92 protein-coding genes, 2 pseudogenes and 1 riboswitch (2 of these 95 cut by a window edge) are annotated in these 115343 nt (G+C 57.9%); of the genes and pseudogenes, 33 read left to right on the top strand and 61 right to left on the bottom strand.

Annotated features, from left to right (window positions below; translation table 11 throughout):
- The 5 genes from glgA to asd form a co-directional block, all read right to left on the bottom strand.
- Window positions 1–1310: the 5' portion of a glycogen synthase GlgA gene (glgA, locus tag FNY10_RS23060; RefSeq protein WP_160704287.1), read on the bottom strand. It extends 124 nt beyond the left edge of the window; 1310 of the gene's 1434 nt are visible here — the first part of the coding sequence; it begins with the start codon at window positions 1308–1310; its stop codon lies off the left edge, out of view.
- The gene (gene glgC, locus FNY10_RS23065; RefSeq protein WP_160704285.1) at window positions 1310–2605 is read right to left on the bottom strand and encodes a glucose-1-phosphate adenylyltransferase; all 1296 of its coding nucleotides are present in this window, start codon (window positions 2603–2605) and stop codon (window positions 1310–1312) included. The genes glgA and glgC overlap by 1 nt, the downstream gene beginning before the upstream one ends.
- 80 nt (window positions 2606–2685) lie before the next feature.
- A complete protein-coding gene (gene glgX, locus FNY10_RS23070) occupies window positions 2686–4662 on the bottom strand; it encodes a glycogen debranching protein GlgX (RefSeq protein WP_131049153.1) in 1977 nt (658 codons plus the stop codon).
- Window positions 4659–6845: a 1,4-alpha-glucan branching enzyme gene (gene glgB, locus FNY10_RS23075; protein ID WP_131049154.1), complete on the bottom strand. Its 2187-nt coding sequence runs from the start codon at window positions 6843–6845 to the stop codon at window positions 4659–4661. The genes glgX and glgB overlap by 4 nt, the downstream gene beginning before the upstream one ends.
- 247 nt (window positions 6846–7092) lie before the next feature.
- Window positions 7093–8199, bottom strand: a complete 1107-nt coding sequence (asd, locus tag FNY10_RS23080) for an aspartate-semialdehyde dehydrogenase (RefSeq protein WP_160704283.1) — start codon at window positions 8197–8199, stop codon at window positions 7093–7095.
- A gap of 104 nt (window positions 8200–8303) precedes the next feature.
- Between asd and FNY10_RS26675 the strand changes: the two genes are divergently transcribed.
- Window positions 8304–8627, top strand: a complete 324-nt coding sequence (locus tag FNY10_RS26675) for a hypothetical protein (protein WP_202395449.1) — start codon at window positions 8304–8306, stop codon at window positions 8625–8627.
- Here the strand turns inward: FNY10_RS26675 and gntU are convergent.
- The 5 genes from gntU to FNY10_RS23110 form a co-directional block, all read right to left on the bottom strand.
- The gene (gntU, locus tag FNY10_RS23090; protein ID WP_100684467.1) at window positions 8624–9964 is read right to left on the bottom strand and encodes a gluconate transporter; all 1341 of its coding nucleotides are present in this window, start codon (window positions 9962–9964) and stop codon (window positions 8624–8626) included. The genes FNY10_RS26675 and gntU overlap by 4 nt on opposite strands.
- Window positions 9964–10494 carry a gluconokinase gene (gene gntK / locus FNY10_RS23095; protein ID WP_004868532.1) on the bottom strand — a complete coding sequence of 177 codons (531 nt, stop codon included), beginning with the start codon at window positions 10492–10494 and terminating at the stop codon, window positions 9964–9966. Before gntK ends, gntU begins: the two co-directional genes overlap by 1 nt.
- 185 nt (window positions 10495–10679) lie before the next feature.
- On the bottom strand, window positions 10680–11675 hold the full coding sequence (gntR, locus tag FNY10_RS23100; protein ID WP_100684468.1) for a gluconate operon transcriptional repressor GntR: 996 nt from the start codon (window positions 11673–11675) through the stop codon (window positions 10680–10682).
- 126 nt (window positions 11676–11801) lie between these two features.
- On the bottom strand, window positions 11802–12497 hold the full coding sequence (yhhW, locus tag FNY10_RS23105) for a quercetin 2,3-dioxygenase (RefSeq protein ID WP_160704281.1): 696 nt from the start codon (window positions 12495–12497) through the stop codon (window positions 11802–11804).
- Window positions 12498–12618: 121 nt separating this feature from the next.
- Window positions 12619–13656, bottom strand: coding sequence for an oxidoreductase (locus FNY10_RS23110; RefSeq protein ID WP_131049155.1), 1038 nt, complete (start codon window positions 13654–13656; stop codon window positions 12619–12621).
- A gap of 342 nt (window positions 13657–13998) precedes the next feature.
- On the opposite strand from FNY10_RS23110, the gene yhhY reads away from it, so the two are divergent.
- A complete protein-coding gene (gene yhhY / locus FNY10_RS23115; protein WP_100684471.1) occupies window positions 13999–14487 on the top strand; it encodes an N-acetyltransferase in 489 nt (162 codons plus the stop codon).
- 263 nt (window positions 14488–14750) lie between these two features.
- On the opposite strand, the gene ggt is transcribed toward yhhY, so the two are convergent.
- A complete protein-coding gene (gene ggt / locus FNY10_RS23120; RefSeq protein ID WP_160704279.1) occupies window positions 14751–16493 on the bottom strand; it encodes a gamma-glutamyltransferase in 1743 nt (580 codons plus the stop codon).
- A 116-nt stretch (window positions 16494–16609) separates the two neighbouring features.
- Between ggt and FNY10_RS23125 the strand changes: the two genes are divergently transcribed.
- Complete coding sequence (locus tag FNY10_RS23125) at window positions 16610–16933, top strand: DUF2756 family protein (protein ID WP_100684473.1); 324 nt, start codon at window positions 16610–16612, stop codon at window positions 16931–16933.
- Between the two features lie 18 nt (window positions 16934–16951).
- Here FNY10_RS23125 and ugpQ read toward each other — a convergent pair whose 3' ends face one another.
- From ugpQ to livK, 10 genes and pseudogenes are all read right to left on the bottom strand, one after another.
- The gene (gene ugpQ, locus FNY10_RS23130) at window positions 16952–17692 is read right to left on the bottom strand and encodes a glycerophosphodiester phosphodiesterase (RefSeq protein WP_100684474.1); all 741 of its coding nucleotides are present in this window, start codon (window positions 17690–17692) and stop codon (window positions 16952–16954) included.
- The gene (locus FNY10_RS23135) at window positions 17689–18759 is read right to left on the bottom strand and encodes a sn-glycerol-3-phosphate import ATP-binding protein UgpC (protein WP_100684475.1); all 1071 of its coding nucleotides are present in this window, start codon (window positions 18757–18759) and stop codon (window positions 17689–17691) included. The genes ugpQ and FNY10_RS23135 overlap by 4 nt, the downstream gene beginning before the upstream one ends.
- Window positions 18760–19028: 269 nt before the next feature.
- Complete coding sequence (ugpE, locus tag FNY10_RS23140; RefSeq protein WP_100684476.1) at window positions 19029–19874, bottom strand: sn-glycerol-3-phosphate ABC transporter permease UgpE; 846 nt, start codon at window positions 19872–19874, stop codon at window positions 19029–19031.
- Window positions 19871–20758: a sn-glycerol-3-phosphate ABC transporter permease UgpA gene (gene ugpA, locus FNY10_RS23145; RefSeq protein WP_131049159.1), complete on the bottom strand. Its 888-nt coding sequence runs from the start codon at window positions 20756–20758 to the stop codon at window positions 19871–19873. The genes ugpE and ugpA overlap by 4 nt, the downstream gene beginning before the upstream one ends.
- Window positions 20759–20861: 103 nt before the next feature.
- Window positions 20862–22178, bottom strand: a pseudogene (ugpB, locus tag FNY10_RS23150) (sn-glycerol-3-phosphate ABC transporter substrate-binding protein UgpB).
- Between the two features lie 270 nt (window positions 22179–22448).
- Complete coding sequence (gene livF, locus FNY10_RS23155; protein WP_004868545.1) at window positions 22449–23162, bottom strand: high-affinity branched-chain amino acid ABC transporter ATP-binding protein LivF; 714 nt, start codon at window positions 23160–23162, stop codon at window positions 22449–22451.
- A gap of 2 nt (window positions 23163–23164) precedes the next feature.
- A complete protein-coding gene (gene livG / locus FNY10_RS23160) occupies window positions 23165–23932 on the bottom strand; it encodes a high-affinity branched-chain amino acid ABC transporter ATP-binding protein LivG (RefSeq protein WP_032690417.1) in 768 nt (255 codons plus the stop codon).
- The gene (gene livM / locus FNY10_RS23165; protein WP_131049160.1) at window positions 23929–25206 is read right to left on the bottom strand and encodes a branched chain amino acid ABC transporter permease LivM; all 1278 of its coding nucleotides are present in this window, start codon (window positions 25204–25206) and stop codon (window positions 23929–23931) included. Before livM ends, livG begins: the two co-directional genes overlap by 4 nt.
- Window positions 25203–26129, bottom strand: coding sequence for a high-affinity branched-chain amino acid ABC transporter permease LivH (gene livH / locus FNY10_RS23170; protein ID WP_004868550.1), 927 nt, complete (start codon window positions 26127–26129; stop codon window positions 25203–25205). Before livH ends, livM begins: the two co-directional genes overlap by 4 nt.
- Window positions 26130–26182: 53 nt before the next feature.
- On the bottom strand, window positions 26183–27292 hold the full coding sequence (livK, locus tag FNY10_RS23175; protein WP_100684480.1) for a high-affinity branched-chain amino acid ABC transporter substrate-binding protein LivK: 1110 nt from the start codon (window positions 27290–27292) through the stop codon (window positions 26183–26185).
- A gap of 420 nt (window positions 27293–27712) precedes the next feature.
- Here livK and panM point away from each other — a divergent pair, with 420 nt between their 5' ends.
- Window positions 27713–28102, top strand: coding sequence for an aspartate 1-decarboxylase autocleavage activator PanM (panM, locus tag FNY10_RS23180; protein WP_131049162.1), 390 nt, complete (start codon window positions 27713–27715; stop codon window positions 28100–28102).
- 412 nt (window positions 28103–28514) lie between these two features.
- On the opposite strand, the gene livJ is transcribed toward panM, so the two are convergent.
- The gene (livJ, locus tag FNY10_RS23185) at window positions 28515–29618 is read right to left on the bottom strand and encodes a branched chain amino acid ABC transporter substrate-binding protein LivJ (RefSeq protein ID WP_015585591.1); all 1104 of its coding nucleotides are present in this window, start codon (window positions 29616–29618) and stop codon (window positions 28515–28517) included.
- Between the two features lie 404 nt (window positions 29619–30022).
- Window positions 30023–31288, bottom strand: a complete 1266-nt coding sequence (locus FNY10_RS23190; RefSeq protein ID WP_160704277.1) for a 4-aminobutyrate--2-oxoglutarate transaminase — start codon at window positions 31286–31288, stop codon at window positions 30023–30025.
- Window positions 31289–31406: 118 nt separating this feature from the next.
- Here FNY10_RS23190 and FNY10_RS23195 point away from each other — a divergent pair, with 118 nt between their 5' ends.
- The gene (locus FNY10_RS23195; protein WP_160704275.1) at window positions 31407–32930 is read left to right on the top strand and encodes a PLP-dependent aminotransferase family protein; all 1524 of its coding nucleotides are present in this window, start codon (window positions 31407–31409) and stop codon (window positions 32928–32930) included.
- Window positions 32931–32981: 51 nt separating this feature from the next.
- On the opposite strand, the gene rpoH is transcribed toward FNY10_RS23195, so the two are convergent.
- From rpoH to ftsY, 4 genes are all read right to left on the bottom strand, one after another.
- Window positions 32982–33836: an RNA polymerase sigma factor RpoH gene (gene rpoH, locus FNY10_RS23200; protein WP_100686597.1), complete on the bottom strand. Its 855-nt coding sequence runs from the start codon at window positions 33834–33836 to the stop codon at window positions 32982–32984.
- Between the two features lie 259 nt (window positions 33837–34095).
- Window positions 34096–35157: a permease-like cell division protein FtsX gene (gene ftsX, locus FNY10_RS23205; protein WP_141963188.1), complete on the bottom strand. Its 1062-nt coding sequence runs from the start codon at window positions 35155–35157 to the stop codon at window positions 34096–34098.
- Window positions 35150–35818, bottom strand: coding sequence for a cell division ATP-binding protein FtsE (gene ftsE / locus FNY10_RS23210; protein WP_004868565.1), 669 nt, complete (start codon window positions 35816–35818; stop codon window positions 35150–35152). The genes ftsX and ftsE overlap by 8 nt, the downstream gene beginning before the upstream one ends.
- 2 nt (window positions 35819–35820) lie before the next feature.
- Window positions 35821–37380 carry a signal recognition particle-docking protein FtsY gene (ftsY, locus tag FNY10_RS23215; protein ID WP_160704273.1) on the bottom strand — a complete coding sequence of 520 codons (1560 nt, stop codon included), beginning with the start codon at window positions 37378–37380 and terminating at the stop codon, window positions 35821–35823.
- A 191-nt stretch (window positions 37381–37571) separates the two neighbouring features.
- Between ftsY and rsmD the strand changes: the two genes are divergently transcribed.
- Together rsmD and FNY10_RS23225 are read left to right on the top strand one after the other, a co-directional pair.
- Window positions 37572–38168 carry a 16S rRNA (guanine(966)-N(2))-methyltransferase gene (rsmD, locus tag FNY10_RS23220; protein ID WP_100686595.1) on the top strand — a complete coding sequence of 199 codons (597 nt, stop codon included), beginning with the start codon at window positions 37572–37574 and terminating at the stop codon, window positions 38166–38168.
- Complete coding sequence (locus FNY10_RS23225) at window positions 38158–38436, top strand: DUF1145 family protein (RefSeq protein ID WP_100686594.1); 279 nt, start codon at window positions 38158–38160, stop codon at window positions 38434–38436. Before rsmD ends, FNY10_RS23225 begins: the two co-directional genes overlap by 11 nt.
- 10 nt (window positions 38437–38446) lie before the next feature.
- Here the strand turns inward: FNY10_RS23225 and FNY10_RS23230 are convergent, their stop codons facing one another.
- Entirely contained in the window at window positions 38447–38806 is a 360-nt protein-coding gene (locus FNY10_RS23230; protein WP_141963180.1) for a DUF2500 domain-containing protein, read from the bottom strand.
- Between the two features lie 141 nt (window positions 38807–38947).
- Between FNY10_RS23230 and FNY10_RS23235 the strand changes: the two genes are divergently transcribed.
- Together FNY10_RS23235 and zntA are read left to right on the top strand one after the other, a co-directional pair.
- Window positions 38948–39574: a lysoplasmalogenase gene (locus FNY10_RS23235; protein ID WP_100686592.1), complete on the top strand. Its 627-nt coding sequence runs from the start codon at window positions 38948–38950 to the stop codon at window positions 39572–39574.
- 78 nt (window positions 39575–39652) lie between these two features.
- Window positions 39653–41851, top strand: coding sequence for a Zn(II)/Cd(II)/Pb(II) translocating P-type ATPase ZntA (zntA, locus tag FNY10_RS23240; protein WP_131049167.1), 2199 nt, complete (start codon window positions 39653–39655; stop codon window positions 41849–41851).
- 364 nt (window positions 41852–42215) lie between these two features.
- Here zntA and tusA read toward each other — a convergent pair whose 3' ends face one another.
- Window positions 42216–42461, bottom strand: a complete 246-nt coding sequence (tusA, locus tag FNY10_RS23245) for a sulfurtransferase TusA (RefSeq protein ID WP_160704473.1) — start codon at window positions 42459–42461, stop codon at window positions 42216–42218.
- Window positions 42462–42673: 212 nt separating this feature from the next.
- Here tusA and FNY10_RS23250 point away from each other — a divergent pair, with 212 nt between their 5' ends.
- A complete protein-coding gene (locus FNY10_RS23250) occupies window positions 42674–43339 on the top strand; it encodes a 7-cyano-7-deazaguanine/7-aminomethyl-7-deazaguanine transporter (protein ID WP_131049168.1) in 666 nt (221 codons plus the stop codon).
- A gap of 73 nt (window positions 43340–43412) precedes the next feature.
- Window positions 43413–43970: a DcrB family lipoprotein gene (locus FNY10_RS23255; protein ID WP_131049169.1), complete on the top strand. Its 558-nt coding sequence runs from the start codon at window positions 43413–43415 to the stop codon at window positions 43968–43970.
- Here FNY10_RS23255 and FNY10_RS23260 read toward each other — a convergent pair whose 3' ends face one another.
- The 9 genes from FNY10_RS23260 to FNY10_RS23300 form a co-directional block, all read right to left on the bottom strand.
- Window positions 43971–45191 carry an MFS transporter gene (locus FNY10_RS23260; protein WP_141963176.1) on the bottom strand — a complete coding sequence of 407 codons (1221 nt, stop codon included), beginning with the start codon at window positions 45189–45191 and terminating at the stop codon, window positions 43971–43973.
- A 507-nt stretch (window positions 45192–45698) separates the two neighbouring features.
- A complete protein-coding gene (gene arnF, locus FNY10_RS23265; RefSeq protein WP_131049171.1) occupies window positions 45699–46082 on the bottom strand; it encodes a 4-amino-4-deoxy-L-arabinose-phosphoundecaprenol flippase subunit ArnF in 384 nt (127 codons plus the stop codon).
- Window positions 46082–46420 carry a 4-amino-4-deoxy-L-arabinose-phosphoundecaprenol flippase subunit ArnE gene (gene arnE, locus FNY10_RS23270; protein ID WP_160704271.1) on the bottom strand — a complete coding sequence of 113 codons (339 nt, stop codon included), beginning with the start codon at window positions 46418–46420 and terminating at the stop codon, window positions 46082–46084. The genes arnF and arnE overlap by 1 nt, the downstream gene beginning before the upstream one ends.
- Window positions 46417–48072 carry a lipid IV(A) 4-amino-4-deoxy-L-arabinosyltransferase gene (arnT, locus tag FNY10_RS23275; protein WP_131049173.1) on the bottom strand — a complete coding sequence of 552 codons (1656 nt, stop codon included), beginning with the start codon at window positions 48070–48072 and terminating at the stop codon, window positions 46417–46419. Before arnT ends, arnE begins: the two co-directional genes overlap by 4 nt.
- Window positions 48069–48971 (bottom strand): 4-deoxy-4-formamido-L-arabinose-phosphoundecaprenol deformylase, encoded by a 903-nt coding sequence (gene arnD, locus FNY10_RS23280; protein ID WP_131049174.1) that lies wholly within the window; start codon window positions 48969–48971, stop codon window positions 48069–48071. The genes arnT and arnD overlap by 4 nt, the downstream gene beginning before the upstream one ends.
- Entirely contained in the window at window positions 48968–50953 is a 1986-nt protein-coding gene (gene arnA, locus FNY10_RS23285; RefSeq protein WP_160704269.1) for a bifunctional UDP-4-amino-4-deoxy-L-arabinose formyltransferase/UDP-glucuronic acid oxidase ArnA, read from the bottom strand. Before arnA ends, arnD begins: the two co-directional genes overlap by 4 nt.
- Entirely contained in the window at window positions 50950–51933 is a 984-nt protein-coding gene (arnC, locus tag FNY10_RS23290) for an undecaprenyl-phosphate 4-deoxy-4-formamido-L-arabinose transferase (RefSeq protein ID WP_100683031.1), read from the bottom strand. Before arnC ends, arnA begins: the two co-directional genes overlap by 4 nt.
- 1 nt (window position 51934) lies before the next feature.
- Window positions 51935–53074 carry a UDP-4-amino-4-deoxy-L-arabinose aminotransferase gene (gene arnB, locus FNY10_RS23295; RefSeq protein ID WP_131049176.1) on the bottom strand — a complete coding sequence of 380 codons (1140 nt, stop codon included), beginning with the start codon at window positions 53072–53074 and terminating at the stop codon, window positions 51935–51937.
- Between the two features lie 353 nt (window positions 53075–53427).
- A complete protein-coding gene (locus FNY10_RS23300; protein WP_160704471.1) occupies window positions 53428–53955 on the bottom strand; it encodes a phenolic acid decarboxylase in 528 nt (175 codons plus the stop codon).
- Between the two features lie 96 nt (window positions 53956–54051).
- Between FNY10_RS23300 and FNY10_RS23305 the strand changes: the two genes are divergently transcribed.
- The 8 genes from FNY10_RS23305 (at window position 54052) to FNY10_RS23340 (ending at window position 61779) form a co-directional block, all read left to right on the top strand.
- On the top strand, window positions 54052–54912 hold the full coding sequence (locus tag FNY10_RS23305; protein ID WP_160704267.1) for a LysR family transcriptional regulator: 861 nt from the start codon (window positions 54052–54054) through the stop codon (window positions 54910–54912).
- 196 nt (window positions 54913–55108) lie between these two features.
- The gene (gene nikA / locus FNY10_RS23310; RefSeq protein WP_160704264.1) at window positions 55109–56677 is read left to right on the top strand and encodes a nickel ABC transporter substrate-binding protein; all 1569 of its coding nucleotides are present in this window, start codon (window positions 55109–55111) and stop codon (window positions 56675–56677) included.
- On the top strand, window positions 56677–57621 hold the full coding sequence (gene nikB, locus FNY10_RS23315) for a nickel ABC transporter permease subunit NikB (RefSeq protein ID WP_100683026.1): 945 nt from the start codon (window positions 56677–56679) through the stop codon (window positions 57619–57621). Before nikA ends, nikB begins: the two co-directional genes overlap by 1 nt.
- Complete coding sequence (gene nikC, locus FNY10_RS23320; protein ID WP_131049179.1) at window positions 57618–58451, top strand: nickel ABC transporter permease subunit NikC; 834 nt, start codon at window positions 57618–57620, stop codon at window positions 58449–58451. The genes nikB and nikC overlap by 4 nt, the downstream gene beginning before the upstream one ends.
- The gene (gene nikD, locus FNY10_RS23325; RefSeq protein ID WP_141963164.1) at window positions 58451–59215 is read left to right on the top strand and encodes a nickel import ATP-binding protein NikD; all 765 of its coding nucleotides are present in this window, start codon (window positions 58451–58453) and stop codon (window positions 59213–59215) included. Before nikC ends, nikD begins: the two co-directional genes overlap by 1 nt.
- Complete coding sequence (gene nikE, locus FNY10_RS23330; protein ID WP_160704262.1) at window positions 59212–60003, top strand: nickel import ATP-binding protein NikE; 792 nt, start codon at window positions 59212–59214, stop codon at window positions 60001–60003. Before nikD ends, nikE begins: the two co-directional genes overlap by 4 nt.
- The gene (gene nikR / locus FNY10_RS23335; RefSeq protein ID WP_131049182.1) at window positions 59991–60407 is read left to right on the top strand and encodes a nickel-responsive transcriptional regulator NikR; all 417 of its coding nucleotides are present in this window, start codon (window positions 59991–59993) and stop codon (window positions 60405–60407) included. The genes nikE and nikR overlap by 13 nt, the downstream gene beginning before the upstream one ends.
- Window positions 60408–60522: 115 nt before the next feature.
- Window positions 60523–60706, top strand: a riboswitch (M-box (ykoK) riboswitch).
- Window positions 60707–60762: 56 nt separating this feature from the next.
- On the top strand, window positions 60763–61779 hold the full coding sequence (locus tag FNY10_RS23340) for a magnesium transporter (protein WP_160704260.1): 1017 nt from the start codon (window positions 60763–60765) through the stop codon (window positions 61777–61779).
- 41 nt (window positions 61780–61820) lie between these two features.
- Here the strand turns inward: FNY10_RS23340 and FNY10_RS23345 are convergent, their stop codons facing one another.
- Window positions 61821–63014, bottom strand: a complete 1194-nt coding sequence (locus FNY10_RS23345; RefSeq protein WP_141963160.1) for an NAD(P)/FAD-dependent oxidoreductase — start codon at window positions 63012–63014, stop codon at window positions 61821–61823.
- Between the two features lie 230 nt (window positions 63015–63244).
- Here FNY10_RS23345 and pitA point away from each other — a divergent pair, with 230 nt between their 5' ends.
- The gene (pitA, locus tag FNY10_RS23350) at window positions 63245–64744 is read left to right on the top strand and encodes an inorganic phosphate transporter PitA (RefSeq protein WP_131049185.1); all 1500 of its coding nucleotides are present in this window, start codon (window positions 63245–63247) and stop codon (window positions 64742–64744) included.
- A gap of 76 nt (window positions 64745–64820) precedes the next feature.
- Here the strand turns inward: pitA and uspB are convergent, their stop codons facing one another.
- Window positions 64821–65156: a universal stress protein UspB gene (gene uspB / locus FNY10_RS23355; protein WP_100683018.1), complete on the bottom strand. Its 336-nt coding sequence runs from the start codon at window positions 65154–65156 to the stop codon at window positions 64821–64823.
- A gap of 377 nt (window positions 65157–65533) precedes the next feature.
- Between uspB and uspA the strand changes: the two genes are divergently transcribed.
- Window positions 65534–65971, top strand: coding sequence for a universal stress protein UspA (gene uspA / locus FNY10_RS23360; protein ID WP_141963158.1), 438 nt, complete (start codon window positions 65534–65536; stop codon window positions 65969–65971).
- A gap of 59 nt (window positions 65972–66030) precedes the next feature.
- On the opposite strand, the gene rsmJ is transcribed toward uspA, so the two are convergent.
- The 3 genes from rsmJ to FNY10_RS23375 all read right to left on the bottom strand — a co-directional run bounded on the left by rsmJ (window position 66031) and on the right by FNY10_RS23375 (window position 70372).
- Window positions 66031–66792: a 16S rRNA (guanine(1516)-N(2))-methyltransferase RsmJ gene (rsmJ, locus tag FNY10_RS23365; protein ID WP_141963156.1), complete on the bottom strand. Its 762-nt coding sequence runs from the start codon at window positions 66790–66792 to the stop codon at window positions 66031–66033.
- A 7-nt stretch (window positions 66793–66799) separates the two neighbouring features.
- Window positions 66800–68842: an oligopeptidase A gene (gene prlC / locus FNY10_RS23370; protein ID WP_160704258.1), complete on the bottom strand. Its 2043-nt coding sequence runs from the start codon at window positions 68840–68842 to the stop codon at window positions 66800–66802.
- A 258-nt stretch (window positions 68843–69100) separates the two neighbouring features.
- Window positions 69101–70372 (bottom strand): acid phosphatase, encoded by a 1272-nt coding sequence (locus FNY10_RS23375; protein WP_160704256.1) that lies wholly within the window; start codon window positions 70370–70372, stop codon window positions 69101–69103.
- A 193-nt stretch (window positions 70373–70565) separates the two neighbouring features.
- On the opposite strand from FNY10_RS23375, the gene FNY10_RS23380 reads away from it, so the two are divergent.
- Window positions 70566–71408, top strand: a complete 843-nt coding sequence (locus tag FNY10_RS23380) for a 23S rRNA (adenine(2030)-N(6))-methyltransferase RlmJ (protein ID WP_100683014.1) — start codon at window positions 70566–70568, stop codon at window positions 71406–71408.
- 97 nt (window positions 71409–71505) lie between these two features.
- Window positions 71506–72858 carry a glutathione-disulfide reductase gene (gorA, locus tag FNY10_RS23385; protein WP_141963150.1) on the top strand — a complete coding sequence of 451 codons (1353 nt, stop codon included), beginning with the start codon at window positions 71506–71508 and terminating at the stop codon, window positions 72856–72858.
- Between the two features lie 19 nt (window positions 72859–72877).
- On the opposite strand, the pseudogene FNY10_RS23390 reads toward gorA, so the two are convergent.
- Together FNY10_RS23390 and FNY10_RS23395 are read right to left on the bottom strand one after the other, a co-directional pair.
- Window positions 72878–73068, bottom strand: a pseudogene (locus tag FNY10_RS23390) (serine hydrolase); the annotation flags it as partial.
- A gap of 305 nt (window positions 73069–73373) precedes the next feature.
- On the bottom strand, window positions 73374–73997 hold the full coding sequence (locus tag FNY10_RS23395; protein ID WP_131049189.1) for a glutathione S-transferase family protein: 624 nt from the start codon (window positions 73995–73997) through the stop codon (window positions 73374–73376).
- Between the two features lie 122 nt (window positions 73998–74119).
- Between FNY10_RS23395 and FNY10_RS23400 the strand changes: the two genes are divergently transcribed.
- The 3 genes from FNY10_RS23400 (at window position 74120) to FNY10_RS23410 (ending at window position 77777) form a co-directional block, all read left to right on the top strand.
- Window positions 74120–75268 (top strand): iron-containing alcohol dehydrogenase, encoded by a 1149-nt coding sequence (locus FNY10_RS23400; protein WP_131049190.1) that lies wholly within the window; start codon window positions 74120–74122, stop codon window positions 75266–75268.
- A gap of 248 nt (window positions 75269–75516) precedes the next feature.
- Complete coding sequence (locus FNY10_RS23405) at window positions 75517–77169, top strand: alpha,alpha-trehalase (protein ID WP_131049191.1); 1653 nt, start codon at window positions 75517–75519, stop codon at window positions 77167–77169.
- Between the two features lie 68 nt (window positions 77170–77237).
- On the top strand, window positions 77238–77777 hold the full coding sequence (locus tag FNY10_RS23410; protein WP_131049192.1) for a GNAT family N-acetyltransferase: 540 nt from the start codon (window positions 77238–77240) through the stop codon (window positions 77775–77777).
- Between the two features lie 42 nt (window positions 77778–77819).
- Here FNY10_RS23410 and FNY10_RS23415 read toward each other — a convergent pair whose 3' ends face one another.
- Window positions 77820–78578: an SDR family oxidoreductase gene (locus FNY10_RS23415; RefSeq protein WP_160704254.1), complete on the bottom strand. Its 759-nt coding sequence runs from the start codon at window positions 78576–78578 to the stop codon at window positions 77820–77822.
- 119 nt (window positions 78579–78697) lie between these two features.
- Between FNY10_RS23415 and FNY10_RS23420 the strand changes: the two genes are divergently transcribed.
- The 3 genes from FNY10_RS23420 to FNY10_RS23430 all read left to right on the top strand — a co-directional run bounded on the left by FNY10_RS23420 (window position 78698) and on the right by FNY10_RS23430 (window position 82328).
- Window positions 78698–79597 (top strand): LysR family transcriptional regulator, encoded by a 900-nt coding sequence (locus tag FNY10_RS23420; RefSeq protein WP_160704252.1) that lies wholly within the window; start codon window positions 78698–78700, stop codon window positions 79595–79597.
- A gap of 107 nt (window positions 79598–79704) precedes the next feature.
- Window positions 79705–80736 carry an inner membrane protein YhjD gene (yhjD, locus tag FNY10_RS23425; protein WP_100683006.1) on the top strand — a complete coding sequence of 344 codons (1032 nt, stop codon included), beginning with the start codon at window positions 79705–79707 and terminating at the stop codon, window positions 80734–80736.
- 269 nt (window positions 80737–81005) lie between these two features.
- Window positions 81006–82328, top strand: a complete 1323-nt coding sequence (locus FNY10_RS23430) for an MFS transporter (RefSeq protein ID WP_160704250.1) — start codon at window positions 81006–81008, stop codon at window positions 82326–82328.
- A 44-nt stretch (window positions 82329–82372) separates the two neighbouring features.
- Here FNY10_RS23430 and FNY10_RS23435 read toward each other — a convergent pair whose 3' ends face one another.
- Window positions 82373–84424 (bottom strand): AsmA family protein, encoded by a 2052-nt coding sequence (locus FNY10_RS23435; protein ID WP_160704248.1) that lies wholly within the window; start codon window positions 84422–84424, stop codon window positions 82373–82375.
- A gap of 194 nt (window positions 84425–84618) precedes the next feature.
- Between FNY10_RS23435 and FNY10_RS23440 the strand changes: the two genes are divergently transcribed.
- Window positions 84619–85548, top strand: coding sequence for a sugar kinase (locus FNY10_RS23440; protein ID WP_141963131.1), 930 nt, complete (start codon window positions 84619–84621; stop codon window positions 85546–85548).
- Between the two features lie 54 nt (window positions 85549–85602).
- Here the strand turns inward: FNY10_RS23440 and FNY10_RS23445 are convergent, their stop codons facing one another.
- The 9 genes from FNY10_RS23445 to bcsR form a co-directional block, all read right to left on the bottom strand.
- Complete coding sequence (locus tag FNY10_RS23445) at window positions 85603–87096, bottom strand: M16 family metallopeptidase (RefSeq protein WP_160704246.1); 1494 nt, start codon at window positions 87094–87096, stop codon at window positions 85603–85605.
- 220 nt (window positions 87097–87316) lie between these two features.
- Window positions 87317–88603, bottom strand: a complete 1287-nt coding sequence (locus FNY10_RS23450) for a dicarboxylate/amino acid:cation symporter (RefSeq protein WP_100683002.1) — start codon at window positions 88601–88603, stop codon at window positions 87317–87319.
- 156 nt (window positions 88604–88759) lie between these two features.
- Window positions 88760–90769 (bottom strand): biofilm formation regulator HmsP, encoded by a 2010-nt coding sequence (hmsP, locus tag FNY10_RS23455; protein ID WP_131049198.1) that lies wholly within the window; start codon window positions 90767–90769, stop codon window positions 88760–88762.
- Between the two features lie 299 nt (window positions 90770–91068).
- Entirely contained in the window at window positions 91069–94548 is a 3480-nt protein-coding gene (gene bcsC, locus FNY10_RS23460; protein WP_141963127.1) for a cellulose synthase complex outer membrane protein BcsC, read from the bottom strand.
- A complete protein-coding gene (gene bcsZ, locus FNY10_RS23465) occupies window positions 94530–95636 on the bottom strand; it encodes a cellulose synthase complex periplasmic endoglucanase BcsZ (RefSeq protein WP_131049200.1) in 1107 nt (368 codons plus the stop codon). The genes bcsC and bcsZ overlap by 19 nt, the downstream gene beginning before the upstream one ends.
- A 6-nt stretch (window positions 95637–95642) precedes the next feature.
- On the bottom strand, window positions 95643–98006 hold the full coding sequence (bcsB, locus tag FNY10_RS23470) for a cellulose biosynthesis cyclic di-GMP-binding regulatory protein BcsB (protein ID WP_131049201.1): 2364 nt from the start codon (window positions 98004–98006) through the stop codon (window positions 95643–95645).
- Window positions 98007–98016: 10 nt separating this feature from the next.
- Window positions 98017–100635: a UDP-forming cellulose synthase catalytic subunit gene (bcsA, locus tag FNY10_RS23475; RefSeq protein ID WP_141963125.1), complete on the bottom strand. Its 2619-nt coding sequence runs from the start codon at window positions 100633–100635 to the stop codon at window positions 98017–98019.
- On the bottom strand, window positions 100632–101369 hold the full coding sequence (gene bcsQ, locus FNY10_RS23480) for a cellulose biosynthesis protein BcsQ (protein WP_160704245.1): 738 nt from the start codon (window positions 101367–101369) through the stop codon (window positions 100632–100634). The genes bcsA (FNY10_RS23475) and bcsQ overlap by 4 nt, the downstream gene beginning before the upstream one ends.
- A gap of 11 nt (window positions 101370–101380) precedes the next feature.
- Window positions 101381–101569: a cellulose biosynthesis protein BcsR gene (gene bcsR / locus FNY10_RS23485; RefSeq protein ID WP_131049204.1), complete on the bottom strand. Its 189-nt coding sequence runs from the start codon at window positions 101567–101569 to the stop codon at window positions 101381–101383.
- Between the two features lie 165 nt (window positions 101570–101734).
- On the opposite strand from bcsR, the gene bcsE reads away from it, so the two are divergent.
- Genes bcsE through bcsG form a run of 3 tightly spaced genes read left to right on the top strand, consistent with a single transcriptional unit; the run spans window position 101735 to window position 105152 of the window.
- Window positions 101735–103291 (top strand): cellulose biosynthesis protein BcsE, encoded by a 1557-nt coding sequence (gene bcsE / locus FNY10_RS23490; RefSeq protein WP_131049205.1) that lies wholly within the window; start codon window positions 101735–101737, stop codon window positions 103289–103291.
- Window positions 103288–103485 carry a cellulose biosynthesis protein BcsF gene (bcsF, locus tag FNY10_RS23495; protein ID WP_131049206.1) on the top strand — a complete coding sequence of 66 codons (198 nt, stop codon included), beginning with the start codon at window positions 103288–103290 and terminating at the stop codon, window positions 103483–103485. The genes bcsE and bcsF overlap by 4 nt, the downstream gene beginning before the upstream one ends.
- Entirely contained in the window at window positions 103482–105152 is a 1671-nt protein-coding gene (gene bcsG / locus FNY10_RS23500; protein ID WP_141963119.1) for a cellulose biosynthesis protein BcsG, read from the top strand. The genes bcsF and bcsG overlap by 4 nt, the downstream gene beginning before the upstream one ends.
- A gap of 133 nt (window positions 105153–105285) precedes the next feature.
- On the opposite strand, the gene FNY10_RS23505 is transcribed toward bcsG, so the two are convergent.
- The 5 genes in view from FNY10_RS23505 to bcsA (FNY10_RS23525) are tightly spaced (at most 11 nt apart) and all read right to left on the bottom strand, a layout consistent with a single transcriptional unit that may run on beyond the window.
- Entirely contained in the window at window positions 105286–106278 is a 993-nt protein-coding gene (locus FNY10_RS23505; RefSeq protein WP_141963117.1) for a glycosyl hydrolase family 8, read from the bottom strand.
- Window positions 106279–106289: 11 nt separating this feature from the next.
- The gene (gene bcsD / locus FNY10_RS23510) at window positions 106290–106766 is read right to left on the bottom strand and encodes a cellulose biosynthesis protein BcsD (RefSeq protein WP_160704469.1); all 477 of its coding nucleotides are present in this window, start codon (window positions 106764–106766) and stop codon (window positions 106290–106292) included.
- Window positions 106766–110818 (bottom strand): cellulose biosynthesis protein BcsC, encoded by a 4053-nt coding sequence (locus FNY10_RS23515; RefSeq protein ID WP_160704244.1) that lies wholly within the window; start codon window positions 110816–110818, stop codon window positions 106766–106768. Before FNY10_RS23515 ends, bcsD begins: the two co-directional genes overlap by 1 nt.
- A complete protein-coding gene (bcsB, locus tag FNY10_RS23520) occupies window positions 110815–113295 on the bottom strand; it encodes a cellulose biosynthesis cyclic di-GMP-binding regulatory protein BcsB (protein ID WP_160704243.1) in 2481 nt (826 codons plus the stop codon). The genes FNY10_RS23515 and bcsB (FNY10_RS23520) overlap by 4 nt, the downstream gene beginning before the upstream one ends.
- Window positions 113292–115343, bottom strand: the 3' portion of a protein-coding gene (gene bcsA / locus FNY10_RS23525; protein WP_141963111.1) for a UDP-forming cellulose synthase catalytic subunit. Its footprint extends 60 nt past the window's final position; 2052 of the gene's 2112 nt are visible here — the last part of the coding sequence; its start codon lies beyond the right edge, outside the window; it ends in the stop codon at window positions 113292–113294. Before bcsA (FNY10_RS23525) ends, bcsB (FNY10_RS23520) begins: the two co-directional genes overlap by 4 nt.

Below are 115343 nucleotides of genomic sequence, written 5' to 3' on the forward strand. Positions count from 1 at the left end.
CGCCGAATAGCCCGCAGCAGCGATAGCGCATTGCTGTCTTCAAAGACAAAACCGCTGGCTACGCCATCGGCCAGGTTTTCCAGCGAACTGTCGGTCACGGTATCCGCCAGCCCCCCGGTACGCCGCACCAGCGGCAGCGTGCCGTACTTCAGGCCATACAGCTGTGTTAAGCCACAGGGCTCGAAACGGCTGGGAACCAGAATCACGTCGGCACCGCCCATAATGCGGTGTGAGAAAGCCTCGTGATAACCAATCTGCACGCCAACTTTGCCCGGATGCTCGGCGGCCGCGGCCAGGAAACCTTCCTGCAGTACCGGATCCCCTGCGCCAAGCAGCGCCAGTTGCCCACCCTGCTCAAGCAGGCCCGGCAGCGCTTCGAGAACTAAATCCAGCCCTTTCTGGCTGGTCAGACGGCTGACCACGGCGAACAGCGGGGCTTTGTCGTCGACTTGCAACCCCATCGCAATTTGCAGCTGGCGCTTATTCTCCGCTTTGTCTTCAAGGCAATCGCGATCATAACGCGACGCCAGCAGCAGGTCGCTTTCCGGGTTCCAGATACCCGCATCCACGCCGTTAAGAATCCCCGATAGCCGCCCCTCGTGCTGACGCTGACGCAGCAGCCCTTCCATGCCGTAGGCAAATTGCGGTTCGGTTATTTCACGCGCGTAGGTCGGGCTGACCGCCGTAATATGATCGGCAAAATAGAGGCCAGACTTAAGGAACGAGATCTGGCCGTTGAACTCCAGACCATGCATGTTATAGAACGACCACGGCAGCTCTATCTCATTCATATGCCATGAATAGAACATGCCCTGATAAGCCAGGTTGTGTACCGTAAAGATCGATTTCGCCGGTCGTCCACGCGCTGCCAGATAGGCAGGAGTCAGGCCCGCATGCCAGTCGTGAGCATGCACGACATCAGGACGCCAGAAAGGGTCCAGCCCGCAGGCCATCTCGCTACCTACCCAACCCAGCAGCGCAAAACGCAGCACGTTGTCGGTGTAAGCATGTTGGTTAGTGTCGTGGTAAGGGCTCCCTGGGCGGTCGTAGAGATGCGGGGCATCAATCAAATAGATCCCCACGCCGTTATAGTGACCAAACAGCAGCGTCATGCGTCCGGCAAAGGTCTCTCTGCGCGTCACAACCTGTGCATCGGTGACGCCACGGCGAATATCCGGGAACGCCGGCAGCAGCACGCGCGTATCAATACCCTCAGCGATTTGCGCCGCAGGCAGCGCGCCGATTACATCCGCCAGACCGCCGGTTTTTAACAGCGGGAACATCTCTGAACATACATGTAAGACCTGCATTATCGCTCCTGTTTATGCCCCAACTTCCGCAACATATCACGCGTAACCAGCACGATACCTTCCTCCGATCGGTAGAACCGACGCGCATCCTCTTCCGCGTGTTCGCCAATCACCATGCCCTCAGGAATCACACAGGCGCGATCGATTATGCAGCGGCGCAGGCGGCATGAGCGCCCCACCCACACTTCTGGCAATAAGACTGCCGAATCAATGTTACAGAATGAATTCACGCGCACACGCGGGAACAGCACCGATTGCACCACCACCGAACCGGAGATAATACAGCCGCCGGAAACCAGCGAGTTCAAGGTCATCCCGTGACTACCAGAGCGGTCCTGAACGAACTTCGCGGGCGGCAGAGACTCCATATGGGTCCGAATCGGCCAGTTCTGATCATACATATCCAGCTCCGGCGTCACCGAGGCCAGGTCAAGGTTCGCTTTCCAGTAGGCTTCAAGCGTCCCCACATCGCGCCAGTACGGTTCCGCATCCGGATCAGACTGCACGCAGGAGAGCGGGAAAGGATGTGCATAAGCCATGCCAGCTTCGGTTATCTTCGGAATAATATCTTTGCCGAAATCGTGGCTGGAGTTTTCGTCGTCGTCATCTTCAGTCAGTAGTTCATAAAGATAATCAGCATCAAAGACATAGATCCCCATGCTGGCCAGCGATTTGGTCGCATCGCTCGGTATCGCGGGCGGAGTCGCGGGTTTTTCGACGAATTCGATAATTTTATCGTTTTCATCCACCGCCATGACGCCAAAGGCGGATGCCTCTTCAATGGGCACCGGCATACAGGCCACGGTGCAGCGAGCCCCTTTTTCGACGTGATCGATCAACATGCGCGAGTAGTCTTGCTTGTAAATATGATCGCCGGCGAGGATCACCACATACTCCGCTTTATAGCGGCGAATGATGTCGAGGTTCTGCGTCACCGCATCAGCCGTGCCGCGATACCAGTTTTCGCCATGTACCCGCTGTTGCGCTGGCAGTAAATCCACGAACTCGTTCATTTCTTCGCTAAAAAATGACCAGCCGCGCTGGATATGTTGTACCAGAGTGTGCGATTGATACTGGGTGATAACGCCGATACGGCGAATACCTGAGTTAATGCAGTTAGATAATGCGAAATCGATTATGCGAAACTTACCGCCGAAATGGACAGCCGGTTTTGCACGCTTAATAGTTAAGTCCTTAAGCCGGGTACCGCGCCCACCCGCAAGAATCAATGCAACGGTTTTGATGGGGAGCTGACGCGCCAGCATCAACGGATCGTTCTTTTCTAGCCTAACCATGATTAACTCCTTTTTACATCCCAGCCTTCCTGTCCCTCTCGCCGCGCAGCGGCCGCGAGAGCAACCGGAAGCTTCAGGGCTTACGACCTTTGAAATACGCACACTCCGTGCGCGGGCCCGTGCCAGACAGCCATGACGACCGGATTATCCTCTCCGGCGAAAGGAGGAACGGCATGCCACTCCCCCTCAGGTAATTCCATATGCGCCACCTCAGCGGTGGCATTCACCGTCATTAACCAACGGCCAGACAGCAAAATTTGCAGACGCGCGGTGCCATGCTGCCATTCATCAGCAGTTAACGGTTGCGCATACTGGTTTAGCCAAACAACGTTATCATCCCCTTCCTGCCACCAGCGATTGCTGGTTAATGCCGGTATGCATCGACGCAGGTGAATAAGCGCAGCGGTAAATGCCGTCAGCCCGCTATTTGCCTGGTTCCAGTCAAGCCAGGTCAATGCGTTGTCCTGACAATAGGCGTTATTGTTGCCGTGCTGGCTATGACCATGCTCGTCACCCGCCAGCAGCATCGGCGTGCCCTGTGCCAGCAGCAGCGTCGAGAGCAGGGCATGAACGCTGTCCCGACGCCGTTCAAGCACATCAAGACTGCCTCCTGTTCCCTCTATACCATGATTGCTGCTGTAGTTATTGTTAGTCCCATCGCGATTCTCTTCACCATTCGCCTCATTATGCTTCTGATTGAAGCAAACGCAGTCGCGCAGGGTGAAACCATCGTGGGCGGTGATCAGATTCACCGCCGCAGCGGGCTGGCGACCGTTACGCGAAAAGAGATCGCTGGAGGCGGCAAAACGCCGGGCAAACTCGCCCAGCGACACGCTTTGCTGTAACCAGAAGCGCCTTGCGACATCGCGAAAATGGTCATTCCATTCGGCAAACAGCGGCGGGAAGTTCCCCACCTGATAGCCGCCGGCGCCAATATCCCAGGGTTCAGCAATCAGCTTCACCGCCGCCAGATGCGGATCGTTACGGATCGCTTCAAACAGCGGCGCATCCTGGCGAAATTCCGGCGTGCGTCCCATCACCGAGGCTAGATCAAAGCGAAAGCCATCGACATGGCACTCATCGACCCAAAACCGCAGACACTGGCGGGCATACTCCACCACGTTCGGCTGACTGAGATTGAGCGTATTGCCGCAGCCGGTCCAGTTGTAGTAATCCCCGTCTTCTCTGATCCAATAATAGTTACGGTTATCGATTCCGCGCAAAGAGAAGGTCGGCCCCTCAAGGTCAATTTCGGCGCTGTGGTTCAGCACTATGTCGAGGATCACTTCGATACCCGCCGCATGCAGCGCCTTTACCGCATCGCGAAACTCATCCAGCGCACGCGCAGGCTCGCTGGCATAGCGCGGATCGAGCGCGTACATCGCCATCGGGTTATAGCCCCAGTAGTTGCTTAATCCCATTCTCTGCAAGCGCGGTTCACTGGCAAACTGCGCCACCGGCATCAGCTCCAGCGCCGTAATGCCAAGGGTCCTGAAGTAATCGATCATCACCGGATGGCCCAGCGCTTTATAGGTGCCGCGAATAGACTCCGGCAACCCGGGATGCAGCCAGGTCAGCCCTTTCACATGGGCTTCATAGATAACCGTCTGGCCCCAGGGCGTTCCCGGCGGCGCATCATTCTGCCAGTTGTAATACAGATCCACCACCTGCGACTTTGGCGCAATCGCCGCGCTGTCGCGACGATCGGGAGAAAGATCGCCGCCGTGGAGGCGCTCATCATCGTGCAGTTCGCCCTCAACCCGATGACAGCACGGGTCGAGCAGCAGTTTGGCCGGATTAAAGCGGTGCCCCTGCGCCGGATCCCAAGGCCCATGCACGCGGTAGCCGTAGCGCAGACCCGGCCCGGCGGCAGGAAGCCAGCCGTGCCAGATATCGCCCGTGCGCGCGGGTAAATCGAACCGCTGCTCATTGCCTTGCGCATCAAACACGCAGAGCTCCACCCGTTCGGCATGGGCGGAAAAGAGCGTGAAGTTCACGCCCTTTCCGTCATAGCTTGCGCCCAACGGCGAGGGTTTTCCGGCCGCCAGTGTCGTCATTCTGCCTCCCGTACCAGCCAGACGGTCGCCAGCGGCGGTAGCGTAATTGAGAGAGAATGTTCCCGCCCGTGGCTGGCGATAGCCTCGCTTTCCACGATGCCGCCGTTACCGGTATTGCTACCGTGGTAGTGCATCGAGTCGGTATTCAGTTCTTCTCGCCAGCGTCCTGGCTGGTTAATCCCGAAACGATAGTCGTGGCGCGGCACCGGAGTGAAGTTGCTGGCAACGATGATTTCATTCCCGGCTTTATCGCGACGTACAAAGATAAAGACCGAGCGCTCGTGATCATCCACCACCAGCCATTCAAAGCCGTAGGGGTCAAAATCCAGCTCGTGCAGCGCTTTATGGTGACGATAGGTATGGTTCAGATCGCGAACCAGACGCTGGACGCCGTGATGCCAGTTATCGCCGCCTTCCAGCAGATGCCAGTCCAGGCTGCCGTCGTGGTTCCACTCCCGCCCCTGGGCAAATTCATTGCCCATAAACAGCAGTTTTTTCCCCGGGAAGGCAAACATCCAGCCGTAGTAGGCGCGCAGGTTGGCAAACTTCTGCCAGGCATCGCCGGGCATCCGGTCAAGAATCGATTTTTTGCCGTGAACCACTTCATCATGTGACAGCGGCAGCACGAAGTTTTCGGTGTAGTTGTAGAGCATCCCGAAGGTCATCTTGTCGTGATGATGACGACGATAGATGGGATCGAGCTTCATGTAGTCGAGGGTGTCATGCATCCAGCCGAGGTTCCATTTGAACCAGAAGCCAAGACCGCCCGTCGAAGAAGGTCGTGAAACCCCGGCGAAGTCGGTAGACTCCTCGGCCATCGTGATTGCCCCCGGCGTCTGTTCGCCGAGCACGCGGTTGGTATTACGCAGGAACTCAATCGCTTCGAGGTTTTCCCGACCGCCGTACTCATTGGGCACCCACTCGCCCTCCTTGCGGCTGTAGTCGCGGTAGATCATTGACGCGACCGCATCCACCCGCAGAGCGTCGATACCAAAACGCTCAATCCAGTACAGCGCGTTCCCGACCAGGAAGTTGCTGACTTCACGGCGACCGTAGTTGTAGATCAGCGTATTCCAGTCCTGGTGATAACCTTCTCGCGGATCGCTGTGTTCATACAACGCGGTGCCGTCAAACGATGCCAGCGCAAAGTCATCCGACGGGAAATGGCCCGGCACCCAGTCGAGGATCACGTTCAGACCCGCGGCATGGGCGGCGTTCAGGAAGTAGCGGAAGTCTTCACGAGTACCGAAGCGGCGGGTCGGCGCGTACAGGCCGGTCGGCTGATAGCCCCAGCTGCCGTCGAACGGATGTTCGTTTACCGGCAGCAGCTCCAGATGGGTGAAGCCCATCCACTTCGCGTAGGGCACCAGTTGATCGGCCAGTTCGCGGTAGCTTAACCAGAAGTTGTTATCGGTATGGCGGCGCCAGGAACCCAGATGGACTTCATAAATCGAAATCGGCGCATCAAACTGATTGGCCTGCTTGCGGGACTCCGGCTGTTCGACCTTTTCCGGCAGACTACAGATAAGCGATGCGCTTTCCGGGCGCATCTGCGCTTCAAAGGCATAAGGGTCGGACTTCACACGCAGGTGGCCGTGGGCGTCAATCAGCTCAAATTTATACAGCTGGCCGTTATGCGCGCCGGGCACAAACAGCTCCCAGATGCCGGACTCTTTGCGCAGGCGCATCGGATGACGGCGGCCATCCCAGTAGTTGAACTGCCCGACCACGGAAACCCGGCGGGCGTTTGGCGCCCAGACAGAAAAGCGCGTACCGGTGACGCCGTCCATCGTGTCGGCGTGCGCTCCCAGCGTTTCATAAGGCCGTAGATGAGTCCCTTCCGACAGCAGCCAGACATCAAGATCCTGCAGCAGCGGCCCAAAGCGATAAGGGTCGTCAATCAGGTTTTGCTGGTCGTGCCAGGTGACCGCCAGCTGGTAACGAAAAGTATTTTTGCGACGCGGCAGAACGCCGCTGAAGAATCCGCGTGAGTCGAGGCATTCGAGTTTGCCGACTTTGCGCCCGGTTTTCGGTTCAATAACCCAGACATCGGTGGCATCGGGTAATAATGCGCGTACTTCCAGCCCGGCAGCGGTTTGATGCATACCCAGTACGGAAAAGGGATCCGCAAAATGGCCGGAGATAAGCGCATTAATCACGTCTCTATCGATACGATTAGACATGGTTTCATCCTGTTGTAAGTGTCGCCCTTTCCTGTAGCTGACGACTTTTTTTGACCTGAACGGTGCAGCACACCGTGCTTTCTCCTGCTCCGTCCCACCTTCAGGTAAGGCAACGTTATCGTTCCTTACTTAAAGCATAGCCAAGGCTGTCTTACCTCCGTTGGAAAAAATCTAACATCCGCGTTTACTCCTTGTATTACGCAAAAAAAAGGAGGTGTAAGACACCCCCTTTTTGTTCATCCAGTTATCAAGCCAGCTGGCGCAGCATGCGTCGCAGCGGCTCGGCGGCGCCCCACAGGAGCTGGTCACCGACGGTGAAAGCCGACAGGTATTCCGGCCCCATATTCAGCTTACGCAAACGGCCCACTGGCGTGGTCAGGGTGCCGGTAACGGCAGCCGGGGTCAGTTCACGCATCGTAATATCACGATCGTTTGGTACCACTTTGGCCCACGGGTTGTGTGCGGCCAGCAGTTCTTCAACGGTCGGGACAGAGACATCTTTTTTCAGTTTGATGGTAAATGCCTGGCTGTGGCAACGCAGCGCGCCAACGCGGACGCACAGACCATCGACCGGAATAACGGACGAGGTGGCCAGAATTTTGTTGGTCTCAGCCTGACCTTTCCACTCTTCACGGCTCTGGCCGTTGTCCAGCTGCTTGTCGATCCAGGGGATCAGGCTGCCTGCCAGCGGCACACCAAAGTTATCCACCGCCAGATCGCCGCTGCGGGTCAGCGCCGTCACTTTGCGTTCGATATCCAGAATGGCGGATGCCGGGTTCGCCAGCTCAGTCGCCACGTGGCTATGCAGCTGGCCCATCTGAGTCAGCAGCTCGCGCATGTGACGCGCCCCGCCGCCGGATGCCGCCTGGTAAGTGGCCACGCTAACCCACTCCACGAGATCCTGGGCAAACAGGCCGCCGAGGGACATCAGCATCAGGCTGACGGTACAGTTGCCGCCAACAAACGTTTTCACGCCGTTATTCAGGCCAGCGGTAATCACGTCCTGGTTTACCGGATCAAGAATAATGATGGCGTAGTCTTTCATGCGCAGCGAAGAAGCGGCATCAATCCAGTACCCCTGCCAGCCGCTCTCACGCAGCTTCGGATAAACGTCGTTGGTATAATCCCCGCCCTGGCAGGTCACAATAATGTCCAGTGCCTTCAGCGCGTCCAGGTCAAAGGCATCCTGAAGCGTACCGCCGGTGCTGCCACCAAAGGATGGAGCCGGCTGCCCCAGCTGAGAGGTGGAGAAAAAAACAGGGCGAATGGCGTCGAAGTCGCGCTCTTCAACCATGCGTTGCATGAGTACAGAGCCGACCATTCCGCGCCAGCCGATAAAACCAACATTTTTCATAACGTATTTCCTGGGAGATGTGTGCTGTTTGTGCCTAGCCAGTTTCCTGCTGGATCATCTCTCACATTACAAAATGCTGCTAAAGTCGCAAGTGAAATTAATCAATGATTGCACGGCAATCAGAAAAGCAACTTATTGAACGCAGCTTCTGTCGGTATCAGTCTCCAGAAAAACCTCGAAGATTATCGGGGGAATTGCCTCAGGAAGGGAATATTTTCCGCCGCTTTTTTATTGATCTGGATTATGGTTCTGCGCAGAAATTTAGCGATATCGCGCCGGGGAGGAAAGCGGAGGAAATCAGGCCTGATGCGGCCTTACGAGGCGTAATCCTTTTGTCTTATCGCTCAGCAGAGAGGGATTTTGCCGGTATCAGGCGGGTGATATGCCCGGCCTCGCGTCGCTCGGCCGGGCAATCTTTCGCCGTTTAGCTTAACAGCGTAAACGCGATCATACCAACGATGGCACCGGTGGTGCCGAGGATAGTTTCCATCATCGTCCAGGTTTTCAGCGTCTGCGCTTCGCTGGCGCCGGTAAATTTCCCGAACAGCCAGAAACCCGCATCGTTGACGTGGCTCACTACGATGGAACCGCCCGCGATACAGATGGAGAGCGCCGCCATCTGCGCGCCACTGTAGTTCAGCTGCTCGATGACCGGCATCACCAGCCCGACGGCGGTTAAGCAGGCGACGGTTGCAGAACCCTGGATAATACGTACCGCGGCCGCCAGCACGAAGCAGGTAATAGCGACAGGCAGACCCATGCCCGTCAGCGCTTCGCCGAGCGCCGGCCCCACGCCGGAGTCAACCAGCACCTGTTTGAACACGCCGCCGGCGCCGATAACCAGCAGGATAATCCCCGCAGGCTGCAGCGCATGACCGCAGATCTCCATCACCCGATCTTTCGCCATCCCCTGACGTACCGCCAGGCCATAGATAGCCACCAGACAGGCTATCAGAATCGCGGTGAACGGATGGCCGATAAACTCAAACCATTCGTAAGCGCTGGAGCCAACCGGCACAAAGCGCGCGGCAATTGTTTTCAGCCCCACCAGCACCAGCGGCAGGAGAATCAGCGACAGGCTAAAGGCAAAGGACGGCATCTTGCCTTCACCGAGGCTTGGTTCGCTAATATCGTCAGGAATATGCAGCTCAACGTAGCGGCTGATGAAGTTGCCCCACAGCGGCCCGGCGATAATCATGCCTGGAATCGCCGCGCACAGGCCAATCAGGATCATCCAGCCAAAATCAGCGTGCATTTGCGATGCCAGCAGCATCGGCGCAGGTCCGGGCAGCAGGAACGCCGCCGCGGCCGCCACGCCCGCAAACAGCGGGATAACCAGTTTCACCAGGTTAGTACCGGTATGGCGCGCCATGGAGAAGGCCACGCTGATCAGCAGCACGATCGCCACTTCGAAAAACAGCGGCAGCGCACAGATAAGACCGGCGAGGCCAATCGCGTAATGGGCGCGGCTGTGGCCGAAAGATTTCAACATCTTCACGGCAATCTGATCGACAGCGCCGGTTTCATGCAGGATCTTGCCGAACATCGCCCCGAGTGCCACGACGATCGCCAGGAAGCCCAGCGTCCCACCCATCCCTTTTTCCATCGTCGCCGCGATTTTATCCAGCGGCATTCCGGAAAAGAGACCCGCGCCAATAGAAACCACCATCAAAGCCACGAAAGCATGCATACGCGCCTTCATGACTAAAAACAGCAGCAGCAAAACGGAGCCAACTGCTGTTAAAACAAGCGTTAATGTACTCACTAGTTACTGCCTTTGTTGATCACCTCAATGGTGCTCGCGACCACGCCTTCCAGCGATTGATCAATATCGACGATTAAAACGTCGCCTTCGTCTGCGCCAGGTTCCTGCAGCGTTTCAAACTGGGTCACCAGCATCTGGGTTTTAAAGAAATGGCCTTTACGCGCCTTCAGACGGCTTTCGATCAGGTCAAAATCGCCTTTCAGGTAGACGAAAGAGAGATTCGGGTTGCCCTTGCGGAGAATATCGCGATAGCTCTTTTTCAGTGCGGAACAGACGATCAGCGAGACTTTATTTGTACGCTGCATGGCAAAAGCGGCGTCGTTCAGCGCCTGCAGCCACGGCGTACGGTCATCGTCGTTTAACGGCTCGCCGGAGGCCATCTTGTTGATGTTGCTACGCGGATGCAGAAAGTCACCATCGAGAAACGCGGCATGCAGCTGATGCGCCACTTCGCTGGCGACAGCGGATTTACCACTGCCGGAAACGCCCATCAGGACATAGACGTGGTGATCATGGTTAGTCGTGCTCAAAGCTTCCTCCCACTGGACACATATACGAAGCCGTACTGGCTGCAAGAATACAGCGTGAAGGCTCGTATGCAGATTGATTGTTACGGGTAACTGTTATCGGTAACATTGTCATGCCGGATTTAGGGATAAGCAATCACCATTCGTGCCAGAAATGAATATGTGTGATCTACTTCAAACTTGTCAGTCTAAATTGATCCGCCCGGTGACAATGTGAAACCTAAATCTAACATCTTAGGCGTCACAACTTCACCCCGAATGCGGGCCAGCAGCCGCTCGGCACCAATGCGCCCCATTCGCTCGCGCGGAGTCAGCACGCTGGCCAGTCGCGGCTCCATCACCTGACCAATATCATGGCCGTGGAAACCGGCTATCGCCATATCGTGCGGAATTTTCAATCCCAGGCGCTGGCACTCAAAGGCGGCGCCGACCGCAAGGTCATCGTTGGTACAGAAGATGCCATCGAGCTGCGGATATTCGCGACGCGCCTGGCGCATCAGCTCAATCCCTGACGAATAGGATGAAGATTGTTCAACCATCACGCTATACGGCGTCATGCCGGCATCGCGCATCGCCTGTTCGTATCCCTTTTGCTTGATGATAGTACGTTCATCGAGGCGCGCCCCCAGATACGCCACGTGGCGATGGCCGCGGGCAATAATCGCTGCGGTCATCTGGCGCGCGGCATCGAAGTTATCAAAACCGACGGCGATATCGAGGCACGGCGACTGGCTGTCCATCAGTTCCACCACCGGGATACCGGCAACTTCGATCATTTTCAGCGTGCGAGGAGTATGGGTACGTTCGGTGAGAATCAGGCCATCAATGTTCCATGAGAGCATGGATTCAAGACGCTTTTCTTCCATTTCCGGCTTATAGCCATAGTGCGCCAGCATCGTCTGGTAACCGAAGGCATCGGTGACGCTTTCAATTCCGCGCAGCACTTCCGAGAAGACCTGGTTGGTTAACGAAGGCAGCAGCACGCCAATGGCGCGACTGGTGGCATTAGAGAGGATATCAGGCGCACGATTGGGGATATAACCCAGTTCATCGAGAGCAGCGGCAATCTTGCCACGCAGGGCCTCGGAAACCTGTTCCGGGTTACGTAAAAAGCGACTGACCGTCATTTTGGTCACGCCGACAAGATCGGCTACATCCTGAAGTACGGGTCTTTTCTTTTTCATCGTCCTGACTGTGATTCCTGACTGTGATAACGGGGAGACATTTTCTCAGTTTATCACGGACAAAGCGCAACCTTCCCAAACATCCGGGAAGGTTGCGCAATTTATTTAAACATCTTCAGAACCGCATCAGACCGGCGGCAGATCGAACAGCAGGATCTCACTATCGCTGTCGGCGTGAACCGAAATCGCCTGCTCGTCCCAAATCGCCAGGCCATCGCTGGTGGTCGCTTTGGTACCGTTAATCGTCACTTCGCCTTTCACCACCTGGATCCACACGCGGCGTTCCGCGGCAATCTGATGCACCGACTGTTCATCTTTCAGCAGCGCCCAGCGGTACAGTTCCATATCCTGGTGCACTTTTAGTGAACCGTCACGGGCATCCGGCGACAGCACCAGCTGTTTGCCCTGCAGAGCATCAAAGCGACGCTGTTCGTAGCGCGGAGTGATGCCGTTTTCTTCCGGCATAATCCAGATCTGGTACAGATGCAGTTTTTCCGTGTTGCTTGGGTTGTACTCGGAGTGACGAATCCCGGTACCGGCGCTCATGATCTGGAACTCGCCCGCCGGAACCTGCTCTTTGTTACCCATGCTATCCTGGTGCTCCACCACCCCTTCCAGCACGTAGGTCAGGATTTCCATATCTTTGTGCGGATGGGTACCGAAGCCCTGGCCGGCATCAATCACGTCATCGTTAATCACGCGCAGCGCTGAGAAGCCCATAAAGTTCGGATCATAATAGTTCGCGAAAGAGAAAGTATGCCAGGAATCCAGCCAGCCATGGTTAGCGTGACCGCGTTCGTTAGCTTTGCGTAAGTAGATCATGTTGCACCCCCGTATGTTTTCGATGGAGTCAGTGTGGACTCAATCCACTCACGATCATAGAGGGTGAAAATTGACTCCTCTGTTCAAAAAATATGAACAATTGCAGAGGAGCCAGGAGGGCTTATTTATCGAGGGTTATTGTGGCCGGAGAGGGCTGTTCAAACCCGCGTCCGAGGATCTCCATATTCGTGAGAACGTCAGATTCCTTGACGTAATTTGGCTGACCGTTAACGAGGGTTTCATGCAGCGCATCATAGACCCGCCCATAGTCGCCGGTTTCAAGCGGGATCTCTTCCCGCACGGTTTCACCCGCCTCATTGACGTACTCCAGCAGGCCAAACGTATCGTCCGCGCCGAATCCCGGCTCACCCGGCATAATATTGGCTTTCAGGCTGGTTTCCTGCCGATCGATACCGTATTTGATAAATGAGCCTTTATGGCCGTGGACGATAAACTTCGGATACGGCAGCTTCACCAGGTAGCTGGTTTTGACAATCGCCTTCAGGTCGCCGTAGAACAGCTGGGCTTCAAACGTATCGTCCGGGTTGGCTTTGTTACGCAGGCTGCGGATGTCATAGGTCACGCGGTCCGGGCGGCCAAATAACGAAATAATCTGATCCATCGTATGCACGCCAAGACCGTAGAATGCGCCATCCTGCGGCACTCCGGGCTGCGTTTCTGCGACCGGGCGATAGAGGTCAAAATGGCTCTCAACCTCCACGATCTCGCCCAGTTTGCCGCTCTCAATCACCTTTTTCATCGTCAGGAAACAGGAATCAAAGCGGCGGTTCTGGTATGGCGTCACGGTCAACCCCCGGCTTTTCGCCAGCGCAAACAGCGCTTTCGCCTCGGCTAACGTCGAGGTAAACGGTTTTTCTACCAGCACATTTTTACCGGCCTCTAGCGCGCGCTTTGCATACTCAAAATGGCTATCCGCATGGGTACAGACAATGACCAGCTTCACCTGCGGATCATTGAGCACCTCATCAAGTTCACTGGTGAAATGGATATGTGAGTACTGCGGCGCTTGCTCCTGCGGCTTCGCGCTACGACGATAGATATGCGCGACGTGCCAGTGGTCTTTACGGTGCAGAACATACGGAAGGTGGTAGCGGGTAGTGCTTTTGCCAAATCCAATAAATGCGCAGTGCAGAGTCATAACGCCGTCCTGTGTTGAGGTTTCTGCTGCTAACCATAGCGCACCCCGGCGATGAACTTAACGCCTGACCTATTCAGGATGGTGGAAACGGCCGGCAAAAAAGCAAAAAAAAGCCAGCGCGTGGCTGGCTAAAGTAATACTGGAAGCAATGTGAGCAATGTCGTGCTTTCAGGCTTTCCGCAAGGGTCTCCCTGAATGCAGGACAATAATAATCATTCTCATTCGCACTTGTCTACCTCTTTTTGCAAAAATTAGGCATTGACGCATTTTTTAAAGTCAGGGATGTTTAAAAGACTCATAAAGTAGATCAAGACCGCGATGCCGCGGCACAGGAGAAGAGGAATGAGTGATATCGTGATACGCCACGCTGAACCGCGTGATGCAGAACCTTTACGCCAGCTTACTGCGCATCCGGAGGTCTATCACGACACGCTACAGCTACCTCATCCCTCGATGGAAATGTGGCAGGAACGCCTGCTACCGAAACCCGGTAGCCGTCATCTGGTCGCCACTGTCGACGAACAGGTGGTGGGCCACCTCAGGCTAAGCGTCGAGCCCAGCCCTCGTCGCAGCCACGTAGCGACCTTCGGTGTGAGCGTTGCGGCGCAGGCGCGCGGTCGTGGCGTCGGCAGCGCGCTGATGCGCGAGATGGTTAATCTGTGTGATAACTGGCTACGCGTCGATCGCATTGAGTTAACCGTGTTTACAGACAACCCCTCCGCGATAGCGCTTTACCGCAAATTTGGCTTTATTGTGGAAGGGACCGGTAAGAGATTCGCCCTGCGCAACGGCGAGTATGTGGATGCGCATTTTATGGCGCGCCTCAAGTAAGCGCTAAGTATTGCCCGGCGGCGCAACGCTTGCCGGGCCTGAGACCCCGCATCATCCTGTAGGCCGGGTAAGGCGTCAGCCGCCACCCGGCATTTTATCCGCAGCTTCCCGCCATCTCCTGCGCTACCGGCCCATCGATAAGCCGGAGGAGGGTAAATACCCCCGTTCAGCCCATCGGGGATTTGCCCGGCGGTGCAACGCTTGCCGGGAGACCCCGCATCATCCTGTAGGCCGGGCAAACGCAGTGCCGCCCGGCAAATAAATCAGTACCCTGCCGTCAAATCACCGGGCGAGCGCGGATCGGAGGCGCCATACAGCGTCCCGTCCGGGCCCACCATAATGCTCTGGGTACTGCCCATCGCCTCTTTCAACGCCACTTTCTGCCCTTTCTGCTCCAGCAGCTTCAGCGTATCCGGGCTGAACCCCTTCTCCACCCGCAGCTCATCCGGCAGCCACTGATGATGGAAGCGCGGCGCATTGGTGGCTTCCGCCACGTTCATACCGAAATCGATGGTGTTGACCACCATCTGCAGTACGGTGGTAATGATACGGCTACCGCCCGGGCTGCCGGTCACCAGCCAGGTTTTCCCCTCTTTCACCACAATAGTCGGCGACATCGACGACAGCGGACGCTTTTTCGGCCCGACGGCGTTGGCATCGCCGCCCACCAGCCCGTAGACATTGGGCACGCCCGGTTTCGCCGAGAAGTCATCCATCTGGTTGTTCAGCAGGATCCCGGAACTCCCCGCCACAATACCGGTCCCGAAGGTGGTATTCAGCGTATAGGTCACCGCCACCGCGTTACCCTCTTTATCCACCACTGAGAAATGGGTGGTCTGGTTACTTTCATACGGCGCCAGTTTACCCGGACGAATCTGGCTCGAAGGTTTGGCTTTGTTGATATCAATCTGTTCAGCAATCGATTTGGCGTAGGCTTTGTTGGTCAGCGCCTGCCACGGCACTTTGACGAAGTCCGGATCGCCGAGATACTCCGAGCGGTCGGCATAGGCATGTTTTTCAGCTTCCGCCATCACCTGCATGGCGTCTGCGCTGCCGAAGCCATATTTATGCATGTCGAAATTTTCGAGGATATTGAGGATCTGTACGATGTGGATCCCTCCGGACGAAGGCGGTGGCATCGAAAACACCTGATAACCGCGATATTCGCCGCTTATCGGCGTACGCTCGACCGCCTTATAGCCGGCAAGATCGGCTTTGGTGATAAGCCCACCGTTTTTGCGCATTTCATCGGCAATCTGCTCGGCAATCGCCCCTTTATAGAACGCATCCGGACCGTGCTCCGCGATCAGCTCAAGGCTTTTGCCCAGCTGTTTTTGCACCAGCTTGTCGCCTTTCTGCAACGGCTCGCCGTTTTTCCAGAAGATGGCTTTACTGTTCGGGTGGCTGGGGATGACTTCGCTCCCGTAGGTCTTCAGATCGTCGGCCAACGCATCGTTCACCGTAAAGCCCTCTTCCGCCAGCTTAATCGCCGGACGGATCACCTTGTTCAGCGGCATAGTGCCGTATTTTTCCAGCGCTAATGAGAAGCCCGCTACGGTACCCGGCGTACCAGAGGCCAGATGTGAAGTGAGCGATTTTTTGCTATCCGGGTTGCCCTGATCGTCAAGGAACATATCGCGGGTGGCCTGCTCAGGCGCCATTTCGCGAAAATCAATTGCCGTCGTTTTACCGTCTTTGGTGCGCAGCATCATAAACCCGCCGCCGCCAATATTACCGGCCTGCGGATGCGTGACCGCCAGCGCATAGCCCACGGCCACCGCGGCATCGACCGCGTTGCCGCCCTGGCGCAAAATATCCACCCCGACACGGGTCGCCATCGCATCCACCGAGGCAACCATCCCCTGCCGGGCACGAACCGGGTGAAAGACATCTTCTTCTACACCATAAGAAACGGGCGGCGGGGCGGGATTTGCCGCGGCGGTAAAACTTCCGCCGGCCAGCAAAGCAGCGATGACCACCTGACGCCATGAACGTGTGTTTATCATTGTCTGACTCCTGAAGTATTTTTCCCCGCTTAAGCCTGGCTGATAAGTCCTAAAAAATCATTGTTATGCTGAAAAGGAGATACACTTAAGTGATCCCACGCAGGGAGGAGAGAACCATGAAAGCACTGTTATTTCTGGCGGCGCTGATGCCGCTGAGCGTTCTGGCGCAGCCGCTCAATACGGACAACAACCCCAACCAGCCGGGGTACGTCATCCCCAGCCAGCAGCGGATGCAAAATCAGATGCAGGTCCAACAGCAGCAACAGCAAAGCATGTTGAAGCAGGATATGCAGAACCAGGCGCGCGCCCAGCAGCAGCAACTCCAGACGCAGCTCAACAACAACCAGCAGCGGGTCATCCAGAGCGGTAATTTGAATTCGTCACAGCAGATGTTGCCGAATACCAACGGAGGGATGTTACAGCGGCAGACGACGCCATAGCGGTCGTCTGCCGGCGGATCAGGCCTGGAAGTCAGGACCGATGACATCAATGGCATCGGTACAAATGCAGTCCACGCCCCAGCGCAACAGCTCAGCCGCCCGCTGGGGTTTATTGACGGTATAGACGAGAATGTGCAGACCCGCGGCTTTCAGGCTTGCCACTCGCGGCTCATCCAGCAGTTGATGGTTAAGGTGGATCGAAACGCACCCCAGCCGCGTGGTCAACTCGCGCCAGTCCTCGCGCCACTCATCCAGCAGCAGCCCGCGCGGCAGCTCGGGTACCGCCTGCTGCGCCGCCTCCAGCGCGTCAATTTCAAACGATGAGAGCAGCGGCGGCGTCATGCCCTGCCACAGCTCACGAGCCGCCAGCGCCACCGCTTTCCCGGTGAGCGGCCCGGTGCCGGTCGTCGGTTTAATCTCGATATTCGCCATCATGCCGTGCTGACGACAACGATCGGCAACCTCGGCCAGCAGCGGCAGCGGTTCGCCTTTGAATTCATGGCTATACCAGCTGCCGGCATCGGCTTTCAGCAGTTCGCTCCAGGCCAGCTCGCCGGCGACGCCCCAGCCGTTGCTGGTGCGCTCAAGGTTGTCATCGTGCAGCAAAAAAATCTGTCCGTCTTTCGACAGCTTGGCGTCAAACTCGATCATCGTATGCCCGAAACGGGCGCCGACATCGATGGCCGCCAGCGTATTTTCCGGCGCCAGTTTCCCGCCGCCACGATGGGCGACGATGTGAGGATAAGGCCAGTGGCTCATGCGCGTTGTCCTGTTTCACCATCAAAGAGGTGCAGATGATCCTCGGGCAGATGCAGCCACAGCGTGCTGCCTGCCGGCGGACGCTGCTGATGCGGCAGCCTGACCACCAGTTTCTGCTCGCCCCAGCGACCGTGGGCAAGGTTATCGGCACCTAAAATTTCCAGCGTATCCATCACCAGCGGTACGCCACCTTCCGCCTGGGAGCTTAATGCAAAATGCTCCGGGCGGATACCTAACGTCATCTTACGCCCGGCATGGCGGCGATGCTCGCCATTCATCGGTAAACGCAGACCGCCTTCCAGTTCAAAACGACGACCATCTTCACTGATGCGCCCGTCCAGCAGGTTCATCGCCGGACTGCCAATAAAGCTCGCCACAAAGCGACTGGCCGGTTTCTCGTACACCTCGACCGGGGTGCCAATTTGTTCGGCAATGCCTTTGTTCATCACCATCACCCGCTGGGCAAGCGTCATCGCCTCCACCTGGTCATGCGTGACGTACAACGAGGTGGTTTTCAGACGACGATGCAGCTGCTGGAGTTCAAGACGCATCTGGACGCGCAGCTTGGCATCGAGGTTCGACAGCGGTTCATCAAACAGAAAGACCGCCGGGTCGCGCACGATGGCGCGTCCCATTGCCACACGCTGGCGCTGACCGCCGGAGAGCTCGCGCGGACGGCGCTTGAGCAGGCCATCCAGCTCCAGAATACGTGCCGCTTCCTGCACCCGTTCGTCGATCAGGCCTTTGCCCATACCGCGTATTTTTAGCCCCCAGGCCATGTTCTCTTCCACGCTCATGTGCGGGTAAAGCGCGTAGTTCTGAAACACCATCGCGATCCCGCGATCCTTCGGTTCCATCTCGGTCACGCGCTGGCGGTTAATCCAGATATCGCCGCTGGTCACCCGTTCAAGCCCGGCCACCATGCGCAGCAGCGTTGATTTGCCGCAGCCGGATGGCCCGACCATGACGATGAACTCGCCGTCGGCGACATCCAGCGTCAGCGGTTGAATCACCTGGGTTTTGCCATCCCAGCTTTTGGTTACAGCTTGTAGTTTTAAACCTGCCATAAAAGGTTGTATTCCTTAATTGTTCATGAACGTCGCTGGCGGCTATTTTTGCTCGGGGCAAGGCGCAAACGTCGCAGTTTGGTGGGCCCAAATAAGACGCGAGTAACGCGGTACCGGGCAAAAATGGCCCTAGCCCTTCGGGACGCGTGCCGAAACCGCGTACTCTGCGTTGTCGGATTTGGACATAGGCCCACTATGTCCATCATCCTCCGCCTTGATTACGCGGTTTCGGCTCAGCGTCGACGCCACGAATAATCAAGGGATACAACCTACTTCTCACTGTCCACTAAACCACGCACAAACGCACGCTGCATGGCTAAAACGATAACAACCGGGGGAATCAACGTCAGCAGCATCGCGGCCATCACCTGGTTCCACTGCGTGGTGCCTTCTCCGATGGCGATCATGCCTTTGATACCCGCCACTGCGGTGCCAAGATTCACATCCTGAATAATCAGCAGCGGCCACAGATACTGGTTCCAGCCGTAGATAAAGGTGATAACAAACAGGGCCGCAAGATTGGTTTTCGACAGCGGCAGCACGATGTCGCGGAAAAAGCGCATCGGTGAGGCGCCGTCGATACGCGCCGCTTCAATCAGCTCGTCCGGCAGCGTCATAAAGAACTGGCGGAACAGGAAGGTGGCGGTCGCCGAGGCCATCAGCGGCAGCGTCAGCCCGGCATAGCTGTCGAGCATCTTCAGGTTCGCGATGACTTCCACGGTGGGAAAGATACGTACCTCAACCGGCAGCATCAGGGTAATAAAAATCATCCAGAAGAACAGGTTACGCAGTGGGAAACGGAACCAGACGATGGCGAACGCGGAGAGCATCGAGACCACGATTTTCCCGACCGTGATACCGAAGGCCATGATGAAGCTGTTCAGCATCATCAGCCAGAATGGCGCGCTGTTCGCACCAACGCCCTGGGTCCAGATAGTCGCCATATTTTCCAGCAGATGGCCGCCGGGAATCAGCGTCATCGGCGTCTCAAAAACGGCTTTGTTATCCAGCGTCGCGGCAACAAACGCGACATACAGCGGGAACAGGATGACGGCGATCCCCACAATCAGCATGATGTGGCTGAAAATCGTCAGCCCGCGACGGTTCTCAATCATTGGTAGCGCACCTTACTTTCGACGTAGCGGAACTGAACGACTGTCAGCACAATCACCAGCAACATCAGAACTACCGACTGGGCGGCGGACGCCGACAGATCGAGCCCGGCGAAACCTTCGCGATAGATCTTATAAATCAAGGTCGTGGTCGCCTGTACCGGGCCGCCACCGGTGGCGGCATCGATCACCGGGAAGGTATCGAAGAAGGCGTAGACCAGGTTGACCACCAGCAGGAAGAAGCTGACCGGCGCAATCAACGGCAGCGCCAGTTTAAAGAAGCGGCGAATCGGCCCAGCGCCGTCAATGGCGGCCGCTTCGACCAGCGAGCGCGGGATCGACTGTAATGCGGCGAAGAAAAACAAAAAGTTATAGCTTATCTGCTTCCACACCGAGGCAAAGACCACCAGGAACATCGCCTGGCCGCTGTTTTGCGCATGGTTCCAGTCGTAGCCCATCTCGCCGAGGAAATGGGTTATCAGTCCACGGCCGGGGTTAAAGAGGAAAATCCATAATACCGCCGCCACCGCTGGCGCCACGGCATAGGGCAGCAGCATCAGGGTTTGATAAAAGCGGCTGCCGCGCACGACATAATCCACCAGCGCAGCAAAGAACAGAGAAATAATCAGCCCGCTGAAGGTCACCATGCTACTGAACTTGATAGTGGTCCAGAATGAGTCCAGATAGTACGGGTCGTGGAACAGGGTCACGAAGTTGTCCAGGCCAACGAACTGGCTGGAAAGGCCAAAAGGATCAACGCTTTGTAGCGAATACCACAGCGCTTCGCCCGCGGGCCAGATAAAGAAAATAATCGTGATAATCAGCTGCGGCGCGACCAGCACATAAGGCAGCCAGCGCGAGCGGAATACCGGACGGGATGATGACATAGATGGACTCTTTTCCAGACATCGCCGGGTGGCAACTGCGCTCACCCGACCTACATATGACACGTCGTAGGCCCGGTGGATGAAGCGCCACCGGGCATTGCTATTACGATTTAGTGGATTGCTCGAAGCGGCGCAGCAGCTGGTTACCACGTTCAACCGCTGAATCCAGCGCCTGTTTTGGCGTCTTCTTCCCGGTCCACACGCTTTCCAGTTCCTCATCCACAATGGTGCGGATCTGCGGCATATTGCCCAGACGCAGGCCTTTGGTGAACGGCAACGGCGGCTTGTTCAACATCTGACGAGTGGCAATATCCGCGCCCGGGTTCTTATCGTAGAAGCCCTGCTGACGGGTCAGGTCATAAGCGGCGGTGGTAATCGGCAGATAGCCGGTTTTCTGATGCCATTCCGCGGCGATTTCCGGTTTAGCGAGGAATTCGAGGAATTTCGCCACGCCGGTGTAAGTCTCTTTATCTTTACCCTGCATCGCCCACAGGCTGGCCCCGCCGATAATGGCGTTCTGCGGCGCGCCCTTCACGTCGGCGTCGTATGGCATCATCCCCACGCCATAATTGAACTTCGCGTACTGGCGAATATCGGCCAGCGAGCCGGAAGAGGCGGTGGTTATCGCGCAGTCACCGTTATAGAACTTCTCGGTAGACTCATCTTTACGCCCGAAGTAGCTGAAGTCGCCCTTCTTGTTCATCGCTTCCAGCATGGCGATATGTTTGATCTGCTCCGGCTTGTTGAACTCCAGAACCGCATCGGTACCGTCAAAGCCGTTGTTTTTGGTTGCCACCGGCAGACCATGCCAGGCGCTGAAGTTTTCAATCTGAATCCAGCCCTGCTAGCCGCTGGCGTAACCGCATTTCATTCCGGCGGCTTTCAGCTTATCGGTATAGGCAGCCAGCTCCTGCCAGGTTTTCGGCGGCTGATCCGGGTTTAAGCCGGCTTTTTTGAAGGCATCTTTGTTGTAGTACAGCACCGGCGTGGAGCTGTTAAACGGCTGGGAGAGCAGATGGCCGCTTTTGGAATCGGTGTAGTAGCCGGAAACGGTCGGGACGAACTGCGACTCATCAAACTTGATACCCGCATCGCTGAACACCTGATACACCGGTTTAATGGCTTTGGAAGCCATCATTGTCGCGGTACCCACTTCATAAACCTGCAGGATAGCCGGCGCGTTACCGGTACGGAACGCCGCAATGCCGGCGCTCAGGCTCTGTTCATAGTTACCTTTGTACACCGGCGTAATTTTATAATCCGGATTGGCCGCGTTGAAACGTTGCGCCAGAGAATCAACTTCTTTACCCAACTCCCCTTCCATTGAATGCCAGAACGGAATATTGGTCACTGCCAGCGCCTGACCGGCACATGCCAGGCTGAGCGCCAGTCCTAAAGCTGTATGTCGTAACGATATCATCGGTTATCTCTCTTGTTGTTCCAGATGCGCGATTTCACGCGTTTTATGTTCGCGGGGGTAACATGACATGCTCGAATTACAGAAAAATAACTCTTTTATTACAAAAAAAAGATAGTAACGCGTCAGAGAGATGGCAAGACGATGAAGGATTGGAGACAGGAAAGTGGGCGCTGAGGCACATACAGGGGATAATTCCCGGCCAGCGGCGTCAACACTCCGTTCTGGCTAAGGAATATCCCGGCCGGGCGGCCGGGAATAAGAGCGAGGAGATTAGCCTCCCAGATAGGCGCTACGCACCGCCTCGTTCGCCAACAGCGCATCGCCGGTGTCTTCCAGCACCACGTGACCGTTTTCCAGCACATAGCCGCGGTCAGCCAGCTTCAGCGCCTGGTTAGCGTTCTGCTCGACAAGGAAGATAGTCATCCCCTGCTCGCGCAGCTGTTCGATGGTGTTGAAAATCTGCTGAATGATGATCGGCGCCAGTCCCAGAGAAGGCTCATCAAGCAGCAGCAGGCGCGGCTGGCTCATCAGCGCCCGACCAATCGCCAGCATCTGCTGCTCGCCGCCGGACATGGTGCCCGCGCGCTGAATTCGACGTTCCAGCAGACGCGGAAACAGTTCGTAGACCCACTTAATACGGGTCTGGAACTGGTCTCGATCGGCAAAAAAACCGCCCATCGCCAGATTCTCTTCCACCGTCATGCGCGAAAAGACCCGCCGCCCTTCCGGAACAATCGCCACCGCTTCGCGCATGATTTTTGCGGTCTGCCAGTCGGTGATATCTTTACCATCAAAGACCACTTTCCCGCTGGAAGCTCGCGGATCGCCGCACAGGGTGCCCAGCAGCGTGGTTTTCCCCGCGCCGTTGGCGCCAATCAGGGTCACAATTTCCCCCTGATTAATATGCAGACTGACGTTATGCAGCGCCTGAATCTTGCCGTAGTGGGCGCTTACGTTGTCAAAAGATAACATCACTTTTTCCATACTTATGCCTCACCAAGATATGCGCGGATCACGTCCGGGTTATTGCGGATCTCTTCCGGCGTACCGTTAGCCAACGGCGTGCCCTGGTTTACCACATAAATACGATCGGAAATGCCCATCACCAGCTTCATATCATGCTCAATCAGCAGGATGGTGGTGTTGTGATGACTGCGCAGCTCGGCGATCAGCTCGTCCAGCTCTTTGGTCTCTTTCGGGTTCAGACCCGCAGCGGGTTCATCGAGCATCAGGATTTCCGGCTGGGTGACCATGCAGCGGGCAATCTCCAGACGCCGCTGGTCGCCATAGGCCAGGTTGCTCGCCTGACGGTTCGCATGCTCCAGCAGGCCGATGCGCTCAAGCCAGGTCGCGGCGCGATCCAGCGCTTCGCTCTGCGCACGGCGGAATGACGGAGTTTTCAACAGCCCGGAGAAGACCCCGGTTTTCAGCTGCTGATGTTGCGCCACCAGCAGGTTTTCAATCACCGTCATTTCGCGGAACAGACGCACGTGCTGGAAGGTACGAACAACGCCCATCCGGGCGATCTGCTGACCCGGCAGCCCTTCCAGGTGCTGATCGCGCAGCATGATGGTCCCGCCGGTCGGCTTGTAAAAACCGGTCAGGCAGTTGAAGACCGTGGTTTTCCCGGCGCCGTTAGGGCCTATCAGCGACACGATCTCCTGCGGGCGCAGCTCCAGCGACACGTTGTTGACCGCCAGCAGGCCGCCAAAGCGCATCATCAGGCCGCTGACGGATAATAATGGCTGACTCATGCCTGCTCTCCTTTCGCCTGACCTTTTTTCAGCTTCAGCTGCGGACGCGTCATCGGCAGCAGACCCTGCGGACGCCAGATCATCATCAGTACCATCAACCCGCCGAGCATCAGCATGCTGTATTCGTTGAAATCACGCATCAGCTCGCGCGATACCACCAGCAGCACCGCGGCGAGAATGACCGCAAACTGCGATCCCATCCCGCCCAGAACCACAATCGCCAGCACGAAAGCCGACTCGGCAAAGGTGAAGGATTCCGGGCTGACAAAGCCCTGGCGCGCGGCGAACAGCGTACCGGCAAAACCGGCAAACGCGGCGCTGATGGTAAAGGCGGTCAGCTTGATGCGCGTCGGGCTCAGGCCCAGAGAACGGCAGGCGATTTCGTCTTCACGCAACGCCTCCCATGCCCTGCCCAGCGGCATACGCAGCAGGCGGTTGATCACAAACAGCGACAGCACAACCAGCAGCAGCGCCACCAGGTAGAGGAAAATAACCCGATCGCCCGGGTCGTACTTCAGGCCGAAGAAGTTACTGAAAGTATCCCAGCCGCCTTCGCGGGCGCTGCGGCTAAACTCAAGGCCAAACAGCGTCGGTTTAGGGATCTGGCTGATGCCGTTGGGGCCGCCGGTGATGTCGGTGTTATTAAGCAGCAAGATACGCACGATTTCGCCGAAGCCAAGCGTGACGATCGCCAGATAGTCGCCGCGCAGACGCAACACCGGGAACCCCAGCAGGAAGCCCGCGGCTGCAGACACCAGCCCGGCCAGCGGCAGACAGGTCCAGAAGCCAAGACCGTAATAGTGGTTCAGCAGCGCAAAGGTGTAGGCGCCGATGGCGTAGAAGCCGCCATAGCCCAGCACCAGCAGGCCGGACAGCCCCACCACCACGTTAAGCCCAAGGCCGAGAATGATATAGATCATAGTCAGCGTGGCGATATCCACCGTCCCGCGCGACACCATGAACGGCCACGCCACGGCGATGACCAGCAGCGCCATCAGGAACAGCTTCTGCTTGACCGTCGAACCGTCGATGGCCGGCATAATAAACTTCGGCCCGGAGACGTTTTTCAGGGTTTTCTGGAACAACGGACGCATCAGCTGGAAGAAGAAGACCACCGCGGTGCCGATGAAGATCCACTGCCAGCGGATATCGGCTGCGGTATCGACAACCAGTTTGGTGCCGTCGAGCTCCAGCTGCACGCCCATAAACACACCGGCGAGGACAAAGAACATCGCCGCTGACAGCAGCGACATAGCAATATGCATCGGTTTCATACTTTCTCGACCTCCGGGCGGCCCAGAATGCCGGTAGGCATCACCAACAGCACCAGAATCAACAGGGCAAAGGAGACAACGTCTTTATATTCCGTGCTGAGGTAGGCGGACGAGAGCGCTTCGGCAATGCCCAGAATCAGGCCACCGATCATCGCGCCAGGAATGCTGCCGATACCGCCCAGTACCGCTGCGGTAAAGGCTTTCATCCCGGCCATAAAGCCGATATACGGGTTGATGACGCCGTAAAACTGGCCCAGCAGCACGCCCGCTACCGCCGCCATCGCCGCGCCGATAACAAACGTCAACGCAATCACCCGGTCGGTATTGATACCGAGCAGGCTCGCCATTTTGAGATCTTCTGCGCAGGCGCGGCAGGCGCGGCCCATGCGTGAATAGCGGATAAACAGCGTCAGTGCCAGCATCGCAACAAAAGTCACGACCCAAATCACCAGTTGCATTGTGGTCACGGTGGCGGCGAAGTTTTCGCTGCTGCCGATAATCCACTGGCCATTAAACAGACTCGGCAGCGCGATATCGCGCGAACCTTCCGTCAGGCTGACATAGTTTTGCAGGAAGATGGACATCCCGATGGCGGAGATCAGCGCAATCAGGCGCTTGGAGCTGCGCACCGGTCGATAGGCCACGCGCTCAATGCTCCAGCCGTAGGCGCTGGCGATAATAATCGCCCCGATAAACCCGGCGGCCACCAGCAGCCAGCTGGTATCAATCCCCATCATCATGAGGGCGGCGATGATCATGAAGGAGACGTAGCTGCCAATCATGTATACCTCGCCGTGGGCGAAGTTAATCATGCCGATAATGCCGTACACCATCGTATAGCCGATGGCGATCAGCGCATAGGTACTGCCCAGCGTGACGCCGTTAAACATCTGCTGCAGAAAGTAGAGAAACTGCTCGGACATAAGGTAACCTTTTTCATGCCGCCCGCTTCACACGGGCGGTGGGATAACGCATCTTATTTTGCGACAGAGGATGATCCATCCGCATGCCACTGGAAGACACCAAACTCAAATCCCTTCAAATCGCCTTTTTCGTCCCAATTCAGCGGCCCAATCACGGTTTTCGCCCCGTGAGCTTTCAGATCTTTGATTAAGTCCAGCGGCTCCTGGCTGCTGCTTCTGTCCATCGCCTGCGCCAATGACTGCACGGCAGCGTAGGTGATCCAGACATATGGACCGCTCGGATCTTTTTTCTCTGCTTTCAGCGCGTCAACGATAGCGCTGTTGGCCGGATCCTGGTCATAACGTTTCGGCATTGTTACCAGCATGCCTTCCGCCGCTGCGCCGGCAATATTCGACAGCGATGCGTTGCCGACGCCTTCAGGCCCCATGAAGACAGTTTTCAGCCCTACGGAGCGTGCCTGACGCAGCATCTGCCCCATTTCAGGGTAGTAGCCGCCGTAATAAACGAAGTCGATATTTTCTTTTTTCAGACGTGCCAGCAGCGCGGAGAAATCTTTCTCCCCGGCGGTGATGCCATCAAAGAAGACGATATTCGCCTTGCCTTTCTTCAGGCTCTCCTGGACGGAGCGCGCCAGACCTTCGCCATACTGCTGTTTGTCATGAAGGATGGCGATACGCTGCGGTTTCACTTTTTCGAGGATGTATTTGGCGGCGGTCGGCCCCTGTGCGGAGTCCAGGCCAGCGGTACGCATGATGTACTGATAGCCACGTTGGGTCAGTTCCGGGTTCGTCGCACCCGGAGAGATCATCAGAATGCCTTCGTCTTCATAGATATCGGAGGCAGGCTGGGTAGAAGAGGAACACAGATGGCCGATGACGTACTTGATGCCTTCATTCACAATTTTGTTGGCGACCGCCACGGCCTGTTTCGGGTCGCAGGCATCGTCGAACTCAACGCCAACCAGCTTATCGCCTTTAATGCCGCCCTGCGCGTTAATGTCTTTAATGGCCTGCCGCGCGCCGTTGAACTCCATGTCGCCCCACTGAGCTACCGGGCCGGACATCGCGCCAACGACGGCAACTTTAATATCCTTAGCCATGACCGCGTGCGACATCGTCAGTGCAACGAATCCCGCAATAATGGTTTTTGCGTTCCTTTTCATGCTTCAGAACCCCGTTCGTGATGTGGTGTAAATATTTTGTATTTTTATGGTTAAAAAGCATTCTGTGCTTTTATTAAACAACGCTACTTTTACCATTATCTTTAATGGTTTAGCGATGTTTTTTGCCTGAATTTAGATTAAAATCTCTATTTTTCAGGCGATTAAGCAAATATAATATTCTGTATTCAAGCGAAGATAAACAAAAAAAGTCCTCTTCACAGCATAAAATAACGATACATAAGGCGGAATAAAACGCTACATATTAGGCTAAAATCCTGCTTATTTTTCGATCCGTGACGTATTGCTCTACTCTGAACTCGCCAGAAGAACGAATCCCCTAATGAACGGATAAAAAACAGCGCCCTGCAGACAGCAAATTTGGGTACACTGCCCTATTCGTTCTGACTGGACTTGTCGCGCATGAAACTGACCATTATTCGATTACCGCTTTTCAGCGATCAGGATCGCATCGACTTAGGGAAAATCTGGCCGTCGCAGGATCCCGACGCGATCCCTCTGGACGATCATCACCGACTTTACGCCGCCCGTTTTAACGAACGTCTGCTGGGCGCCGTGCGCGTCACGCTGCACGGCAATGAAGGCGAGCTCAGCGCGCTGTGCGTACGCGAAGTCACCCGTCGGCGCGGCGTCGGGCAATATTTAGTCGAAGAAGTGTTGCGCAATAATCCGGAAATCAGCCGCTGGCAGGTCAGCGATGCGGGGGTGGAAGATAACGCGGTGATGTCCGCCTTTATGCAGGCGCTGGGCTTTAGCGCCCGACAGAATGGCTGGGAAAGGTCGCTCCGCTAAACGCCTTACCCAGGCTACCTCCGACCGTAGCCCCGGTAAGCGCAGCGCCACCGGGGAAATCCCGGGTTACGGCGTCAACGCCTTACCCGGACAACCTCCGACCGTATCCCCGGTAAGGGCAGCGCCACCGGGGAAATCCCGGGTTACGGCGTCAACGCCTTACCCGGGCTACCTCTGACCGTAGACCCGGTAAGCGCAGCGCCACCGGGGAAATCCCGGGTTACGGCGTCAACGCCTCACCCGGGCTACTTCTGACCGTAGCCCCGGTAAGCGCAGCGCCACCGGGGAACTACCAGGCTACGGCGTCAACGCCTTACCCTGACAACCTCTGACCGTAGCCCCGGTAAGCGCAGCGCCACCGGGGTTAAGTCACGCAGCCAACACACCCACCGCGTAAAAGACGACGGTTAAGTTATTTGGCGTCGGTTGCCGTACCATCAGCATGCCAGGTAAACACGCCGAACTCGAAGCCTTTCAGATCGCCTTTCTGATCCCAGGACAGCGGTCCCATAACGGTATCGACGGAGTTGGCCTTCAGGTATTTCGCGATCGCCGCCGGGTCTTCGGACTGATTCAGGCCAGCCTGCAGCGACTGGATTGCCGCGTAGGTTGTCCAGACGAAGGCGCCGCTCGGATCCTGTTTCTTCGCTTTAATCGCGTCAACAATCGGTTTGTTCGCCGGGACCTGATCGTAGTTCTTCGGTTTCGTCACCAGCATGCCTTCCGCAGACTGACCGGCAATGTTAGACAGGGAGACGTTAGCGACGCCCTCCGGCCCCATAAACTGCGTTTTCAGACCTGCCGCGCGGGACTGACGCAGAATCTGCCCCATTTCCGGGTGGTAGCCGCCGTAATAGACGAAGTCGATATTTTCTTTCTTCAGACGCGCGACCAGGGTAGAGAAATCTTTCTCCCCGGCGGTGATGCCATCAAAGAACACCACGTTAGCGCCGCCCTTCTTCAGACCATCCTGCACCGCGCGCGCCAGGCCTTCACCATATTGCTGCTTGTCGTGCACGATAGCGATACGCTGGGGTTTCACCTTCTCGATGATATATTTTGCCGCCGTCGGACCCTGGTCAGAATCCAGACCGGTGGTACGCAGAATCATTTTATAGCCGCGTGCGGTCAACTCCGGCGCGGTGGCGGCCGGGGTGATCATCAGAATGCCTTCGTCTTCATAGATATCGGACGCCGGCTGGGTAGAGGACGAGCACAAATGGCCGATAACGTACTTAATGCCATCATTAACCACTTTGTTGGCGACGGCCACCGCCTGTTTCGGGTCGCAGGCATCATCATATTTAACGATCTGCAGCTTATTGCCCTTGATCCCACCCTTCGCGTTAATATCGGCAACCGCCTGCTCAGCACCGGTAAACTCCTGGTCACCGTACTGTGCCACCGGGCCAGACATCGCGCCAACTACGGCAATTTTGATATCTTCCGCCAGCGCGGCATTGCTCATAATTAAGGCGATACATCCTGCCAGTAACGCTTTACCCTTCATGTTCATCCTGAGGCTCCCCATTATTATGGTTTTTTGCATTCGTTGTGATGTTGTTTATTAGCGCATTATTCTAATTTACGTCATAAAAAAAGCATATGACATCTACTTTTAGGTTTGCCGCCTGCGCTTTTGCAGCACACTATGCTAAACATACCGCCATTCAGGAGAATTTGAAATGACAAAATTGGGGTTATGTAACAGATAAGTGACAAATAAAAAACCGCGTCAGGATGAACCGGACGCGGGAGAGTCAGGAGCCAGATTAGCCGCCAGCAGATGGTCTATCCACGCCGGACGGGTCCAGCCAGGCGTGATATCAGGGTGATACAGCACTCACGCTGAGTATAAAAACTCGTATGCGGCATCCGGTTTTTTCTGGCTTCCCGGTCGCCGCACAGGAGTCGGGCGCATCACCCTTTCAGGATGCGCGCCAGAATATCCAGCGCTTTTGTAAACTGCGCATCGGGGATAGTTAACGGATACAGGAAACGGATAACGTTGCCATAGACGCCGCAGCTCAGCAGCAGCAGACCATTTTCCTGCGCCTTTTGCTGAATGTGGCGGGTAAACTCCGGTGACGGCGCGCCGGTCTGCGGATCGTTAAACTCCACGGCCACCATCGAGCCCTGCCCGCGGATATCAACAATCGCCGGGCAATGCTCACGCGCCTGGTTCAGCACTTCTTTCAGATGGCGACCAAGCTGTTCCGCACGCTGACACAACTGCTCTTCTTCAATGACATCAAGGACGGCATGAGCCGCCGCCACCGCCAGCGGGTTACCGGCATAGGTGCCACCCAGCCCGCCCGGCGCCGGGGCGTCCATCACCTCGGCACGCCCCACTACGCCGGACAACGGAAAACCACCGGCAAGGCTTTTCGCCATCGTCATCAGGTCCGGTTTGACATCATAGTGCTGCATGGAAAACAGCTTGCCGGTGCGGGCAAAGCCGGTTTGCACTTCATCGGCAATCAGCAGGATACCGTGGGTATCGCACAGCGTACGCAGCGCCTGCATAAACCCGGCAGGAGCAACGTTAAAACCGCCTTCGCCCTGAATCGGTTCAAGGATAATGGCCGCCACCTGATCCGGCGCGATATCGGCTTTAAAGATACGCTCCAGGCTTTTCATCGCCTCATCGGTGGTAATGCCGTGGACAGCATTCGGGTAGACCCCGTGGTATACCGATCCAGGAAACGGCCCAAAACCAATTTTGTAAGGCGCGACCTTACCGGTCAGCGCCATGGTCATAAAGGTACGGCCATGAAAACCGCCGCCAAAAGTAATCAGCCCCGGACGGCCGGTATAAGCGCGGGCAATCTTCACCGCGTTTTCGACGGCTTCCGCCCCGGTGGAGAAGAAAGCGGTTTTGGCTGGCCCCTCAACCGGCGCCAGCGCGTTAATGCGCTCCGCCAGCGAGACATAGCTTTCGTAAGGGACGATCTGATACGCCGTATGGGTAAAGGCCTCCAGCTGCTGCGCGACGGCGGCAACAATTTTCGGGTGGCGATGGCCAGTATTGAGCACGGCAATTCCCGCAGCAAAATCAATCACCTCGTTGCCTTCCACATCCCACAGCGTGGCATTCTCCGCCTTCGCAACAAAGTAATCGCACATTACGCCTACGCCGCGCGGCGTCGCCTGCTGGCGACGTTGATTCAGTTCTGAACTTTTCACCCTCGAATCTCCTGTCATGTATGTCACGCTATCGCAACAATATCGAAACGATGACGTTTATTTACACAGGAGTTGGCTCTATAATCGAGTACCAATTCAGATTATCTGAGGGATCCAATTGCGTTCACTCGTCGGTGACCTTGTGCTGGTCAGATTGCAGGAAGAGACAGACCCGCTGTTGCATAAACGCTTATATAACGCGGTTCGTCGCTCGATTCTGGACGGTTCTTTAGCGCCCCATAGCCGCCTGCCCCCTTCACGAGATCTGGCCGGGGAGCTCGGCGTTTCAAGAAACACCATATTAACAACTTATGAACAATTGCAGGCGGAAGGATATGTGGTTTCCCGTCGCGGCAGTGGCACATTCGTCGAGAAAACCGCGCCGGATATTGCTCTTTCTGCTGGCAGCGTCACCGAAAACAGCAGCGATGTGACGGCAACACAATTTTTATCCCGTCGCGGCCAGCAGTTGCTCAGCCGCGTCAGCGCCAGTCCGCGCCAGTGGGGGGCCTTTATTCCCGGCGTGCCGGACGTCAATGCCTTTCCCCACCCGCTGTTCAGCAAGATTCAGGCCCGTATCAGCCGCCGCCCGAAACCCGAGCAGTTAAGCTACAGTTGTAACGGCGGCACGCCGGAACTGCAGCAGGCGTTGGTGGATTATCTTCGCGTGTCCCGCGGCGTCCATTGTCAGGCAGATCAAATTCTTATTACGGAAGGGATCCATCAGGCAATCGACCTGGTGACGCGCATGCTCTGTGATGGCGGCGATCTGGCGTGGGTCGAAGAGCCCTCCTACTGGGGGATCCGCCACGTGCTGGCGATGAATGATATACGGATCAATCCGATTACCGTCGATGCCAACGGCCTGCGCCCGCCCGAGACGGTTGAGGAGGCGCCGCAGCTGATTTTTGTCACCCCATCACATCAGTATCCGCTGGGGGCAGTGATGAGCCTGGAGCGCCGTCAACGTCTGCTGGCCCTGGCGCGCCAGCACGGCAGCTGGATCGTCGAGGATGATTACGACAGCGAGTTTCGCTTTTCCGGCCAGCCGATTCCGGCGCTACAGGGACTGATTGCCGACTCGCCGGTGGTCTATATCGGCACGTTCAGTAAGACGCTCTATCCGGGGCTACGGCTGGGGTATGTCGTGTTGCCGCGCCCGCTGGTCGGCTATCTGAAAAGCGCCCATGCCGAGCTCTATCGCGGCGGCCATTCGCTGATTCAGATGGCGCTGGCGGAATTTATCAACGTCGGCCATTACTCCGCCCATATCCGCCGAATGCGCCTGCTGTACAGCCGCCGTCGCGCCTGCCTGACCGAACTGATTCAGCGTTATTGTCGTCCGCAGGCGCTGTCAGATTTCAGCGATAACGCCGGCCTGCATCTGATTCTCAACCTGCCTGATGACGCGGACGATGTCGCGATCGCCAGACAGGCCAACGCGCACAATATTCTGGTGCGCCCGCTCTCACGCTACTATCTGACGCAAGAACGTAAGCAGGGACTATTGATGGGCTTTGCCAGTCTGGCAGAGACACAAATGGAGCCGGCCTTCCATATCCTGCTGGCATGTCTGCAGACGTTATGCCCGCAGGTGCTGGTCAAAAGAGAAGGTGCAGAAAAACAAAACGCCCCAACGTAATGTGGGGCGTTATCGGGTGCCTGCACAGAGGCGGGCATGCAGATTGCTGCGTTATGCTTCGATGGCAGTACGCAGTTTCTTCATCGCGTTCTTTTCCAGCTGGCGCACACGCTCAGCCGACACGCCATAGCGATCCGCCAGTTCCTGCAACGTCGACTTATTGTCTTCGTCCAGCCAGCGGGCGCGAATGATGTCCTGGCTACGCTCGTCCAGGCCCTGCATCGCGTCAGTCAGCTTGTTGGCCGCCTGCTCTTCCCAGTTATCATCTTCAATGCCATCGGCAAAGTTAGACGTTTTATCCTGCAGGTAGAGCACCGGCGCCATCGGCTGGCTATCGGACTCGTCATCCGACGACATGTCGAAGGTCATGTCCTGCGCCGCCATACGGGATTCCATTTCACGTACGTCTTTGCTCGTCACGCCCAGCTCGCGGGCCACCATCTCGACTTCATCCTGGTTAAACCAGCCCAGACGCTGCTTAGTTTTACGCAGGTTAAAGAACAGCTTACGCTGTGCTTTGGTGGTGGCGACCTTCACAATACGCCAGTTACGCAGCACGTATTCGTGAATTTCAGCCTTAATCCAGTGTACGGCGAAGGAAACCAGACGCACGCCCACTTCCGGGTTAAAACGACGCACGGCTTTCATCAGGCCAATGTTGCCTTCCTGAATCAGATCCGCCTGCGGCAGGCCATAGCCCGAGTAATTACGAGCAATATGAACAACAAAGCGCAGGTGAGACAGGATCAGCCTTTTCGCTGCTTCCAGATCGCCCTGGTAATGCAGCTTTTCAGCAAGCTCCCGCTCTTCATCAGCCGATAACATCGGCCAGCTGTTCGCAGCCCGGATATACGATTCCAGGTTACCAACGGGGGCTAAAGCTAAAGTTTGCATATCTTTGGTCATTCAAATCCTCTCAATCGATATCGTCTGACGTGATGGTTCCCATGAGATGAGCAACAAACATGCCAGCGTTTATGAGCAACGAGAATATCACCCACATTAATATCAGACAGTGATTTTATCCACAAGTTCCATGCAACGATGTGAATAGATTACGCACAAAATGTGACATGGAAATGAAAACACAGGGAAGAGACAACAGGGACTCTTTCCCTGCAGAGAGACATTCATCAGTGCAGGGAAAGATTATACCAGACTTTTTTTAATCGGGGGTAAAGTGACGTAAATGTTGAACCGTAGCCAGCCAGGCCGCCACCCAGCCGATCATCGAGCAGACAATCAGCATCAGCAGACACTCGTCGAAACCTAACCCGCTGAGTTCAAACCTGGTTCCAAACACCTGCGCGACTTCCGTCACCGCGGACGACAGCCGCATCACCATAATTTCCGACAAAATCAGCGACAAAAAGGCACCGCAGAAGCCCAGCAGCGCCCCGCCATACAGGAACGGACGCAGAATGAAACCGTCGGTCGCGCCAATCAGTTTTTGCACGTTAATGGTATCGCGACGGGCAAAAATGCTCAGGCGCACGCTGTTGCCGATAACGAGGAACACAGCCGCCACCATCAGCACGCCAATCAGCGCCGACACGCGGCCCACCAGCCCGGTCAACGAGGAGAGGCGGGCAAACCAGCTGTCATCCATACGCACTTCGTCCACGCCCTGAATGTGCGTCACGCGATCGCGCAGCGTATTCAGCGCATTGGTGCTCTGGAAGTCCAGCTTCGGCACCACAATCGCCACGGCCGGCAGCGGGTTCTCTTCCAGCATATCCAGCGCGCCACCAAAACCAGACCAGTTGCGGAACTCGCCAAGCGCCTCATCCCGCGACAGGTAGTTTACCTTCTCCACGCCTTGTTCCGCCTGGAGCTGACCAACTACCCGCGCCGCCGCGTCATCATCCAGCGTTTTCTCAAGGTAAACGGTGATCTGCGGCGACGGATAGTACTGCGCCGCCGCGCTGTTGACGTTTTTGTACACCATGTAGCACACGCTGGGCAGCGTCAGCGAAATGGCGATAACCATAATGGTCAGGAAGGTCGCCAGCGGCGTATTTTTTAAATCCTGGACCGCGCCATGCCAGGCATAGCGGACCTGTTCGTTAAAGACGTTACTCTTACGGGAAGCCGGGCCCGGTGCCGCTTTTGGCCGCTTCGGCGCATTACGCCCGCCGCTACCACCGCCCGCGCCTGCGCCATTGCGGAGGCGATCGAGCCGGCTACCGAACTGGCGAATCTGGTTTATTGCGTCGCGCTTATTCACCCCAATGGCCTCCATGCATATGACCGTCGCTCAGGGTCAGCATGCGGTACGAGCGGCTGGAAATCAGCCCCAGGTCGTGCGTCGCCATCAGAACCGTGACCCCTACGCGGTTAAACTCTTCAAACAGGCGTAAAATCCCTTCCGAGAGCGCCTCATCGAGGTTACCGGTGGGTTCATCCGCCAACAACACCGCAGGCTTGTTGACCACCGCGCGGGCAATCCCCACGCGCTGCTGTTCACCGCCGGAGAGTTGGATTGGCAGGTTTTTCGCTTTGTCCAGCAGCCCGACCTTGTCCAGCGCCGCCGACACGCGACGGCGAATGTCATCGCCGCTGGCGCCGGCAATAATCAGCGGAATAGCGACATTATCAAACACCGTACGGTCCATCAGCAGGTGATGATCCTGGAAAATCATGCCGATCTGACGGCGCAAAAACGGCACCTCACGGCTTTTCAGGCGGCTGATATCGTGGCCGCCGAACAGGATTTTCCCGGCGCTCGGCCGTTCAATACCACAGATAAGCTTAAGCAGGGTACTTTTCCCCGCGCCGGAGTGGCCGGTCAGAAATGCCATCTCGCCCGACTGCAGGTGGAAATTCACCCCCTGCAGCGCTTGTCTCCCACCGAGATAGGCTTTGCTGACTTGTTCAAAGCGAATCATGATTAATCCTCTCGGGCAAAAAGTGCCTCAATAAAGTCGCCCGCATTAAACGGACGCAGATCCTCAATACGTTCACCGACGCCAATGTAGCGAATCGGAATACCGAACTGGTCGGCGACCGAGAAGATAACCCCACCTTTCGCGGTGCCGTCCAGCTTAGTCAGCGTGATGCCGGTCAAGCCAACGGCCTCATGGAACAGTTTGGCCTGGCTAATTGCGTTCTGCCCGGTGCTGGCATCGATGGTCAGCATGACCTCATGCGGCGCATCTTCGTCCAGTTTTTTCATCACCCGGACAATTTTCTTCAGCTCTTCCATCAGGTGCGATTTGTTCTGCAGACGACCCGCCGTATCGGCGATCAGCACGTCAACGTTGCGCGCCTTCGCGGCCTGGATGGCATCGAAGATAACCGATGCCGAGTCCGCGCCGGTATGCTGAGCAATCACCGGAATGTTGTTACGCTGACCCCAGACCTGCAGCTGTTCTACCGCTGCGGCGCGGAAGGTATCCCCGGCCGCCAGCATCACCGATTTACCCTGCTGTTCGAACTGACGCGCCAGCTTGCCGATAGTGGTGGTTTTACCCACGCCGTTCACGCCCACCATCAGGATAACAAATGGCGTTTTCCCTTCAACATTCAGCGGCGCATCCACTTTCGCGAGGATATCGCCCATCTCTTCTTTCAGCAGGCCATACAGCGCTTCCGCGTCACGTAGCTGTTTGCGGCTGGCGCCTTCGGTCAGATTGGTAATGATCTTACGGGTCGTTTCCACGCCGACGTCGGCAATCAGCAGCTGTTCTTCCAGCTCTTCAAACAGATCATCGTCGATTTTTTTGCCGCGGAACAGACTGATAAATCCGGAACCGAGGTTCTGTTTGGTTTTAATCAGGCTGCGTTTCAGGCGGGCGAAAAAGCCCTCCTTCGTCGGTTTTTCCTGCTCCAGTTGGGCAGCGTCATCCGGCTGGCTTTCAATAACCGCTTCATCATCAAGAGGTTGTGAGGCCAGCGCCAGAGCTTCAAGCTCCTCATCAGACAATGCAGGTTCCTCACCGCGCATCTCATCACTCAGCGCATCGTCCCCGGCAGCGACTTGCGGCTCATCCGTCGGCGCTTGCGGCGTCTGCCCGGCCACCGCTTCCGCAACAACCGGTTGCACGATAGCTTCTTCGACCAGCGGTTCTGTGGCGGCCACCTCTTCCGCCGGCAGCTCTGCAGCGACAGCCTCTGCAATCGCCACGCGAGGGGTTTCTTCGGCTTCGGCCGGGACTTCAACCGCAGGCGTCACCGGCGCAGAATGCGGTAATTCGCTCTCAACAACCTGTTCAGTCACCTCAACGACATCGGCCGCAAAAGCTTCCGCGTCCTCTTTCTCCACCGGAGAAGCGCTGACCGTATCCGCTTCTGGCGCCGCCACCGCCTCAGCAGGCAACTCTGCGGCCGAATGCTGTTCGGCAACGTCGGTTTGCCCTTCTACTTTCTGTTCGGTCTCGGTTTCCTGCGCCTGTTCTTTTTGTCCAAAGCCCAGCCAGGAAAAGAAGCCACGTTTTTTCTCTTTTGCCATTTGCGACGACACTCCCGCTGTTTATTCATGGCACAGCTTCGGCATAACAATAGCGGAAGCTGAAAAATGATGAAATTAGTCGGATAGTCTATCACTTAACTTAACTCGCATCACCGCCCCCGGATTAAGGTTTCGTCATCCGCGTTCGATCGCTAGAATAGCGGGCTGAAAGTGGAGACCTGAGCAAAGAGATGAAGAAACCAAACCACACGGGCAGCGGCCAGATCCGTATTATCGGTGGGCAATGGCGGGGCCGGAAATTACCGGTGCCGGAGAGCCCGGGCCTGCGCCCGACCACCGACCGGGTCCGTGAAACCCTTTTTAACTGGCTGGCGCCGGTTATGGTCGATGCGCACTGCCTGGATTGCTTTGCCGGCAGCGGCGCCCTCGGGCTGGAAGCGCTGTCGCGCTATGCAGGCAGCACCACGCTGCTGGAAATGGAGCGCGGCGTCGCCCAGCAGCTGCAAAAAAACCTGGCGACCCTGAAAGCCAGCCATGGCAAAGTGGTCAATACCAATACGCTCAACTACCTTAATCAGCCCGGCACACCGCACCATATCGTGTTTGTCGATCCGCCTTTCCGTAAAGGTCTGCTGGAAGAGACGCTGCGTCTGCTGGAAAATAACGGCTGGCTCGCCGATGAAGCGCTTATCTACGTTGAGAGCGAAGTCGAAAATGGTTTACCGCCGGTGCCGGCATGCTGGCAGCTGTATCGTGAGAAAGTGGCCGGACAGGTCGCCTATCGTCTCTATCAACGTGAGGTAAAAGGAGAAAATCGTGCTGATTAATTTTGGCCGCGTGTTGATGCTGTGCGTCTGGGCATTTTTGCTGTTAAACCTGTTTCAGCCTTTCCCGAAGCCGCTGAACATCTTTGTTAACGTTGCCCTGATCTTTATGATCCTGATGCACGGCCTGCAGCTGACGCTGCTGAAGGCCACGCAACCGAAAGATGCCCCGCCGCTGAGCCGCTTCGAGCAGATTCGCATTTTTGTCTTCGGCGTGTTCGAACTGGTGGCCTGGCAGAAAAAGCTCAAGGCCACGCTGCGTAAGAAGTAATCCCGTGGGCTCAAGGTTCTGGCGTAAACGCGACAAACCTTGAGCCTTTGTAGCTCAGCGTTCCCCGATCGCCGACGCTCAGCGCATGATATTGCGCCGCCTCTAGTCGAAAACTAACCTCCATGCCACCGGCTTGTGGCCTGAAGCTCGCGTCATAACGCATATCGCTACCGGCGGGCGCAACGCTTTGCTGGCGCGAACGGCGATCGTTGAGCACTTTCTCCCGCTTGTTACTCACTACCACCCGCTTTTGCAGCAGCGGCGCGGCGTCGTTATCCATATTTTCCCGGCGTTGCTGCATATAGCGCACCGAGGCGGCTACCACAATGAGGGCAACGACGATAATAAAAAACAGCGGAACCTTGCTCATTCATCTAACCCATAAAAATTCTCAGGAATAAGCATACCGCGCCTTGATTAACATTGTCATCTGCCCACCCGAACCACTACACTAAGTTTTAGCACCGCCAATACACTACTCACTTAATAATAACAGATACAAGGACTTACTATGCTTTGGTCGTTTATTGCTGTCTGTTTCTCCGCATGGCTTTACGTCGATGCATCCTATCGCGGCCCCGCGTGGCGGCGCTGGGTTTTTAAACCCGTCACGCTGATCCTGCTCCTGTTGCTGGCCTGGCAGGCGCCAAAGTTCAACGCTATCAGCTACCTGGTCCTCGCCGGGCTGTGCGCTTCGCTGCTGGGCGATGCCTTAACACAGCTGCCGCGCCAGCGGGTGATGTATGCGGTGGGGGCCTTTTTCCTGTCGCATCTGCTGTATACGATCTGGTTTGCCAGCCAGATGACGATGTCATTTTTCTGGCCGCTGCCGCTGGTGCTGCTGGTTATCGGCGCGCTGCTGCTGGCGGTTATCTGGAGTCGGCTGGAAGATCTGCGCATGCCGGTCTTCACCTTTATCGGCATGACGCTGGTTATGGTCTGGCTGGCCGGCGAGCTGTGGTTCTTCCGCCCGACGGATACCGCGCTCTCAGGCTTCGCCGGCGCGACATTCCTGCTGTTGAGTAATATCGTCTGGCTGATCAGCCACTATCGCCGTCGCTTCCGCGCCGATAACGCTCTCGCCGCCGCCTTCTACTTTGCCGGCCACTTCCTGATCGTCCGCGCGCTGTATCTGTAATTTTGCGCTTGACTCTGGAGTCGACTCCAGAGTGTATCCTTCTGGTAATGAGAAAATTATCATTACCGGGAGGGTCCCATGTCGACTCCAGAAACGCAGGATAAAAAAGTCCCACAGTTCTCGTCATTCAAATTAAAGCCGGTTGTCGCGCAGGCTGACAGCTGCTGCACCGAGTCTGGCTGTGCTACCAATAACGCCGCCGACAACGAGGCGTTAAACGAGGCGCGCTATAGCTGGCTGGTTGAAGGCATGGACTGCGCCGCCTGCGCCCGTAAAGTCGAAACCGCGGTGCGCCAGGTACCGGGCGTCAGCCAGGTACAGGTTCTGTTTGCCACCGAAAAACTGCTGGTCAACGCCGATGCCGATATCCGCACGGCCGTCGAAAGCGCGGTACGTGCCGTGGGCTATACGCTGCGCGATGAAAGCGCCCCGCCGCCGGAAACCTCGCCCCTGCGCGAGAACCTGCCGCTGATAACCCTGGTGCTACTGATGGCACTGAGCTGGGGTCTGGAACAGTTCAACCACCCCTTCGGCGAGCTGGCATTCATTGCCACCACGCTTGTCGGCCTGTGGCCCGTCGCTCGCCAGGCTCTGCGCCTGATCCGCAGCGGCAGCTGGTTTGCCATTGAAACACTGATGAGCGTCGCCGCCATCGGGGCACTGTTTATCGGCGCCACGGCCGAAGCCGCGATGGTGCTGCTGCTGTTTATGGTTGGCGAGCGCCTTGAAGGCTGGGCCGCCAGCCGCGCCCGCCAGGGGGTCAGCGCGCTGATGGCGTTAAAACCCGATACCGCCACTCGCCTGCGTGATGGCGTGCGGGAAACCGTCGCCCAGCGCGATCTCCGCCCCGGAGACGTGATTGAAGTCGCAGCAGGTGGTCGCCTGCCCGCCGATGGCCAGCTGCGCACGCCGTTCGCCAGCTTCGATGAAAGCGCCTTAACCGGTGAGTCGGTGCCGGTCGAGCGCCGGTCTGGTGAACGCGTGGCGGCAGGCGCCACCAGCGTCGATCGCCTGGTGCAACTGACGGTCATTTCCGAGCCGGGCGACAGCGCCATTGACCGTATTCTGAAGCTGATTGAAGAGGCGGAGGAACGCCGGGCGCCGATTGAGCGCTTTATCGATCGTTTCAGCCGGATTTACACGCCGGCCATTATGGTCGTTGCCCTGCTGGTCGCCATCGTGCCGCCGCTGTTCTTTGCCGCCGCCTGGCTGCCGTGGATCTACAAGGGTCTGACGCTGCTGCTGATCGGCTGTCCTTGTGCGCTGGTGATTTCCACTCCGGCGGCCATCACTTCCGGGCTGGCGGTGGCATCACGCCACGGCGCCCTGATTAAAGGCGGCGCAGCGCTTGAGCAACTGGGTCGCATACGTCAGGTGGCTTTTGATAAGACCGGGACGCTAACCGTTGGTCAACCGCGTGTTACCGCCGCCATCGCCCTGAATGACGTGGATGAAAATGGCCTGCTGGCCCTGGCAGCGGCGGTAGAACAAGGCTCCAGCCACCCGCTGGCGCAGGCTATCGTGCGCGAAGCCCGGCAGCGCCAGCTGACGATTCCGTCTGCCCACGGTCAGCGCGCACTGGCGGGTTCGGGCATAGAAGCCGAGGTCGACGGCCGTCGGATACTGATTTGCGCGGCGGGCAACGACGCTGCGGCAGAACATGAGGCGCAGATTCAGCAGCTGGAGAGCGCGGGTCAGACGGTGGTGCTAGTACTGCGCGAACAGTCTCTGCTCGGTATTCTGGCGCTGCGGGATACGCTGCGCGACGACGCCCGCCAGGCGGTCGACGATCTGCATCGTCTGGGGGTCCAGGGGGTCATTCTGACCGGCGATAACCCGCGTGCGGCGGCGGCCATTGCCGGGGAACTGGGGCTGGAGTTTCGCGCCGGGCTGCTGCCGGCCGATAAAGTCGAGGCGGTCACGGCGCTCAATGCCGCTGCGCCGCTGGCGATGGTCGGTGACGGTATCAACGATGCGCCGGCGATGAAAGCGGCGACCATTGGCATCGCGATGGGCAGCGGCACCGACGTGGCGCTGGAAACCGCCGATGCGGCATTGACTCACAATCGCCTGACCGGGCTGGCGCAGATGATTTCGCTGGCCCGTGCCACCCACGCCAATATCCGGCAGAACATCGCCATCGCGCTGGGCCTGAAGGGGATTTTCCTCGTCACCACCCTGCTCGGCCTGACCGGCCTGTGGCTGGCGGTACTGGCGGATACCGGGGCGACGGTGCTGGTCACCGCCAACGCGCTGCGACTGTTACGTAAGAAATAAGCGCAAAGCCCCCGGTGGCGCGTTGCTTACCGGGGCTACGGGAGCGTGTGGTCTCTGGCATGGGTAGCCCGGACAAGGGGTGCAGCCCCGCCTCCGGGAAGACGGTCTGCGGCAATCGCTCCGTTTATCCCCCGGTGGCGCGTTGCTTACCGGGGCTACGGGAACGTGCGGTCTCTGGCATTCGTCGCCCGGACAAGAGGCGCAGCCCCGCCTCCGGGAAGACGGTGTGCGGCAATCGCTCCGTTTATCCCCCGGTGGCGCGTTGCTTACCGGGGCTACGGGAGCGTGTGGTCTGGCATGAGTCGCCCGGACAAGGGGCGCAGCCCCGCCTCCGGGAGAGGCAGTGCGGCACGCAAACCCGTGCTTAATGGCTTTTACGAATCAGATAGCGGTAGGGCAGCGCCGCGGTTTCTTGCGCCAGCAGCTCATGCTCCATAAAGCGGCAAAAACCCGGGATATCGCGGGTTGTCGCCGGATCGTCGGCGATAATCAGCAGCGTTTCACCCACCGGCATGGTACGTACGGTCTTACGCACCATCATTACCGGCTCCGGACAACGCAGGCCCTGAGCGTCCAGAGTGTAGTCAGGGCTGGAGAAAAGTTCGGTCATTTTCATCTCACATCAACAAAACGGCCCTAGTTTACCCCCACTTTTGCGCTACGCAAGTCAGGTTAACGTTTGCGTGAAAAACAACCATTGCAATACCCGCTCAACGCAGTATCATTCTGCTGCTTCAAACTGGTACTCGCGTATTGGCAATGCCACAGCGCGAGTATTGATTTATTGGGTTCCCTCACCCCAATCACTAAAAAGGTCACAATATGAGTCCATTTACAACGTCACAGCGTCAAAAAGCGCTGGTCTGGCTTTCTCTTTTCCATTTGCTGGTGATCACCTCCAGCAACTATCTGGTGCAGCTACCGATCGCCATTTTTGGTTTTCATACCACCTGGGGCGCGTTCAGCTTTCCGTTTATCTTCCTCGCCACCGATCTGACGGTGCGGATTTTCGGCGCGCCGCTGGCACGACGCATTATCCTGGCGGTGATGATCCCGGCGCTGCTGATCTCCTACGGCATCTCGTCCCTGTTTTATATGGGCGAGTGGCAAGGCTTTGCCGCGCTGACCCACTTTAACCTGTTCGTCGCCCGTATCGCCGCCGCCAGTTTCATGGCCTACGCGCTGGGCCAGATCCTCGATGTCCACGTCTTTAACCGCCTGCGTCAAAACCGCCGCTGGTGGCTGGCGCCGACCGCCTCGACCCTGTTCGGCAACGTCAGCGATACCCTGGCCTTTTTCTTTATCGCTTTCTGGCGGAGCCCGGACCCGTTTATGGCGGCGAACTGGGGCGAAATCGCCATTGTCGACTACAGCTTTAAGGTACTGATTAGCATTGCTTTCTTCCTGCCGATGTATGGCATGTTGTTGAATATGCTGCTGAAAAAACTGGCAGATAAATCTGATTTATCCGCATTGCAGCCAGGTTAAGAGTACTCGCAGATTGATGTGATAAGATAAGCGCATGAGCCGTTAATGGCCGTTTATCGAAAGGAAGATGTCAATGCGCAATTTGGTTAAATATGTCGGTATTGGCCTGCTGGTGATGGGGCTTGCTGCCTGTGATAACAGCGATACAAAAACGCCGACTGCCGGGGCCGCTGCGGAAAGCAACGCCAGCGGACAGAATATCAGCCTGCTGGACGGTAAGCTGAGTTTCTCCCTGCCTGCAGGAATGACCGACCAGAGCGGCAAGCTGGGTACCCAGGCCAACAACATGCACGTCTATTCCGACGCCACCGGGCAGAAAGCGGTGATCGTGATTGTTGGCGACAGCACCAATGAAGAATTGAGCGTGCTGGCCCAACGCCTGGAAGATCAGCAGCGCAGCCGCGATCCGCAGCTGCAGGTTGTCACCAATAAATCGATTGATATCAAAGGCCACACGCTGCAGCAGCTGGACAGCATCATCTCCGCCAAGGGCCAGACCGCGTGGTCTTCCGTTATTCTCGGCAAGGTTGACGATAAACTGCTGACCCTGCAGATCACGCTGCCGGCAGACAACCAGCAGCAGGCGCAAAGCGCAGCTGAAAGCATCATCAACACCCTCGTCATCCAGTAACTACTGACCTGACGCTGCGGCCTCCGGCGCAACAACCGGGGGCCGTTTTTTTAACCGCCAGCACAGCAGCAGCGCCACCGCCACCAGTCCCGCCGCCGCCAGATAAATCGTCGAAATCCCGGCCCACGCCATCAGCAGCCCGGCCAGCGGACCGGTAATGCCTAAAGACAGATCCATAAATACCGTATAGGTCGCCAGCGCCGAGCCCTGATTCTGCTGCGGCACCGCCTTCACCGCCACCACCCCCAGCGCAGGGAAGACCAGGGAAAAACCGGCGCCAGCGAAGAAGGTGCCGACTTTGGCGATCGACGAAGTCTCAGCCAGCCCCACCAGCAGAAGCCCGATAATCTCAACGCTAAAGCACAGCATAGCGACATTCAGTCCCCCCAGACGATGAATGCCGTTGGGGAACAGCAGACGCGCGCCAACAAACGCGCAGCTGAATAGCGTCAGCGCGAACGCCGCGCCATCCCAGCCTTTGGCGTCGTAAAACAGGGTAATAAACGTCGCGATGGTGCCAAACCCGGCGGACGCCAATGCCAGCGCCATCCCATACAGCCAGACCCGGCCCAGCACGGCGCGAAACGTCATCGCTTTGCCCTTCGTCGCCTTAACCGCCGCCCTCGGCAACGCGCACAGAATAGCGACCAGCGCCACGGCCATAATCGCCCACGCCAGCCCCGATAACCCGACAAGGGAATAGCAGAGCACGCCAAGCGGCGCCCCCATCGCCATCGCCCCGTAAGTCACGATGCCGTTCCACGAAATCACCCGCCCGATATGCAGCGACCCCACCACGCCCACGCCCCATAGCGTTGAACCGGTGCCAGCAAAGCTTTGCCCGATGCCGAGAATCACGCGGCCAAGGCACAACAGAGCCAGGCTAAGGATCGGCCAGCCGCTTCCGGCGGCCGCCAGCAGATAGCTCAACCCGCTGAGAAAACAGCCGCACAGCCCGAAGATTACGATCTTTTTCGGCCCAAGGAGATCGGCGTAGCGTCCGGCATGAGGGCGACTGAGGAGCGTGGCAAAATACTGCAGGCTAATGACCAGGCCAGCCCAGAACGCGCTGAATCCCATCACGTCATGGACATAGCCCGGCAGAACGGCCAACGGCAGGCCAATTGTCAGGTAGCTGGCAAAATTAAACATCACCACGGAGACAATCCGCAGATTAAGGCGCAGTCCATTGAGCGCCGGTTCGTCAACGGGTTCGGGCATGGGGTCCACCAGACTTTTACAACAGTGTTTCACTATTATCACGTCGTCTGCGCAAAAGCAGCCTGCCGCGACAAAAATCACGCTGTTCGACTCGCCGGAGGCGATATTTATCTGTCAGCAAATTCGCGGCCGTGTCTGGCAACCGCCTCCCGATCTCTTCGTTGAAAAGCTATTTTGATCATGCGCCGGCACCGGAACCCTGGATGGGCCTGCAAATGGTCTGGGAAGGCTGCTTTGCCCCTGCGCTCAACTTGCCACCCGACCCCACGGTGCAGAGAGCCGGATTACATTATGGGAGAGGCTCACCAGATTGACGGCGAATTTTTACCAGTAATCCCTCCGCTTTTGGCAGGATAATATATCAATCAGTATTCCGCGCTGATCCTGATATATCGAATCGGCATGATTCGCCACAACCAACTGGCGCAGGCTGGCTACCGCCGTATTCCGTCTCGGGGAACATGCGGAGGTGGAAGCAGAGCATTCGGGCCGACGGGATTCGCTGACTCAGGTTTTGCGCTTCGCCGGCCAGAAGATAGTCAGCACGCCGGCGATGATAATCAGCACGCCCAGCAGAGAACGCCAGTGGAAAGGTTCATGCCAGCCGGGTAGCCAGATAGCGGCGGCCCAGACCAGAATGTAGCTCAGGCTGAGCAGGGCGTAGGCTTTGGCCAGCGGCAGCTGGTGCAGCGCAAAGTACCAACAGACCATCGACAGCAGATAGCCGCTCAGCCCCAGCACCAGGCCGGGAGTTCCGGCCCGCAGATGGAAAAGATGATTCAGAAACGCGAACAGGTCACTCAGCGGCGGCAGCTCGACCATCGCCCCGCGCAGCAGAAGCTGTGCGGCGCTGACCAGCCCGACGCTGAATAACGCCCAGATTAACCCCATCAGACGCTACTCCCGAGCACCACGATGCCGACCACAATCAGCCCTACGCCAACCCAGTGCCGCCCGGCCACCGGCTCGCGCCAGATACCCCAGGCCGCTAACGTCACCCAGACAAAATTGAGACTCAGCATCGGATAGGCGACGCTCACCGGAATGGATTGCAGCACGCTCAACCACAGCAGCATACCGCCGCCAAGCGCCAGTAGCGCAAGGCTCAGCCAGCCGAGAATATGGCGACCGCGCCGCCGTGACTTAGACGGGCGCGTCGCCTGTTTCTGGCACAACTGCCCGACGCAGCTTAACAGGCTCGCCAGCGCCAGGCAGATCCAGGTACTCATTGCGGCAGATACTGGAGAAACACAACCCGCTCTAACACATAGGCGTTGTCAGGTTTCGGTAGGGGTAAATCGGCCATGTTTTCTCCTTTGTCCATCAGCAGCACCAGCGATATCGGTCCTTCCTGGCGATGCGCTGCCAGCCAGCCGGCAAACTCACCCTGGCTCACAAAGCTATTCTTCGCATCCGGCCAGTCTAAACCGTACTGCAGCTCACCCTGCTTATCATACATGATGATATCGTTACGCTTGAGTTCCCACGCCAGACCGGCGGCAATACCGACGTTGTTGCTCAGCACATAGCGGCTTGGCGCCAGCGATTCACTAATAATATCCACCATGAACTGCGGCTGCTTGCTATCGATCACCCGGTCAGGAATGGCAAAGCCAACCAGCAGCGCCAGCCCCAGGGGACAGCAGGCGGCTAATGTCCAGCGCCGACCGTTATCTTTCATCGCCAGCCAGCCCATCAGCGCCCAGACGGCAAACGCAATCGCCGCCAGCAGACATTTATACAGCTCAATCTGCGTCCAGACCGGTTTATGCATCACGCCCCACGGCGACACCACCAGCACGGCGATCAGACCAACCAGACCAAAGATGAGGTTGATAAGGCCGTTAATGCGCAGCGCCTTCGCTCCCGCCTTCGCCGCATCCAGCGCATAGCGAGCCATCAGAATCGACAGCGGCCCGAAGCACGGCAGAATGTAGGTCGGCAGTTTCCCTTTGGCGATGCTGAAAAACAGAAACGGCATCGCCACCCAGCCCAGCAGATACAGCGCGCCGCGCGCGTCATCGCGCTCGCTCCAGCCGCGCTTCAGCGCTCCGGGCAGCAGCGCCAGCCACGGCAGACTTCCGGCGATCAGGAACGGGATGTAATACCAGAACGGCGCCTTGTGCTGGGCATCTTTCTCGGCAAAGCGTTGAATATGCTCCACCCAGAAGAAGTAGCGCCAGAAGTCCGGTTCGCGTTTGGCGATAGCCAGGCCCCAGGGCAGGACCACCAGGACGCAGACGCCCACTGCCAACCAGCCGTAGGTCAGCACTTCACGCCAGCGTTTGCGGGCAATCACCCACGGCAGAACCCCGATAACCGGCACCGCCAGCGCCAGGAAGCCTTTGGTCATGACGCCCATGCCGCAGGCCGCCCCCAGCAGCGCGTAGCCGATGATTTTACCGCTTCGGCTCTGCGCCTGAGCGGCGCCCCAGAAACTGCACATCGCCAGCGCCATCCACAGGGTGATCATCGGATCCAGCACCGCATAGGTGCCAATACTGTAGACCAGCAGCGCGGTCAGGAAGATCACGGCGGACAGAATCGCCACCCGTTTGTCCTGCCAGATTCGCCATGCCAGCCACGCAATCAGCAGCGCGGTGACGCTGATGGAGAAGACCGAGCCAAAGCGCACGGCAAAGTTATTGTGACCAAACAACCACTGCCCGATGCTGTTAATCCAGTATCCGGCAATCGGTTTTTCAAAATAGCGCAGCCCAAGAAAATGCGGCACCACCCAGTCACCGGACGCCAGCATCTCGCGGCTGATCTCCGCATAGCGCGTTTCATCAGGCTGCCAGAGCAGGCGAAAATTCAACGGCAGTAGATAATACAGCGCAAATAACACCACTAAAGAGACGCTATAACGAATGCTTTTCATACGTCCTGACTCAATAATTGTTCACGCCCAAGCCAGCCTTCCCGGCCAGCCAATTCACCGCGAACCACTTTACCCAGCGGCAGCTCGCTAAAATCTGCGGGCAGCAGTTGGCTCAGCGGGCAAAACTGGATTTCTTCCTGTGCCGCCATCGTCAGCAGTTGATCAAACTGCTGGGCGAAGGCAATCCCTTCCACTTCAGCATGAATGGTGTAGACCGGCGTACCGCTATCCCGGTGAATACAATCCAGCAGATAGCGATTGAAGCCCCCGGCATCGACGCTACTGCCGACCACTTCATCCCAGGTAGGCAGCGTAACGGGGACCTGCACCGTACCCGTCATCTTGTCGCCCAACAATGGCAGGAAGGGACGCGAGCCACGACAGTCGCTGTTGTAGAGGAAATTGAAGGACTCTTTGGCTTTAACCACCCGCTGATCCGCGCGCCAGCCCGCCACGGCGGAACAGGTGACCGACCGGCCGATGATCCGCTCCAGCTCGAGCAGGCCGCGTTCGACCTCCAGCGTCAGCCGCTCCTGTGGCCAGACGCCGCTCCATGCCTGCCAGCTGTAATGATCCCAGGCATGCAGACCTACTTCATGCGTCTGCGCCGTCGCACGGATAACCTCTTCATTACCCGCACCAATCCGTCGCCCAGGCCAGGCGGTGCCGGCCAGCAAAATATCCCAGCCGTACAGCGAAGCGGCGTTTGAACGCAACATCTTCCACAGAAACTTCGGTTTTATCAGGCGCCATAAATGGCGCCCCATATTGTCCGGCCCAACGCTGAAGAAGAAGCTTGCCTGAACCCCGTGCTGGCCCAGCAGACTCAGCAGGCGCGGTACCCCGTCCCGGGTACCGCGAAAGGTATCGACATCTATGCGTAAGCCGACCTGTTTCATGATGTCTTGTCGTCCACCAGCTCAACCGTGCGCAGGAAGAAGTCGAGCGTATGCTCCACGGTTTCTTCCATCGGCACCGTCGGCGTCCAGTTCAGGCAGCGCTTCGCGTTACGAATACTCGGCTTACGATGCTCCACATCCTGGTAGCCTTTACCGTAGTAATCGCTGCTCTCGACATCGCGGAAACCGGCGAACGGCGGGAAGTTGTTGCGCAGCGGGTGACGCTCGAAGCACGCCAGCAGCATCTCCGCCAGCTCTTTGATGCTGGCTTCGTTTTCCGGGTTACCGATGTTGATAATCTGCCCGTCGCAGCGGCCATCTTTGTTCTCGATAATGCGGAACAGCGCTTCGATACCGTCGCTAATATCGGTGAAGCAGCGTTTTTGTTTACCGCCTTCAATCAGTTTGATCGGCGAACCTTCAACCAGATTCAGGATCAGCTGGGTAATCGCCCGGGAGCTGCCGATACGCGCGGCATTCAGGTTATCCAGACGCGGTCCCATCCAGTTGAACGGGCGGAACAGCGTGAAGCGCAGGCCGGACTTGTCGCCGTAGGCCCAGATAACGCGGTCGAGCAGCTGCTTCGATACCGAGTAAATCCAGCGCTGTTTGTTGATCGGGCCGACCACCAGGTTTGAGGTGTCTTCGTCAAAGTTGTTGTCGGTGCACATGCCGTACACTTCGGAGGTCGACGGGAAAATAATACGCTTATCGTATTTCACGCAGTCGCGGATGATCTTCAGGTTCTCTTCGAAGTCGAGCTCGAACACGCGCAGCGGATTGCGGGTATATTCGATTGGCGTCGCGATGGCCACCAGCGGCAGTACCACGTCGCATTTCTTAATGTGGTATTCGATCCACTCGGAGTGAATGCTGATATCGCCTTCAACGAAGTGGAAACGCGGGTTGCCGAGGAAACGACCGATCGCGTCCGACCCGATATCCAGACCGTAGATTTCGTAGTTGTCGTCGGCGAGCAGACGCTCGGTCAGGTGGTTACCGATAAAACCGTTGACGCCAAGAATCAGCACGCGGGTACGGCGTTTAATCGCCACAACCGGTTTGCTGCTTATTACCGCGCCGGATACCAGCCCCAGCGCCTGCGCCAGCTGCGTACCCTGCATGTAAACGCCGCGCTCGGTTTGACCGGTGACTATCTCCAGCGCGCCATCCTGACAAGCGACCACCAGCGGAGAGGTGGAAATGACCGTTCCCGGCTTCGCCGCGGCCAGGTCCTGACGCACGCGGGATTTCCAGACGATAAATTTATTCGCGCCGGCATAGCCAAACGCCCCCGGCCACGGATCGGACACCGCGCGAACCAGGTCATGCAGCGTCAGCGCCGGTTTTTCCCAGTCGAGACGGCCATCTTCCGGCGTGCGGCGACCAACGTAGGTGGCCTGGCTTTCATCCTGGGCACGCTGCTGGGTTTTCCCTTCACGAATCGCCGGCAGAGCCTGACTCAGCAGCTCTGACGCCGCGGCGCACAGCTTGCGATGCAGGGTCAGCGCGGCATCATCAGCGCCGATAGCAACCGTCTGCTGCGCCACGATATCGCCGGCATCCGCACGGCTGACCATGCGATGCAGGGTCACGCCGGTTTCCGTTTCACCGTTGACCAGCACCCAGTTCAGCGGCGCGCGGCCGCGATATTTCGGCAGCAGAGAACCGTGCAGATTAAAGCCGCCTTTTGGCGCCAGGCTGAGGATATCGTCGCCCAGCATGTTGCGATAGTAGAAAGAGAACAGGACGTCCGGCTTCATGTCGCGGATGCGTTCGATCCACAGCGGGTGGTTAACATCTTCTGGTGCCCACACCGGGATACCTTGTTCCGCAGCAATACGCGCAACCGAGCCAAAGAAATGGTTTTCGCCAGGGTTATCCGGATGGGTGAAAATAGCGGCGATTTCATACCCGGAATCCAGCAGAGACTGAATGCCGGCACAACCCATATCGTGATAAGCGAAGACTACAGCTTTCATGAACGATCTTCCTCTTGAGACGCCGTTTCCGGCTGACGTACAACACGTTGAATAAAGTAGCGGGGACGGGCGCGGACATCGTTATAGATGCGTCCGATATACTCCCCGAGTAGCCCCATGCCGACAAACTGTGCACCGATGAACATGAACAGCACGGCAAACAGCATGAATACCCCTTCCGCCGCCCACTGTGGGCCAAATACCAGGCGCAGGAACACCAGCAGGAAGGCAAAAGTAAAGCCCAGCAGGGCAATCACGCTGCCAAAGACGCTAAGCAGACGCAGCGGCGTGGTGGTCAAACAGGTCACCAGGTCGTACATCAGATTAATCAGGCGCATAAAGCTGTATTTGGAATCGCCAAATTCACGCTCCGCGTGCATCACCGGGATTTCAACCGCCCGGCGCGCGAAGGTATTCGCCAGAATCGGGATGAACGTGCTGCGCTCATGGCAATTGAGCATCGCATCGATGATGTGGCGACGATAGGCGCGCAGCATGCAGCCGTAGTCCCCCATCGCTTTACCGGTGGTACGCTGAATCAGGCGGTTGATCATCTTCGACGCGCTTTTGCGAAATACGGTGTCCTGGCGGTTCTGCCGCACGGTACCAACCACGTCGTAGCCTTCGTCCGCCTTCGCCACCAGGCGCGGAATCTCTTCCGGCGGGTTTTGCAGGTCGGCATCAAGGGTAATAATCAGATCGCCGGTCACATGGCTGAAGCCCGCCATAATGGCCGAGTGCTGGCCATAGTTGCGGTTAAGCAACACCGCGACCACATGGCTGCCTTCGGCTTCTGCAGCCTCGGTCAACATGCGGGCAGAATCATCGCTGCTGCCATCGTCGACCAGCAGAATTTCATACTGGCGACCCAGCGTCGCGCAGGCGGTATCCGTACGGCGAATCAGCTCGGGCAGGCTCTCCTGTTCGTTATAAACCGGAATAACGACCGAGACCTTTTTCACGGGAGAGTAAGTAAACATATCAACATCCTGACAGCTGGTGCAGCGCAGAAATGACCCGAGTGACGTCATCGTCGGTCATATCCGGGAACAAAGGGAGTGAACAGATACGTGCGCTGTTCCATTCCGTATTCGGTAAGGAAAGCGTCGGGAAACGCTCGCGGTAGTATTTTTGCGTGTGCGCCGCGCGGAAGTGCAGACCGGTGCCGATGCCCATGGCTTTCAGTTTTTCCATTAACGCATCGCGGCTGATCCCGCAGGTGGCTTCATCCACGCGGATAATAAACAGGTGCCAGGCGTGCTGGTGTTGCCACTCCGGTATCGCCAACGGCTTAAACGGCGTATCCGCCAGCTCGCGCAGATAGCGCTGGGCAATCTCGCTCCGACGCTGGTTGGCATGGGCCAGTTTATCCAGCTGCACCAGCGCCAGCGCGGCGTTAATATCAGCCAGATTGTATTTGAAGCCCGGCGAAATCACCTCCGCCTGCGGCGCACGACCATGCGTCTGGCGGTCATACGCATCGACGCCAAGGCCGTGGAATTTCAGGCTACGTATGCGCGATGCCAGCGCATCGTCATCGGTGACGATCAGTCCGCCTTCGGCGCAGGTCATATTTTTGATGGCGTGGAAAGAGAAGATCGCGCAGCCGCGTCCGCCCACGTGTTTGCCCTTGTAATAGGTCCCCGCCGCATGCGCGGCATCTTCAATCACCGGGATACCGTGACGTTCCGCCACGGCGCGAATCGCGTCGATATCCGCAGGCGCGCCCGCGTAGTGCACGGGAATAATCGCTTTGGTGTTGGGGGTAATCGCCGCGGCAACCGCCTCGGCGGTAATCATCAGATTGTCGCGATCGACATCGATCATCACCGGTGTCGCGCCCAGCAGACAGATCATGTTCAGCGTGGAAACCCAGGTCTGGGAGGGCGTGATGACTTCATCGCCAGGGCCAATGCCCAGCGCCATCAGCGTAACGTGCATGCCGCCAGTCGCCGAACTCACCGCCACGGCGTGACGGTTGCCGGTCAGCGTGCAGAATGCCTCTTCCAACGCCTGGTTTTTCGGTCCGGTCGTGATCCAGCCCGATTGCAAAACTTCACGCAGCGCAGCCAGCTCTGCGTCGCCCATCGACGGGCGCGAAAACGGCAAAAATTCGCTCATCATTTTCCTGTTCTGTATATGACCCTTTCAGGGTTACGGGTCGATAGAAAAAATATCCTGCGCCAGCGGACTTAAACAAAATGAAAATGGAATCTCTTCAATGCCACTTTTCATTCCAGGGTATTTGACGTTATTAAATTTAGACGGAGTTGCTTAGGATAATCTTAAGAAATTAATATAATTTACCAGAGGGAAAATAATCAATTGTTTTTAAAAGAAATTTACAGGAAATGAGGCAGGGGTAAAGCGGGAAAATGGCCCCCATTTATGGGCAAAACAGGAGCGCGGTGCAGTAAAGTAAACAAACATTAAACAGTCAAACAACAAACAGAATTTTAAAAACCTACCTTAGATCACAAATCATTTCCGGAAGATGACAAATTTGCAGGAAAGTCAGTCGCTAATTGATTAGCAGGGCAATTAATGACGCTGTTATTATCTGCACCGCAATCGCGTATGAAGGTGATCGTGGCGAACTCGTCAATCACTTCCGTCGGATAAGCCGGTCCGGCTTCACGGTAAGAAACCATCAGCGGGATGTGTTCGTTCTGGAAGCAGACGGTTTTTTCCGGGTTGTTGATCACCCAGCGGGGGAAAAAGATGGTGCCATGGAACAGCTTATCGCCCAGGTTCACAATCAGACTCACGTCGGTACCGGTCGGCTCCGTCCACGAAATTTTATAAATGCTCTCCCCTACCCGCACAATCCAGGCCTGCTGATCCTTCACCCAGCGGTTCCCGACAATACCGCTGTGAATCCGGTAATCCAGGGTGTTGCCGTTTTTGACGTAAATTTCGTAATTCCACCCGTTATCGTAGGTATAAACCAGATGTTTGCCGATAAAACCGCGCAAATCATGTTTATCAAAAGTGCTCATAATGATTTCTCCTTTGCTGTTGAGACTCAGCATACGGCTTTAAAAAATGAATGAATAACGCTATGTTTTGATGAAATTCATTCACTTTTTCGATAAATAATGCACAAAACGACGCTGGAACAATGGTCCTTGCTGGAAAAAGTCATTGAGCTGGGTAGCTTCGCCAAAGCGGCAGAAGAGACCCATCGCAGCCAGTCTTCGGTGAGCTATAACCTCGCCCTGCTGCAGGAAAGGCTGGGCGTCGCGCTGCTGCACCCTGCTGGCCGCCGCGCGGTACTCACCCCGGCCGGGGAGCTGCTGCTAAGCCAGGTAAAACCGCTCCTGCAAGCGTTTTCATACGTTGAAACCCGCGCGGCGACCCTGCGCAACGGCGCGCGGACCCGTCTGGACCTGGTTGTGGATAGTATTTTCCCCCGCCAACGGCTGTTTGCCATTCTGCGCCAGTTTCAGCAGCGCCATCCGCAGACTCAGGTGAGGCTGACCGAAGTCCTCGAAAATATGAAAGATGAGCAGGAGGCCCGCAGCGAGGCCGACGTGATGGTACTCACCCGCCGCCAGGATATTAGCGGACGCGGCGAATGGTTGATGAACATTGATTTTGTCGCCGTTGCCCACCGGGACCATCCGCTTGCCAGGCTGAGCGGCCCTCTCGACGACAGCGCGCTGGCCCCCTGGCCGCTGGTGCGTATCGCCGATCGCAGCGACGACCCGCAGACAGGCCGCGATGCGTGGACATTTTCCACCATTGATGCCGCTATCGATGCCGTGCTGTATCAGGTCGGATTCGGCTGGCTTCCCGAAGAGCGCATCCGCTCCCGGCTGGAGCAGGGTGTACTGAAAATCTTGCCGCTCAGCCACGGCGCCCGACGCGCCACGCCGCTGCATCTGATCGTCAAACGCGATCTGGCTCCTCTCGATGAACAGCTCGAAACGCTGCTGGCGCTGTTCAGGACGCCATGAATCGCCCGCGTGCGCGGGCCTGCGGGCACACGAATCCTTCAGGCTATCGCGACCCGGCTAACCCGCAGACAACCGGAAGCACGACGTGTATATATGAAATTCTTATACTTTCCGGTCTGACATTGATCCAGGTTAGGCCTGAAGTATGATGAATTATTAAAATCATCATACTTTCCGTCCAGTTGAGATAAAGACCTTGTCTATTTTCCGCACCGCGCTGCTGGCGCTTCTCGCCTGCGCACCTCTGCTGACCGCCGCCGCCTCATACGATATCACTACCGCCTGGCCGGTGAACGTGGGTCCGCTGAACCCGCACCTGTATACCCCCAACCAGATGTTTGCCCAAAGCATGGTGTATGAGCCGCTGGTAAAGTATCAGGCGGATGGCTCGGTAAAACCGTGGCTGGCCACCCACTGGAGCCACTCTGCGGACGGGAAAGTGTGGCGCTTTACTCTGCGTAACGACGTGCAGTTTTCTAACGGCGAGCCGTTCAATGCGCAGGCCGCGGTCGCCAACTTCCAGGCGGTACTGGCTAACCGACAGCGCCATGCCTGGCTGGAGCTGACCAATCAGATTACCGACGTGCGGGCGCTCAGCGATACGCAGCTGCAGATTACGCTCAAAAGCGCCTACTCCCCTTTCTTGCAGGAGCTGGCGCTGCCGCGCCCGTTCCGTTTTATCGCCCCTTCGCAGTTTGTTGAAGGGGGAACGCAGCACGGCATCAAAGCGCCGGTCGGCACCGGCCCCTGGATGCTGAAAACCTCGAAACTTAACCAGTATGATGTGCTGGTACGCAACGACCGCTACTGGGGCGACAAACCGGCAATCCGCCAGGTGACCGTGAAAGTGATCCCGGACCCGATGACCCGCGCCGTCGCCTTTGAAACCGGCGAGATCGATCTGCTTTACGGTAACGAGGGCCTGCTGCCGCTGGATACCTTTGCCCGTTTCAGCCATAACCCGGCCTGGCGTACCCAGCTCTCTCAGCCTGTCGAAACGGTGATGCTGGCCCTGAACTCCGCCAGAGCCCCCACGAACGAACTGGCGGTGCGTGAAGCACTGAATTACGCGGTGAATAAAAAATCGCTGATCGACAATGCGCTGTACGGTACGCAACAGGTGGCCGACACGCTGTTTGCCCCCTCCGTGCCGTACGCCGATATTGGCCTCAAACCACGCCACTACGACCCGCAGCAGGCTAACGCCCTGTTGGAGAACGCCGGTTGGATCCGCCCTGCCGGCAAAGCGATTCGCGAGAAAAACAGCCAACCGCTGCACATCGAACTGTCGTTTATCGGCACCGATGCCCTGAGTAAGTCGATGGCGGAGATAATCCAGGCGGATATGCGCCAGGTCGGGGTGGACGTGGCGCTGGTCGGTGAAGAGGAGAGCAGCATTTACGCCCGCCAGCGCGACGGCCGCTTTGGCATGATTTTTAACCGTACCTGGGGGGCGCCATATGACCCGCACGCGTTTATGAGCTCAATGCGCGTCCCCTCGCACGCCGATTATCAGGCCCAGCAAGGGTTAGCAGACAAGCCGCTGATCGATAAAGAGATTGGCCAGGTGCTGACCACCAGCGACGCAACGCAACGTCAGGCGCTGTATCGCGATATTCTGACCCGTCTGCACAACGACGCGGTCTATCTGCCCGTCAGCTATATCTCGATGATGGTGGTGGCGAAACCCGAACTGGGGCCGATTCCTTACGCGCCGGTTACCGCTGAAATTCCGTTCGAACAGATCCAGCCGGTGAATCCCTGATGCAACGCTATCTGCTGCGGCGCATTCTGCTGCTGATTCCGATGATTTTTGCCGCCTCGGTGATTATCTTCCTGATGCTTCGCCTCGGCACCGGCGACCCGGCGCTCGACTACCTGCGGCTGTCAAACCTGCCGCCGACGCCGGAGATGGTGGCCTCTACGCGAACGATGCTCGGGCTGGATCAGCCGCTCGTCGTCCAGTATGGCCACTGGCTATGGCGCGCGCTACATCTCGATTTTGGCGTATCATTTGCCACCCAGCGTCCGGTGCTTGACGATGTGCTGCGCTTCCTGCCTGCAACGCTGCAGCTGGCGGGCGCGGCGCTGGTGCTGATCCTGCTGACCTCCGTACCGCTGGGCATCTGGGCCGCGCGTCACCGCGAGCATTTGCCGGATTTCATCGTGCGGCTCATCGCCTTTCTTGGCGTGTCGATGCCAAACTTCTGGCTCGCCTTTTTACTGGTGCTGTTCTTCTCGGTCTATTTACAGTGGCTGCCCGCTCTCGGCTACGGCGGCTGGCAGCATATCGTCCTGCCGGCGGTGTCGATTGCGTTTATGTCGCTGGCGATTAACGCCCGTCTCCTGCGCGCCAGCATGCTGGACGTGGCCGGACAGCGCCATGTCACCTGGGCGCGCCTGCGCGGCCTGAATGCCAGGCAAATCGAACGTCGCCACATTCTGCGCAACGCCTCGCTACCGATGATTACCGCTGTGGGCATGCACATTGGCGAACTGATCGGCGGGACGATGATCATCGAAAATATCTTTGCCTGGCCGGGCATCGGCCGCTATGCCGTCTCGGCGATCTTTAATCGCGATTATCCAGTGATTCAATGCTTTACGCTTATCATGGTGGTGGTATTCGCCCTGTGCAATCTGGCGGTCGATCTGCTCAACGCCGCGCTGGACCCGCGTATTCGTCGTCATGAAGGAGCGCACTCATGAGCTTTTTCTTCTCAGCGCGCGGTTCGGTGCGCGCGGCGCTGGTCATCATCGTCCTGCTGACGCTAGTGGCGCTCACCAGCCAGTGGTGGCTGCCGTATGATCCGCAGGCCATTGATTTACCTTCCCGTCTGCTGTCGCCGGACGGCCAGCACTGGCTGGGGACCGACCATCTGGGCCGCGATATTTTCTCCCGTCTGCTGGCGGCGACCCGGGTGTCGCTGGGAGCGGTGATGGCCTGTTTACTGCTGGTTCTGGCGCTGGGGCTTCTCGTTGGCGGCTGTGCCGGACTCATGGGCGGGCGGGTCGATCAGCTCACCATGCGGGTGGCCGACATGTTTATGACCTTTCCAACCTCCATTCTGTCGTTTTTTATGGTCGGCGTGCTGGGAACCGGGTTGACCAACGTCATTATCGCCATCGCGTTGTCTCACTGGGCCTGGTACGCGCGCATGGTTCGCAGCCTGGTGGTCTCCCTGCGCCAGCGCGAGTTTATTCTCGCCGCACGGCTGAGCGGAGCGAATCGCTGGCGGCTTTTCCTCGATCACCTGGCCGGCGCGGTAGTGCCCTCGCTGCTGGTTCTCGCCACCCTCGATATCGGTCATATGATGCTGCACGTCGCCGGGATGTCGTTCCTCGGCCTTGGCGTCAGCGCGCCGACGGCAGAATGGGGGGTGATGATCAACGATGCGCGGCAGTTTATCTGGAGCCAGCCGCTACAGATGCTGTGGCCCGGTCTGGCGCTGTTTATCAGCGTGATGGCCTTTAACCTGGTGGGCGACGCGCTGCGCGATCGTCTCGATCCTCATCTGATCGCGGAGCACAGCCACTGATGCCGCAAAAGATCCAGTTAGAACAATTGACGCTGTGCGCCGGTCAGCCGCTGGTCACGGATCTGTCGTTAACCTTACGTCGCGGGCAGGTACTGGCTCTGCTCGGCAGCAGCGGTTGCGGGAAATCGCTGACCTGCGCCGCCGCGCTTGGCGTGCTGCCCCCCGGCGTCCGGCAAACCGCCGGGCATCTGCTGCTGGACGGCATTCCGGTGCACGGCGAGCAGCTGCGCGGCGGCACCGTTGCCACGATTATGCAAAATCCACGCAGCGCCTTTAATCCGCTGTACACGATGGCGACCCATGCGCGGGAAACCTGCCGCGCCGCTGGCCAGCCGGCGGATGATGCGGCGCTGATTGCCGCCATGGCCGCCGTCGGTCTGGAAAACCCGTCTCAGCTCCTGAAACGCTATCCCTTCGAGATGAGCGGCGGGATGTTGCAGCGCATGATGATCGCCCTCGCCCTGCTGAGTAAGGCGCCCTTTATCTTCGCCGATGAACCCACCACTGACCTCGATACCGTGGCGCAGGGGCGCATTCTGGATCTGCTGGAAGAGATTGTCTCCAGCCGCGGCCAGGGACTGCTGCTGGTCACTCACGACATGGGCGTAGTGGCGCGACTGGCGCACGAAGTCGCGGTGATGGACCACGGGCGCATCGTCGAGCATTGCGACGTCAACACCCTGTTCAGCGCTCCCCGGCATCCGGTGAGTCAACGGCTGCTGGCGGCACACCTGGCGCTGTACGGAATGGAGTGTGCAGAATGAGCCTACTGAACGTGACCGACGTCAGCCACGATTACCCGCACCAGCCGGGCGTGCTGCGCGACGTCAGCCTGAGCATCCAGACGGGTGAAACGGTAGCGCTGCTTGGACGCAGCGGCTGCGGCAAAAGCACCCTGGCGAGGATGCTGGTCGGCCTTGAGACACCGGATAACGGCGAGATAACCTGGCGCGGAACGCCGATTCAGACGCTAAAAGGCGACGCGCAGCGCGCGTTTCGTCGCGATATCCAGCTGGTTTTCCAGGATGCTCAAAGCGCCGTGAACCCGCGTAAAACGGTGAATGAGATCATCAGCGAACCGCTGCGCCATCTGTTTCGCTTCACGCGCGATGAGCGCCAGGCGCGGGTCGAAGCGATGATGCAGGCGGTTGATCTTTCTCCTCTCCTGCTCGACACACGTCCGCACCAGCTTAGCGGCGGGCAGCTACAGCGCGTTTGCCTGGCGCGGGCGCTGGTTGTGCGTCCCCCGTTACTGATCCTCGATGAGGCCGTCTCGAATCTTGACCTCGTTTTACAGGCGGAGATCGTTGCGTTGCTAAAGCGTCTGCAGGTACAGTTTTCTACCGCCTGCCTGTTTATCACGCACGACCTGCGGCTGGTAGAGCGCTTTTGTCAGCGGGTGATGGTGATGGAGAGTGGGCAGATTGTTGAAACCACCGCGGTCAACACACCGCTGCGTCTGCAGTCAATGGCGGGTCGGGCACTTCAGCGTGCGGTCCTTCCCGCTTTCCCACCTACCCTTGCTAAAGAGAAACGACCATGCAGCGCGTAACCCTGACTCTTGATGACGATCTTCTGGCCACCCTGGACGCGCTGAGCGCCCGGCGCGGCTATCACAACCGTTCGGAGGCGGTGCGCGATATCTTGCGCAATACGTTGATGCATGAGCATGCGCAACAGCCCGAACAGCGCGGCTACGCGGTGCTTTCCTATGTCTATGAACATGAAAAGCGCGAGCTGGCAAGCCGGCTTATCGCCACGCAGCATCACCACCATGACCTGTCCGTTGCGACGCTGCACGTGCATATCAGCCACGACGACTGCCTGGAGATTGCCGTCCTTAAAGGCGAGATGGGCGAGGTGCAGCATTTTGCCGATGCGGTAATTGCCCAGCGCGGCGTACGTCATGGTCATTTGCACTGCTTAACGGCTTCAGACGAGCATACGCCGCGCTGAAGGGCGATACCGTTCTGAAAAACCACGATATTTATCGTGGTTTATCAACAGTTGATAAACCACGTAAATGATACGCTTTCACCGCCCCCCGGCTTCCCTATAATGGCCGCTCATTTAACGATCTCGTTATGGCGAGGCTCCTGCACAAATACAAGTTACCGCCCTGCTGGTATCGAGAGAGACCACTCAGGGAAATACAGGCATCCATCGAATCAAGGTGTTGCCAAGGTAACTTCTGACGGCGTTCATGCCGGACAGATACGTTGTGCAGTGCTAAAACCAGGACGTAGGGATCTGCCTGTGCTCATCCTGTCTTGTTCGCCCCTATGAGTGATTTTTTATAGGGAATTACACCATGTCTTCAATGCAACACTGCGCCGCACACCTGGCTACCACCGCCTTCGATGGCGATGCGATCGCCCAGTATATGCGTACCGATTTTATCACTCTGCCCGAGCACCTCAGCGTCTATGAAGCGCGGGAGCTCTTTGTCTCGCAGCTCGCCAGCGATGATATTCCAGGCCAGGTCTTTGTGGTGGCCGGAAAGAAGCTGCGCGGCAGTTTATCGATTAAAAAGCTGCTTCAGGAGAGCGATACGGCGCAATCCATTCGCTATTTAATGGACAGCTGCCTGTTCCGCGTGAAGCCCGATGATGAGCGCCAGGAGGTGGTCGCCGAACTGAGCGAACGCGGCCTCGATCTGGTGCCGGTGGTGGAAAAAGGTGAACTGGTCGGCTGCCTGATGGAAAAAGAGATTGCCCATCTGCTGGCAGATGACGTCACCGAAGATATTCATCGCCAGGGCGCCACGCTCCCGCTGGAGAAGCCCTATCTGGAGATCAGCCCGTGGACGCTGTGGAAGAAACGTTCGGTATGGCTACTGCTGCTGTTCGTGGCGGAAGCCTACACCAGCAGCGTGATTCAACATTTTGAAGAGGCGCTGGAATCCGCCATTGCGCTGGCCTTCTTTATTCCGTTGCTGATCGGCACCGGCGGCAACAGCGGGACGCAGATCACCTCCACGCTGGTCCGTTCCATGGCGCTCGGCGAAGTACGCCTGCGCGATGTGGGGCGGGTGATTCGTAAAGAGATGACGACATCGCTGCTGATTGCCCTCACTCTCGGTCTGGCGGGCTGCCTGCGTGCCTGGATGATGGGTATCGGCCTGGAGATCACCCTGATTGTCAGCCTGACGCTGGTCTGCATTACGCTGTGGAGCGCGCTGGTCTCGTCAGTGATCCCGCTGACGCTCAAGCGCGTGGGTATCGACCCGGCGGTGGTCTCCGCGCCGTTTATCGCCACGCTGATTGATGGTACCGGGCTGATTATCTACTTCAAAATCGCCCAGTATTTTCTGGGTCTGAACGGATAAACCGGAGGGCAGCCTGCCGTCACCGGAGGCTGCCCTCTGTTTTACGCCTCTGCCAGCGCCTGGGCGCAGGCCCAGGCGGAAGACCAGGCCCACTGGAAGTTATAGCCGCCCAGCCAGCCGGTCACATCCATCACTTCACCGATAAAATAGAGCCCCGGTACCTTGCGCGCTTCCATGGTCCGCGACGACAGTTCGTGAGTATCTACGCCGCCGAGCGTCACCTCCGCCGTACGGTAGCCTTCGGTGCCGTTGGGCTGCACGCGCCAGGCGGTCAGCGTCTCCACCAGCATTTCCTGCTCGCGCACGTTGAGCTGTTTTAGCGTGACGTCCGGAATTTGTCCCAGCTGCTGCAGGCACTCCACCAGCCGCTTCGGCAGCTGCATGGCGAGGGTGTTTTTCAGGCTTTGATTCGGATGTTCGCTACGCTGCGCGTTAAGGAAATCATCAAGATGGCAATCCGGCAGCAGGTTGATGGTGACAAACTCGCCCGGCTGCCAGTAGCTGGATATTTGCAGCACCGCCGGCCCGGAGAGCCCGCGGTGGGTAAACAGCAGATTCTCGCGAAACAGCGTGCCGTTTTCCGCGGTAATGGTCGCAGGTACCGACACGCCGGAGAGCACCTGTAGCGGCTCAAGCAGCGGTTTGTGCAGCGTAAAAGGCACCAGCCCGGCACGGGTCGGCAGCACCTTGAGGCCAAACTGCCCGGCAAGTTTATAGCCAAACGGCGACGCACCAAGGCCCGGCATCGACAGGCCGCCGGAGGCCACGACCAGTTTTTTCGCCGCCACCTCGTCGCCGTTGAGCTGTAACCTGTAGCCTTCATCGTCGCGTTCTACGCCGATAATTTCGCTACGCAGGCGAATTTGCACGCCGCCTTTCTCGCATTCGGCCAGCAGCAGGTTGACTATCTGCTCCGCGGAATCATCGCAAAACAGCTGGCCGAGGGTCTTCTCATGCCAGGCAATGCCGTGTTTGCCCACCAGTTCGATAAAATCCCACTGGGTATAGCGCGCCAGCGCAGATTTGCAAAAATGCGGGTTCAGGCTGAGATAGGCTGCCGGCTCAATATACATATTGGTAAAGTTGCAGCGGCCGCCGCCGGACATCAGAATTTTACGGCCCGGCTTTTTGCCATTATCCAGCAACAGCACGCGCAGCCCGGCCTGGCCCGCCTGCGCCGCACAAAACATTCCCGCCGCCCCGGCGCCGATTACAATGGCATCAAACCTTTCCACACAACCTTCCTCATATCCCGATTGTCGGGAATTGTAAATTTTTCACGCTGGTCGCACCAGCACGAAAATCCATGTATTCATGTACCTTATTGAAAGATATAGGATTACTCTTAAGTGGGTAAAATACAGACCGGAAGAAAATCAAAAAAATTCCATATTTCACTTTGCCCACGCCGCTAAAGTCACTGATAATGCGCCGCGTTCATGTCCTCAAAATGGCGTAACGTCCTATGCTACATTTATTTGCCGGTCTGGATTTACATACCGGGCTATTACTATTGCTTGCTTTAGCTTTCGTGCTGTTTTACGAAGCGATTAACGGTTTTCATGATACCGCAAACGCTGTTGCTACTGTGATTTACACACGCGCAATGCGGTCACAACTTGCTGTTGCGATGGCGGCCCTCTTCAACTTCTTCGGTGTTCTGTTGGGGGGTCTTAGCGTCGCTTATGCCATCGTGCATATGCTGCCGACCGACCTGCTGCTTAACATGGGTTCCGCACATGGCCTCGCCATGGTGTTCTCTATGCTGCTGGCAGCGATTATCTGGAATCTTGGTACCTGGTATTTTGGCCTTCCGGCCTCCAGTTCGCACACGCTGATCGGCGCTATCATCGGGATTGGTTTAACCAATGCGCTGATGACCGGGACATCCGTGGTTGACGCGCTGAATATCCCGAAAGTCATCGGTATTTTCGCCTCACTGATCGTTTCACCTATTGTCGGTCTGGTGATCGCTGGCGGCCTGATTTTCATTTTGCGTCGTTACTGGAGCGGTACCGTAAAACGCGCCCGTATTCACATGACGCCCGCAGAACGCGAGAAGAAAGACGGTAAGAAAAAACCGCCATTCTGGACCCGTATTGCCCTGATTCTGTCCGCCATTGGCGTATCGTTCTCCCACGGCGCTAACGACGGCCAGAAAGGCATTGGCCTGGTCATGCTGGTACTTATCGGCGTGGCGCCGGCAGGTTTCGTCGTGAACATGAATGCCTCCGGCTATGAGATTACCCGGACCCGCGATGCGGTGAACAACGTGGAAACCTTCTTCGAGCAGCGCCCTGAGCTGCTGAAAAAGGTCACCGGCGTTGAGCAACTGATTCCTTCTCCGGAGGCCGGAACGGCCGCCAGCGGCGGTGAGTTCCATTGCCATCCGGCGAATACCATCAACGCGCTGAGTCACGTGAAAACGGCGCTGACCGGTATTGAAAGCTATGACTCGCTCTCCGTGGATCAGCGGAGTCAACTGCGTCGCATCATGCTGTGCATTTCCGACACCACCGACAAAGTCGCGAAGCTACCGGAAGTGAATGCTGACGATCAGCGCCTGCTGAAGAAACTGAAAATCGATATGCTGAGCACCATCGAGTACGCGCCAATCTGGATCATTATGGCCGTGGCGCTGGCGCTGGGTATCGGCACCATGATCGGCTGGCGTCGCGTGGCGACCACTATCGGCGAGAAGATCGGTAAGAAAGGCATGACCTACGCGCAAGGTATGTCCGCCCAGATGACCGCGGCGATTTCGATTGGCCTGGCGAGTTACACCGGTATGCCGGTATCGACCACCCACGTGCTCTCCTCCTCCGTGGCGGGGACGATGCTCGTCGATGGCGGCGGCCTGCAGAAAAAGACCGTCACCAGTATTCTGATGGCGTGGGTGCTGACCTTGCCGGCAGCAATCCTGTTGTCAGGCGGGCTGTACTGGCTAGCCCTCAAGATTATCTAAGTTCAGGTCATTACCGCTGAGCGAGCAACCCTAAACGGGTCAGGAAACTGGCCCGTTTTTTTTACCTGTCATCCGGCTAGTGCCAAATCAGTAACGCGATCAGACTCACCACCACCAGGCCGCACAGGGCGCTGGTCAGGATAAACAGCCGCCGAACCCGCTCGCAGCGACGAATAAATTCATCATCGTGATGATCGCGATAACGTTGGGCGTAGATGTACCAGACCAGGCGCACCTGTTTGCCCGGCTGCCCATGCGAAGTAAAAAAGCCTCCGCCATCAACATATTGATAAAGCAAGGGATCGCAACCACGTAGCACAACCAATAATGCACGCAATGAAGAGAAGTAACGTGCCATATTCACCACACAAACGATACACAGGGCCCAAAACAGCGCAATAGTGCTGATCATACGTCCTCCCCGGCGACCCGCCCTCGGAGACATCTCCGGAGCTAGCGCTTCCCAATACCCAACCCAACACAATACGAGAGTGCGATTCCGATCACGTTTATTTATCCGATCGGCTCATTAAATAGTGTAGGAGATCAGTCAATTTTTTTACCACAAGGTTAATCGTTATCAATGCGTAAGATGAATATATTTGTTTAACTTTTGGTGAATCAGGTGCATTGACGGAGCATGAGGGGCGCTATAAGGTAGAAATATCTTCTACAATTAAGTCCTTAAAGGACTGTACCCCCGCGGATTAGCACGCAGGACGCGGGCGAAGCGGCAGCACCCGCTGTCTGGTCCAATGGTCATCGACAACTTATGGAAGGAGTAACACTATGGCTTACAAACATATTCTTATCGCAGTAGACCTCTCCCCGGAAAGCAAAGTTCTGGTAGAGAAAGCCGTTTCTATGGCGCGTCCTTATAATGCCAAAGTCTCTCTGATTCACGTGGATGTTAATTACTCCGACCTGTACACCGGTCTGATCGATGTCAACCTGGGCGACATGCAGAAACGCATTTCCGAAGAGACGCACTACGCCCTGAGCGAACTGTCCACCAACGCGGGCTATCCGATTACCGAAACCCTGAGCGGCAGCGGCGATCTCGGCCAGGTACTGGTTGATGCGATTAAAAAATACGATATGGATCTGGTGGTTTGCGGTCACCATCAGGATTTCTGGAGCAAGCTGATGTCTTCCGCGCGTCAGCTCATCAATACCGTTCACGTCGATATGCTGATTGTGCCGCTGCGCGATGAAGAAGACGAATAACCGTTCGCGCGGTTAACCAGCAGAATGCCAACGCCCGCCTTTGCGGGCGTTGTTATTTTTCACCAACGCGACTCGGGCGTCCCGGCGTAAATATCGAAACGGTGGCCTTTGGTGACCACCGCGTTCGGCGTATCGACATCCGCCAGCGGCGGCGCATAGTCCGGACGTTTCACCACCACCCGTTTGGTCGCCAGCTGACGCGCTGGCTCCAGCAGGCCGTCGGCATCCAGATCCGGCCCGACCAGCGACTGAAACACGCGCATCTCTTTTTTCACCAGCGCACTTTTCTGCTTATGCGGGAACATCGGATCAAGATAGACCACCTGCGGGCGCGGCGTAATGTCGGTCAGCGCCGTCAGGCTGGAGGCATGGATCAGCTGCAAACGCTCGCGCAGCCACGGGCCGATTTCCGGGTCGGCGTAGCCGCGAGCCAGCCCGTCATCAAGCAGGGCCGCCACGACCGGATGACGTTCCAGCATCCGTACGCGGCAGCCCACCGAGGCCAGCACGAAGGCATCGCGCCCCAGTCCCGCCGTCGCATCCACCACATCCGGCAGGTAGTCGCCTTTGACGCCCACCGCTTTCGCCACCGCCTCGCCGCGACCGCCGCCAAATTTACGCCGGTGGGCCATCGCCCCGCCGACGAAATCGACGAAGATGCCGCCAAGTTTTGGCTCGTCGCGTTTACGCAGCTCGAGATGCTCGCAGGTCATGACCAGCGCCAGCGGATTGTCATCGTCCTGCATCAGGCCCCAGCGAGCGGCAAGAACAGATAAGGCGCCGTCTCCGGCGCCCGTTTCATCAATTAAGCAGATCTTCACAGCGGACTTAACCCTTAATACCGTAATGCTCCAGCATCGCATCCAGCTGCGGCTCGCGACCGCGGAAGCGTTTAAACAGTACCATTGGCTCTTCGGAACCGCCGCGGCTCAGGATGTTATCGAGGAACGACTGGCCGGTTTCACGGTTGAAAATCCCCTCCTCTTCAAAGCGCGAGAAGGCGTCCGCCGCCAGGACATCGGCCCACAGATAGCTGTAGTAACCTGCCGCATAGCCCCCGGCAAAAATATGGCTGAAGGCATGCGGGAAGCGGCCCCAGGACGGACCCGGCACCACGGCGACCTGCTTTTTGATTTCCGCCAGCGTTTCGAGGATTTTCGCCCCTTGCTCCGGCTGGTACTCCGCGTGCAGGCGGAAGTCGAACAGGCCGAACTCCAGCTGACGCAGAATGAACAGCGCGGCCTGATAGTTTTTCGCCGCCAGCATTTTTTCCAGCAGCGCCTGCGGCAGCGGTTCGCCGGTTTCATAGTGACCGGAGATAAACGCCAGCGCTTCCGGCTCCCAGCACCAGTTTTCCATAAACTGGCTCGGCAGCTCGACCGCATCCCACGGTACCCCGCTGATGCCGGAGACGCCGGCGGTATCGATACGGGTCAGCATATGGTGCAGACCGTGACCAAATTCGTGGAACAGGGTGATCACTTCATCGTGGGTGAACAGCGCGGGTTTGCCGTTCACCGGGCGGTTAAAGTTGCAGGTCAGGTAGGCGACCGGCTTTTGCAGTGAACCGTCGAGTTTACGCATCTGCCCGACGCAGTCGTCCATCCACGCCCCGCCGCGTTTGTGCTCGCGCGCATACAGATCGAGATAGAAGCTGCCGCGCAGTTCGTTGTGCTCATCATACAGCTCGAAGAAACGCACTTCCGGGTGCCAGACATCCACATCGGTGCGCTCTTTCGCGGTAATCCCGTAAATACGTTTCACCACTTCAAACAGGCCGTTAACCGCTTTATTTTCCGGGAAATAAGGGCGTAGCTGCTCATCGCTGATGCTGTAGAGATGCTGCTTCTGTTTTTCACTGTAGTAAGCGATATCCCACGGCTGGAGTTCGTCGACGCCAAACTCCGCCTGCGCAAAGGCGCGCAGCTGAGCCAGCTCTTTCTCCCCCTGCGGACGAGCGCGTTTCGCCAGGTCGGTCAGGAAGTCGAGCACCTGCTGCGGGTTTTCCGCCATTTTGGTCGACAGCGATTTGGAGGCATAGCTGTCAAAGCCCAGCAGCTGGGCCAGTTCGTGGCGCAGCGCGAGAATTTCCGCCATCACCGGGCTGTTATCCCATTTGCCGGCATTCGGCCCCTGGTCTGACGCGCGGGTGGAGTAAGCGCGATACAGCTCTTCACGCAGCGCCTGGTTGTCGCAGTAGGTCATCACCGGCAGATAGCTCGGAATATCCAGCGTCAGTAGATAGCCTTCCTGTTCTTTCGCCTGGGCCTGAGCCTCGGCTGCCGCCAGCGCGCTTTCCGGCATCCCGGACAGCTCAGCGACGTCGGTCACCAGCTTGCTCCAGCCCATGGTGGCGTCGAGCACGTTGTTGCTGTACTGGTTGCCAAGCTCAGACAGGCGCGCGGCGATTTCGCCGTAGCGTTTCTGCTGCTCTTTCGCCAGGCCAATCCCCGACAGCTCAAAATCGCGCAGCGCGTTATCCACCGCTTTTTTCTGCGCGGTGTTTAGCGTGGCGTAATGGTCGCCGTCGCGCAGATCGCGATACGCCTGATACAACCCTTCATGTTGACCGACCCAGGTGCTGTATTCCGACAGCAGCGGCAGGGTTTGCTCGTAGGCTTCACGCAGCTGGGGGCTGTTCTTGACCGAGTTCAGATGGCTGACCGGCGAGAAGATACGTCCCAGCACATCATCCACTTCAGCCAGCGGCTGGCAGAGCGTTTCCCAGCTGTACGGCGCGCCTTGCGCCACCACGCTTTCTACCGCCGCCCGGCAGTCGTCCAGCGCTTTGGTCACCGCAGGGACGACGTGTTCCGGCTTGATCGCAGAAAAAGGCGGCAATGAAAAAGGCGTCAATAATGGATTGGTCATATGCGCAGTCCTGTTGAAAAGGGTGAATGAAGCGCGCGGTCTGGCGCTTTAGCATGAGATCTAGAATGGGGGATCGTAACGGGAATTTCAATGTCACACCGTGCCAGGTGCCGGGTATTGCTGCAATAAGCATTTGCCGGGCATCGGCCGAAGGAGACGCCAGGCGCCCCGCAGGCAGGGGCGACGCCGCATATGACGCATTGCAGGGGCGATGGCGACGCCTTCCTGCAACGCGAAGGATTTACGCGACGGGTGCCATTAGCGCGTTTTCTGCGCCATCTGCCAGGCCGCAGACAGATTCACACGCTGCCAGAACTGCTGGTCGGCGGTCTCGCCCGACAGCGGATAGCCTGCCGGCAGCGCGGTTTTCACCAGCAGCGCCCGGCGCTGGGCGGCGGACAGATGAGGCAGCGCGGTTTCCAGCAGGACTTCCGCCCCTTCCGGCACTTTCAGGCTCTGCTTCTCGCCCTTCTGCTGCGGCAGGTCATAGGTCATCGTGAAACGGTAGAAATCGCGCATCGCCGGATCGCGATACGGGTCGTCTTTTCCGGCCGGCTTCGCGCATTCCGCCAGCGAGGTACCGCACTCTTTTTCCAGCGCGGCGCGCAGCTGATCGCGCGCCTCATTAAACAGCGCACGGTACTTCGCGTCGTTGAGGTAATGCGCGACGTTGCGCTGCGCCACCATCCGTGATCCCATGACATCCAGCGGGTAGTGAACGCCAAGCACGATGCGGGAATAGCCGTAGCGCGCGCCGCGGGTGACTAGCGCATCAAAGCGTTCCGGGATCATTTCCGCCATCAGCAGCGCATCGGTGTAGCCGGTGTTGGTGTGTCCGCTGGGGAAGGAACCGCCGTCGGCGGTGTAAGGCTGGTTGTCCTTGATAACCACATCGTCCGGCACCAGATGAATGGTATTGCCCTGAATCAGAAACGGACGCGGGTTGTTAAAATGCTTTTTCGCCGCCCCGGTGCTGACTTCACTGGCCTTAATCAGCGCCGCGGCTTTCCCCAACTCACCTTTGTCGTAGGCCGTGAGGAACGCTTTGCCGAGCCGCGGGCCCAGCGCATCGCTGAGGAAATAGAGATAGCTAATCCCCTCCGCATCCGCCAGCGCCTGATGGCGGGTAGCCTGCGTCGCATCGCGGTTAATCGCGGTCACCGTCGCCAGGTTATCCTTCACCACCGAATCCGGGAGCTTGCTGAAGGCGCCAAGCAGCGCGATGCCCGCCTGCTGATTCGCTTTCTCCTGGAAGTCATAGCCGCTGGCCTTCAGCCAGGCCTTATCCGCCTGGGTTTTGCTCTGTTTCGCATGGGCGAGCTGACCGCGGGTGAGCGTGGCGGCATCGCCCTTCAGCGCAGCGCGCAGCTGCGCCAGCGCCTGACCTTCGAGACCGTCAAACGCCGGGCTGGCCGCCGCGGGCGTCACGCTGGCCGCGATCGCCGCCGCCTGATTCAGCGGAACCTCTTTCGCCAGAGTCGGCAGCGCCAGAATTAACGCCGAGGTCAGGAGTGTGATTTGCAGTTTCATTATTTTTCCTTTTATTCAAACAATTACCTTGTCTTCACGCGACGCTAGCGCTGATATTTGACGTTTTTATGACACGGTCATGTTTTGCAACGCTTTTGACCTCATTGAAACAGCTCGGCGCTACAGCGGTAATCTGCACGGATCTGCGGTAAACTATCGGTCATCTTGTTTAATTCCCGGAATCTCTGCATCCATGCTCAGTTATCGCCACAGCTTTCACGCAGGCAACCACGCCGACGTCCTTAAACACACCGTTCAGAGTCTAATCATTGAATCGCTGAAAGAGAAAGAAAAACCGTTTCTCTATCTGGACACTCACGCCGGCGCGGGCCGCTATCAGCTGAGCGGCGAGCACGCCGAGCGTACGGGTGAATACCTGGAAGGCATTTCCCGTATCTGGCAGCAGGACGACCTGCCGGCCGAGATGGCAGCCTACATTTCCGTCATCCAGCATTTCAACCGTAGCGGCCAGTTGCGATACTACCCGGGCTCTCCGCTGATCGCCCGCCAGCTGCTGCGCGAGCAGGACAGCCTGCAGCTGACCGAGCTGCACCCGAGCGATTTCCCGCTGCTGCGCTCAGAATTCCAGAAAGACGCGCGCGCGCGCGTGGAAAAGTCCGATGGTTATCAGCAGCTGAAGGCTAAGCTGCCGCCGGTGTCCCGTCGCGGCCTGATTCTTATCGATCCGCCGTACGAGATTAAAAGCGACTACCAGGCGGTCGTGACCGGTATCCACGAAGGCTACAAACGCTTTGCCACCGGCACCTACGCGCTGTGGTATCCGGTGGTACTGCGCGCGCAGATTAAGCGCATGATCAAAGATCTGGAAGCGACCGGCATTCGCAAAATCATGCAGATTGAACTTGCCGTGCGTCCGGACAGCGACCAGCGCGGCATGACCGCTTCCGGGATGATCGTCATTAACCCGCCGTGGAAGCTGGAACAGCAGATGAACAACGTTCTGCCGTGGCTGCATAAGAAGCTTTCGCCGACCGGCATCGGACACGCCACCGTCGGCTGGATCGTACCGGAGTAATCACAGCCATCGGTGGAACCTTTTACGCCTCGCGCTACAATCGCGGTCATTTAACGATTAAGGGCCTACCAGGATAGGTCTTCTAAGGATACAGGCTATGAGCAAACATTATGATTACATCGCTATCGGCGGCGGCAGCGGCGGCATCGCCTCCATCAACCGTGCGGCAATGTATGGCCAGAAGTGCGCGCTGATTGAAGCTAAAGATCTCGGCGGCACCTGCGTCAACGTCGGCTGCGTGCCGAAGAAAATCATGTGGCATGCGGCGCAAATCCGCGAAGCTATCCATCTGTATGGCCCGGACTACGGTTTCGATACCACCATTAACCACTTCGACTGGGACAAACTGGTGGCCAGCCGCAGCGCATATATCGACCGGATCCACACCTCCTACGACAACGTATTAGGCAAAAACAAGGTGGATGTCATCAAAGGCTTCGCCCGTTTTGTGGATGCCAACACCGTGGAAGTGAATGGCGAAACGATCACCGCCGATCATATTCTGATCGCCACCGGCGGCCGCCCGAGCCATCCGTCTGTTCCGGGTGCTGAGTACGGCATCGACTCCAACGGCTTCTTTGAGCTACCGGCTCTGCCGAAGCGCGTCGCCGTGGTGGGCGCGGGCTATATTGCCGTTGAGCTGGCGGGCGTGATTAACGGCCTCGGCGCCGAAACGCACCTGTTCGTGCGTAAACATGCGCCGCTGCGCAGCTTCGATCCGCTGATCGTCGATACCCTGGTGGAAGTGATGAACACCGAGGGGCCGCAGCTGCACACGCACGCCATCCCGCAGGCGGTGGTGAAAAACGCGGACGGCAGCCTGACGCTACAGCTGGAAGATGGCCGGAGTCAGACCGTGGATTGCCTGATCTGGGCCATTGGTCGTGAGCCGGAGACCGATAATTTCAACCTCGCAGCCGCTGGCGTAAAAACCAACGACAAAGGCTATATCGTGGTGGATAAATTTCAGAACACCAACGTACCAGGGATCTACGCCGTGGGCGATAACACCGGGGCGGTGGAGCTGACGCCGGTGGCGGTAGCCGCGGGTCGCCGGTTGTCCGAACGCCTGTTCAACAACAAGCCGCAAGAGCATCTGGATTACAGTAATATCCCGACCGTGGTCTTCAGCCATCCGCCGATCGGCACCGTTGGTTTAACCGAGCCGCAGGCGCGCGAGCAGTATGGCGATGACGCCGTGAAGGTGTATAAATCGGCCTTTACCGCGATGTATACCGCCGTCACCTCGCACCGCCAGCCGTGCCGCATGAAGCTGGTATGCGTCGGTCCTGAAGAAAAAATTGTCGGTATTCACGGCATCGGCTTCGGCATGGATGAAATGTTGCAGGGCTTTGCGGTAGCGCTGAAAATGGGCGCGACCAAGAAGGACTTCGACAATACCGTGGCGATTCACCCGACCGCCGCGGAAGAGTTCGTGACCATGCGTTAATCTCTTCGGCCCCGTGTTCTCACGGGGCTTTTTTTATGCGCTCATCGCCTGCCGTCCAGGTCGATTTCGCGCCCTGGTGTTGCAAAATCGCGTGCCCGATGTAGTTACTCCAGTTAAAGCTGTTTTGCAGTACCACCACCGCATTCTGATTCGCCTTATCAAAACCGATATAGCCCACCTGGTAGTGATTTTTTGCCCGCCGAGCGTATCCGCCGTGATGGGATAGCGGTTTTTGGCGTCGGTCACGCCGTAGCAGTGAAACTCCGCCCGACCAGCGCGGTTGCCTCAGAGGGGGCGCTCATTTGCGAGAGTGTTCCGGAGCATCCTACAAGCAGCAGAGACGCCAATAGCACAGGGCTCAACTGCCTGTTCAAACCATACCTTCCTGTGGTACTGAAACCAATGAGGGGAATTAAAGACGCCGGGATCGTAGCGGCTGTCAACGATCATTGCAAAGCGAACAGGCTGAAATCATCCGCGCAATGACGCCCGTCCGGCCATCTTTACCTTCGCCCTCAGGCGGTACCATTATTGCCATGCCGCATAAACGCCGGTCGCTGATTGAGCGTCCGGTACCAGCGCTCAACCGCCGGCAGCTCCGGATGGGCAAACGGCGTCATTTTCCAGCGGTGCACCGACAGACCCAGGACGATATCCGCCAGCGTAAACTGCGGGCCGGCTATCCATGCGCCGGTACGTTGCAGCTGTGATTCCACGATCTGTACGCAGCGGGTCCAGGCGGCAATACTCTCCTTCATCGCCGTCGGGTCCTGAAAACGCGGATCTTTGCGCACCAGGCCCATAAAAGCATAGCGCCAGGCATTGTTAAACTCCGTGGCCTGCCAGTCCATCCAGCGCTCGATATCCGCTGCTCCCTGTGGCGTAACCGGTAGCAAATCCTCACGCCCGGCTTTACGCGTCAAATAGCGGCAGATGCTGTTTGACTCCCACAGCACGAAATCATCGTCCAGCAGCACCGGCACCAGGGCGTTTGGGTTCAGGGCACGAAATTCGGCGGTATCGACCGGCTGGAAACCGCTGCCGTAATCCTCCTGCTGATAAGTCAGACCGACTTCATCGCAGGTCCATAACACTTTACGCACGTTAATTGATGAGCGTTTGCCCAGTATTTTTAGCATCGTGACATCCTTAAGCGAAGGAACGTGACTTCCACCCTACTCTATCCGGCGACAAAGAGGCAGCCTGCCGGATAATGTGTATAGTTGATTGCAGCCTTTTTTGCTGACACAGGGAACCCGCCATGCTGACTCCGTTTACTGTTTTCACTCCGGGCAACATCCGTTTTGGCCGGGGTCTTGCCGGGAGCGCCGCCCCCTGGCTGGCCCAGCGCGCCGCGAAAGTGCTGCTGGTCCACGGCGCCAGCCCGCAGCGGGCCGCATTGTTGCTGGCCGAACTGCGCGCGCATCATCTGGCGGTCGTCACACTCGCCGTTGCCCATGAACCGACGCTGGAAGATATTGAGCAGGGGGTGCGTCTGGCGCGCGAGCATGCCATCGACGCCGTCCTGAGCCTTGGCGGCGGCGCCGTTATCGATGCCGGCAAGGCTATCGCCGCGCTGGTGCCGGCATCGGGGCCGATCGTTGACTATCTGGAAGTGGTGGGCAATGGCCGGATACCCGAAGCGCATCCGCTGCCGTTTGTCGCCATCCCGACCACCGCCGGTACCGGGGCAGAAGTGACGAAAAATGCGGTGATCAACGTCACGCAGCAGCGGCGGAAAGTCAGCCTGCGCGACGATCGGATGCTGCCGGACCTGGCCATCGTCGACCCGGCGCTGACCGACAACGCTCCGCGCGCGGTGACGCTCGGCTCCGGCCTTGACGCGATAACCCAGCTCATTGAGCCCTGGCTCTGTACCCGCGCCAATCCTTTTACCGATGCGCTTTGCCGGGCCGCTATTCCACGGGGAATCAAAGCGCTGCGCACGCTGATGGAAAAAGAGTGCCCGGACAGCCGCGATGAGATGGCCTGGGTCAGTCTGTGCGGCGGCCTGGCGCTGGCCAATGCCGGTCTTGGCGTCATTCATGGACTGGCTGGCCCGCTGGGGGGGCTGAGCAATGCTTCCCATGGCGCGCTCTGCGGCAGCCTGCTGCCTTACGGCCTGGCGCTCAATGAGTCACAGGTCAGCAACAGGGCTATCCGCGGGCGCTTCGCTGAAGTCCGCCAGTGGCTGGCGGACGGGCTTGACGTCGAGCCGGCGACCGCCTGGGATAGCCTGCGCGAATGGAGCCGCGGCGCCGGGCTGGGGAATCTGCGCGAACTGGGCGTGCCGCACGAGGCCCTGGAGCCTGCGGCGCTGGCAGCCAGCAGCTCCTCCTCAATGAAAGCGAATCCGGTGCCTCTGGATAGCGAGCAGCTGCTGGAGATGCTGGAAGCGGCGTGGGAGTAACGCCGCTCTACCCGGCAGTATTAGATTTTGTTGCAAAACGATTGCTCCGAATTTCTCTCTTTGCTTCGGGGCAATTTACTTTAAAAAAATCAATAAATTAATAATCCTGGCACGTCAATGCACCGTTAAAAATCGTGACCTGACGCACACTTTTATTTCCAGACACCGAAGCGAGTGACTACGCTTAATAGTCAGGCCGGGAGAGGCCCGGCGCCCTGAACTGACGCGATCCGGAGGTCCATATCACGATGTCCAGCCAGATATTACGCAACGATAATGGCGATAAACCGAAGATCGAGCGCGATCTGTGCTATGAAGCCGATCCGTATGAGTTAAAACTGGATGAAATGTTCGATGCCGAACCGGAGCCGGAGATCATCGAAGGCCTGCCGGCCTCTGATGCTCTGACGCCTGCCGACCGCTATCTGGAACTGTTTACCCACGTGCAGAAATCGCGGATCTTCGCCGACAGTAAAACCTTCCCCGACTGCGCGCCAAAGCAGGATCCGCTGGATATCTTGATCCACTACCGGCGGGTGAAGCACCAGCCAGGATTCGACCTGCGCCAGTTTGTTGAAGAGCACTTCTGGATGCCGGACAACCGCACTGACGACTACGTGTCCGATCCCCGGCTATCGCTGAAAGAGCATATCGATAACCTCTGGCCCGTTCTCACCCGCGAGCCGCAGGATCATATTCCCTGGTCATCGCTGCTGGCGCTGCCGCAGTCCTATATCGTGCCCGGCGGACGCTTTAGCGAAACCTACTACTGGGACTCCTACTTCACGATGCTGGGGCTGGCGGAAAGCGGCCGCGAAGACCTGCTGAAATGTATGGCGGACAACTTCGCGTGGATGATTGAGACCTACGGCCATATTCCCAACGGCAACCGCACCTACTATCTCAGCCGCTCGCAGCCGCCGGTGTTTGCCCTGATGGTAGAGCTGTTTGAGGAGGATGGCGTGCGCGGCGCGCGGCGCTACCTCGATCATCTGAAGCTGGAGTACCAGTTCTGGATGGACGGCGCTGACTCATTGATCCCCAACCAGGCCTATCGCCACACGGTGCGTATGCCGGACGGCTCGTTACTCAATCGCTACTGGGACGACCGCGATACGCCGCGGGATGAATCGTGGCGGGAAGATGTCGAAACGGCAAGACACTCTGGCCGCCCGGCCAACGAGGTGTACCGTGACCTGCGCGCCGGCGCGGCCTCCGGCTGGGACTATTCCAGCCGCTGGCTGCGTGATATCACCCGGCTGGCGAGCATCCGTACCACCCAGTTTATTCCGATCGATTTAAACGCCTTTTTGTTCAAACTGGAAAACACCATCGCCAATCTTTCCGGCCTGAAAGGCGACCGGGAAACGGAGGCGGCCTTTCGCCAGAAGGCCAGCGATCGCCGGTCAGCGGTAAACCGCTATTTATGGGATGAAGAGGGCGGCTGTTTTCGTGATTACGACTGGCGACGCGAACAGCAGGCGCTCTTTTCCGCCGCCAGCATCGTCGCGCTGTATGTCGGCATGGCCACGCACCAACAGGCAGACCGACTCGCCGATGCGGTACGTGCTCGTCTGCTGACCCCCGGCGGCATCATGGCCACCGAATATGACAGCGGCGAACAATGGGATAAGCCCAACGGCTGGGCGCCGCTACAGTGGATGGCGATCCAGGGGTTTAAACTGTACGGCCAGGACCCGCTCGGCGACGAAATTGCCCACAGCTGGCTGCAAACGGTGAACCATTTTTACAAGCAGCACCATAAGCTGATTGAGAAGTATCATATCGCCGGCGGGGTGGCCCACGAAGGCGGCGGCGGCGAATATCCGTTACAGGATGGCTTCGGCTGGACCAACGGCGTGGCGCGTCGGCTGATAGGACTGTACGGGGAACCCTTATAACCAGGTGCTGTTCCGACCATTCATGTCCTGCTATGGTCATAGCATCTCACTTCGCAGGAATTGTTTTCATGACCGAATTGCTTACGCCACGGCTGCACTGTTCACAGCTGAAGCAGGAGGACTGGTCTTTTTTTCTCGCTCTGCAAAGAGATCCGCAGGTGATGCTGTATATCGCCGATTCACGCCCACTGTCTGAAATACGCGAGGCCTTCGATTCGCGTATTTTACCGTGGTCGCCAGGGGCAAAACAGTGGCTGAGCCTGGTCGTGCGCGACAGGGTAACCCGCATACCGCTGGGGCTGACCGGCTACCAGCACCATGAAGGCGGTTGTGCCGAAGTGGGTTTTTTATTTACTCCGACCGCGCAGGGATGCGGCTATGGTTATGAATCCCTGCGCGCGCTCTGTGATTTTGCCTTCAGCACCGGAGGCGTGCGTAGACTGACCGCCACGGTCACCGCCGGAAACTTAGCGTCGCGAAATCTGCTGCAGAAAACCGGTTTCCTGCAGGAGGGTGAGCTGCGCGAATGCTACTGGCTGAACGGACGCTGGCATAATGACTGGCTGTTTGGCCTGCTGCGTCGCGATTATCACACGCTGAACCTATAAGCGGGACGCAACGCCTCTTCGCAGCGGGAGAGGCGGTTACGATTACAGGAACATGCCGCCGGAAACTTCCACGCGCTGCGCGTTCATCCATCTCAGGTCATCGCTCAACAATGCCGCAATCGCATCGCCGATATCATCTGGCAACCCGACCCGTCCCAGCGCCGTTTGCGCCGCAATATGCTGATTAACCTGAGCATTATCGCGCACCATTCCGCCGCCAAAATCGGTTTCTATCGCCCCTGGCGCGATAATGTTGACGGAAATCCCGCGCGCGCCCAGCTCCTTCGCCTGATAGCGGGTCAACACCTCCATCGCCCCTTTCATCGCCGCATAGGCGGCATAGCCCGGCAGCGCGAAACGGGCCAGCCCGCTCGACACGTTAAGGATACGTCCCTTATCCGCCAGAAGCGGCAGCAGGCGCTGGGTCAGGAAGAACGGGCCTTTAAACTGAATGTTCATCAGCTCATCAAATTGTGCTTCGCTGGTCTCAGCAAAGGGGACGTTTAAACCGATTCCGGCGTTGTTTAATAAATAATCAAAGGTGTCGCGCTGCCAGCGCTGTTGCAGCAGCTGAGCCACATTCTGCGCGAAAGTGTCAAAGCTCGCCGTATCACCGACGTTCAATGCCAATGCCGCCGCTTTTACCCCTTGTTGCTCAATTTCATCCACTACTTGCTGGGCAGCCTGCGGGTTGCTGTGCCAGGTGAGAATAATATCGGTTCCCTTCTCTGCCAGCTTCAGCGCTGCATTTTTTCCCAGTCCACGGCTGCCGCCGGTCACTAAAGCGATACGTTGTGTCATCAGAAAGCCCTTTCTCAGTTGCGTTTGTCTGGTTAAAGAGCTTATTAGCTGCCAGTAAAACAATAAATGCGCTAAATTACGTTTTACTGTTCCAGTATTAACAATAATAGAGTTTCGGTATGGATAAAATTCACGCAATGCAGCTGTTCATCCGCGTCGCGGAGCTGGAGAGTTTTTCCCGCGCCGCCGAAACCTTAAGCCTGCCGAAAGGGAGCGTCTCGCGCCAGGTTCAGGCGCTGGAAAACCATCTCGGCGTGCGCCTGCTGCACCGCACCACGCGCCGGGTACAGCTCACCCACGACGGAATGGTCTATTACGAACGCGCCAGGGACCTGCTCAGCAACCTCGATGAACTGGACGGCATGTTTCAGCACGATCCGGCGACCATCAGCGGTCGCCTGCGGGTGGATATGCCGGTCGGACTGGCGAGGAAACTGATCATTCCGCGCCTGCCGGCTTTTTTGCAGCAGTACCCGGGTATCGAGCTGGAGCTGAGCAGTAGCGACCGGCTGGTGGATGTGATTCGCGAGGGATTTGACTGCGTGGTGCGCGTCGGTACGCTGAAAGACTCCGGCCTGATCGCCCGCCCGCTGGGTAAGCTGACGCAAATTAACTGCGCCAGCCCGCACTATTTATCACGCTTCGGCTACCCGACCACGCTCGACGATCTGGCCGATCACGCCCTGATCCACTATGCCAGTACTCCCGGCGCCCGCCCGCTGGGGTTTGAGGTGATGAGAGATGGCGTCGTCCAGTGGGTGAAAACCGGCGGTACGCTCACCGTTAACAGCACGGAAACCTATCAGGCCGCCTGCCTGGCCGGGCTGGGCATTATCCAGGTTCCGCGCACCGGCGTCCGCGAGGCGCTGCGTACCGGCGAGCTGATTGACATCCTGCCGCAGTACCGCGCGGAACCGCTGCCGGTATCGTTAATCTATCCGCACCGACGCAACCTTTCCCGCCGGGTACATCTGTTCATGGAGTGGCTGGGGAGCGTGATGAAAGAGTACGTCGATTAAGCGATGCCGCCCTTTACCGACGGCGTCTGGACGCTTCGCAGGTCTATGAAGGATTTTACGTATATAATTTTGAAGAATCTCGCTGTAAAGAAAGGAAGAAATTACTCATGACATCGGAAAACGACGCCAAACGCCCGACCCAGGATCCGGGCCAGCCGCCGGAAAAAAGCAAAAGCCCACTGGCCGCCATCAACGACTCTGCCGTAGCGCAGAAGGCGAATCAGGCGTTAAAAACCGTCACCGGAACAGCAGAAAAAGTCCAGCGGAACCCGATTATTGCGCACCTGCTGCGCGCCGCCGAACGCTTTAACGACAGGATGGGAAACCAGTTCGGCGCGGCCATCACCTACTTCTCGTTTCTGTCGATGATCCCGATTCTGATGGTCTCCTTCGCCGCCGCCGGTTTTGTGCTGGCCTGGCACCCGACGCTGCTGCAGGATATTTTCGATAAAATCCTGCTGAATGTCAGCGACCCCACGCTGGCCGCCACCCTTAAAAACACCATTAATACCGCCATCCAGCAACGTACCGCCGTTGGCCTGGTCGGTCTGCTGGTCGCGCTCTATTCCGGTATTAACTGGATGGGCAACCTGCGGGAGGCGATTCGCGCCCAGTCGCGCGATGTCTGGGAGCGAGCGCCGCAGGACCAGGAAAAGATCTGGATGAAATACTTCCGCGATTTTATCTCGTTGATCGGCCTGCTGGTGGCGCTGGTGGTGACGTTATCGATAACCTCCGTCGCCGGTTCCGCGCAGCAGATGATCATCTCCGCGCTCTATCTCGATAATATTGAATGGTTGCAACCGGCCTGGCGACTGATCGGCCTCGCTATCTCCATCTTCGCCAACTATTTGCTGTTTTTCTGGATCTTCTGGCGTCTGCCGCGCCACCGCCCGCGGCGCAAAGCGCTGATTCGCGGTACCCTGATTGCGGCTATCGGTTTTGAAATCATAAAAATGATCATGACCTGGACACTGCCCGCGCTGGTGAAATCGCCTTCCGGCGCCGCCTTTGGCTCCGTATTAGGCCTGATGGCCTTCTTCTATTTTTTCGCCCGCCTGACGCTGTTCTGCGCGGCGTGGATAGCCACGGCCGACTACAAGGATGACCGTCGCATGCCGGGCAAAGTCCACGATTGATGCCGTATCGGGCTGAAGAAAGGGACAAAATTCAGCCCGAATCATCATTTCAGCAGATAAATCCAACATGTAACTTTTATTTAACCAAATATTGGTTTTATCTACTATAATTTTATTTATGTGAAGCATTTCATAGAAGTTATTTTTCCAGCACGCAAATTATCCGCTTTTTGACCATTTTTTCGCCTCTCGCGCGCTCTGTTACAGATTGAAATGTCCCTTTTGCTGTGGCTATATGGCCTTTCGTTCGCTAAAAATAAGAAAGATCTATGCAAGCCACAGCCAGCACACTCGACAAGACCCAGGAAACTGCTCCGTTTAACTCGCGCAATAAAGTCGTCGTCGCCTCCCTTATCGGCACCGCTATTGAGTTCTTCGACTTTTATATCTATGCCACCGCCGCGGTGATCGTCTTCCCGCATATTTTCTTCCCGCAGGGTGACCCGGCCGCAGCCACGCTACAGTCGCTGGCGACGTTCGCCATTGCCTTCATTGCCCGTCCGATTGGTTCCGCCTTATTCGGCCACTTCGGCGATCGCGTCGGCCGTAAGGTCACGCTGGTCGCTTCGCTGCTGACTATGGGGATCTCCACGGTGGTTATCGGCCTGCTGCCCGGTTACGAGAGCATTGGTATTCTTGCGCCGATGCTGCTGGCGCTGGCGCGCTTCGGCCAGGGTCTGGGGCTGGGCGGTGAATGGGGCGGCGCGGCGCTGCTGGCGACCGAAAACGCCCCGCCGCGCAAGCGCGCGCTGTACGGTTCTTTCCCGCAGTTGGGCGCGCCAATCGGCTTCTTCTTCGCCAACGGCACCTTCCTGCTGCTCTCCTGGCTGCTGACCGACGAGCAGTTTATGGCATGGGGCTGGCGCGTACCGTTTATCTTCTCCGCCGTACTGGTGATTATCGGGCTGTATGTGCGCGTGTCGCTACACGAGACGCCGGTGTTCGCCAAAATCGCCGCCGCGAAGAAACAGGTCAAAATCCCGCTGGGTACCCTGCTGACAAAGCATGTGCGCGTCACCGTCCTCGGTACCTTTATCATGCTGGCGACCTATACCCTGTTCTATATCATGACCGTCTATTCCATGACCTTCAGTACCGGCGCTGCGCCGGTGGGTCTCGGCCTGCCGCGTAATGAAGTGCTGTGGATGCTGATGATGGCGGTGATTGGCTTCGGCGTGATGGTGCCGGTGGCGGGTCTGCTGGCCGATGCGTTTGGTCGCCGTAAGAGCATGATCGTGATTACCTCGCTGATCATCCTCTTTGCGCTGTTCGCTTTTAAACCGCTGCTGGGCTCCGGCCAGCCGGCGCTCGTCTTCGCCTTCCTGCTGCTGGGCCTGAGCCTGATGGGGCTGACCTTCGGTCCGATGGGCGCGCTGCTGCCGGAGCTGTTTCCGACGGAAGTTCGCTACACCGGCGCATCGTTCTCGTATAATGTGTCGTCGATTCTCGGCGCCTCCGTCGCGCCGTATATTGCCGCCTGGCTACAGGGTAATTATGGCCTGATGGCGGTCGGCCTCTACCTCGCGGCCATGGCCGGGCTGACGCTGATTGCGCTGCTGTTGACCCACGAAACGCGCCATCAGTCGCTGTAGTCCCTTGCTGCCCGGCGCGATGCGCCGGGTACGCTTCTTACGCTTTACTTTTTCATCTGCGCTAAAATCTCCCGACACTGATTCGCATCCCCTTGCGCTGGCGATACCAGCGCCAGCAGCGCTGCCGCCGGCGTGACTAATGTTGCCAGCGCCGCCGCTACCGCGCCGCGCGCAATCAGCGGGCCAGCCTTCACTCCGGCATTCGGCGATTGAAAGGTCCCGCGCACGTACAGCGGAGAGCGTAGGGTAATAATACGCACCCCCTTACTCTCCGGGTCGATGGTCAGGTCGAGCTGTTCCGTAGCGAAGCTGGCAGTGCCGGTGACGTTAATCAGCGCATTTTCGGTATCAAAGGCAAAAATCTGCGGCCGCGCCACGCCGTTCGTCACATTGATGTTCGCCGCCGCGCAGTTCACCCGGACCTCATCATCGCCAAATATCTGCCCGATAACATAGTTACCGACGTTCAGGCCGAGGATTTCCATCAGGTTACGGCTAATCAGACCGTCGTTCATCAGCAGCTTCAGATTGCCGTTGCTGTTGCCCAACAGCGCCGCCACCGAGTTACCGCTCCCACGTAGCTGTACGTCGCCATTCATCTCCCCGAGCGTCTTCTGCATCATCTCGACTTTCGGCATCAGGGCCTTCAGCTTCAGACGCCGCGCCTGCAGACTGGCTTCTCCCTGCAGCGGTTTTTTATTGCCCTGCAGATGGACGCTGCCGGCAATGGTGCCGTTCGCCAGGCCAAAGCGCAGCGGCTGCAGGCGCAGATCGCCCCGTTCAAGCAACACATGGGTAGAAAGGTCGCTAATTGGCAAGGTGCCGCCGTGCTCAATCCGCCCGCCCTTAAAGCGTACATCGGCGTCCATCAGCTGCCATTTATCGGTGTCAAAGCGATCGTACGGCAGCACTTTCCCGGCAGGCTGCGGCGAAGCCGTGCCTTTACGCTGCTCGCTTGCGGCAGCTTTTGTGCCCGCATTCACGCCAATGAGCGGGCCGAGATCCGCCAGCCGCAGCTGTTGTGAAGCGACATCGCCCTCCAGCTTCGGCCGCGGTTTGCCGGTACTGTAGGTTAAGGAACCGTGGATATCACTCTCGCCAATACGACCGTTAAAATCACGGTAGGCGAAACGCGCGCCGTTCGCCCCCTGGAAAGTGGCTCGCAGGTGGCCGTCGGTCGAGAAGGCCGGCGTATCCGGCAGCACCACCCCGGTCAGCTCGTACAGGTCGCGCAGCGACGCCCCGGAGAACTGCAAGCGCAGATCCACGCCCCCGAGATTGAGGGGATCGCTGACCGTGCCGCTAAAGGCGACCCGAGTACTGCCGGAGCGAAAGTCCCCCTGCAGCGGGAACGGTTGCCCCTCGCTGCGCAGCGCCAGCATACCGCCGATTTTACCGCTGCCCTGAAGCGGCTGCCCGTGATAGGTCCCCTTCGCCTGCAGGCCAAAAATATAGTCTCCGGCTGCTGGCGCCCCCTCTTTGCCCTTCTCGCCGCTGACCTCGCTGAAGGGCAGCGGCTTGCCGAGCGGATCGACCTGGATCGTGATATCCGCGCGCGTCACCTTGTCATCAATGGCGATCCGCGCGCGATCGAACAGAATATTATCCAGGCGCAAAGACCAGCCGGAAGAGGCGGGCCGTTCGGTAGCAGTGGCGTCGGAGGCCAGCGTAAAGGTCCAGTTATTGTTTTTTTCCGACAACCGGATCAGGCGGGCATCGGGCTGTTCCAGCTTAATCCACGGCAGATAAACGGTTCTGGTAAGCAATGCCAGCGGCGCCAGGGTGGCTTCGACCCGCGGCAGATGCACCATGGTGACCTGAGGGATAGCCGGCGGGTTGCCGAGGACGATATCTTCGGCATGGAGGTGCGGCCAGGGGATCCAGCGCCGCCAGCCGCGCTCATCAGGCTGGCGCGCCCAGACAACGCCGAGGTCGCCGCGAATCGCGAACGGACGATTCAGCTCGGCTGAGACCTTCTGGTTGATCGCCGGTTTCAGGCGATTCCAGTCAAAAGTCGCCAGCACGATGAACAACAGAACGATCGCGACGAGTATCGTTCCCGAGATAATGGCAATCGTTTTACGGGTTCTGGTCATTCCCTCTCCGCTCCTTTTGCGTCTCGTCAGTCCTGAATATAGTCGAAAAGCCCATCTTGCTCTGACAAATGCGCTTTTCGTCACATTCCACGCGTCAGGTCAAAAAAATAATGGAACATTGTTTTAATATAATTGACCATAAAAACAGCCCGGCGCACACTAGCGCTCATTCGATTCCATCTCAGGTCATGATTATGTCTAAAAAAATTGCCGTCATTGGCGAATGTATGATTGAGCTGTCAGAGAAAAACGCGGCGGTAAACCGCGGATTTGGCGGCGATACCTTAAACACTTCCGTCTATATTGCGCGTCAGACCGACGCCGACGCGCTCGCCGTCCACTACGTTACCGCGCTGGGTACGGATGGATTCAGCCAGCAGATGCTGGACGCCTGGCAGCAAGAGAACGTCCACACCACCCTGATTCAACGCATGGCCGATCGTTTACCCGGCCTGTACTACATCGAAACCGACGATACCGGCGAGCGCACGTTTTACTACTGGCGCAACGAGGCAGCGGCAAAATTCTGGCTGGAGAGCGAGCAGGCTGACGCAATCTGCGAAGAGCTGGCCACCTTTGACTATCTCTATCTCAGCGGAATCAGCCTGGCTATCCTCAGCCCGGCCAGCCGTAACAAGCTGCTGACGCTGCTGGGCGCATGCCGCGCCAACGGCGGGAAGGTCATTTTTGATAATAACTACCGTCCACGTCTGTGGGCCAGCCAGCAAGAGACCCGCCAGGTCTATCAACACATGCTGGCCTGCACCGATATCGCCTTCCTGACGCTGGATGACGAAGATGCGCTGTGGGGTGAAAAGCCGGTCGAGGAGGTAATTGCCCGTACTCATGCCGCAGGTGTGCAAGAGGTGGTGGTCAAGCGCGGCGCGGATTCATGCCTGGTTGCGATCGCCGGGCAGCCGCTGCTGGAGGTACCGGCCGTGAAGCTGGCAAAAGAGCGCGTAGTGGATACCACCGCGGCGGGCGATTCGTTTAGCGCCGGCTATCTGGCGGTGCGTCTGACCGGTGGCGATGCGGAGTCTGCCGCCAGACGCGGCCACCTGACGGCCAGCACGGTCATTCAGTATCGTGGGGCGATTATCCCGCGCGACGCGATGCCGCAGTAATCCCGGAAGGGGCTTCACGCCACGGCCCGGAGACATTTCCGGGCCGTGAACGACTTACTGCGCTGGGGGAATATCCGAAGCGTCGTTACGCGTTTCAGCCGCGCCGCCGCTGGTTGCCGCAGCCGGAGCTGGCGCCATCAGCCTTTCCCATGTCGCCTTCAGATCCTTCATATTGTATTCCGGCTCACCCTGCGGCTGTTGCAGCACCAGCGCCATATCCTGCGACAGCTGCTGGCGCAGATACTGGTTCAGCATATCCGCGGTCAGAGAGTCCAGAAACTCCTGACGCAGCTTCTGATACTGCTCCGGCGCGATATCCACCACCTGGTTTTGCAACGAACGGATACGCTGGCTAATCAGAATGTCGGTATCGGTGCGCGCATAGGTGGCAAACAGCTTTTGCAGCTCCAGGCTTTTCTGCGCAATCAGCGCATCAAACTCTTCTTCCGGCAAGCCGTTATCACGTACCTTCGCCAGCTCGCGGGAGACGGTGGTCAGGTTTGCGTTGAGTTTGTTGCCCGGGGATTCAATATTAATGGCGCACTGGGCGCGCTGATACAGCACCCGGCAATCAAAGCCGAGGTTCACGTCTTTGGCGTTGCTCCTGCTCAGGCTCTGTTGCACATGCCAGAACAGCGCTTCGCGCGCCAGGTCGTCACGCCAGTAGCGCTGCAGGGCCACCGAGTCGCGAATCGGCTGCCACGGGGAATCCCACATGATCGACAGCTTGTCCTGACGCACCGTCCTGGTCATGATGCTCACAGGCCTGGTCGGGAGCGGCGCCAGCGTCGGCACCGCCGCCGGCGTTTCGCGTTTGCCTTTCAGCTCGCCGAAGGTCTTGTTGATCTGCTCTGCCACGCCGCGGCTGTCGACATTACCCACCACGATCAGCGTCATGGCGTCCGGGGTATACCATTTCTGGTAGAACGCCTTCAGCTGCGCGATATCGACCGGTTTTTTCAGCGCGGCGCCAGGATCATGGCCCAGCATCGTGGAGCCTTTCAGACGATAGCGCCACCAGCCATCTTTGGTGTCCAGCGGCCAGGTCGCCACCATGTCTTCCCCCAGCAGGGCATGGTTCACCGATTCCGGCGTCACGACCAGCTTGCCGCTGGTATCCGACAGCCAGTTCAACGCCTCTTTCAGCAGATCATTGCGGTTATTCGGCAGGCTAAGATTAAACATGGTGTAGTTATACGAGACAATCGCGGGCGGCATCGGACGGTTGGGGTCGATGCTTTGCTGCCATAGCGAACGCGCCTGCATTGTCGGCAGACTGCCGCTCTGGGTCAGCGCCAGACGAGGGATAAAGTGGCTAAAGCCGCTCTGCTGAGTGCTTTCACTCAGCGAGCCAATATTGACGAACAGACGGACTTCAATACGATCGCTAGGGCGCTGCGGCGTGGCTAAAACCTGCCACTGAAGTCCATTAGCGAGAGTCCCCTGTTGCCAGGCCGGGTCCGGCTGGAGCGCTTCTGCTTGCACATAACCGGCTGCTGCCATCATCAGCAAACCACCCGTTAACAGTCGAATTTTTGTGCCCTGCATGTGAACCCCTGATGAACATTCCTGGTTACAAAAGCAACCCGCGCACGGGCTGCCAAAAAAGATGGTGAGCAAAGTACGTCGGTTAGACCACGCGGAGATAAAAATGTCGCACGGAGACGTAAAATAATCATTTAGTATCATTCCCCTGCCTCGGGGAATGATACCTAATTATGCGCAGGAGCCCGGAGTCCAGCAAGGACAACGGGCCTAACAGAAGGATTTAAGAGGATAATTCGTGCGATTTGTTGGCTGGCTCGCGGTTATTCAGGACATCGTCCAGCTGCTTGCTGTCCAGCTCTTTCACCCATTTTGCCACCACGATAGTCGCCACGCCGTTGCCCACCAGGTTGGTCAATGCGCGGGCTTCTGACATAAAGCGGTCAATCCCGAGGATGAGCGCCAGCCCGGCAACCGGCAAATGCCCGACCGCAGAAATCGTTGCCGCCAGAACGATAAAGCCGCTTCCCGTTACCCCCGCCGCTCCTTTTGAGGAGAGCAGCAGCACAACCAGCAGGGTAATCTGGTGGAAAATATCCATATGGCTGTTCGTCGCCTGAGCGATAAAGACCGCCGCCATCGTCAGATAGATCGAGGTGCCGTCAAGGTTAAAGGAGTAGCCGGTTGGAATGACCAACCCCACGACCGATTTACGACAGCCCAGCTTCTCCATTTTGTCCAGCATACGCGGCAGCGCCGATTCGGACGAAGAGGTGCCAAGAACAATCAGCAGCTCTTCACGGATGTAGCGGATGAATTTGAAAATGCTGAACCCGGTCACCCGGGCGATAGAACCCAGTACCACCACCACGAACAGGATACAGGTGATATAGAAACAGATGATCAGCTGACCCAGTTGCACCAGGGTGCCGACACCGTATTTCCCGATGGTGAAGGCCATGGCCCCGAAAGCACCGATTGGCGCAAGGCGCATAATCATGTTGATGATGCCGAAGATCACCTGTGAGAAACTTTCGATGACGTTAAAAATGAGCTGGCCTTTGCTGCCGAGGCGATGCAGCGCAAAACCGAACAGCACGGCAAACATCAGCACCTGCAGGATATTACCGCTGGCGAAAGCGCCAATCACGCTGCCGGGGATAATATCCAGCAGGAAGGCGACAATGCCCTGATCTTTTGCCTGCTCGGCGTAGACCGCCACGGCCTTCGCATCGAGGGTCGCCGGATCGACGTTCATGCCAGCGCCGGGTTGCACCACGTTAACGATAATCAGGCCGATAATCAGCGCAATGGTACTGACCACTTCGAAATAGAGTAGCGCTACCGCCCCGGTACGACCGACGGCTTTCATACTTTCCATCCCGGCAATGCCGGTCACAACCGTACAGAAAATAACCGGCGCGATAACCATTTTTATCAGTTTAACGAAGGCATCGCCGAGAGGTTTCATCTGCGCGCCCAGTTCCGGGTAGAAATGGCCCAGCAGAATACCGATCGCAATGGCCGACAAAACCTGCACATAGAGGCTTTTGAAGAGAGAGGTTTTCATAGGGTGTCCTTTGGGTAAAACCACAGATCCTGAAGGGGTATGGGCTATCTGTGGCTTAAAAGTAACACCCTGGAAACATTTCAGAAATAACTAAGCGTAAAAGTGCAACGGAATTGTTAAAAACTTTGAGCTGACACGCACAAGTTCGCACTCGCGTTACAAGCTTGCACCCGCTTCATCCTTGCCTCGCAGGAACTGCGTCATAAAGGATTCCTGCGACAAGGCGCAACCAAACAGGCCCCCCTGGACGACATCCACGCCGGCCGCCTGCAACCAGTGATACTGCGGCGCCTTTTCGACCCCTTGCGCCACGATGCGCAGATTAAGACCGCGCGCCAGCTGGATAATCGCCGGAACCATGCGGGTATCCTCGGGCAACATATCAATAAACGCTTTATCGATTTTCAGAATATCGACCGGCAGCGATTGCATATGCTGGAGCTGACGCAGACCGGCGTAACCCATGCCAAAATCATCCAGCGCGATCCGCACGCCGGCCTCATGCAGCGGACGCAGCAGCGCCGCCACCGTCTGCGGGTCGTCCAGATGGCGGCTTTCCGTCATCTCCAGCACCAGCGTCCCAGGCGCGATGCGATAGCGATCGAGTAACGTCAGCATCCCGGTGCCGCGATCGTGGTGCAGCAACTGCAGCAGCGAAACGTTCACCGACAGCGGCAACATGATGCCCAGGCTTTGCCATGCGGCCAGCTGACGACAGGCTTCTTCCATCACCCAGTAACCCACCGGCACCATCAGCCCGCAGGCTTCAATGCGTTCAGTCAGATCCGCAGGGAGCAACCAGCTACCGTCAGGCTGGCGTTGCCGCAGCAGCACTTCCGCGCCGCAGACCTCGCCGCTGGCGGCATCAACCTGCGGCTGGAGCCAGATAGCGAACTGATGATTATCCAGCGCGGTGAGGATGTCGTGTTCTTCCATCAGCCGACGCTGGGCTTTTTCCATCTGGGCCGGATCGAAGAATTCAATCTGGTTTTTACCTTTGTGCCGCGCGGCGGTGGCGGCAGAAAATGCCCGGCGATAGAGCTGTTCCGCACTCAGCTCGCCGTTAAACATCGCAATACCCACGCTGGCGCAGGGGCGCAGCTGGATCCCCTGCAACGGCAGCCGTTCATTTATGACAGTGAGCACTTGCTTACTTAATGTCACCGCGTGCCACGGCTCGCTCATCCCGTGGGCCAGAATCGCGAAGTCATAGCCGCTAATCTGGGCCAGCACCATCCGCGACGGGATAATCCCCCGCAGCTTCTCCACCAGCGTCAGCAGCAGGATCTCGCGCTGGGTCTCTTTCAGCACCCCCGCGGTATCCTGCAATGTTTCGCAGGCGATAACCAGCAACGCCGCACTTTGCGGCCGGGCGACGGTTTGCTCCAGCAGAGCCATCAAAAAGGCCTTATTCGGCAGCTCGGATACCGGGAAGCGGGTGGACTGTAACGTCAGTTCATCGTGCTGGCGCAGCAGGGTCTGCTGATTCCGGTTATAACTGCGCACCAGCAGGCCAATTTCATCATCATGGTGCAGACGCGGCAGCGTCAGCTGGTGCCCGAGCCGGTCCTGCGGGGCGACGTCATCGAGCTCACGAGCCAGCTTGCGCAACGGGCGGACGATCAGACGGTTGATACACCATGTGATAGCCACCGTCAGAACAAGCACCAGCAAGAAGTAAGCAGTCACTAACGTAGAAAGTACGCTCATGACGAATTTGTAGGTCTGCCAGGAGTCCGCCTGCAGCACCAGATAGGCAATCGGCTGCGGGTTGGCGGGCCTTTCCAGCGAGTAAACCGGCAGCGAGATCTGTACCGGGAGCTCGAAAATGCGGGTGACCATCACCGGTACCGGACGCTCCGGAATAAAACGCATCCGCAGCGCCTGAAATTGGTTGGGCAACACCACATCGGCCCGGCTGACAATACCAGCAGGCTGAATACGCCCCAGAATGGCTTCCGCCTCGGGGATATCCGCTTTCAGGATAGCCGCCGACAGGGGTTCGCGAACGGAACGAGCGATACTTTCTAATTGCGTGGCCGTAATGAAGCGACTCTGTTGCACAAAGTGAAACAGCAAAATAGAACAAAACACCAATACAAACGCCATGGACACGCCCGCGACCATCGCCATCTGTTTAATTGTAAGTGAGCGGCTGACGCGCAACTGGGTTCTCCACTGATACTTAACACCTACCCGGTTTCATTCCATCAACACCGGTCGTTTTCAGGCTGATTATATACTCAAATCCTTCGCCCACGTCCGCAAGGCGTGACGCTTCTCTGCGGGTTATTTTCCCGGATTGCCGCTGACCCCTTACCGGGGTCAGGCGACTGTATCGGTCTGTCGCCCCGGCGCATAGCGCTACCGGGGGAGAGAGAATTGACACAGACGGGCGAAGTTTGACGAGTATACGCGAACCGGCGGGTGGAGTGACGCCAGATCGCGTAATTCAGGCTATTCTGCTACCAGTCCGCATAAGGCACCAGCGGCTGTGGCGGCATATCCATGTCGCCCTGCCAGCCGGCGGCCGAATAGCGTACGTAGAGCAGCGCATGGCTCGGGGTATAATCCTTCGCCTGTTGAATATCCACCGCCGCCCCCACGAACCAGTTGCCGGTAACTCGTCGCTCAACCAGCGCCCGGGCGGTGTAACCAAAGCCCTGACTGCTGCCGCCTTGTTCCGTCAACGGACTGGCATCGGCCCGGTAGTCCGCGGGAATCAAATTCAGCAACGGATAGCGCGGCATGGTTTTGGTACGCGAGTGGGACCAGGAGACGGACCCTCCCAGTTCCCATGACCAGTTTTCCGTGCGCTGACGCCAGGTGACCGGTACCGCGAACGAGAGATACTCCTGCGGACTATAGTAGCCGCCCTGGCCGAGGGTATAGCCGCTCAGGTCTTTGTCATAGTGCCAGAGCATATTGTTCAGGCCCACGGTGACGCGGCGGTTATCTTCATTGATGACTTTATAGTAGTAACCGCTCATCCAGCGCACGCGCCAGTTGTCGGCCACGTTTTTCCCCGTGAGCCGATCGACGCCCAGCGAAGACCAGACGCCGTTAGCCTCGCCCTTATCGTAGCTCATGCTCACGCCGCCGCCGTCAGCGCGGACGCCGCCCCAGGTTGTCCCGGTATGGCTGCTGCTGTCCTGCTGTCCGCCAAAAGCGAGTAGCGAGCTGGAAACCGGCCGGCGATGCATATTGAGGGTGTAGCCGAACGGCCCGAGATCGTTGCTGTAGCTCAGTCCGCCCACCACATCAACCACGTTGAAACCCATCGGCGTCGTGCCGATATCCGCGCTCCAGGTCTCATTCTTCCAGCCTACCGCGACGCTGGCTCCCCCGTCGGTCTGGTTCTTGCTACCGCTGGTACAGGCGATTTCCCCGCAGGTTCCCCAGTTTGGCGAATAGCTGCCGTCGCTTTTCGTCGCGAAGCTACCGGCATCCATATTAACCAGGTCGGTGCGCAAGAACATGCGTCCATCGGCGAGCGGCGCCTCCACATGCAGCATCGTGGTGTGCGCTTTAAGATCGGAATAGCCGCCGGTACCGCTCGAGCCCCAGAAATCATGTTCGAGGGTGACGTTAAGATCCTGCTGGCGATAGAGATCCGCGGCGTCGCTGCGGATCCCGCGCTTCAGCCAGTCATCGCTGCTGTCGTTGCGGGTCAGGCGGGTAAAGGCATCGTTATCCTGCGGGCGGACCGGGGTCACGCCAGAAGCCACCATGGCATCTTTATAACTCTCCAGCGCCACCTGCGGCTGGCCGCTCCGGGCCTGGAATCGGGCGGCATCACGTAGCACCAGCGCGCTTTCCATAGACGGCGGCTGCGCTTTAGCTTGCGGGATGATGCGGTCAAAAATGTGTCGGGCCTGGGCGATATCGCCCAATCCCGCGTTCGCCAGGGCCACCCGCCGCTGCATATTGATGGAATCGCTCTCCCCGCCTTTCAACTGGCTGACCTGGGCGCGCGCGGCATTTTTATCGCCTTCGGCAAGGTAGACTTCCGCCAGTCCCAGACGGGCATCGCCGTTATCGGCCTCTTGACTCAGCACCGCGTTATACTGCGCAATCGCCGTCTGGCTATCGCCGCGCTGCTGCGCCCAGTCCGCCAGCGTCAGCCGGTAGCGAACCAGCGGCGGCTGCTGTTGAATGAGGGCGATAGCCCGTGCTTCCTGGCCGCTGTCGCGCAGCTGGTTAGCCTGGCGTATCACCTTAGCGCTTTGCAGACGCGCGTCCAGCTCACGAATGTTATCCGTCCATTGGCTGCGCGGCAGGGCAGCAAGCTGCGCCAGCGCCAGATCGTCCTGATTATTACCGGATAAATAGAGACCCCAGGCATAAACCCGCTCGGCATCTCCCGGCTTGCGGCTGACCATATTACGCATCAGCGTATCGGCCTGTGCCCGTTCGCCTGCGCTGACTAAATCACGGGATAAACGGTAGGTAATCCACACGCTATCCGGGTCAAGCGCCAGACGCCGACGCTGAATTTCCGCCGCCTGCGCCCAGTTGCTTTGGCTCTCCAGCGCTTCGGCCTGTTTTTCCAGGCGTTCATTGGTCAGGCTGCGCTCGATATCATCAATGCTGCGCCGCTGGGCAGGCGACAGACTGGCGATGTAAGCGCTGGCTTTTTCCGGCGATTGCGCACGATAAAGGTTAGCCAACCCGCGCACCGCGAGGTTGTTGCCACGATCCATCCGCAGGGTGCGCTGGTAGTCGCGTTCCGCTGCCGCATTATCTTTGCGCGCCGCCGCCACATCCCCGAGCCCGAGCACCGCATAGCTATCGCTGCCGTCGACCCGTTGAGCCTGCGCATAATAGTGTTGTGCCCGATCCAGCTCTCCGGCCTTCAGCGCGTTATCGCCCTGTTTGATCAACAACCAGTAGCGGTTGGTCTGTAGCAGGCTGTCCCATTTATCGCGATTCGGGCTTTTCGGATCCATCGCGATCGCTTTGTTCAGCTGTGCGACGGCACGGGCTCTGTCGCCACGCTGCGAATAGGCCTGGCCCAGCGCGCCCACCGCGTCGCTGTCCCTGGCATCGGCTCGTACAGCCTGCTGTAAATTGGCCACGGTCTGGGCGGAGTTATCATTTTTGGCCGCAGCCAATCCCTCAGCCCGCAGGCGAAACGTCGGATCCTGCAACTGAGCCTGTTGCTGAGCCAGCAACAGGCGGGCATTCGCTGCCGATTCCCCGGTGGCGAACAGGACCAGGAAACGCTGTAGTTCCTGCACGCTGGTCCGGCTGACCGGTATATCTTTGATTTCGCTGAGCCACATATCGGCCGCGGTGCCGCGACCGGCGGCCGAGCGCGCCATTTGTTCGAGATAAGCAAACCCTTCCTCCGGCTTATCGTCGGCAAACATCTGTTTGGCCAGCGACGCCTGCAGGTCGGCATTGCCCGGAGAGCTGGCATCCAGTTTCTTCATCTGAGCGACGGCTTCTTTATGCCGCGCCGGGAGTCGAGCCACCAGCGTCCAGTATTCAATCGCGAGGGCCTGATCGGGCGGCACGCCACCGAACAATTTTTCAAAGGCGGCCACGCCCTCTTCTACATGCCCCGATACCCCCAGCAAGCGCGCCTGCTGAAGCTCCTGCCTCCCGTCGCCGGTGCTGAGGTTCATTTCGCTACGGGAGGATTTCAGCTCTGCGGAATCGGGGGCCAGCTTCGCCAGCCTGTCGAGCTGTTTTTTAGCGCCGTCGGTGTCGCCCCGGCGCAACAGATAACGCATTCGCGCGGCAATTAACTGCGGGTTATTGGGGTCAATCAGCTCCAGGCGATAAAGGGATTGCTTAACCAGATCTTCACGCTGGCTCGCCTCACCCAGCCGGACCTGCTCCAGCAGATGCTCCTCGGCAGGGGTGGTCGCCGCCTGCGCCTGCGGCAGCAGGCCGACCCCGAGAGACAGCGCGATAATACTTAATCTGAACTTACGCATTGCTGGTCCCAGTCAGGTCGTAATTCGCCATCCGCCGTGAAACGGAAACGGTGTTGATCCCATCCCTGGCCAAAAAGAGTCAGGACCACGTTATAGTAGGCATCGGCGCCAGGATAGTGGTCCGCAACGCGCTGGCGCTGTATCGCCCGGGCGTCGTCATTGTGTAAAAACGGCAGCATCGACGCTGAAAATCCGACCGGGCCATTGCCGGTCGTTTTACCGGTCGCGATATTCACTTTTTCCGGCGGTACGCCCTGGCGAATCGTCTGCGTTTCCATCGGTTTAAAACGAGCCAACAGCCGCGCTTTCTGTGTATCCCCATCATCGAGCATCCCGACCCACAGATAGACGCGAATCGCGTCGTAGCTGCCGATTATCGGTTTGTCCGCATTCAACTGCCAGCCTTGTCCTTTTTCGTAACGCACCCAGTCAGGAGAAAAACCTTTCGGCGCCGTCTCCAGCAGAAAACGCAGATTGCTGTCGCGCAGTTTCGGCCACGGGGCGCCAAAACGGCTGAAGTAGCTGGCAAGCTGCGGCGGAAGATAGCTGGGGTTAAAACGCCAGCCTTTATCGTCGGCAAAACCAACTTTGCCGGGCAGCACCATCGGTCCGAACCCCGGCACATCCGCGACTTCTTCCCCGGCGATACGCGCCAGGAGCGCTTTGCCCATCTCGGTGTACTGCGGCACCTGCCACAACCGCCCCGCTTCCAGCAGCGACCAGGCTATCCATAAATCGGAGTCAGACGCGGAGTTGCTGTCCAGCAGCGTCCACTCATCTTCGCTTTTCTTGCCCCACAGCCAGCCCGGCAGGCGCGCACGCAGGTCGCCCGCCGCCAGATTGTTCTGGGTCCATTGCAACAGCTTGCCGAAAGCGTCGCGATCGTTTGCCGCCAGCGCGAAGAACAAGGCATAGCTTTGCCCTTCGGAGGTGGTGATTTTACGCGAATCGGCGGGATCAACCACCCGCCCTTCGGTACTCACATACTCATTTTTAAATTGCTCCCAGGCCGGCCACTGGCAGGCGGCGCTCACCTGCGCTGCCGCCAGCATCAGAACCGACAGGATAACTGCGCGAATCGGGTTCATGATCGCTTACTCATCATCAAGGTGGAGACGACGACGGCTGAGAATACGCAGCATGCGCCACAGTACCCATGCCAGAAGCACAATGCTCACCGCAGCCAGAATCGCCAGCAGCACCGGGTGGTTGGACAGCGCAAACCAGATACGCTCAAACCACGGCAGGTGCCCGACATAATAGATATCGCCCACGCGCAGGCTGTTCACCCCGGATTCGCGAATCACCGAGGCGGAACCAAACATCGCCGCCCGCTTACCGCTGTCGTTCAGCGCGCCGTTCAGCAGTTCGTTACCGCGCGGGCTGTCCGCCAGCAGCGCCACGACGCTGCGTTGATCGTAATACGGCGACTGGAAGCTGATAATGGCCGCCATTGGCCCGGAGGAGGTGATATCCGTGCGCGTATTGGGCGTTCTGGCCTCATCGTCCGGATAAATGCCCGGCAGGTCGTAATGACGCATCGGCATCTTCACCCAGCTCTTTGTCGCATCGACCAGCAGGCTAATTTTGGTGTCATCTTTCAGCGCTGGCGGAATCGAGCCAATCAACAGCAGATCGGCGTCTTTATCCTTAATTTTGCTGCCATCATCGGTGATCTGCATATTGATCCCCGCCAGACCGGTCTGCGCGCCGATACCGGCAACGGATTCCAGTAGCGTCGCCACCTGACCCTCCGTCGGCGCGGGCGGCACCACAATCAGCGTGTCAGACAGGTCGGCCATCCGGCTAAACGGGAAGCCGGCACTGGCGAACACGCGCAGATCCGGCATGGCAATAAAGTGATAATACTTCGAGAAGTCAATCGTCGAATCGTCACCAATAACCACGTGGTTCTGCACCGGCTGGAAGGTAATACAGTTATCGATAGAGCCGCCCGGCATCGGGTTCATGTACTGGAAATCAAACCGCAGCTGGTTTATCGCCCCGAGACGCAGCGCCGGGATACTGACGTTGGTCTTACCGTCCAGCAGCCCCTGTAGCACCGGCAGGTGCAATATCAATTTATCCACGTCCTGAGAGCTGTTCAGGCTGAAGGATTGCAGGAACTGGTCGTTGAGGCTGATATCCATGCGCGAGCTGTCTTTGATAGGCGGCATGGTGTAGCGATAGTTCAGCCGCATATCGATGCCGTTGGCGCGCAGCAAATAGAGGTCCGGCGGCAGACTCAGCGCCACGTTAATGGAATCCGGCACCAGGCCGCTGGACTGCAGCTGCTGGGCATAGGTTTTCAGTTCGCCGAAGGTGACTTCACGATCGGTACGCACCCAGTTCGGCGCGTCATAAGGTTTACGCGCCTGCAACTCTTTGACGTCGTCGACCACCACGCTGCTGCCACGGAACAGAATATTGCCCTGCGCAATGCCCCTGGCGGCCAGCAGCAGATCGTTGTCATCGCGGCCAAAGACCACCAGCAGCTTGACGTAAGGGTTGTCAGGATGGTCGATCATTTCGATGGTCGGCGCCTTCACCGGCGGATGTTCCCGCAGGAAGTCCGGGCGCTTATCGTTGGTCGCAAACACGATGGCGTTGCGATCCGGCAGTGTGTTGAACAGCACCGGGAACGCCTGGCCGCGCCAGCCGGCTTTACTGCCGAACCAGGAGGCGACAATCGCCGCCGCCTGCTGCTGCCGGGCATCCGGCGAGGCGGCAAAAACCATCGGCAACATCAACGAACGGTTATCCCGGGGGTCATAGAACGGTACCGGGAAATGGGACAGATCGTTACGCACCGCCAGCGCCTGATAGGTCAGGTCCAGGTTGCTGTCACGCCCGACGTCCAGCCATAGCGTACTGCTGGCCGGGTTCTCACACACATCGCGATAATGGCCGACAAACACCAGCCGCACGCGGTTAAAGTCGGTGATATACAGAGGATCGATAGGGATCTGCGCGCTGACTTTTTTACCCAGCTGCTCTTTGGTGACCGGCAGGACGCCCATCAGCTCATCATTGAGGTACACCTTCAACTGCGACTGCACCGGCAGCAGCGAAGGAGACGGCGTATAGTCGAGATTCAGCAGGGCTTTCGTCACAACCTCATCGCTGCGCATGCCAAACTCTACCGAGCCGTCGGGGTGCGCTCCGCGCAGCACCATACTGCCCGGCGCCGGAGCGATACTGGCAAAAGAGAGCTTCACGTCGCGGGTCGGCACATTCTCCATGACGACCGCCGGCGCCGGCGGCGCGGCAAGGGCTGCCGTCGGCTGGCTGTCGGCAATGACCGGGGCCGGGGCCGTCAGCCCACCGGCTAGTGGATCCGTCGCCGCAGGGGCTGGCGCCGCCGCAATGGCGGTCGTCGGCTCCGCAAAAGAGGCGAAGGATGACCAACCAGCCATTCCCACAGCCACTGCACAAATCAAGGAGAGTTTTCTTTTCATCGCATTATCATCATTGTTGAGCCATTTCTGGTTCCGAAGAGAGTATCGCCGCGGCACGTTGAGGCCGACGGGGAACAAACGAGACTACCCAGGCAACCAGCATGGTGAGCGAGCGGAAAATAACCTTCACCGACGGCGGCGAGAACTCCGCCAGGTGACGATATCCACGGAACCCCAGCTTCAGGATATCCAGCAGGCTTTCCATCGGTTTATCTTCCGGGAAGCTATCCTGCCAAAGCGCCCACGTATCAGCACGGGCAAACGTACACTGTACAAAATCAATATGTTGTTGATTGGTCAACGGCATCAGCTGCAAACCGACCTCGCTGCCATTCACGCGCGCGACCCTGACCGGGAAGGCATATTCCTGCTGGCCGCGTTTGAGCAGCAGATTCACCTGCTGCCCTTCCAGCACCTGCGCCTTACCGTGAATATTGATCCCCAGCCCGCCATCGGAATAGTCATGCACGGTACAGGAGAACAGGTGGCCATCTTCGCGCGCAATTGCCGCCGGCATGCTCATTTCGACGCGGTGCGAACGGCGGACCTGTTTACTTTCCACCGAGACCGCCACCGCGCCGCCAAGGATAACCAGGTTATAGAACACCCAGACGATACTGACCCACACGGTCAGGATCTCGTTTTCCGGGCCGTAGAGGTAACGCCAGACCCCCGCAGCCACGCCCACCAGATTGAGCAGCACCAGGTAGATATAGGGGCGGGAAATGACCCAGTCGACGTACTCTTCCTCCACCAGCCCCCCTTTCGCCGTCACGTTGAACTTGCCTTTATGCGGGTTAATCAGCGCGACAAAGGTCGGCGGCGCGATATACCAGGCCAACGTCGTTTCGTAGATTTCGCTCCAGAAAGAGTGGCGATATTTACCCTGAATTTTCGAGTTCGTCAGGCTCGCGTGAATCATATGCGGTAAGACGAAAAGCGCGATCATCAGCGCCGGCGCATAGATGATATAGGCGTGCAGCAGTAAAAACGCCAACGGCGCGACGAGGAAGATAAGCCGGGGAATACCGGATAAAAAGTGCATCATCGCGTTGACGTAACAGAGCCGCTGGGCAAACTTAAGTCCTTTACCAAACAAGGGGTTATCCAGGCGGAAAATCTGCACCATGCCACGCGCCCAGCGAATACGCTGGCCAATATGCGCCGAAAGGCTTTCGGTCGCCAGGCCGGCAGCCTGCGGAATGCGCATATAGGCAGACGTGTAACCGCGACGGTGCAGACGCAGGGAGGTGTGGGCATCTTCGGTCACCGTTTCCACAGCGATACCGCCAATCTCATCCAGCGGGACGCGACGAATCACCGCGCAGGATCCGCAGAAGAAGGTGGCGTCCCACATATCGTTACCATCCTGCACCAGGCCGTAAAACAGGGTCCCCTCGTTCGGCGTTTTCCTGAAACGTCCCAGGTTGCGTTCAAACGGGTCGGGCGAGAAGAAATGGTGCGGCGTCTGCATCATCGCCAGCTCTTTCTCTTTCAGGAACCACCCCATGGTCATCTGCAGGAACGAGCGCGTCGGCACGTGGTCGCAGTCGAAGATCGACACAAATTCGCCTTTGGCGTACTTCAGCGCGTTGTTGATATTCCCGGCTTTGGCATGCTCGTGAGTCGTGCGGGCGATGTAATGCACGCCGACGTCTTTGGCGAACTGACGAAACTCATCGCGCCCGCCGTCATCAAGGATCCAGATATTGAGCTTATCTTTCGGCCAGTCGATGCCTTGCGACGCATAAATGGTGTTTTTCACCACGTTAAGGTCTTCGTTGTAGGTGGGAACGAAAATATCCACCGTCGGCCACTCGGCCATATCTTTGGGTAACGGGACCGGCTGGCGGTTCAATGGCCATATCACCTGGAAATAGCCCAGCACCAACACCAGCCAGGCGTAGGTTTCAGCAAACAGCAGCACAACGCCGCACACCAGGCTGACAGGATCGTCCCAGTTCAGCGTCGAGGTATAGCGCCACCAGATGTAGCGGCAGGAGACGGTCAGCGAGAGGACAATCAGCATCAGGGCCGAAAAACGTCCGGGAATACGACGTACCAGCAGCGCCACGCCCCACAGCAACAGCAGGAAAATAAGCTGCGAAAGCGGGTTAAAGGGCTGGGTAATACACAGCAGCGACAGCAGCAGCGAGAAAGTGACGACCACGCCGAGAATCGCCTTGCGCAGCTTCGGGCTGACGTGCGCCAGCTCTTTGTGTTTATTCAGATGGGCGGTTCGGCTGTTCATCCGTTCGGGAAGCGTATCCAGCCACTGGGTGTAGCGTCCGTGCACCCCTTCGATGGCGACAAACGAACGCCAGTTCGCCTTTTTATCTGCCCCGGGTACATGCGTCACCAGCAGCCACAGGGACTGTAGCAGATAGCGCAGCGGATCCAGCAGCCGCGGGCGATGGGGATTGATATGCGGGAAGTAGTCACGATGGTTGTTCAGAATCGCCTGCCAGCGCGGTGTTTCCAGCGGCATCAGCGCCCAGACCAGCGACGCCCACAGGCAGCCCAACGATGCGGACAGCCACGATGCGCCATGCTGGCGATAATCGCTGTAGCGTTCGCTCAGGCGTTGCGCCACCGGGGGCGCCAGTAACAGGGTGCTCAGGCGCATCATGGCGTCCCCTTGCCGGAATAGTGCAGCAAGCACCAGTTGGCGAGGGTCAGGATCTCCTCGGCGGCCAGCGAATCAGAACGGTATTCCCCCAGCGGCTGCTTCGCCGCCAGACACTCCGCCATCGCCTCATCACGATGGACCGCGACCGGCAAAATACGGCGCTGGCTCTCCAGCCACAGCTGATGTAAATCTGCCTGTAGCTGGCTGCCGACGCGCAGATCGTTAATCAGAATATCGCCCTTCGCTGGCAGCGCCTGTTGATGCAGGCGAATATGGCTGTTGCCGTCCGGATGCACCACCACCAGCGTGCGATCGCAGGCGCTCAGCAGCGAACGAGTCAACGGGGAATACCCTTCCGGTAAATCCAGCAGCAGCCAGCGATGATCGCCCTGTTGAGCCAGTTTCGCCACCATGCCGACAAAGGACTCCAGCATCGGACAGAGCTTATCAACGTTCTCTCTTTCGCCAGGTGAGAGCAGGCCGAAAGGCAAAATATCAATATGCGAGGTATAACGGATACCGGCGTCACGCCAGTCGCCACCATCAAGCAACGAGCGCGCCCAACCGTCGCGATGCGTCGCATCAACGTTGAAAAAATAGCGCAGCATATTATCCGGGCTGGCGTCGATCGCCAGAACCTTCTCCCCGAGAAGCTGTAACGCCCAGGCGAGTGCAGCGGTAATCGACGTGGTGCCCACACCACCGCGGATACCCTGTAATCCAAGAATAGCCATCGACGGCGTCCTTACTTTTTCTCGGCGAATTCCGCCAATAATGGCCAGCGTTGCAGCGCCGCGGCTAACTGCTCGCGCCGGGAAATGTCGTGGTAATCAATTTCGGGCAGGGAAAATGCCCGGCTTAACGCCAGGAAATCATTTTGAAAGGTATAACCCAGCGTTGCATCTGAGGGTACTAAAGGCTCTTTTCCTGGCATTTCGCTGTCCATTCAAAAAACACATAAATAAAACCCAATGTGCAATAGGCTCATTCTCAAGCCGCCCATGCTAAAACTGATACCCTTTAAATTCAATGTTAGGTTTACTCTGACGCTTTCGCTAGTAAACTGATCCAGTATGAATCAGGGCTCGCGAGGAACGACGTGAATATCGTTTATACTTTAGGTATTTCATCACTATGGGACGAAGTCTGTCATATGCCCGTCGGGGGCGTGTGGTGGCTGAACGTCGATCGCTATCCTGACGCGGTAAGCCTGCTCAATCAAACCCTGGCGGCCCAGGAGAAAGAATGTAAAGTCGCTGCCATTGTCATGGGTGAAAAACCAAATAAAATCATATCATTAAAAAAGGGGCGCGGCCCGGAAAAAGTGGCGTTATTCAGTATGCCTGACCTGACGGCCGGGCTGGAAGAAATGCATCGTGATTTACTGTGCTCCGTCGATCCAGCCAGTTACTTTTTTATTTTGCTATGCGCTGAAAATGCATGGAAAAAAATAAAAAGCGAGAAGATGATCGCGTGGGTAGAAAAATCTCACCAGTGGGCTAAATATCATAAGTGTTCCTTATTAATACTTAATTCCGATAATGATATAGACAAGCAGCTTTCGCCATTATTACGCGAGTACCGGGCGCTTTCCGGGCTGGCGAGCATTCGTTATCAGGGCGATAGTTTTCTGTTTGATATCGCCTGGTGGGGCAGTGAAAAAGGAATGAGCGCGCAACAGCAACTGACGCTCATCCAGGATGAGGACGGCTGGCGACTGGCTGAAGAAGAAGAGGCCATGGTGCAGCCGCGCAGCGATGAGAAGGTCGTCCTGAGTAACCTGCGAGTGCTGGAAGGCGCGCCAGCCCTGTCCGAATACTGGACGCTGTTCGATACCAATGACGGCGTATTTAACGCCGCCCGCACCGCGCAGGCGGCAACGCTGTTATTTTCCCTGACGCAGAACGAACAGATTGAGCAACTGGGTCGCTATATTCACACGCTGCGCCGCCAGCGCGGCAGCGCGTTGAAAATTGTCGTGCGCGAACAGCGACCTAGCCTGCGGACGACCGATGAGCGACTGCTACTCAGCAGCGGCGCGAATATGGTTATCCCCTTCAGCGCACCGCTTTCCCGCTGTCTGACGTTAGTGGAAAGCGTGCAAAAACAGAAGTTCACCCGCTATATCCCGGAAGACTTCACCACCCTGCTGACCTGGAGCCAGCCGCTCAAGCTACGCGGTTACCAGAAGTGGGGGGATTTCTGCGCCGCGGTACATAACATGATGACCAACACCATGCTGCCTGCGGACAGCAAGGGCGTGATGGTGGCGCTGCGCCCGGCGCCGGGGCTGCGCGTCGAGCAGGCGCTGACGCTATGCCGACCGAACCGTCTGGGCGATATCATGACGATCGGCAACAACCGGTTAGTGCTGTTTCTGTCATTTTGTCGCGTAAACGACCTCGATACCGCGTTAAACCATATTTTCCCGTTGCCCACCGGCGATATTTTTTCCAACCGCATGGTCTGGTTTGAAGATAAACAAATCACTGCGGAAATTGTGCTGATGCGGGGTATTTCACCGGAACAGTGGAACACGCCGCTGCCGGTTACGATGGAGAAAAATCTCCCGATTAATGCGACCCATGACGGGCGCAGCTGGCGACGCATTCCTCAGCCGCATCGCTTGTCTACCGACGGGGAGAAAACGTCATGATGTCCATCAGCGATATTCTTCAGCTGATCGTACTCTGTGCCCTGCTGTTTTTTCCGCTGGGATACCTGACGCGCCATTACCAGCGCCGAATTCGCACCACCTTACGCTTAATGTTCTTTAAACCTCGTTATGTCAAACCGGCTGGCGTATTACGCCGGGAAGCAACAACTCAGCAAGGCAAAGTGAATAAATGACGAATCCAAAAACAAATGCGACGCCATTGCCGCTTTGGCAATACTGGCGTGGCCTGGCCGGCTGGAATTTTTACTTCCTGGTGAAGTTTGCGCTGCTTTGGGCGGGATATCTTAATTTTCATCCGATGCTCAACCTGGTCTTTCTCGCGTTTTTACTGGTCCCTGTGCCGAAATATCAACTTCACCGACTGCGACACTGGATAGCTATTCCTATCGGCATTGGATTGTTCTGGCATGATACCTGGCTGCCGGGGCCGGAAAGTATTTTCAGCCAGGGCTCGCAGCTTGCCGGCTTCAGCGCCAGCTATATCTGGGATCTGATAACCCGCTTTATTAACTGGAATATGGTCGGCGCCTTCTTCCTGCTGCTGGTACTGTGGATGTTCATCAACCAGTGGCTGCGCGTCACAGTGGTCGTCTGCGCCATTATGCTGTGGCTGGCGATCGGCCCGCTGCTTCCGGCCTTTACGTTATGGCCTGCGGGCCAGCCGACGGCAGCGGCGACTACCGTGAAGACGACAACCGCGACGGTGGCCCAGGCGGGCGCCCCTGCTGCCAGCGGCGATATTCCGCCACAAACCGAACCGCCCACCCCGGAGAATTTGACCAACTGGCTGAACGCGTTCTATGCCTCAGAACAGAAACGCAAAACGCCGTTCCCGGAGCAGCTCCCGGCCGATGCCCAGCCATTTGACCTGCTGGTTATCAACATTTGCTCGCTGTCGTGGTCCGATATTGAAGCCGCCGGGCTGATGGATCATCCGCTGTGGAAGCATTTTGATATTGTGTTCAAAAACTTTAACTCGGCGACCTCCTACAGCGGCCCGGCGGCGGTACGACTGCTGCGCGCAAGCTGCGGCCAGCTGTCGCATTCCAACCTCTATCAACCGTCGGGCAACGACTGCTACCTGTTCGAAAATCTGGCAAAACTCGGCTTCACCCAACAGCTGATGCTCGGCCACAACGGCCAGTTTGGCGACTTCCTGAAAGAGCTGCGTAGCTTAGGCGGGATGCAAAGTCCGCTGATGGACCAAACGGGGCTGCCGGTCAGCCTGCAGGCTTTTGATGGCTCGCCGGTCTATGATGACTTAGCGACCCTCAACCGCTGGCTGGAAACCGAAAATAAACAGGGTAACGCCCGCAACGCCACCTTCTACAACACCCTGCCGCTGCACGACGGCAACCACTTCCCGGGCCAGAGCAAAACGGCGGATTACAAAGTTCGCGCGCAGAAACTCTTCGACGAGCTGGACAGCTTCTTTAGCGAGCTGGAAAAATCGGGCCGTAAAGTGATGGTCCTGGTCGTACCGGAGCACGGCGGCGCGCTGAAGGGTGACAAAATGCAGGTTTCTGGCCTGCGTGATATCCCGAGCCCGTCCATTACCAACGTGCCGACGGCGGTGAAATTCTTCGGGATGAAGGCGCCGCATCAGGGCGCCCCGCTGATTATCGACCAGCCAACCAGCTATCTGGCCGTGTCGGAGCTGGTGGTTCGCGCGCTGGATGGCAAGATGTTTACCGAAGATAACGTGAACTGGCAGCAGTACACCGCCAATCTGCCGCAAAGCGCCGCGGTATCGGAAAACGCCAACGCCATCGTTGTGCAGTACCAGGGGAAACCCTACGTTCAGCTGAACGGCGGAAGCTGGGTACCGTACCCGCAGTAACCCCGTTAATGGCCGCAGGGGGTTCTCTGCGGCCATGACTCGCCAGTCCCCTCGCCACTTCGCTCATCTCCTGGCGCGGCGTCGGCCAGGAGATGCAGACTGCACTGCGGCAAGCCGGGCGAAGACGGTACGCTTACCGATTGCGCCCTGCCAGCCAGACCAACAGTTTCAGGCTGGCGGAGTAGTAATCATCCTGAGCGGTAATTTGCGGATCCTCCGGCGTCTCGCCCATGGTCAGGTCGCGAACCGCCAACAGGCCGCCGGTCATGAACCACGGGGAGACGTTATTGGTGCTGACGTTAATCCACGCGGGGGTTTGCAACCGCTGATAGCTCTGGAACCAGTTTTTCCACGGCGTCAGCAGGGGGCTCTGCGGATTGGCCCAGGCGAGATACAGCGGGATGCGAATCGCGTCATAGCTCATCCGCGGCGGCCACTCTTTCGCCGGCTCCATCCTGCCGTCGGCTTTCAGCGCAACCCAGTCGGTAGGGAGCTGCGTTTTGCCCCATGCCATTTTGCCCAACAGCGCCTGCCCATCGCTTTGCAACTTACGCCAGGCTACCAGATGCGTACGCGCGGCAAACGCCTGCCATGCCGGGAAGATAAAGTAGGAGGGGTTAAGATTAAGATGGTCGTTGCGGTTAAAGCCTGTGGCGCCAGGCAGCATGACCTGATAACCGGCAAAGGTCACCACCGTATTTTTCAGCAACGATGCGGTAATGGCGTCAGACGCGTTGCCATAGGATTTGTCCCCCCACTGCTGCTGCGCACGCAGCAGCGCCCATGCAATCAGGGTATCGCCGTCGGTCGCATCGTTCTTGTCGGCAATAGGGTCCGGCGCCACAGGGTTATAGCGCCAGTAAAAGAGCCCGTTGTCTTTATTGCGCAGCGTTTTATCGGTCCATTGCCACAGCTTGTCGAAGGCGGGCCGATCGTTTTTGGCCACGGCCAGCAGCATCGCGAACCCCTGGCCTTCGGTATGCGAAACGTTACCGTTGCCGGTATCCACAATTCGCCCGTCAGCCATCATAAAACGTGATTTATAGCTTTCCCAGGCGGTGTCTGCCCACGCGCGGGGCAGCAGCACCATCGTCACCATAACAGCGATTACAGCACGCAAAGACATATGTTCACCCGTTATGGATGGAAGTAGAGAAACTGAACATCAGAAACCGAGAACAGCCGCTCACGCTGTAACACCACATGCGCGCCGCCCCCTTGTCCCTGTAGCCAGCGAGAGTAAAGCCCCTCGAGTATGGCACAAAACGCATTGCACCAGGGCACACGACGCGCATCATCACGACTCACCGGCAGCGCGCGATGACGTAAACGCAGACCGTCATCGCCCACATCCACGCTGACGAACCCCCACTGAAAGCGGCTGAGCAGCTGGTTGATGTTGACCTCCAGCTGGCCGACGGTTTCTGACTCCGGCAGCGGGTAGCGATCGGCCAGGGCTTCCCCCATCTGACGTAAAAATGGCTGACTCTCCAGCTCGCCGGCGTTGTTCAGCATCCCGTCAATCATAATGAGCAGCAGATCAAACCATCCCGCGGGGGTTTGCTGCTGCTGAAACCAGGCCATGACTTCCGCGTTGTTTTTGTCCGTCATGATCAGTTATCTCCCAACATATAGCGGATATAGAGACCGGCGGTGCTCTCGTTGTAATCACCGAAGGTGTCGTAGCCAATCTGGCCGCCCAGCGTCATCTGTTTGTTCACCTTGTAATCCGCCCCGGCACGCAGCGTGTAGCCAATGCCGCTCTTCGAGGTCGCTGAATAGTATGCCTCTTTGGCAAAACCATTGGTTACCGCGGTCTCCAGGGTCTGCTGCCATTCAGGATTGGTCGGGAAGTAGGCGCTCTTATCCTGGCTATAGGATTGATAACCCACCGAGCCGCCAAGCTTCATCGTCCAGTTGTCATACTTCTCCGTCAGGTTAACCGGCAGCGAGACGCTTACGTAGTTCTGCGGGCTGAAGTAGCCCCCCTGACCATAGGTGAAGTAGCTCAGGTTTTTCGAGTAATCCATGTAGCTCATACTCAGACCGGCCTGCAGCTGACGATATTCATCATGGTAAGGTCGCAGATAGACCCCGGCGTTGGCGTTGATACTGGTGTTGCTGGCGACATCGCTGCCAATGTAGCTGTAGCCGCCGCCACCGACGTAGAAACCGGCGTCGCCATCGTCGTAGCTGAGCTGCAGGGTTCCGCCATTTTTCGTCACCTGCCCCCAGGTTTTCCCGGAGTAGGTATCTTTCAGCCCGACGTAAGAGAGCAGGCTGTCGGTCAGCGAACGGCGCTCACCGGTAAAGATCAACGACAGGTAGTTGGTGAGTTTCGGCGACCACTTCACACCCCCGACCACGGTGTTGAGATCCTGGCCCAGCGGCGTACTGCCAATGTCCACCCGATAATCATCGCCGCCCAGCGCCAGGGCTAATTCGACGCCATTTGCCTTCTGCGCATCCGTCGAACCGCTGGTCTGATCGACATTCGGTTTCTGGTTGGACGAAGCCAGATAGCCAGCGACCCGTCCGGAGTCATAGGTACCAAGTTTCGCCAGATTCTCCATCCCGCTGCGGGTCGTGGCGTTAAAATCTGACGCATCCAACGTCCCCAGCGAACTCAAGGCCAGGGCCCCCGGATGGCTGGCAAAGTACGCCGTACGCTCCGTCTCGGTCATCCCCGTAATCGCCGCCTGCGCGCTGGTGGCGGTGGAAACCATGTTGGAGACCGCATTGGAGAGCGGGTTCGCACCGTAGCGTCGCCAGGCGTCGCCGCTGGCGGTGCCGGCATTCAGCGAAACCGGCGTCACGGTAAAGTCAAAACGCGAGTCGCCGAACGGCGATGAGGACCAGGTCAGCGGCGTTTTCATCTCGGTCAGCTTACTGGTCCCGGATTCGCCGTCGCGGCCACGCACTTCCATGCCGCCCTGCAGCCAGGTGCCGGTTTTATCCTGTAGCGACTCCATCATAGTATCGACCTGGCGCAGCATACGGGTTTGCGCGGTCTCCAGCGGAAGGTCGGAACGCTGGATGCCGGGCAGCGTGGTTCCGCTGCCTGTCGACACCTGGGAAACCTGCCACGGCATATACTGCCCGTAGGCCGACGCCGTTCGCGTCGTGGACGGTGTACGGGAGACGCCGACAAAGGGGTTATCCGCCGCCAGCACGCCGCCAACGGTCGGCGTTTGCGCGCTGTTGCTGCTCTGCAGCCCCAGCAGTTTGCCGCGCGCGCTGCGCAGATACGTCATCGCCTGCTGATGGTGCCCCTGCGCTTCCGCGACGCGCGCCAGCAGCAGCAGGCGATCCGGCGTGTTGTCCTGACGCAATCCGCCGGCCAGCTGCGCTGCCCGGTCGTTATTGCCGGCCGACAGCGCGACATCGATAGCGCCGGAGCGCGCCGCCTGATCCGGCGTATCGCGGGTCATCAGGTAGTCATAAACCACCCCGGCTTCTTTGTTCATTTTGCCGCTCTGGTAAAGACGCGCCATCGCGAACATCAGATCGGTATTTTGCGGGTCGCTTTGCATCGCGCCCATCAGCTTGTCATACGCCGCGGCGTAGTTGCCCTGCTCCCGCAGACGATCGGCCTCGTTGATCACGTAACCATTGCGGATGCTCGCCAGTTGCGTCGGCGTACTGCTTGCCTGAAGCTGCGGGTTCGCCAGCAGCGTTTGCGCTTCATTGGTCAGCCCCGCCTGATTAAGGACCGCCACCTGATCGGCATAGTCGCCGGCGTTGCCGCTGATTCCGCCGCTGATATTGTTGCGCACCAGCGTTACCGCCGTGGCAACATCGCCGCTCTGCGCCAGCAGTCGCGCCAGTTTACCCACGTCAGCCGGTGCTTTTGGCGGCGTGGCCGACATCGCTTTCAGGGTATTCGAGGCCGCCACCGTGTTGCCCTGGGCGAGATAGTCTTGCGCGGTGGTCAGCTGCAGGTTGTAGTTGACCCGCTGACGCAGGTCGCGCATCTGGCTGGTCTGGCTGGCGGCGGGGATCCGCCCCAGCAGCGTCTGCGCCTGCTGCCAGCCGCCGTTCTCACTGGCAAACAGCGCGGCGGCATAGAGAGCGTTACTGCTGGCGCCGGGGCGATACGCGGCGGCCATCGTTGACGCGGCCTCGCTGTCATTGCCGGATTTTTGCAGCAGGCGGGCTAAGTCGAGACGCATCCAGGCGTCATCCGGGTAGCGGGAGACCCCCTGGCGCAATGTCGCGATAGCGCCGTTGACGTTGCCGCTGTTGGCCTGCTCTTGCGCCTGCCGGCGTAGCGAATCTCCCGGCATACCGGTCACGATGCGCGGCTGTAGCTTTTGCTGCAAACTCTCCGGCAGCGTGCGTAACATCGCCTGCGCTTCCGCCGTTTTATTTTGCTCGCGCAGGATGTAGTAAAGGTTCTCGCGCGCCGGGCCATTTTGCGGCTGCTCGCTGAGCAGCGAGCGCAGCGTTTGTTCCGCCTGAGGGAGATCTTTGTTATGGCGCAGCACATCGGCACGGAACAGTTTGGCCGATGCGCCCCGCGCCCCGCTCTGCTGAACCAGCGGCGCAGAGAGCGCCAGCGCCTGGCTAATATTGCCCTGTTTGTACGCCTGCTGGGCCTGCGCCAGCTGGCCGTAGAATAGCGCATCCGCCGCCTGCTGACGGCGCGCCGCCGAATCATTACCGCCGAGATCCGCCGCCCGGCTTAAATACTGCGATGCGGCCTGGAAGTCACCGTTGCGCTGGGCGATATATCCCATCCCGGCCAGCGCGTCCGCATCCTGCGGGTTGGTTTGCAGCACCTGTTCAAACTGCTGTTTCGCCGCCGTGGTATTGCCGCTATTGAGGTTAGCGAACCCCTGACCGCGCGCCTGGCCGCTTATCTGCTGGCGATAGTAATTCTGTACTTCGGTATCCTGCGGGTGACGCTGCATCCAGGTATCGTAAAACGCCTGATCGCCCTCCTGCGGCCCCAGCCACAGCAGCGCCTGGCGTAGACCGCTGTCGGCATCTTTACTGCCGCTGGCCATCGATTCCAGCATGGAGATCCCTTCCCGCCGGGTATCTTCCCGCCAGGTCAGCGCCTTGCCTAAGGCGACGCGCGGGGCGTTTTCCTGCGGATGCTGCGCCACGTACTGACGCAGCTCATTAACCGCCTGCGGATAGAGCGTCTTGTCGCTGGCCATGGTCATGTAGTACTCGCCAGCCAGCCCCGGCGGCGGCGTGTTGCCGTTGAACATGCTGCGCCAGGTCGCCAGCGCCGCCGGAATATTACCGCTGCGCGCCTGCTGTCTGGCCAGACTCAGCTGCCCCTGCGGCACCTGAGACAATTTTTTGGCGTTATCCAGCTCCTGCAGGTTCGGGCTGTCTGGCGACGCTTTCGCCAGCCGCGCCCGCCACTGGGCGGCCGTCTGAAGGTCGCCGCCCTGCTGGGCCCACAGCGCCATCAGATACATGGCCTGCGCGTTGTTGGCGTCAACCAGCAGCACTTTCTGCAGCGACTCCATCGCCAGCTCATCGTGCGATTTTTCATGCCAGTAGTTCGCCTGGGCAAACAGCGCCTGCAATGCGGCATCATTGCCCGCCGCCGTGGCATCGCCGAGGGCGCCAAGGGTCAGCGCGCCGGACAGGCAAAACGTTGATAATCTGCGGGTCGCCCTGCTCTTCATTTTAATGGCTCGTTTCATTGGCTGTCCCCCGAATTCAGACGCTTGCGTGCATGGCGTTTAAACATGGCGGTAAGCGCCAGGCCGATTATCGTTGTCGCGAGCAGTCCCAGCAGCGCAAGCAGACCGGAGTGCTGGTTGGCATACCAGACGGCCATCATGTACCACGGCATCTGCCCGCTGGGGAATGGCGTGCTCACCTGGAAGCTGCGAACGCCATTGTCGCTGGTGATAATCGCCGTATCGCCACGGATACCGGCGTTGATTCGCGGTGAATCAAGGTCGCTTTCCAGCTTCGTCAACTGATCATCGGTGCTGGCCATCGCCACCACCACCGTCCGCTGCGGGTTCCACGGCGAACGGTAGCTAATAAAGCCACGCCAGGCGCTGCTGGAGGAGAGATAGCGATCGGCATCGAGGCTGGCGGATGTCCAGTCGCCGGCCAGCCAGCGCTGTATTTTTGAACTCAGTCCCGACTCGCGCACGCCCAGCTGATTATCCGTCTGATAATAAGGAGAATCTTCTAACAAGCGCTGGTTAAACGTTTTCTGATCGAGGGTGCTGACCACCAGCACATCGCGATCGCGCAGGTACTGAAGGCCCGCCCCGCCGCTGGGGACGCCTAAAACAACCCGGTTGTTCGCCAGCGCCGTGCCGGTGGCGTTACCCGAGCGAGCCGCCAGGTTTAACAGCGTGGCGACCTGCGTTTCCGACGGTTTTTCCGCCAGCAGCAGCGTGGTTTGCGAATAATCCGCCAACCGCGAGAACGGGAACGACGCACCGACGAAATAGGAGAGGTTCGGTAGCAGCGAGAAGTGGCGCGTATTGCTTAAATCAATCCACGAATCATCGGTAATCCGGCTCTTGATATTGCTATTGAGCACCACCGAACAGGGGGCGTTTTGCTTCGGCACCACGTTGAAATAGAGCGACAGCTGGTTATCCCCGTAGATCAGATAGGGCGCCAGCGCAATGGTAAACCGCTCCTGACGCACATCGCCGCCGAGCTGACGCCATGCTTTCTCCAGCGGCCCCTGCTTATTGAGCGGCAGATTGTGCAGGAAGGTGTTATTGAGCGTCACGCTTAATAACGACTGCTCCTCATCAATCCAGTTTTCCGACGGGAAACGGTAGCCAATCTGCAAAGGAATGGTTTGCCCGTCCCACAGATAGAGATCCGGCGCGGCGCGGAAAGCCACGCGCAGCGGTTCATGCCAGACGCCGCTTACGGTCATACTCTGATCTTTACGCAGCAGCTCGCTGATTTTTACCGGCCGATCGGTCGGGATCCAGCGCGGGGCATCATACGGCTTGTCGATAGGGATCGCCTGCGGATCCACGCTCAGGCTCGCGGTCTGCGGGGCGATATTACCGCGGGTCAGCCGCCAGGCTGCCGCACGGAGGTCCGCATCGTTTTGCCCGACAATCAGCAGCAGTTTGTAGGTGGGGTTACCCGGGTTATCGACAATCTGCAGCAGCGGTTTGTCTGTTTGCGGCAGCGTCAGCCCGCCGACCTGGTCGCCCGGATGGCCGATAATAATGCCGTGGCGCTCCGGTAAACGGTCGCGCAGCGCGCTAAAAGCAATCCCGCGATAATCCGCCTGAATACCCAGCCACGACGAGATCAGCGCTGCGGCGCTGAAGATATCCGCTGCCGATTTCTCCGGATAGGCCACCGCGATATCCGCCGGGGTCATCTGCATGCTGTCAAAGAAGGGGCGCGGGAAATGGCTCAAATCATTGCTGAGATTCAGCGGCTGGCTTTCCCACTTAAAACGCGAAGCCGGTAAAATCGTGACTCCCGACGTGTCAGGCGTATTGAGCAGGCACTGCATGTTGTCGCCATCATTCACTTTGAAGCTCAGGTTGTTGCTGGAGACCATCAGCGCCGCCGGAATATCCAGCTGATAATGAGAAATATCCGCCTCGTTGGTGCCCAGCGGCACCGTACCTAAAGGCTGGCCGTTGAGCATCAATTGCAGCGTGGCGTTGCGGGCGGCCATATCCGGCGAAACCTGAACATCCAGCATCAGTTCCGCGTGGGTCACCACCTGGTCTGAAGGCAGCGTAAAAGAGGCGCCACCCTGCTGTTGACCGCCGCTGAGGATAATGCCATCCGGCATCCCCATCTGAGCCAGATTAAGACTGCCCCCGACTATTGAGGTTAACGGCGCGACATCCGCTATTGCCGTTTTGGCCGGTGGGGGCATAACGGGGAGTGAGGCGGCCGGATCCGCCACCGGTTCGGTTGTCGCGGGGGTCGATGCGATCGATGACTCTGACGCGGCAGAGGGGTCTGCCGTCACCGGAACATCTGGCGCGGCCGACGACTCCGCCCCGGCGCTCGACGCGGATTCATTGGCGGGGATGCCACCCGTGGTCACGCCCGGTAACGGGAAATTCAGCGGCGCAGAGCGATCGGCCGGCGCCTCTTCACCGTGCAGCGCCGGTATAGCAAACATGCCAGCCAGCAGCGCAAGCGTGGTTAATCGTTTCATAATTGGCCATCCTCCTGCGCGGTACTCGCAACAGGTTTCTGCTGGCGGCGGCTGCGACGTGTTTTCCAACTCAGCCAGAACAGTTCAAATACGCAGCGTAAGATGGTGACAAACGAACGGAACGGGTTGTCCTGCGGGCGCGGCGGCTTAATCCATGCATCGGCGCGCGCCAGCACCACTCGCACCAGTTCACGGCGCAGAGAGAGAGGAATGTTTTCATCAAACTTAAGGCGAATAAAGCGTTCGTCCGCGATAACCTGTTCGGCCGGAATACAAATCGCGCCGGATTGCAGAATCAGTTCAATCTCTTCGATATCATCCTGCAGATGACGATCGTCCGGGACCGCGACACGGCATCCGCCCATCGACAGGTCTGCGGTATGGCTGCGCGAAACGATGCCGCTGGCGTAGTGAATTAATACCGGAATATTGACGTCGATGCGGATCGTTTTCCGCACCTGGCGGGTTTCCCGCGCGACGGCAATCGCCGCCAGCAGGAAGATCAGGCTGTACAACCCCCAGCCGACGTTCAGCGCGATAACGTTAGGATCAGAGCCGAAATAGTCATGGCCAATGGCCCTGACGATACCGACAATCACGCCAGCCGCGAGCAAACACGCCACCACCAGATGCGGCCTGACGACGGTAAAGTCGAAGTAACCCACATCCAGCAGCCCGCCTTTGTCGGTCACGTTGAATTTACCGCGTTTGGGGAAGATCATCGTCACCAGCGTCGGCAGCACCAGGTGGAATGCCAGCACGATGTCATAGATTTCCCCCCAGAAGCTGTAGCGATAGCGGCCGTTCATCCGCGAGCCGACATAAATCGCGAGGAACAGATGCGGTAGCGCATACGAGACGATCAGGCTCGCCGAGGAGTAAATAATATTCAGGTTAAACAGCAAATAAGCTAACGGGGCGGTCACAAACACCACCCGCGGCAGGGCAAACTGGTAGTACATCATCGCGCTGAGATAACACAGGCGCTGCTGGAAGGTCAGTCCGCGACCCAGTAGCGGGTTATCGAGACGGAAAATCTGCGTCATGCCACGCGCCCAGCGGGTACGCTGAATGACGTGCACAACTAAACGTTCGGTGGCTAAACCCGCGGCCAGTGGAATGTCGAGAAACGATGATTTCCAGCCCAGACGCTGAAATTTAAGCGCGGTGTGCGCATCTTCGGTGACGGTTTCCACCGCAAAGCCGCCGATATCTTCCAGCGCCTTACGGCGAATCACGGCGCAGGAACCGCAGAAGAAGGTCGCATTCCAGTTATCGTTGCCCTGCTGAATCGGGCCATAGAACAGCATCCCTTCGTTAGGGATATTGCGGCCGACGGAAAGGTTACGCTCGAACGGGTCCGGCGAGTAGAAGTAGTGTGGCGTCTGTACCAGCGCCAGCATCGGGTCCTTGAGGAACCCGCCAACCGTCGCCTGCAGGAATACGCGGGTCGCGACGTGGTCACAGTCGAAGACACAGATGAGCTCACCCTGGGTGATGGTCATCGCATGGTTGAGGTTACCCGCTTTGGCGTGTTTATTATCATTACGGGTGATATAGCCAACCCCAACGTCGGCGGCGAATACCGCGAACTCGCTACGTTTACCATCATCCAGCAGGTAAATTTTCATTTTATCCGCCGGGTAATCGATACACTGCGCCGCCAGAACGGTATCGCGCACCACCTCCAGCGGTTCGTTATAGCTCGGAATATAGATATCAACCGTCGGCCATGTGCTCATATCATCCGGCAACGGGACAATTTCGCGCTTCAGCGGCCAGACCGTTTGCAGGTAGTTCAGCAGCAGCATCACCCAGATATAAACTTCCGCCAGAAACAGCCCCATCCCCAGCACCGTCTCAATAGTAGAGTTAAAATGCAGGGTCTGCGTCAGGCGAAAATACATATAACGGGTAGACATCAGCAGCGAAGTCACGACCATAATGACCGAAATACTGCGCTTTTTGCTAAATCCCATTAAAAACAGAATACCGATGCTTAGCAGACCAAAAAGATACTGCTTTTGGCTGTCCATCGGCGTAATAAT

It is taken from the genome of Klebsiella sp. Lac1 (assembly GCF_009825425.1).
GTDB lineage: Bacteria > Pseudomonadota > Gammaproteobacteria > Enterobacterales > Enterobacteriaceae > Klebsiella > Klebsiella electrica.

What these genes read in the sequence shown, in the direction of transcription:
- glgC (WP_160704285.1), bottom strand. Translation starts at nt 2,605, where the DNA reads ATGGTTAGGCTAGAAAAGAACGATCCGTTGATGCTGGCGCGTCAGCTC.
- glgX (WP_131049153.1), bottom strand. Translation starts at nt 4,662, where the DNA reads ATGACGACACTGGCGGCCGGAAAACCCTCGCCGTTGGGCGCAAGCTAT.
- glgB (WP_131049154.1), bottom strand. Translation starts at nt 6,845, where the DNA reads ATGTCTAATCGTATCGATAGAGACGTGATTAATGCGCTTATCTCCGGC.
- asd (WP_160704283.1), bottom strand. Translation starts at nt 8,199, where the DNA reads ATGAAAAATGTTGGTTTTATCGGCTGGCGCGGAATGGTCGGCTCTGTA.
- FNY10_RS26675 (WP_202395449.1), top strand. Translation starts at nt 8,304, where the DNA reads ATGATTGCACGGCAATCAGAAAAGCAACTTATTGAACGCAGCTTCTGT.
- gntR (WP_100684468.1), bottom strand. Translation starts at nt 11,675, where the DNA reads ATGAAAAAGAAAAGACCCGTACTTCAGGATGTAGCCGATCTTGTCGGC.
- yhhW (WP_160704281.1), bottom strand. Translation starts at nt 12,497, where the DNA reads ATGATCTACTTACGCAAAGCTAACGAACGCGGTCACGCTAACCATGGC.
- FNY10_RS23110 (WP_131049155.1), bottom strand. Translation starts at nt 13,656, where the DNA reads ATGACTCTGCACTGCGCATTTATTGGATTTGGCAAAAGCACTACCCGC.
- yhhY (WP_100684471.1), top strand. Translation starts at nt 13,999, where the DNA reads ATGAGTGATATCGTGATACGCCACGCTGAACCGCGTGATGCAGAACCT.
- ggt (WP_160704279.1), bottom strand. Translation starts at nt 16,493, where the DNA reads ATGATAAACACACGTTCATGGCGTCAGGTGGTCATCGCTGCTTTGCTG.
- FNY10_RS23125 (WP_100684473.1), top strand. Translation starts at nt 16,610, where the DNA reads ATGAAAGCACTGTTATTTCTGGCGGCGCTGATGCCGCTGAGCGTTCTG.
- ugpQ (WP_100684474.1), bottom strand. Translation starts at nt 17,692, where the DNA reads ATGAGCCACTGGCCTTATCCTCACATCGTCGCCCATCGTGGCGGCGGG.
- FNY10_RS23135 (WP_100684475.1), bottom strand. Translation starts at nt 18,759, where the DNA reads ATGGCAGGTTTAAAACTACAAGCTGTAACCAAAAGCTGGGATGGCAAA.
- ugpE (WP_100684476.1), bottom strand. Translation starts at nt 19,874, where the DNA reads ATGATTGAGAACCGTCGCGGGCTGACGATTTTCAGCCACATCATGCTG.
- ugpA (WP_131049159.1), bottom strand. Translation starts at nt 20,758, where the DNA reads ATGTCATCATCCCGTCCGGTATTCCGCTCGCGCTGGCTGCCTTATGTG.
- livF (WP_004868545.1), bottom strand. Translation starts at nt 23,162, where the DNA reads ATGGAAAAAGTGATGTTATCTTTTGACAACGTAAGCGCCCACTACGGC.
- livG (WP_032690417.1), bottom strand. Translation starts at nt 23,932, where the DNA reads ATGAGTCAGCCATTATTATCCGTCAGCGGCCTGATGATGCGCTTTGGC.
- livM (WP_131049160.1), bottom strand. Translation starts at nt 25,206, where the DNA reads ATGAAACCGATGCATATTGCTATGTCGCTGCTGTCAGCGGCGATGTTC.
- livH (WP_004868550.1), bottom strand. Translation starts at nt 26,129, where the DNA reads ATGTCCGAGCAGTTTCTCTACTTTCTGCAGCAGATGTTTAACGGCGTC.
- livK (WP_100684480.1), bottom strand. Translation starts at nt 27,292, where the DNA reads ATGAAAAGGAACGCAAAAACCATTATTGCGGGATTCGTTGCACTGACG.
- panM (WP_131049162.1), top strand. Translation starts at nt 27,713, where the DNA reads ATGAAACTGACCATTATTCGATTACCGCTTTTCAGCGATCAGGATCGC.
- livJ (WP_015585591.1), bottom strand. Translation starts at nt 29,618, where the DNA reads ATGAACATGAAGGGTAAAGCGTTACTGGCAGGATGTATCGCCTTAATT.
- rpoH (WP_100686597.1), bottom strand. Translation starts at nt 33,836, where the DNA reads ATGACCAAAGATATGCAAACTTTAGCTTTAGCCCCCGTTGGTAACCTG.
- ftsE (WP_004868565.1), bottom strand. Translation starts at nt 35,818, where the DNA reads ATGATTCGCTTTGAACAAGTCAGCAAAGCCTATCTCGGTGGGAGACAA.
- ftsY (WP_160704273.1), bottom strand. Translation starts at nt 37,380, where the DNA reads ATGGCAAAAGAGAAAAAACGTGGCTTCTTTTCCTGGCTGGGCTTTGGA.
- rsmD (WP_100686595.1), top strand. Translation starts at nt 37,572, where the DNA reads ATGAAGAAACCAAACCACACGGGCAGCGGCCAGATCCGTATTATCGGT.
- FNY10_RS23230 (WP_141963180.1), bottom strand. Translation starts at nt 38,806, where the DNA reads ATGAGCAAGGTTCCGCTGTTTTTTATTATCGTCGTTGCCCTCATTGTG.
- FNY10_RS23235 (WP_100686592.1), top strand. Translation starts at nt 38,948, where the DNA reads ATGCTTTGGTCGTTTATTGCTGTCTGTTTCTCCGCATGGCTTTACGTC.
- zntA (WP_131049167.1), top strand. Translation starts at nt 39,653, where the DNA reads ATGTCGACTCCAGAAACGCAGGATAAAAAAGTCCCACAGTTCTCGTCA.
- tusA (WP_160704473.1), bottom strand. Translation starts at nt 42,461, where the DNA reads ATGACCGAACTTTTCTCCAGCCCTGACTACACTCTGGACGCTCAGGGC.
- FNY10_RS23250 (WP_131049168.1), top strand. Translation starts at nt 42,674, where the DNA reads ATGAGTCCATTTACAACGTCACAGCGTCAAAAAGCGCTGGTCTGGCTT.
- FNY10_RS23255 (WP_131049169.1), top strand. Translation starts at nt 43,413, where the DNA reads ATGCGCAATTTGGTTAAATATGTCGGTATTGGCCTGCTGGTGATGGGG.
- FNY10_RS23260 (WP_141963176.1), bottom strand. Translation starts at nt 45,191, where the DNA reads ATGCCCGAACCCGTTGACGAACCGGCGCTCAATGGACTGCGCCTTAAT.
- arnF (WP_131049171.1), bottom strand. Translation starts at nt 46,082, where the DNA reads ATGGGGTTAATCTGGGCGTTATTCAGCGTCGGGCTGGTCAGCGCCGCA.
- arnE (WP_160704271.1), bottom strand. Translation starts at nt 46,420, where the DNA reads ATGAGTACCTGGATCTGCCTGGCGCTGGCGAGCCTGTTAAGCTGCGTC.
- arnT (WP_131049173.1), bottom strand. Translation starts at nt 48,072, where the DNA reads ATGAAAAGCATTCGTTATAGCGTCTCTTTAGTGGTGTTATTTGCGCTG.
- arnD (WP_131049174.1), bottom strand. Translation starts at nt 48,971, where the DNA reads ATGAAACAGGTCGGCTTACGCATAGATGTCGATACCTTTCGCGGTACC.
- arnA (WP_160704269.1), bottom strand. Translation starts at nt 50,953, where the DNA reads ATGAAAGCTGTAGTCTTCGCTTATCACGATATGGGTTGTGCCGGCATT.
- arnC (WP_100683031.1), bottom strand. Translation starts at nt 51,933, where the DNA reads ATGTTTACTTACTCTCCCGTGAAAAAGGTCTCGGTCGTTATTCCGGTT.
- arnB (WP_131049176.1), bottom strand. Translation starts at nt 53,074, where the DNA reads ATGAGCGAATTTTTGCCGTTTTCGCGCCCGTCGATGGGCGACGCAGAG.
- FNY10_RS23305 (WP_160704267.1), top strand. Translation starts at nt 54,052, where the DNA reads ATGCACAAAACGACGCTGGAACAATGGTCCTTGCTGGAAAAAGTCATT.
- nikB (WP_100683026.1), top strand. Translation starts at nt 56,677, where the DNA reads ATGCAACGCTATCTGCTGCGGCGCATTCTGCTGCTGATTCCGATGATT.
- nikC (WP_131049179.1), top strand. Translation starts at nt 57,618, where the DNA reads ATGAGCTTTTTCTTCTCAGCGCGCGGTTCGGTGCGCGCGGCGCTGGTC.
- nikD (WP_141963164.1), top strand. Translation starts at nt 58,451, where the DNA reads ATGCCGCAAAAGATCCAGTTAGAACAATTGACGCTGTGCGCCGGTCAG.
- nikE (WP_160704262.1), top strand. Translation starts at nt 59,212, where the DNA reads ATGAGCCTACTGAACGTGACCGACGTCAGCCACGATTACCCGCACCAG.
- nikR (WP_131049182.1), top strand. Translation starts at nt 59,991, where the DNA reads ATGCAGCGCGTAACCCTGACTCTTGATGACGATCTTCTGGCCACCCTG.
- FNY10_RS23340 (WP_160704260.1), top strand. Translation starts at nt 60,763, where the DNA reads ATGTCTTCAATGCAACACTGCGCCGCACACCTGGCTACCACCGCCTTC.
- pitA (WP_131049185.1), top strand. Translation starts at nt 63,245, where the DNA reads ATGCTACATTTATTTGCCGGTCTGGATTTACATACCGGGCTATTACTA.
- uspB (WP_100683018.1), bottom strand. Translation starts at nt 65,156, where the DNA reads ATGATCAGCACTATTGCGCTGTTTTGGGCCCTGTGTATCGTTTGTGTG.
- uspA (WP_141963158.1), top strand. Translation starts at nt 65,534, where the DNA reads ATGGCTTACAAACATATTCTTATCGCAGTAGACCTCTCCCCGGAAAGC.
- prlC (WP_160704258.1), bottom strand. Translation starts at nt 68,842, where the DNA reads ATGACCAATCCATTATTGACGCCTTTTTCATTGCCGCCTTTTTCTGCG.
- FNY10_RS23375 (WP_160704256.1), bottom strand. Translation starts at nt 70,372, where the DNA reads ATGAAACTGCAAATCACACTCCTGACCTCGGCGTTAATTCTGGCGCTG.
- FNY10_RS23380 (WP_100683014.1), top strand. Translation starts at nt 70,566, where the DNA reads ATGCTCAGTTATCGCCACAGCTTTCACGCAGGCAACCACGCCGACGTC.
- gorA (WP_141963150.1), top strand. Translation starts at nt 71,506, where the DNA reads ATGAGCAAACATTATGATTACATCGCTATCGGCGGCGGCAGCGGCGGC.
- FNY10_RS23395 (WP_131049189.1), bottom strand. Translation starts at nt 73,997, where the DNA reads ATGCTAAAAATACTGGGCAAACGCTCATCAATTAACGTGCGTAAAGTG.
- FNY10_RS23400 (WP_131049190.1), top strand. Translation starts at nt 74,120, where the DNA reads ATGCTGACTCCGTTTACTGTTTTCACTCCGGGCAACATCCGTTTTGGC.
- FNY10_RS23405 (WP_131049191.1), top strand. Translation starts at nt 75,517, where the DNA reads ATGTCCAGCCAGATATTACGCAACGATAATGGCGATAAACCGAAGATC.
- FNY10_RS23410 (WP_131049192.1), top strand. Translation starts at nt 77,238, where the DNA reads ATGACCGAATTGCTTACGCCACGGCTGCACTGTTCACAGCTGAAGCAG.
- FNY10_RS23415 (WP_160704254.1), bottom strand. Translation starts at nt 78,578, where the DNA reads ATGACACAACGTATCGCTTTAGTGACCGGCGGCAGCCGTGGACTGGGA.
- FNY10_RS23420 (WP_160704252.1), top strand. Translation starts at nt 78,698, where the DNA reads ATGGATAAAATTCACGCAATGCAGCTGTTCATCCGCGTCGCGGAGCTG.
- yhjD (WP_100683006.1), top strand. Translation starts at nt 79,705, where the DNA reads ATGACATCGGAAAACGACGCCAAACGCCCGACCCAGGATCCGGGCCAG.
- FNY10_RS23430 (WP_160704250.1), top strand. Translation starts at nt 81,006, where the DNA reads ATGCAAGCCACAGCCAGCACACTCGACAAGACCCAGGAAACTGCTCCG.
- FNY10_RS23435 (WP_160704248.1), bottom strand. Translation starts at nt 84,424, where the DNA reads ATGACCAGAACCCGTAAAACGATTGCCATTATCTCGGGAACGATACTC.
- FNY10_RS23440 (WP_141963131.1), top strand. Translation starts at nt 84,619, where the DNA reads ATGTCTAAAAAAATTGCCGTCATTGGCGAATGTATGATTGAGCTGTCA.
- FNY10_RS23445 (WP_160704246.1), bottom strand. Translation starts at nt 87,096, where the DNA reads ATGCAGGGCACAAAAATTCGACTGTTAACGGGTGGTTTGCTGATGATG.
- FNY10_RS23450 (WP_100683002.1), bottom strand. Translation starts at nt 88,603, where the DNA reads ATGAAAACCTCTCTCTTCAAAAGCCTCTATGTGCAGGTTTTGTCGGCC.
- bcsC (WP_141963127.1), bottom strand. Translation starts at nt 94,548, where the DNA reads ATGCGTAAGTTCAGATTAAGTATTATCGCGCTGTCTCTCGGGGTCGGC.
- bcsZ (WP_131049200.1), bottom strand. Translation starts at nt 95,636, where the DNA reads ATGAACCCGATTCGCGCAGTTATCCTGTCGGTTCTGATGCTGGCGGCA.
- bcsB (WP_131049201.1), bottom strand. Translation starts at nt 98,006, where the DNA reads ATGAAAAGAAAACTCTCCTTGATTTGTGCAGTGGCTGTGGGAATGGCT.
- bcsA (WP_141963125.1), bottom strand. Translation starts at nt 100,635, where the DNA reads ATGATGCGCCTGAGCACCCTGTTACTGGCGCCCCCGGTGGCGCAACGC.
- bcsQ (WP_160704245.1), bottom strand. Translation starts at nt 101,369, where the DNA reads ATGGCTATTCTTGGATTACAGGGTATCCGCGGTGGTGTGGGCACCACG.
- bcsR (WP_131049204.1), bottom strand. Translation starts at nt 101,569, where the DNA reads ATGCCAGGAAAAGAGCCTTTAGTACCCTCAGATGCAACGCTGGGTTAT.
- bcsF (WP_131049206.1), top strand. Translation starts at nt 103,288, where the DNA reads ATGATGTCCATCAGCGATATTCTTCAGCTGATCGTACTCTGTGCCCTG.
- bcsG (WP_141963119.1), top strand. Translation starts at nt 103,482, where the DNA reads ATGACGAATCCAAAAACAAATGCGACGCCATTGCCGCTTTGGCAATAC.
- FNY10_RS23505 (WP_141963117.1), bottom strand. Translation starts at nt 106,278, where the DNA reads ATGTCTTTGCGTGCTGTAATCGCTGTTATGGTGACGATGGTGCTGCTG.
- FNY10_RS23515 (WP_160704244.1), bottom strand. Translation starts at nt 110,818, where the DNA reads ATGAAACGAGCCATTAAAATGAAGAGCAGGGCGACCCGCAGATTATCA.
- bcsB (WP_160704243.1), bottom strand. Translation starts at nt 113,295, where the DNA reads ATGAAACGATTAACCACGCTTGCGCTGCTGGCTGGCATGTTTGCTATA.